This window comes from Thermobacillus xylanilyticus (assembly GCF_907165215.1).
Taxonomy (GTDB): domain Bacteria; phylum Bacillota; class Bacilli; order Paenibacillales; family Paenibacillaceae; genus Thermobacillus; species Thermobacillus xylanilyticus.
The window spans coordinates 1-93,040 of record NZ_CAJRAY010000002.1 but is presented as its reverse complement, the minus strand read 5'-3'; the positions used below and the strand labels follow the sequence as shown (position 1 = coordinate 93,040).

Genomic DNA, 93,040 nt, shown 5'->3' with positions numbered 1-93,040 from the left:
TGCTGAATTTATTGTCGCATTCTCGATTCTCGGTGTCCACTATTCAGTCTAGCATCAGCAAGACTTACTTGATGCCGCTCCGTACTGCGCCTTCGATGATATGTCTCTGAAAGAGGGCGTACAACACGATGATGGGAATCGTCACAATGGTCAGCGCCGCCATCATGTGGCTTGTGAAAATGTTGTACGTGTCGCTGAAAATCGCGTTGAGCGCCACCTGCACGGGCATGAGATCCGATTTTGTGATCGCCATGACCGGCCACAGAAAGTCGTTCCAGGAACCGATGAAGGTCAAAATCCCGACGGACACAAACATGGGGAGGCTGGCCGGAACGACGATTCTCCAGTAGCTCCCGAATTCCGTCAGGCCGTCCACCTTGGCCGCCTCGATGAGCTCCTCCGGGAAGGACAGGAAGTGCTGTCTGAACAGGAAGATGTTCATGACATTGACGAAGAACGGGATCAGGTAGCCGGCAAGCGTATTGATCATCCCGAGTTCATGCACGACCAGATAGAGCGGCAGAATAATGGCCTCGACGGGCACAATCATGAGCGCGATGATAAACAACAATATGGCGTTCTTGAACGGAAAATGAAACCTAGCCAGCGCGTAGCCCGCCAGCGAATTGACGGTCAGGCCCGCCAGCACCGTAACGGACGCGTATATCAGGCTGTTGAGCACATTCCGGAACACATTGTACATGGACAACAGTTCCTGATAGGATTTCAGAGTCAGATCCCCGAATCTCGGAACCACGGCATAGATGGTCGAGATGTCCCGGTAGATGACGCTGTCGATTTTGAAAGACGACAGGATCATCCACACCATGGGAACGAGAAATTGAAGCGCGATGAGAGAGGCGACGATATAAAAAGCCGTTTTCCTGATGACCTTCACGCTTTTTCCTCCCGAAAGAGCTTCTTGATGAGGACGGAAACGACGATGAGGAAAACAGTGAATACCACCGTGATCGCACTCGCATACCCGATGTTGCGGTGGCGATAGCCGTATTCGTAGATGTACTGCAGAATCGTCATCGTGGCGTAATCCGGGCCGCCTCCCGTCATGACCATGGGCTGCACGATGAGCTTGAACGCCTGGATGGTCGTGGTGATGACGAGGAACATCGTAATCGGCTTCAGGCCCGGCAGCGTGATGTACCGGAACTTGCGCAGCGAGCCGCAGCCGTCCAGTTCCGCCGCCTCATATTGGCTGGAATCAATGTTCGAGAGCCCCGCAAGGAAAATCATCATCTGATAGCCGCAGCCCGACCACGCCGAAATCATGACGATGGTGTACATCGCTTGCGAGCTGCTGGTCAGGAAAGGCTGGGGAGACAGCCCCAACGCCGTCAGCACCTCGTTGATCAGCCCCGAATCGGGATTCAGCAGCACCGTCCACAAAATGGAGATGACGACAAGCGACAGCACGGCCGGGGAGAAATACGCGGTGCGAAAAAACCCGACGCCCTTGACTTTCCTGTTCACGATGAGCGCCAGCACCAGCGCCATCGTCAACTGAATCGGCACCACGAACACGACGAACTTGACCGTGTTGAGGAAGGTCTTGCGAAACAGGTCGTCGGTGAAGATCCGCTGGTAATTGTCGAGTCCGATGAATTGCCGCTCATGCGGCTTCAGCAGGTAATAGTCCGTAAAGCTGTAGTTGATCGCCTTGCCGATCGGCAGTACGATGAACAACACGGCCAGAAGCAGCGCCATGAGAAGGAACGCATAGGCCGTGACGACTTCCTGCCATTTGTACTGCTTGAACATTTGCCCTTTTCACCCCCGTCAAAGATAGTGGCGAGGATGGAACCTCGCCAATTCCGGGTTATCCTTTTTTGTACTTCGCAAATTCCTGATCGATCTTCTTGACCGCGTCGTTCAGGTAGGTCTGGATGGTTGCTTCATCGGTTGTCTTGTTTTGGGCGATTTTGAGCAGGACGTCCTTCGCGAATGTCTCGGACAGGTACGGATACCCCACGGAAACCGGACGCGCCTTGTTCGTATGCTGGACCTGATATTGCATCACTTTCCATGCTTCGTTGAAATACGGGTTGTCCGTATTGGTGTCGATCACATCGATGGCGTTGATCCGGGTCGGAATGGAGCCGTTCTTCGTGAAATATTCCCGCGAAGCTTCATCATTGGTCAGCCATTCCATCACTTCGACGACCTGCGGAATGCGCTCCTCGGGGATGTTCGCGCTTCTGACGAAGGCCCAGCTGCCCGACGGCGTATAGAGACCGTCAAATTCCCCGTTCATTTTCGGATAGCGGAGCGATCTGAATTTCAGATCGGGGTAATTGCCCGTGAGCTCGTTGACGTACCAGAAGCCTGCGACAGCCATGGCAGCCTGTCCGGAATGGAAGGCCTTCTCGGGCTCCGCCGCGCTGGCCAGCGGACGATCCCCCGCGAACAGCCGGGCATATTTCGTCATCGCTTCCAGCGTCTCGGGGCCGTTCAGCACCCCGTCAACCGTCAAGCCGTCGTCGGCCACAATGTTCGAACCGTTCGACCAGACGAGCGGCGTGAAATAATACGTGCCGGTCTCATACACGCCGCTTGCCACATCCGTCAGCAGCGTGCTCAAGGCAACCGCGTACTTTTCAAAGGCCGGATCGTTGCTCTCCGAGGCGTATTGATCGATGTCGCGGGCCAGTTCCAGCAGCTCATCCCAGGTCCAGTCTTCATCGGGAGCCGGAATTTTGGCTTTGATGTCATCCGGCAGGGCATTGATCATGTCTTCGTTGTACATCACGACGACGGCCGAATCCGAATAGCCGAGCGCATACAGCTTGCCGTCAACCGTGCCTTGCTCCAGGATCGAAGCGGTAAATCCTTCGGCAAATCCTTCGCTCAGATAGGAGCCCACTTCGCCGATGACCCCCGCGTCCGCGTAGGCGGCCACGTCCGGACCGTCCAGCGTGAAGATGTCGGGCATGTCGCCGGCGGTAATGGCGGCGTTCAATTTGTCGATGTAACCGGAGCCGGCACCGGCCCGCGTAATGTTCTGAATCTCGACCTTCGGTTTGTCCGGATGCAGTTCATTGTATTTCGCCACGCGATCGGCAAACATTTTCCCCTCCGGCGTGTCCGCGGACGCTTGCGTCCAGACTACGATGGTGTCCTTCTTGCCGTTCCCCCCGCCGCTGCATCCCGCAAGCAGCACCAAGGCAATCAGACCGACGAGCAACACGAGTTTCTTTTTCATACGCCCCTCCGTGAGAATTAGTGAGAAAAAAACCAGAATAAATTGAGAATACGTATTCTGAAAGTAATCATATAAGACGCTGTAATCGCTGTCAACAATAAAATAATTTACTGATTAAATTGATTTTTATCTTCGGAAATCGTATTCTTATGATAGAATGAAATTAATATGCTATGATAGTTTTAACCATTCGGAACGGAACAATACAGGGTCTTGGAGGCCGACGTGAAGAAAAGAATCACGATGAAGGAGATCGCCCGTCTGGCCAATGTGTCGCAGGCGACGGTCTCGCGCGTCATCAACGGAAACCCCGACGTTAATGAGGAACTGGCGGCGAGGGTTTTGAAGGTGATTGAAGAGGTCGGATACGTGCCGAATCAGACCGCCCAAACGTTGAAGCGCAATCAGTCGAAGCTGATCGGGGTCAGCGTGTCCGAAATGTACAATCCCTATTTCGTCGAGCTGGTCGACCATCTGGAGGACAAGGCGCGGAAGCTGGGCTACAACATCATTCTGCACAATTCCAAGCACAACCCGATCCTGGAGTGGGAGAACATCCAGAACTTCCTCACCAGGCAAATCGACGGATGCATCATCGTTCCCACCGGAAGCTACAATCTGGAACGGCTCAGCAAGCTGCCCATCCCCGTCGTGTCCATCACGCAGACGGTAAGCTCGCTGGACAGCGTGGCCATCGATCACATGAAAGCCGGGAAATTGGCGGCCGCAAGTTTCATCAAAGCCGGCCATACCTCCTTCGCCTATATCGGGAAATCCGATGACGAGAAGTATCTCGGTTTCGCCAGTGTGTTGTATGAGCATCAGCTTCCCGTTTCGGATGTCCGGGTATTTGAACTCGAACAGACGTCCAACGACAATTTTCTCGTGCGTCAAGGTATCGAACGGCACTTCCGGCAGTTCGAGACGTTCCCTTTCACCTGTGTGTTCACCGAAAACGACATCGTCGCCCTGGAATGCATCAAACTGATTGAGGAACGCGGGCTGAAAGTTCCGGAAGATATCAGCGTGATCGGCTTCGACGATACGTATTTGTCAAAGATCATGGGCATCTCCAGCATCCATCAGCCGATCGAAGACATGGTGTCCACCTCGCTGGAACTGCTGATCAACCGCATTGAAGAAAAACTTTCGCCCGACATTGTCAGCATCCAGCTGGAACCGACGCTTATGACGCGCAAAAGCTCCAACCATCGGCGAATCTGAAAACAAAGCGGCAGCCTTGCGGCTGCCGCTGCTGTTTGAGTCTTTTCATCCGAAGAACAGGCCGATCTCCCGCTCCGCGCTGGCCGGCGAATCCGAACCGTGCACGATGTTGCTGTCCACGGTGAGGCCGAAGTCGCCGCGGATCGTGCCGGGCGCGGCCTCGGCCGGGTTCGTGCTGCCGATGACGCGCCGCGCCACCGCGACCGAATCGGGACCTTCCCACACGCTCGCGAATACGGGGCCGGACGTGATGAAGTCGACCAGTTCGCCGAAAAACTTTTTGTCCCGATGCTCCCGATAGTGCTCCTCCGCAAGCTCCCGCGTCAGGGTGAGCACCCGCGCTTCCCGTAGTGTCAGCCCTTTCCGTTCGAGCCGGCTGACGATCTCGCCGACGAGTCCTCTCCTGAAACCGTCCGGCTTCACCATGACGAATGTCCGTTCCATGCCGTATTCCCACTCCTATGCTGTGGTCGTTTGCTTAAGGATGCCCGGCATCCCGTTCATCTGAGCAGCGGCTTGTTCTTGAGCATGTGCAGCGACCGGATGAACCGGATGGTCTGCGTCTTCCCGCGCATGACCATCGAATGCGTCTCGGCGCGGCCGCCTTCCAGATACCGGACCCCGCCGAGAAATTCGCCGGGCGTCACACCCGTGGCGGCAAAAATGACATCCCCGTCGCCCACCATGTCGTTCATTCCGAGAATCCGGCGCGGGTCGTCAAGCCCCATCGCGACGCAGCGTTCATATTGCGCATCATCCCCGATCATCAACCGGCCCTGCAGCTCGCCGCCGAGACATTTGATCGCCGCTGCGGCGAGCACGCCTTCCGGCGCGCCGCCCGAACCGATGTACAGGTCGATCCCGGTCTCGGGAAAACAGGGCGCGATCGCCCCGGCGACATCGCCGTCGGACAGAAACTTGATCCGGACGCCGGCATCCCGGAGTTCTTCGACCAGCGCGGCGTGCCGCTGGCGATCCAGCATCATGACGGTGAGATCGGACAGCGGCTTGCCCAGCGCAAGCGCCGCTTTCTCCACCGTCGTGCGCACCGGATCCCGCAGGCTGAGCTTGCCGGCGAGCGCGGGGCCGACCGCGAGTTTCTCCATGTACATGTCCGGCGCGTGCAAGAGCTGCCCTTTACCCGCCACCGCCAGGACGGACATGGCGTTGTTCAGTCCTTTCGCGACGATCTCCGTCCCTTCGAGCGGATCGACCGCGATGTCGACTTCCGGCCCGGTGCCGTCGCCGAGCTTCTCGCCGATATAGAGCATCGGCGCCTCATCCATCTCGCCCTCGCCGATGACGACCGTACCCCGGATCGCGACGGAGTCGAACATGCGCCGCATCGCTTCCGTCGCCGCGCCGTCCGCCGCATTCTTGTCGCCCCGCCCCATCCACGGGGCGGCGGACAGCGCCGCAAGCTCGGTCACGCGGACAAGTTCCAGCGCGAGTTCCCTTTCCATGCCCTTCCTCCTAACGGTTTTGCCGTTTTTCCTGCGCTTCATGCATCATCCTGACAATGATGGCCGCCGTTTCCTCGATGGAGCGATGGGTGACGTCGATGACGGGGCAGCCGATTTCCTCCATGATCGACCGGGCATACGCGAGTTCTTCGCGAATCCGTTCAATCGACGCGTAGGACACGCCGCCGGGCAAGCCCAGTTCGCGAAGCCGTGAGCCGCGGATGCCGGCGAGCCTCTCCGGCTCCATCATGAGGCCGACGATCAGTGCGCCGGCCGGATTCTCGACCAGTTCCGCGGGCGGCCGGACTTCCGGCACGAGCGGCAGGTTCGCCGTGCGGATGCCTTTGTGCGCCAGGTAGACGCTGAGCGGCGTTTTCGACGTGCGCGACACGCCGATCAGGATGACTTCGGCCTGGAGCAGGCCGCGGAAATCTTTGCCGTCGTCGAACCGGATTGCGAACTCCACCGCCTCGATCCGCTTGAAATAATCCTCGTCGAGCGTATGCAGCAGTCCCGGTTCGCTCCGCGGCGATCCGTTGAACGTGTCGATGTACGCCTGCATCATCGGCCCGAGCACGTCCACCGCGCGGACGCCGCGCCTGCCCGCTTCCTCGCGCATCATCTCGCGCAGCTCGGGCTGCACCAGCGTAAAGGCGATGAATCCGCCCGTCCGTGCCGCTTCCTCCGTGATGCGGACGATCTCATCCTCATCCTTGATCGGGGCGCACCGTTTCAGCCGCACGCTGCCGCCGTCAAACTGGCGGATCGTCGCTTTCGCCACCGCCTCCGCCGTCTCGCCGACGCCGTCCGAACAAATGTAAATGATCTTCGGGTTCATCTCGTTCTCCGGTTCCGTCACCAACTTCTGCCTCCTTCATGCGGCGCCGGCGGCTGCAGGCTTCCGGCGAGCAGGCCGGCGATGTGCCGGACCGTCACGCGGCCGGCCGCTTCGCGCACCCCGTTCCGTTCGCGGACCACCGGAAGGCAGTCAAGCTCATGGGCGAACATCAGACGCAGCGCTTCGGCCGCGTCATCCTCCGGCGATACGGTCACGACGTTCGGCACCCGGGTCATGACGAGGCTGACCGGAAGCGCCGAGGCGTCGGCTCCGCCGACCGTCACTTTCAGCAAATCTTTGGCCGTTACGATGCCCGTGAACCGCTGCTCGCGGTCGACGACGATCAGTTCCTCGACGTTCTCGGTGAACAGCGCGACCACAGCGTCGTGCACCGAGCTGTGCTCGCCGACGCTGACCGGAACGGCCATGACATCTTTCACTTTACAGCCGGCCAGCCCTTGCGAGGCGGTCCGGGCGGTCCGGGCCGGGCCCGGGAAGTAGCCGACCTTCGGCTTCGCGTCGATCAGGCCGAGCATGACGAGCAGCGCCAGATCGGAGCGGAGCGTAGGCCGGCTGACGCCCAGCATGCCGGCGAGCTGCTCGCCCGTGATCGGCGCATGCAGCTCCACAAGCCGCACGATCTCCGATTGTCTCGCGGTCAGTTCGATGGCCAACACAACCTTTTTATAACATCATATTTCCGTGAAATAGATTATCACATTATGAAATATGATACAATATATCTTGATGGATCTTGCCAACTCTCGCCGAGACTGTATCTCCCCTCGCTTGCTGTCAGCCGGGCTGCCCCGCCACTTGCCTTTTGCTGCCAGCTTTGCTACGATGAATCTGGTGAAGCACACCGTCCATACCCGACAACGGGCTGGGCGGTGTTTTCTTTTTTTCAAGCGGAGGTGTGGAGATTGGCAGCGGGAGCTGATCCGCCGCGCCATGCGCCACGGGCGTCCGTTCACGCCGGACGATGCCGCCGAGTGGACTGGCCTGTCCAAACGCACCGTCGGCCCGATGCTGCACCGGCTTCGGGTGCAAGGATATCTGGAAGCCGAAATGCCCGATTTTAAAAAAATAAGCGAAAAAACTTCTTCCAAATCAGCGCTTCGGCCGGTTTTCGACCAATTGAGAAGAAGTTTCTTCGCTTATGCGAATGATAGTCTCATGAGCGGGCCGCAGCTCACTCCGCAAGCGCCAGGAACGTGTCGATGTCCTTGAGCGGGACGGCCGCAGCTTCGCGCCAGAAGGCCATGTCGTCCAGCCGGACACCGAGATGCTTCCAGGCCAGATCCTCGACGGTCATGCTGCCGGTGTCGCGCAGCAGCGCGGCGTACCGGTTCGCGAACGCCGGCCCTTCCGCCGCCGCCCGCGCATAGATGCCGCTGCTGAACAGGAAGCCGAACGTGTACGGGAAATTGTAGAACGGCACATCCGTCAGATAGAAATGCAGCTTCGACGCCCAGAAATGCGGATGCCACACGCCGAGCGCGCCGGCATACGCTTCCCGCTGCGCTTCTTCCATCAAGGCGCACAGTTCGTCCGCGGACAGCAGGCCTTCCCTGCGCCGCTCATAGAAACGCGTCTCGAACAGGAACCGCGCGCGGATGTTCATGAAGAACGCTACGGCACGCTGCAGCTGGTCATCGAGCAGCGCCAGCTTCTCCGCTGGATCGGACGCCGCCTGCACCGCCGAATCGGACACGATCCATTCGGCGAACGTCGACGCCGTCTCGGCGACGTTCATCGCGTACTCTTGCGCGAACGGCGGCAGATCGTTCATGACATGCTGATGGTAAGCATGGCCGAGTTCGTGCGCGAGCGTCGAGACGTTGGACGCCGTACCCGAATACGTCATGAAGATGCGCGTCTCGCCGGCGATCGGGAACGATGTGCAGAAGCCGCCGGGGCGCTTGCCGCCGCAGTCTTCCGCCTCGATCCATCGCTCGCGGAACGCCCGTTCCGCCAGAGCGGCCATGTCCGGGCTGAACTGCCGGAACCGGTCGACGATGAAAACGGCCGCTTCCCCATACGGCACGGTCCGCGCGGATGCGCCGATCGGCGCTTCGACGTCGTGCCAGTCGAGGCGCTCCACTCCGAGCAGCCCCGCCTTGCGGTTCAGATACCGGACCAGCGCCGGCCGGCTCTCGTCGACCGCCGCCCACATCGCTTCCAGCGTCTCGCGCCGCATCCGGTTCATGTCGAGCGGTTCTTTCAGCACGCTGTTCCAGCCGCGCCGGAAGTACAGTTTGAGCCGGAAGCCCGCGATCCGGTTCAACGCCTCGGCGCACAGGTCGGCCTGGCGCCCCCATTCCGCTTCCCAGGCTTCGAATGCCGCCCGGCGCACGCCGCGGTCGCCGTGCGAGAGCAGATTCTGCATCTGCCCCGCCGAATAAGTCTTCGTCTCTCCCGTCTCATCCGCCGCCCGAAAACGGGTCCGCCCGACGACTGTATGATACAGCTCGCCCCATCCGTGGTAGCCGTTCACCGCCAGATCGCCGGCGAGCGCCTCCTGCTCGGGCGGCAGCTTCTCCTTCGCCCGCTCCCGCCGCTCGGCCACATAGAATGCCGCCGCTCCGGGACCGGTTCCGGATGACAGCCAGCCGTTCCACGTCTCCTCATCGGCCGCGCCCAGCACGCGGTCATAGAGCGTCAGCGCCGCCTGATAAGCCGCAGCCAGGTTCTTCACCCTGTCATCCAATGCGGCGGCCCGGCGGTCGTTCACGTCGGCCGCCGTCAGGCAGGCCGTGAACGATTCCGCTTCCCTGAGGCGCGCCAGAATCGATTGCGCAGCCTGCGTCCACTGCTCAAGCCGGTCCGCGGTCACCGGCGCATCCTCCGCATCGCGAAGCGAACGTTCGAACGCTTCAATATCCCGCTGAAGGCCTTCCAGCTCCGCCGCGAACGCCCCGGATTCGGCCCCGCCGGGATAAAAATTCTCCAGACTCCAACGCATTTCTGTTTTTTCCATACCGTGACACGCTCCTTTCCCAACCCGCGCATTGATTTGCCGCCGCTGACGTTGTAGTATAACCTTAATTATACCACGACCGGCGGCCTCAGCCCGCTGAAGGAGGACATCCGATGCCCGGACCGCTGCCCATCTCTCCCGACACCGCAATCAAACTGTCCAAGTATCTTGGCGTGCCGCTCGAGCATCTGATGCATATGCCTCGCCACATTCTGCTGCAGAAGCTGGCCGAGATGGCCGCGAAGGAGCAGGCGCAAAACCAGGAAAATGACCGGGGACAGGCAAGCGACAGGACGGAAGATCCGAAGAGCGGACCTCCTGCCGGACGGAACTCCGAAGCTTCGGACAAGCCCGGAGGGGACGAATCGCGATGATCCCGTTCGAACGCACCTGGCCGTATGATCGGATCATGGGCGACCTCTATGTGCAGGAGTGCCCGTTCTGCAAGACCGGCAACGTCATTCTGCCGATCCGCCCGGAAGAGCTGGACGACATCCGCACGGGACGCCGGAGACTGCTCGTGTTCCCCTGCTGCCGCAACAAAGTGACCGTCATCGACGCCGATCCGGATTACCTGCTGACCGACACCGTGCTGCGCGGAAAATGAAACCGCCCGGACAAATGCAACAAAGCCGATCACCCCGCCCATGCGGGATCGATCGGCTTTCGTTCTCTCCTACAGCAGCTCGACCTCATCCGGCAATTCCATCTTCTTCTCCAACATCTCCTGGCGGATATTCTGCCACGCTTCCCGCGAAGCCTTGATCATGCCGGCGTCCATGATCCGCTTGTCGTTGACGACGCGGGCGAACCATCTCACCGCCTCATAGGGCTCGTCCAGCCGGCGGTAAAGCTCGCCGATCAGATACATCAGCCGCGCGTTGTTGATGTTCACGCCTTCCAGTTCGTACACGCGGATGTACGCTTCGAGCGCATAGCGCAGGAACCTGCGCTCCTGCTCCTGGTTATCCCGCAGCCGATACATCCAGGCGATATGATGAAGAAGACCGGCGATGACGCGATCCTTGTCTCCCACCGTCTGCGCGCAGAGCAGCGCCAGCTTGTAGCAGTCGAGCGCCTCTTCCCATGTCCGCTGTCCGCCGTAATCGCGACGCACCCAGCTTTTGCCGATGCGGTTCTTGTACAATTCCTTCTGTTTGGGCGCAAGTTCCTGCAGCGAATTCTCGGTGGATGCGTAACCACAGTTCGGGCACACGCGCACGACGTAGAAATCCGGATTGACTTCGTCCCGATAGTGGCTGCAGAAGTCCGAATCGGTGCGGGTCGCCTTCCGGAAACCCGGACGGACGCGGGAGCTGGAGAAGGTGTTCTCGCAGCACGGACACTGGACTTTCACCTGGAATAAAGGATCGATCATGACTCAGCCTCTCCTTGTTCGACCGTATTCACAAAATGATAGGCCGGACCGGACAACCGCTCCAGCATCATTGCCCTGAGCTCCGGCGCAAGCCCGACTTCTTCAAGAGCGCGGCGCATGCAATCGAGCCATGCGTCCGCCCGTTCGCGCGTAATCGGAAACGGCAGATGCCGGGCGCGCATCATCGGGTGCCCGTAGGCTTCCGAATACAACGGCGGTCCGCCGAAGAACTGGCTGAGGAACATGAACTGTTTCTCCATGACAGGCCGGATGTCTTCCGGGAACAGCGGTCCAAGCAGCGGATGCGCCTGGACCTTCGGATAGAAAGTCTCGACAATGCGGCGCAGAACCGGCGCTCCGCCGATCGCGTCATACAGGGTGCCGTATTCACGCAGCATTGTGTTTCACTCCAAACGCCAAGATGTCAACACTTCAGTAGTACAGTCAGCATTATACCATACTTTGGGCGGGATATCGACAGGCCGGATGGCCCGTCGATGCCCGGCGTCGTTTCTGTGGGGATGTTCGGCGGCAGACAAGCATATCTATGAGAAGGAGTCCACTTGCGGGAGGGAAGCGGAGTGGCGCGAATGGTTCGGTTCCTGGTGCGGCCGGCTCCGCTCGCCGCATTAGGCTGTCTGCTGCTGGCCGCGCTGATGGCGGCGCATCCCGCCGCTTCGCTGAGCGCGTCGTTGCGCGGCATCGCCGTCTGGTGGGACGTTCTGTTCCCTGCATTGTTCCCGTTCTTCGTCATGGCCGAGCTTATGCTCGGTTTCGGCGTCGTCCATTTCTTCGGCACGCTGCTCGATCCGCTGATGCGCCCCGTCTTTCGGCTGCCCGGCATCGCGGGCTTCGTCGTCACGATGGGACTGATCTCCGGCTACCCCGTCGGCGCCCGGCTGACGTCCAGGCTGCGGGAACAGGGACAGATCAGCCGGACGGAGGGCGAGCGGCTCGTCGCTTTCGTGACGACGTCCGACCCGATCTTCCTCATCGGCGCCGTCTCGGTCGGCTTCTTTCACCAGGCCGCCCTGGCGCCGTTGCTGGCGGCCGCGCACTACGGCGGCGCCCTCATCATCGGGCTGATCTTCCGCCAGTACAGACGGCGGGAACCGGTCACCCGCGCCGCCGCGAAGGACGGCGCGCGGCTGCTGCCCGCCGCGCTCACCGCCATGCATGAAGCCCGGACGGCCGACGGCCGCCCGTTCGGCCGGCTGCTGCAGGATGCGATCGGCTCGGCGCTTCGGCTGAACATCGTGGTGGGCGGTCTGGTCGTTTTTTTCTCCGTCGTAATGGAACTGCTCACCCGGGCGAATGTCCTCGATCTGCTCATCGGCGTACTGCAGTCGTTCCTGCATGCGGCCGGACTGCCGCCGCAAATGTCCGCCGCATTCGCGAACGGGCTGTTCGAAGTGACGCTGGGCGCGAAAGCGGCCGGAGAACCGGACGCGACGCTGCTGCATCGGGCGGCCGCCGCGGCGTGGGTGCTGTCCTGGGCCGGGCTGTCCGTGCATGCGCAGATCGCCAGCGTCATCGGCGCGACGGATATCCGCTATCCGCCGTTCCTTGCGGCCAGAGCGGCGCACGGCATCATCAGCTTCGCGCTCGTCTATCTGCTGTGGGGGGTGCTCGGACCTTGAACGGATGAAGCGGGCATGTTTGTCTATCGCGTCATTTTTCGCTATGATCGAGGGAGAATGATGCGGAAGGAGACTGTCCGTTGAGATACGTCGTTATAGACCGGGGCGACGACCATTCGCAGCAATTGTCCGAGCGGTTCCATACATTGGCCGCGGCCCAGGGGTTCACGCCGGACGAACACCAGCCGGACATCGTCATCTCGATCGGCGGCGACGGCACGTTGCTGGAGGCGTTCCACAAATACGTCCACCTGCTCGACCAGGTCAGTTTCATCGGCGTGCATACCGGCCATCTCGGCTTCTATGCCGACTGGCAGGCCCATGAGCTGGACACGCTGGTTATGAAAATGGCGGAAGACAAGCCGCAGTACGTCCGCTATCCGCTGATCGAAGTCGTGTCGAATACGCCCGACGGCAGCGACCGGTACCTGGCGTTGAACGAATTCACGCTCAAAGGCGTCGAGGGCACGCTGGTCGCGAGCATCCACATCAACGACGAGCTGTTCGAGATGTTCCGCGGCGACGGCATCGTCGTGTCGACCCCGTCCGGCAGCACAGCCTACAACAAAAGCCTCGGCGGCGCGGTCATCCACCCGTCGATCGAATCGCTGCAGATCGCCGAGATCGCGTCGATCAACAACCGGGTCTACCGGACGCTCGGTTCGTCCGTCGTCCTGCCGAAGCACCATCATTGCGACATCGTCTCCGCGAAGGAGTCGCAGCGGCTGGCGCTCGTCGTCGACCACATCACCATCGAACGGAACGACATCCGCTCGCTGCGGTGCACCGTGTCGGACAAGAAGATCTGCTTCGCCCGGTACCGGCCGTTTCCGTTCTGGAGAAGGGTGCGCGACGCCTTCCTCGTCGAGCCGTGAGCGGCATGATCGGGCGCTCGCGCGGGGGTTGGGCCGATCTGGTGCATTTCTGCACCAGATCCGGGCAGCTCGCGCGGGGGTTGGGCCGATCTGGTGCATTTTTGCACCAGATTCGAGCGTTCGCGCGAAGTTTGGGCTGATCTGGTGCATTTTTGCACCAGATTCGAACGCTCGCGCGGGGGTTGGGCCGATCTGGTGCATTTCTGCACCAGATTCGAACGCTCGCGCGAAGTTTGGGCTGATCTGGTGCATTTCTGCACCAGATTCGAACGCTCGCGCGAAGTTTGGGCCGATCTGATTTCTGCACCAGATCCCGAGCGCTCGCGTGAGCGTCTGATATGGTGCAATTATCAACAGCAACAGCCGGGGCTCACCCGGCTGTTTTCATGCCTGTCGCGCAAAATAGTCATTCAATATCCGGAGAAAAACGTTCGGAAACGCAAGAGACGCCATATCTTCGGGACCGATCCACAGCCAGCCTTCCGGCAGATCGTCCGCATCCGACGGTCCGCCGTAAGAGGCGCCGGGTTCGGCGGCCATGCCGCCGGCAGCGCCGGCTGCAGCTTCCCGCCCGCCTGCGAGGAAAAATCCGAATTCGGCGAGATATACGTCCACTTTCCACCGGATATGGCTGAATACATGCTCCTCTTCCGACCAGAGCCGTACGGGGCGGACGAGTAGCCCCGCTTCCTCCGCGAGCCCGCGGCTCAGCGCGTCGAAGCGGCCGTCCCCTGCAGTCCCCGCCATCGACGTTCCGGCTGCCACGGCACCCGCAGACGCTGCCGAATCATCCGCGTCCGCAACCGCCGGCGCCTCGGGCACACCGGCCGCCTTCGCGTCCGCCAAAATCGTCGCGCTCGCCAAGACCCTCGCATCCGCCGCAAAGGCCGCCGCGCCCGCCGCCCGCCCGCGGGACCGCGCCGCCTCATCCGGCGCCAGCACATGCGGCAGCTCCCACATGCGGGCGAGCAGCCCGCTGTCCGGCCGCCGCCGGACGAGCACCTTGCCCGCGTGCTCGCCCCGCCCCTCGACGAGGGCGGCAAGCCGGAGCTCGGGGCGCGGCGGCTTCGCCTTCGATTTCGCGGGAAGCTCCCGCTCCCGTCCGGCGGCCCGGCCGGCGCATTGCGCGAGCACCGGGCAGAGCAGGCAGCCCGGCGACTTCGGCGTGCAGACCAGCGCGCCGAGTTCCATGACGGCCTGATTGAAATCACCGGCCCGCCCTTCGGGAATGATCGACGCCGCCAGCCGCTCGATCTTCGTCCGGGCGGACGGCTTCGCGATGTCGTCCTCCAATAGGAAATACCGCGACATCACCCGCATCACATTGCCGTCCACGGCCGGTTCCGGCTTGTTATAGGCAATGCTCAGAATCGCGCCTGCCGTGTAGGGGCCGATCCCCTTCAGCGACGAGATCGCCGCCTTGTCGTCCGGCACGACGCCGCCGTACAGCTCGACCACCTGCCGCGCGCCCGCCTGCAGATTGCGCGCCCGCGAATAGTAGCCGAGGCCTTCCCAGCATTTCAGCACCTCTTCCTCCGGCGCTTCCGCCAAATGCCGCACCGTCGGGAAGCGCTCCATAAACCGTTCATAATACGGAATCACCGTATCGACCCGCGTCTGCTGCAGCATCACTTCCGATACCCAGATGCGGTAGGGGTCCCGATCCCGCCGCCACGGCAGATCGCGCTTGTTCGCATCGTACCAGTTCAGCAGCTCCGCGGCGAAAAAAGCGGCAGCCGCTTCAGTCTTCTCCCTGCTCATATCCGCTTCCCCCTGTGCCGGCGTCAGCCGCCGCGGCCTGAACTTCCGAAATCCGCCCGCCCTTCGCGGCGGCCCGGTCCGCCATCGCCTTCCGTTCGCCGTAGAGCTTGCGGTAGCGCGTCGGCGAAATGCCCGTGTGCTGCTTGAACAGACGGGACAGATAATGATTCCGCATCCCGACGGAAGCGGCGATATCGGCAATGTGGATATCGGTCTCTTCCAGCAGCTTCTTGACCTTCTCCAGCCGCTGCATGTTGACGTACTGGATGGGCGGGTAGCCGATCAAATTTTTGAACAGGCTGATGAAATAGTTCGGATGCAGATAAGCGATTTTCGCCAGTTCTTCGAGCGTCAGATTCTCCGCCAGATGCTGGTCGATGTAGTCCAGCACCTTCCCCAGCTTGACGTAATCATCGATGTTGCCGAACGCTCCCTCATCCACCTGGCACTGTTCGAGGAAGCAGGCAAGCGCCTCGTACAACGCGGCTTTCGAGCGCAGCACGCTTGTGATGGACCGGTCGTTGTAAGCATCGACCATCGCTTCGAACAGCCGGATGATGTCGGAGTGCCCGGACATGTCGACGCAGACGGGCAGCTTCAGCATATCGATCAACTCGGCATCGCCGAGATTGGCGTCAAATTGGACCCAATAGGCTTCGACCGGCTCTGGCCCCGCCACGCCGCACGACTGCTCGATTCCGGCGGGCAGCAGGGACAGGCAGCCCGGTCTGGTGCCGTATCGCTTTCCGTTCACTTCAATCCAGCCCGTGCCTTTGCTGACATAGACGAGCCGGAAGCCGTGAGGCCGCGAATGCCCCAGGCTGAAACCGGGAGCGAAGGAACTCCATGCGGCCAACGTCACTTCTGCGTTCAGTCTTCTCAGATGCTGCTCCAGGATGATCCGATAAATTCGTTCCATAGTCGCTCCCAGAATTTCAGGATTGTCTGATGCTTCCGATTGTTCATCTGCGTTCGGCGACGGCGAACGCCGATGCGAAACCGCGTTCGTGGGTGATCGTCACATGGATGCGGGTCGCCGTCGGGTCCAGTCCGAGCCGTTCCCACGCCCGGGCGGACAGGGTGCAGGTCGGTTTTCCCAGCCGGTCGGGCAGCACATGGATATCGATAAAACGGACCGCCGCCCCGATGCCGCAGCCAAGCGCCTTCGACACCGCTTCTTTCACCGCGAACCGTCCGGCCGCGTATTCCGCCAGCCGCTTGCCTCCGGCCGGCGCCAGCGCGATTTCCTCTTCCGTCAGAATGCGCCGGATGAACATTTCCGCCGTATGCCCCTGCAGAATCCGCTCGATCCGCGCGATCTCCACCAGATCATGTCCGATGCCGATGATCACGTAAGCCGCCTCCACTCCTTCATCGCGCCGCGGTTGAAATATTTCACTCTATTATAGCAGTTCTTGTGTCAAGCCAAAACGTCCCCGAAAAGCATAAAAAAGCGAAGGCCTCCCCGCGAGGAGAGGCCTTCTGATTGTCGGCTTGAGACTATGCCGATCACATCATGTCCATGTTCGGCATGCCGCCCGGAGCTGCTTTCTCTTTCTCCGGCTTGTCGGCGATGACCGCTTCGGTCGTCAGGAACATGGCCGCAACCGAAGCCGCGTTTTGCAGCGCGGAACGGGTAACTTTCGCCGGGTCGACGATGCCGGCTTCGAACATGTTGACGAACTCGTCCGTAGCCGCGTTGTAACCGATGCCCACCGGCTCTTTCTTCAGCCGTTCAACGATGACGGAGCCTTCCTTGCCCGCATTCGCCGCGATCGTGCGCACCGGCTCTTCGAGCGCGCGCAGCACGATGTTGATGCCCGTCTGCTCGTCGCCTTCGGCTTTCAGTGCGGCAACCGCGTTGTACACGTTGATCAGCGCCGTGCCGCCGCCGGACACGATGCCCTCTTCAACCGCAGCGCGCGTGGAGTTCAGCGCGTCTTCGATGCGCAGCTTGCGCTCTTTCAGCTCCGTCTCCGTAGCCGCGCCGACCTTGATGACGGCTACGCCGCCGGACAGCTTCGCGAGGCGCTCTTGCAGTTTTTCGCGGTCGAAGTCGGACGTCGTTTCTTCGAGTTGGGCTTTGATTTGCGCGATGCGAGCGTCGATGTCCTTCTTGTCGCCCGCGCCGTCCACGATGATCGTGTTTTCCTTCGATACGCGGACTTGACGCGCGCTGCCGAGTTGATCCAGCGTCGCCGATTTCAGGTCGAGGCCGAGTTCTTCCGTGATGACTTGGCCGCCCGTCAGCGCCGCGATGTCACCCAGCATCGCCTTGCGGCGGTCGCCGAAGCCCGGCGCCTTGACCGCAACGCAGGTGAACGTGCCGCGCAGCTTGTTGACGACGAGCGTTGCTTGCGCTTCGCCTTCGACGTCTTCCGCGATGATGAGCAGCGGTTTGCTCGTTTGGACCACTTTCTCGAGGATCGGCAGAATTTCCTGGATGCTCGAGATCTTCTTGTCGGTGATCAGGATATACGGGTTGTCGAGCACGGCTTCCATCTTGTCCGTGTCCGTCACCATGTAAGCGGACGTATAGCCGCGGTCGAACTGCATGCCTTCGACGACTTCCAGTTCCGTCTGGATGCCTTTCGACTCTTCAACCGTAACAACGCCGTCGTTGCCCACTTTCTCCATGGCGTCCGCGATCAGCTGGCCGAGCTCTTCGTCGGCTGCGGAGATGGCCGCAACTTGCGCGATCGATTGACGGCCTTCGATCGGCTTCGCGATCTTCTTCAGCTCTTCAACGGCCGTCTTGACCGCTCTTTCGATGCCGCGGCGGATGACCATCGGGTTCGCGCCGGCCGTTACGTTCTTCAGACCTTCGCGGATCATCGCCTGGGCCAGAACGGTAGCCGTCGTCGTGCCGTCGCCGGCAACGTCGTTCGTCTTCGTGGCAACTTCTTTCACCAGTTGGGCGCCCATGTTCTCGAACGGATCTTCGAGCTCGATTTCTTTGGCGATCGAGACGCCGTCATTCGTGATGAGCGGGCTGCCGAATTTCTTCTCGAGCACGACGTTGCGGCCCTTCGGACCCAGCGTCACTTTCACGGCATTGGCGAGCGCGTCCACACCGCGGAGCATCGCGCGGCGGGCGTCTTCACCGAAAATGATGTCTTTGGCCATAATGCGTAATTACCTCCTTGAACCGTTCAGTATCGACTTGCGGATGTACGATGCTGTGCGCATCCGGACAGCGGATCGAAATCCGCTGGATATGCGGCCGCGAAGCGGCCCATGCATGGGAATCCAGGCGATCCGGATTATTCGAAGATCGCGTGGATGTCGCTTTCTCTCATAATCAGATAATCTTTGCCTTCATATTTGATTTCCGTGCCGGCGTACTTCGAGAACAGCACGCGGTCCCCGACTTTCACTTCGGGAGCGACAAGCACGCCGTCTTTGTAAGCGCCTTTGCCGACGGCGATGACTTTGCCCTCTTGCGGCTTTTCTTTCGCCGTGTCGGGCAGAACGATGCCGCTTGCAGTCGTTTCTTCTTTTGCGATCGGTTCGACCAGTACGCGGTCACCCAAAGGTTTGATCATGTAAAATGAGCCTCCTTCGTCATGAAAGATATGCTGCAGGTTAGCACTCGACCTGCTCAAGTGCTAACAACCAACTCTTATAATACTCAAGTTGATATTCCAATGCAAGGGGAGATCCGACGTCGGGACCGCAAAAAATTTCAGTTTTCGTCTTCCTTCAGACGCCCTTCCCGGCGCTGCATTCTGCGATGGACGGACGATGCCATGTAGACGCTGAATTCATAAAGCAAGATCAACGGCAACGCGACAAGCATGTCCGAGATGAAATCCGGCGGCGTCACGAGCACGCCGACGAAAATGAGCCCGAAATAAGCGTACCGGCGCATTTTGCGCAGCCGCGCGGGGTTCAGAATGCCGATCCGCGTCAGAAACATGACGAGAATCGGCAGTTCGAAGAGCAGCGAGATCGGCACGATGATGTTGAACATGAACGAAAAATATTGCGCGATCCCGTAGGTCTCCTCCAGACCGAGACTTCGCGAGACATGGGTGGTGAAATCGAAGGCCAGCGGAAAGACAACGAAATAGGAAAACGCCAGCCCGACCGCCAGCATGACGAATGCCAGCGGCACATAGCCGAGCGCCGCTCTCCGCTCGCGGGCCTTGAGGCCGGGGCTGACGAACGCCCACAGTTGATAGAACGCGAACGGCAGCACGATCAGCAGCGCGACCACGAAAGCGATTTTCATGTACATGCCGATGCCGTCCCACAGCGAGAACGCATGCAGTTCGGTCAGTTTGCTGGCCGGCTCGACACTCATCAAATAGTCGTAAACCGGTTCGGCGGCAAGCAGTCCCAGGACAAGTCCGATGAACAGCGCCGCCAGCACGTAAATCAGCCTGCGCCGGAGTTCGCCGATATGCTCAAGCAGATTCATCTGTTTCTCTTCGTCCGGTTTGGGAACGTAAGGTCCGCCCGCGGGCCGAACGCCGTGATCCGCCAATGCCTGTCCTCCTCCTTCGGGCCCATTCAAATCCGCATCATCTTCCATAAAAAAAGCGTATTCCGGTTATTCCGGAAGCCGCTTCTTGTCCGCTGAATCCTGATTCTCCGGGCGCCCCGCTTCCAGGCGGCCTTTGCTCTCATCGCGCTCGATGTCGTCCACGATCTCGCGCGCGCCCTGCTTGAACTCGCGCAGCGTTCGTCCGAACGCTCTGCCGAGCTCGGGCAGCTTGCTCGGACCGAAGAGCAGCAACGCGACGATGATGAGCAGGATGAACCCCGTCACTCCAATACCACTGACCATTGGTCTGTCATCCCTCCTTCAAGCCGCGTCCATCCGCTTCTCCAGGCGGAATCGGCCGGGCTGAATGTTCGCATGTCCCGGCGCCTTCGATGCGGTGCCGGCTTATCCGTGAAGCAATCCCCCGTAGCCCATGCCGGCGATCTCTTCCCGCGTGATCCGGTCTCCGGCGAGAATGCGCGGCAGCAGGACGTCGAACGATGTGTACGGATCGTGCATGACGCAGCCGGGCAATCCGAGGATCGGGACATTTCCGAAATACCCGACAAGCAGCATGGAACCCGGAAGCATCGGAGTCCCGTAACTGACGATGTCCGCTCCGGCTTCCCGGATTGCCCCGGGCGTCCGATCGTCCGGGTCGACGGACATGCCCCCGGTTACCAATATCATATCATACCCGCGTCCCAGCAAATAGTGAATCTCCGTGACAATTCTTTGTCGATCGTCCGGCGCGAAGCGCTGCTCGGCGACCGTGGAGCCGAGTGCCTCCAGCTTGGCGCGGACGGCCGGGCCGAACTTGTCCTTGATCCGGCCGCTGTACACTTCGCCTCCGGTCACGAGCAGACCGGCGCGTACGGAGCGGAGCGGCCGCACGGCGAGCGGCGCGCTCCCGTGCCGCGCCCGCCAATCCGCGGCCAGCGCCTCGGCTTCGGCGATCTTCCGCTCCGGCACGATGAGCGGGATGGCGCGCACCGCCGCGATCGCGCCGCCGGGCTGCAGCACCTGGTCGCGCCGGACCGTCGCGAGCACGATGTCGCCGATCCGGTTCACGCTGCGCACGAACGCCTCGTCAAGGACGGCAAGGCCGCGCCGCTCGGCCTTCAGCGTCACCTTGCCCTCGCTCGGTTCGCCGAACGAAATCCCGTCGCCGGCAAGCGCCGAGGCCAGCCGCAGCGCGGCATCGTCTTCATGGAGATCGCCTTCGCCGAGCTCCAGCACGTAGATGTGCGCCTTGCCGATGTCCAGCAGCTTCGGAATGTCTTCCTCGGTGACCACGTGCCCTTTTCGGAAGAGGCGGCCCTTGAACTGCCCGGGTATGATCTGCGTCAGATCGTGGGCAAGCGCCAGGCCCACGGCTTCCTCGACCGGCACTTCGCGCAGTCTCGTCTTCATGCTCCGCCTCCGCTTCACACATGTTCCGTTTCCCGTCCGGTCAGAATCGCCAGCGCGTGCGGCAGCTGGTCGATGATCGCCATCAGACTCTCCTGGACGCCCTTCGGGCTGCCCGGCAGATTGATGATCAGCGTGCGGCCGCGGATGCCGGCGATGCCGCGCGAGAGCATCGCCGCGCGGGTCTTGTGCATCGCCCCGATCCGCATCGCTTCCGCAAGGCCCGGGACCTTCCGCTCGATGACGCGCTCCGTCGCTTCCGGCGTCACATCGCGCGGCCCGAGTCCCGTGCCGCCCGTCGTCACGATCAGATCCGGACGGTAGTACTCGGTGATTTCAATCAGCGCCGCCGTTATCTCATCCTGGTCATCCGGCACGACGCGGTATTCGACGATTTCGCCGCCGATTTCTTCTTCCATCAATTCGCGGATCACTTGTGCGCTCGTGTCTTCCCGCTCTCCCGCGGCCCCCTTGTCGCTCGCCGTCAGAATCGCAACCTTCCAACGCATCCGTTTCCCCCTCCTGTAAGGAAAAACCGACAGCAAAGAAAATCCGACATCCGCAATCCATCAGCCCCGCGGATCTTCACGCCTGTTCGGACGGTCTTGCGTAATCGCCGCTTTTGCCTCCCGTCTTGCGGAGGAGCCGCGTCGGGCCGATCTCCATGTCTTTCTGCATCGCCTTGCACATGTCGTAGACGGTCAGCGCCGCCGCCGATACGGCGGTGAGCGCCTCCATCTCGACGCCGGTCTTGCCGGTCGTCTTCACGGTTGCTTCAATAATCAGCCGGTCGTTCCCGGCTTCGCGGAATTGAATATCAATGCCGGTCAGCGGCAGCGGGTGGCACATCGGAATCCATTCGGCCGTCCGCTTCGCCGCCATGATGCCCGCCACCTGCGCGACGGCCAGCACGTCGCCTTTGCCGACCCGGCCGGAACGGATCGCCTCCAGCGTCTCCGGGCGCATCCTGACGATCGTCTCGGCCACGGCCGCCCGCGCCGTCACGTCCTTGTCCGTCACATCGACCATCCGCGCCCGGCCCTGCTCATTGAAATGCGTCAGCTTCCCGTCCGCCATCCGAACATCCTCCCCGCCTCGGCACCCTGTAGACGCCGTCTTCCGTTATGTAACCGTCCAGCCGGGCGTCGTGCGGTTCGACCGGCACTTCGGGCACGATCTGCACCCCGAAGGCCAGTCCCATCCATCGCGCCGCGCCGCCCGAGGCGCGCATCCGCCCGGCGAACCGGTCGTAATAGCCGCCGCCGTAGCCGAGCCTGCTTCCGTCCGGCGCGAAGGCAAGCCCCGGGACGAAGACGGCTCCGATGCTCCGCGCATCCTGCCATCGCTCCGCTTGCGCCGGATCCGGTTCCGGCACGCCGTAAGCGCCCCGCTTCAGTTCATCGAAGCTTCGCACCCGGTACAGTTCGAGCGACCGGTCCGCCGTGTTGCAGACGGGGAGCAGGACAGCCAGTCCGCTGCGCCAGCCCCACTCGAGAAGCGGCCGCGTGTCCAGCTCCGAGCGGAACGAGGCATAGGCGAGGAAGCAGTCCGCACCCCGCTCCCGGAGCCACTCCGCGGCATGGCGGCAGGCCCGTTCGGACCGCAGCTTCCGCTCGGGGTCCGGGATGCGGTCCCGCAGCGCGGCCATTTCCCGACGCAGCGTCGCCTTGCCGGCATGCCGGCTGCCGTATTTCACGAAAGACATCCGCCTTTCCCGTCATCTTGCGGTAATCCTGTCATCAGTTTACCATTCCGCCGCGCAATTCGCCAATGGTGCGGCGCGCATGAAACCCGCCGCGCGGCGGATACTATGCGTATATTTTCCGGCCGCACCCCCGGGGAGACGAAGGCCGATTTCGAAGGCGGTGACTGAAGTTGGAACGGAACAAAAAACGAAGAAGCAGACGGCTGGCAGCCGGCATCCTGCTTTCGACCGCAGGCATCGGTCTGGCTGCAATCCTTTTGTTATATTCAAATCCGACTTACATCTACATACCGGATCGGGAGCACGTCCTGAACCCGCGCCGTCCCGCCGCGACGGTTCGCACGGCGCAGACGCCGGAAAACCCGGAGCCGACGGACGAGGAAACGCTCGATCTCGGCAGGCGGGCGTTCTACGGCGAGACGTTCGGCAATGAACATTTTCTTATGGATATCATGGGGCTGCTGGACGGACCGCTGACGATACGCGGGATTCTGAAGGCGACGGCGGCGCTGAAGGGCGAAGGCACGACGAATCTGCGGGTGGCGGCGGAGAAGGACGCCGTCATCGGCGGAAGAACGATCCGCAAGGGCGATCTCCTCGACACCGGCCTGGACGTCGCGAAGGGATCGTATGTGCCGCTTGGCCTGAAAGTCTCGCTGGACAAGGGCAAGCCGCGGGTCGGCGTCGGCTGCATCGCCTGCCACGCCGTCTACGATCCGGTGAGCGGCAAGGTCGTCGAAGGTCCGCCGAACACCGATCTGAACATCGGCCTCCTCCTCGCCATGGGCAACAACTCGGCCGCGTTTTTCACCCACACGGGCGTGACGACGGAGCAGATCCGCGGCCTCATCCGCTTCAAGGAACAGGCCAAAAGCTGGGTAACGGACAGCGAAGGGAAGCGCACGCCGCTGCCGGATCCGGACGAGCTCGAACGGCTGGTCGACGAACAACTCATGAAATGGCCGCCGGGTTCCATCGACACAACCATCGACATGGAGAACAACCCGGTCCAGATTCCCGATTCATTCACGCTCGGCGATCACCCGTACAACTGGAACGGCACGGCTTTCGCCGGTCCGTTCAAAGGGCTCATGACGTTCTCCGGCGTCCCGAACGCGCAGAATATGGACGCGCTGGCGCAGGCCGGGCTGAGCAAGCCGATCTTCGGGCTCGACAAGGAAGTGTACATGGGGATTCTGCTGCAGCGGGCGGCCTCGTCCAAATATCGTTACGACCCGGCCAAGGGAAGCAAGCCGTCCGAACAGTTCGCGGCCGTCGACCCGACGCCGGACTCGCCGGGCATCATCCAGTCGGTACCGTCGCCCGCCCATCCGCGCTCATCCGTCGTCTCGATGTCCGGCGTCCTGTCGTCCGTTCCCGGACATCCGATCAACCGGCATACGCTGGCGATGTCCGCCTACCAGAATACGCTCAAGCCGCCGCGTTCGCACCTGAAAAGGGATGCGAGACTCGCGGCGGAGGGCGAAGCGGTGTTCCGGCGGGCCGGGTGCATCACCTGCCATGCCGGACCGTACCTCACGAACAACCGGATTGTCGCGACCGATGTCCTCGGCACGAACCCGTCGCGCGCCCGGTCGTTCAAGAAGACGGAGAAGTTCTGGGGACCGCCGCTCATGTACGATTACGATACGCCCGTGCCGCTGCCCAAGAAGCCGAAGCTGCACTGGATGCCGCTGAACGGCATGTCCGAAGAACAGATCAAGCTGGCTTTCGCGCACGGCAATTCGCCGGGCGGCTACAAGACGCCGAGCCTGTACGGACTTTACTGGTCGGCTCCGTACCTGCACGACGGCGGCGTCGCGGCCGGACCCGAGCCGGGACAATACGGCATCCCCGGCACGTTCAAGGCCGGCATCCTGCCCGACCCGGCCGAAAGCCTGCGCGCACTGGTCGACAAGCGGCTGCGCGAGCGGGTCGTCAAGGCGAACCAGGCCGACAAGGACTTGCGCGAAGCGAATGTCGAAGGGATCGGCCACAACTACTGGGTCGATGAGACGACCGGCTTCACGCGCCGGGAGCAGGATGCGCTCATTCACTATCTGCTGACGCTGCACGACAAGGACGAATAGATCGGGCGCATCCGCATTCGACACGCAGGTTCCGCTCCGCGCCGGAATCATGTACACTGTTCTGTGTGGCCGCGAGTTGCGCGGCGCATGAGAACGGCCTGCATGGGAGAAGGCTGCGGAGGATCGACATGTTGCTGCAACTATCGGGAATCGCGAAAAGTTTCGGCGCCAAACCGGTGCTGTCCAATATTTCGTTTCACGTGAATGAACGCGAGCGGATCGGCATCGTCGGCGTGAACGGCGCGGGCAAGTCGACGCTGCTCGCGATCATCGCCGGCGAGCTGTCGCCGGATGACGGTGTGGTGAGCAGGCGCAAGGGCATGCGGATCGGGTATCTGGCCCAAAGCAGCGGGCTGCAGTCCGACCGGACGATCGACGAGGAGATGCGCGCCGTGTTCGCGGATTTGCTCGAGATGGAGCGGGAGCTTCGGGAGATGGAAGTCCGCATCGCCGATCCGAAGGAGATGGAAAATAAAACCCGCTACGAGGAGCTGCTGGCCCGGTATGCGGCGCTGTCCGATACGTTCCGCGAGCGCGGCGGATTCGAGATCGAAACCCGTATCCGCAGCGTCCTCCACGGCATGGGGTTCGGTCAGTATCCGCCGGACACGCCGATCGCCTCGCTCAGCGGCGGGCAGAAGACGCGCCTCGCGCTGGCGCGCATTCTCCTGCAGGCGCCCGATCTGCTCATTCTGGACGAGCCGACGAACCATCTCGACATCGAGACGCTCTCCTGGCTCGAAGACTATCTGCGCGGCTATCCGGGCGCCATTCTCGCCGTGTCCCACGACCGCTATTTCCTCGATGCGCTGGCGGACAGCATCATCGAGATCGAGCGGCACGCCGCGAAGCGGTACACCGGCAATTACAGCCGCTATATCGAATTGAAGGCGGCCGAGTACGAGTCCGCGCTCAAAGCCTACGAGAAGCAGCAGGACGAGATCGCGCGCATGGAAGAGTTCATCCGGCGCAACATCGTCCGCGCCTCGACGACGAAGCGGGCGCAGAGCCGGCGCAAAATGCTCGAGCGCATGGAACGGATCGAGCGGCCGGCCGGGGATGTGAAGCGGGCGTCGTTCGCCTTCGAGATCGACCGGCAGACCGGCGCGGACGTGCTGGATGTGCAGGATCTGTCGGTCAGGTTCGAAGGCAGCGGCCGGCCGCTGTTCCGGAACGTCTCGTTCCAACTGAAGCGCGGGGAGACCGTCGCCATCGCCGGCCCGAACGGCATCGGCAAGTCGACGCTGCTGAAGACGCTGCTCGGACGGATCAAGCCGGAGACCGGCACGGTCCGATTCGGCGCCAACGTGAAAATCGGCTACTACGATCAGGAGCAGTCGCAGCTCCATCCCGACAACACGGTGCTCGACGAGGTGTGGAACGCTTTTCCCCATCTGGAGGAAGTGCGCATCCGCACCGTGCTCGGCAATTTCCTGTTCAGCGGCGACGACGTGCTGAAGAAGATTTCCTCGCTGAGCGGCGGCGAGAAGGCGCGGGTCGCCCTGGCGAAACTGATGCTCGAGCGGGCGAACGTCCTCATTCTGGACGAACCGACGAACCATCTGGACCTGTACAGCAAGGAAGTGCTCGAGACGGCGCTCGTCGATTTCGAGGGGACGCTGCTGTTCATCTCGCACGACCGCTATTTTCTCAACAAGATGGCCGAGCGCATCATCGAGCTGACGCCGGACGGCGTGCGGGTTTACCTGGGCAACTACGACGACATGCTGGAGAAAAAGCGCGAGCAGGAAGAGCTTCGTCTGGCCGGCGAGACGGCGGGAAGTACCGCGGATCGGACGGAAAGCGGCGGAACGGCGGATGCCGCCGGGGCACGCGGCGGCGCGGGCGGCGGGTCGTCCTACGAAGCCGAGAAGCAGGCGAAGCGGCAGGAGCGCCAGCGCCAGCGGCGGATCGAGCAGCTGGAAGCGGAGATCGAGGCGCTGGAGGCGGCCATCGCGGCGGTCGAAGCGGAACTCGCCGACCCGGCCGTGTATCTGGACTACACGCTCGTGCAGGAGAAGCAGCAGCATCTCGACGAGAAGCGCGCCGCGCTGGAAGCCGCGTTCGCGGAATGGGAACAGTTGATGGCCTGACAAGCATGCGGAAAGCCCGTCTGTCACCGAATGGGGCAGACGGGCTTAAGCATGTCCGGGGAGTCCCGCGGCTTCCCGGCCTCAACGGCGCCGGTCCTTCGGCAGCAGGAACGCCAGCAGCCCGATCAGCGGCAGATAGCTGACCGCGTCGATGACCGGGATCGGGTTCTCGCCGATCGCGCTCATCCATTCGCCGAGGACGACGGCGCCGAGCGCTCCCATGCCGAACGCGAGGCCGACGATCAGGCCGGACGCCATGCCGACGTTGCGCGGCATGAGTTCCTGCGCGTAGACGACGCTGACGGAGAATCCGGACATCATGATGAAGCCGAGCACCGTGACGACCGGGAAAATCGCCTCAAGCGGCAGATACGGCAGCGCCAGCGCGAACGGAGCCGAGCCGACGATCGAGAAGATGATCATATTTTTGCGGCCGAACCGGTCGCCCCAGATGCCGCCGAAGAACGTGCCCGCCACGCCGGCCCCCAGATAGAGGAACAGGGCGAGCTGGGCGGTCTGCTTCGACACCCCGAATTTGTCTTCCAGATAGAACGGGTAGAAATTGTTGATGCCCGCGGCGTACCACGAACGCGCGAACACGATCAGGACGAGCAGCGTCAGCGCGAAGGCGACCGTGCGGCCGGACAGGCCGTCGTGCAAGGTCTGGCCGTCCGCCGCCTTGCCCTTGCGCTTCACCGGCACCCCGTATGCGGCGAGCTGCGTGCGATACCACGGCACGACGTACAGCGCGACGGCGATGGCCGCGGCGGCGAGCAGCATCCCCCAGGCCGCGCCGCGCTGGCCGAGCGGAATGAAGATCGCGATCGTCATGAGCGGCGCCAGCATGGAACCGGCGTTGCCGCCCATCTGATAGATCGATTGGGCGAAACTTCGCCGCTCGCCCGCGGCGAAATAGACAACCCGCGAACCTTCCGGGTGAAAGACCGCCGAACCGATGCCGATGAAGACGGTTGCCAGAAGCAAGGTCCAGTAATTCGGCGCGAACGCCAGCCCGGCGATGCCGAGCAGGCTCATCCCCATGCCGACCGGCAGCATGCCGGGCGTCGGATGCCGGTCGGAATACAGGCCGACCACGGGCTGCATGACGGATGAGGTCATATTGAGGGCAAAGCTGAGCCACCCGATCTGCGACAACGTCAGCGCCAGCGAATCGCGCAGCACCGGGAACAACGCCGTCACGACCGTCTGCATCGAGTCGTTGAGCATATGGATTGCGCTGACGGCGAACAGGATCGAATAGACCGTCGCGGTCTGCACGGCCACGCGGGTTTGAACGGCTGTGTTCAATGAAATGCGTCTCCTTCCGGGTCCAAAAGTGCGTTAGACCAAGTGTAGGCCTGGCGTAAACACGCGTCAAACGGCGGAAAAGGCGAAATACGCGGAAATAACCCCGTCCCGGACCGTGTCGGCGCGCCGGAGGCTGTCATCTGCCGCCGCGGGCGGTTTTCAGGCGGCGGAACTTCCGGAATGAACCAAAAAAGCCTCCCGCCCGACGGATGGACGGAAGGCTTCTTCCCGCGCGGCGCTTACGGCTGAAGCGTTTCCAGCAGCAGCCGCAGCCGCTGCTCGTGCGCGCGCGGAATGTATTCATGGCCGAAGTAGCGGAACACGGAGATCGATTTTTCGCAGTTCAGATGGTTGTACGCCGCGAACACCGTCGACGGCGGCGTGATCGTGTCGACGAGGCCGATCGACACCCATGTCCGGCACTTGACGCGCGGCGCCAGGTTCATGACGTCGAAGTAGGACAGCGTCCGCTTCGCCCGCGCTTCGATCTCCGGATCGCCGTTGCGGCGGAAAAATTCGTTCAACTCCAGGTACGGACCGCTCGGCGTAATGTCGATCGCCCGCTCGAAATGCGCCAGATACGGATAATCCGCGGCCGCGACGACCGGAATGTCCGACAGCGCCGCAGCGGCCAGCGTCAATGCGCCGCCCTGGCTGCCGCCGCTCACGCCGATGCGCGTGCGGTCCACCTGATCGAGCGATGCGAGCACTTCAAGCGCCCGGACCGCGTCCATGTAGACGCCGCGGTAGTAATATTCATCCTCGGACAGAATGCCTTTCGACATCCATCCCGCTTGGGCGCCGTGGCTGTAGACGGTGTTGTCGGCGCTTTCGCCCTGCTGACCGCGGCACAGCATGAGGAACGCCGCATAGCCGTGGAGCGCCCAATTCACCGTGTCGTGAATCTGGCCTTCCATCGCCCAGTTGTAGCCGTGGTACAGCATCAGCCCCGGGAACGGACCTTCGCCTTCGGGCAGCGCCAGCCAGCCTTGAATGGTCGCGCCGCGAAAGCCCGAATAGACGACCTTGAACAGACGCACGCCCCGCGCCGGGTAATCATGCGGCGTCAGTTCATACGACAGCGGCGTTTCCGCCAGTTCGCGGAGCGTCCGATCCCAGAACGCGTCGAAATCGGGCTGCCGCGTAAGCGGGGGCTTGTACTTCTCCAGCTCGCTTAAAGGAAGATCGTAAGGTTGAGCCACGTCGAGCATCTCCTCTCCAGACGGTGGGTTCGGGTTCAGTGTAAAACAAGGCCCCTTGCCTGGCAAGGGGCCTTGTGATCATCGGTTTTACAGCCCGATCCAGTCCGCGAACGACTGGACGGTGATCCGTCCCGGCGCAGCGGGCGCGAACGCCCGTCCGGCTGCGCCACGGCCGAGAAACTCGACCGTGACCGGAATGCCCGGGATGAGGTCGAACCAGTTGTCGCTGAAGACGCCTTCCGCTTCGGGAAGCAGCGCGACCTGCTTCGCAAGCGTGTCCGTCTCGAGCGTGAACGCCGTTCCGTTCGAACCCGCCACTTCCCGGATCGTCACTTTCGCCTTCGACAATTGGATGTCCTTGGCCGGGACGAAGTAGTGCAGCTTGCTGTCGAGCACTTGACCGTCCGCCGCAAGATCGGCTTTCAGCACCGTGCGCTTCGGATCCGCCCCTTCGAGCAGACCGTCGACGGTAGACGACCAGACGACCGCGGTGGCGTTCGCCTCCACCTTCGCCGGCACGCTGAACTGCTTGAGCAGCTTGCCGTCGAAATCATACAGCGCCGCGTACAGCGTGCCGTCGATCGGCTGCAGGACATCGGAGATGATGTGAATGTCCACTTCGCCTTCCTTCGTGCCGTCGATCGACACCATGATGTCCTTCATGCTCTTCTTCGCGTAGTACTGGATCGCTTTCCAGCGGCCGTAATAGTCCATCGACGCCCACGACGCCACCGGCCAGCAGTCGTCCATCTGCCAGTACAGCGTGCCCATGCAGAACGGCTTGCGCCGGCGGTGCGCCTCGATCGCGAACTTCATCGCTTCGCCCTGCAGCACCTGGCTGACGGACAGGAACGAGACGAAATCCTTCGGCTCGGGCAGATACATGCTCTGATATTGCTTGATCAGCTTGTTGCCGGACGGATGCCGCTGGTGGCTGAGCATGACGTCGGAGAGCAGTTCCATCTCGTGATCCTGCGCATACGAGCGGACGGTGCGCTCTTCCGGGAACGACTGGAATCCGTATTCGCTCATGAACCGGCCGAGGTTGAACGTGTAGCGCTCGAACGGCTCCACTTCATGCCAGACGCCCCAGTAGTGGATATCGCCGGACGTCGTCCGCTTGCCGGCATGCTGGTTCGCGTCGCGCGTCAGTCCCTGCATCGGCGAAGACGGCCAGTAGTCCGCCTCCGGCGCCAGCCGGCCGACGACTTCCGGAAGCAGCTCGTGAAAAATCGCCTCGTAATCCGCCCACAGCTTCTCCCGGAGCTCCGGCGAATACTCCTTCTTCCAGCCCCAGCCCGCGTCCTCGATGTAGTGCGACCAGGCGGTGTCGATCTCGTTGTTGCCGCACCAGAGCGCGATGCACGGATGATTGCGCAGCCGCTTCACATTCTGCTCCGCTTCGGCGCGCACGTTCGCCAGGAACGCTTCGTCGCCCGGGTACAGGCTGCACGCGAACATGAAGTCCTGCCAGACGAGAATGCCGTACTCGTCGCACAGCTCGTAGAACGTGTCGTCCTCGTAGATGCCGCCGCCCCAGACGCGCAGCATGTTCATGTTCGAGAGCGCGGCCGACGCAATCTCATGTTCGTAACGCTCCCGCGTCACTCTGGTGACAAAGCTGTCGAGCGGGATATGGTTCGCGCCTTTGGCAAACACCTTGACCCCGTTCAGTTCAAAATAGAACGACGTGCCCCATTCGTCCTTCTCGCGCACGAGACGGATCGAGCGGAGGCCGGTCCGAACCTGCCGCGCCGCCGCCTGCCGGCCGGATGCCAGCAGCTCCGCGCGGAACGTGTACAGGTGCTGGGCCCCGAGCCCGCGGCTCCACCACAGCTTCGGGCGCTCGATCGCCGCATCCAGCTCGATCGTCTGCGTACCGGGCGCAAGCGCCACTTCCCGCTCCCAGACGCGCCCGTCCGCCGACAGCCGGAGCGTGCCGCTCCATGCGCTCTCGGCTTCGACTTCGACGACGGCGGTCAGCTTCGCTTCGGCCGCCGTTACGCTGCGCTGGCGGATGAACAGGTCGGCGATGCGCACGCCGGACCAGGCTTCGAGCCGAACCTCGCGCCAGATGCCGCTCGTCACGAACCGCGGCCCCCAGTCCCAGCCGTAATGGTACGGCGCCTTGCGCGCAAAGACGCTCACTTTCTTGTCGCCGAGGCCGCCGTTCTCCGACTGGTCGTTCACCGCCGGCAAGGCGTAGCCCAGCTTCTCGAGCTTCGGCAGGTCTTCGTTGATCGGCGAGCGGAAACGAATGTGCAGCTTGTTGCCCGCGGCCTTGAGCAGCCGCTTCACTTCGACGCGCCACGTGCGGAACATGTTGTCCGCGGACAGCACGTGCTCGCCGTTCAGCGTCACATCGGCATAGGTGTCGAGACCGTCGAATACGAGGTCGATCCTGGACTCGCCGAGCACCTCGGCCGACACGTCAAACGTCGTCTCATACTCCCAGTCCTGCTTGTCGATCCATTGCAGATCGCGCTCATTCGTCCCGTGGAACGGGTCCGGAATCTTGCCGTTTGCGAGCAGATCGGTGTGGACGCAGCCCGGCACGACGGCCGGCAGCCACTCCTGGCCGCCGACGCCCCGGAACTGCCAGTTGCTTGTCAATCGTTGAACCGCGTTCATAACGTCCTCCCGGCAGATCAGATTCTGCTGATTTTCACACACATTATACATAAGTTTGTTCAATAGGTAAATTGAATATCCGGTGATTTTTGTTCATTTTGTTCAATTATGCGTGGAAATTTTTAATTATTACTGGTGTGTTTCCGACGTCTGTGCTATAATTTTAACAAAATGAACAAAATGATCATTCCTGTTGACCATACCTTCCGCGGAAGACTGGCAGGTGAATTTGCACCCCCATGAAACGAAAAGCGACCACCAACGACATCGCGCGGATGCTCGGATTGTCGCGCACGACGGTGTCGAAGGCGCTGAACGGCCATCCGACCGTGCCGCCCGCCACGCGGCAACGGGTGCTCGATATGGCCGCGCAGCTTCACTATAAGCATTACCGGCCGGCCGACCAGGCAAACCGTGCGGAGCTGCGCGATGCGGCCGGCGCCGCCATGCGCACGATCGCCTGTCTGATCCGGTCGAGCCTCGCCCGTTCGGGCAGCAAGGGCTACTGGGTGGATGTGCTGCAGGGCATCGAAGAATCGACGCGGCGCCGCGGCTGGAACATGGTGCTGCATTTTGTCCACCAGGAAGATCTGGATTCGCTGCGCCTGCCCCGCTCGCTCACGGAGGCGCATGTGGACGGGGTCATCATGGCCGGCATCACCCGACTGGCCTACGCGCGGGCCGTCGCCGAGCTCGGCTTGCCGGCCGTGCTGATCGACCACGACAGCGCGGCGCGGGCCGAAGACGCCCTCTTCGATACGGTGCTGATGGAGAGCGAGCAGAGCGTCTGCGATCTGACCGCGCGGCTCATCGCGCTGGGACACCGCCGCATCGGCTTCATCGGCGACATCGCCGACTGCCTGTCGTTCAGGGAACGATGGAACGGCTTCCGGCGGGCGATGATGGACGCCGGGCTCCCCGTCGATCCTTCCTGCTGCGTCGTGGCGCCGAAGCCGGGCCACTATTACGACGGCGCGGAGATCGCCGAGGCGCTCGCCGCCATGCCGGCTCTGCCGACCGCCTTCGTCTGTGCGAACGATGTCGTCGCCGTCCGGACGATCCAGACGCTGGGGCGGATGGGACTCACCGTCCCGGAAGACCTGTCCGTCACCGGCTTCGACGCCATCGAGACGGACACCGACCCGCTGCCGGACGGCCTGCAGCTCATGTCCGTCCGGATCGACGCGGTGCGCGTCGGCTCCCGCGCGTTCGAACAGCTCGCCCTGCGGATGGCGCAGCCGGATCGGCCCATCGAGCATATCCGGCTGGCCACCGTGCCGGTGGCGGGAACGTCGGCCGCGCCGCCAAAGGCTTGACGCCGCCGCCGCAAGCGCCGAACGGCCGGCCGGGTATGACACCCGACCGGCCGTCCTTATGCTCGTTCAAGGCTCTGCAAAGTATGTCAGCACGAATACGAGCGGCGCATTGTAGTCGATCGCGTACTCGTTCGTCGCCCATGATCCGGGCGAATCCAGGTAAGCCTTCGCCGGCGGCGGCGACTCGCGCTCCAGCATTTTGTCCAGCTCCGGATCGCCGCCGAATTTGTTCGGCCCGCCGACGAGCAGCCCCGGAATGTACGTGCCCGTTCCCGTAATCATCCGGCTGTGGGGATAGTCCGGCATTTCCGTCCCCGAACCGGTCAAATACGTCGTGCCGAGCGCGTTGCGCCCCAGCGTGTAATGCAACTGGTCGAGCGCGCCGTGCACATAGGCTTCCTTCGGCTCGAGCTCATGCGCAAGCAGGAGCAGCTCGGCCTTCGCCATGCCGTTCTTGGCGGACGCCCACGTGTACTCGTTCGGCGACAGCGCGTAACGGTAGCCGTCCCGCTCGATCCGGCCGACGATGTCGTCCGCCGCCTTCACCAGCTTCTGCCTGAGCGACGCCTTGACGGCCGGATCTCCCGCTTCCGCCGTCGCGTAGGCGAACTGTCCGAGCGCCAGCGTCGAGCCCCAGCCGATGATGACCGGCTCGCGCTGAAGCTGATGAGACAGCTTCTCGCCGATGTACGCCGCGTACCGCGCATCGCCGGTCGTCTTCAGCAGCTCGGCCGCCGCCCAGAACCGGTCGTCCTGGTCGCCGTTCTTGTCGTAGCCGCCCGAACCGTTGTCCTGGCGCTCGCTCTTCAGGACGATCGGCTCCGGATGCGCTTCGAGGAAGCGCCAGGCCCGCTCGGCCGCTTCGAGCAGCCTTCCGGCGTATTCGGCATCGAACGGCTCGTAGACGCGCGCCGCCAACGCCATGGCGCCGGCGAACATGCCGGTGCCGTAGGTCGTCATGCCGAAGACGTACCGCGGCTGCGTGTCGTCCTCCGGCCGGATCATGCCCGGCCACGCCAAGCCCGACACCTTGTGGTATACGGCGCCGTCGGGCCGCTGCATCTTGAGCAGCCAGTCCAGCTCAACCTTCACTTCCGCCAGCGCGTCGGGCAGCCCCGGCACATCGCTCGCGAACCCGTCAGGGAACTTGAGCTGCCCGGCGGTGAACTTCTCCGGGTACAGTTCGTATGCGAGCAGCAATTGGGCGGCCGTCACCGCGCCCGGCGTCACGTACTTGCCGTAGTCGCCGGCATCGTACCATCCGCCGCTGACGTCGACCGGCGTGCCCGCGGGCGCGTGCGGATGGTCGATGTCGAGCCGCGCTTCGGCATCCTGCAGATGTCCGGCTTCGTGCTTCAGCCCGGTAATCGGGTCGTCGATCGCCAGCCCTGCGCGGCCGAGCGTATAGGAGCGGAGCGCGTCGAAGAACGGCGCGTAATAGACGTTCCGGGCGATGCGGAACTTCCGCGACGCCCCCGCTCCGGGCACGACGACCGCATATTCGCCTTCTTCCCGCAGGGAGCTGAAATCCAGATGCCTCACCCGTTCGCCCGAATTCGCGTCGATCTCGGCCCGGCCGACCTCACCTTCGAAGACGACCGCCTGCGTCTCCGCGTCAACGACCTGGAACCGTTCGGCCTCGGCCTCGCCTTCGAGCACCGCCACCTTGGGCGCGTCGGGCAGATAGCCGACCTGATTGACCTTGATATCCTCGCCGTCGTAGACGAGCTCCCCGGCATTCAACGTTCCTTCGCCCTCCTCTCCGCCCGCCGCATCGCCGGCATCCGATCCGCTGCCCGCGGGACCGGCCGCCTCCGCATGCTCCGGCGAGCGCTCCGCATCGTTCCCGCCGTCCGCGCATCCGGCCGCAAGTCCGAACACCAACATCAGGCTCAAGATCCATCCCGCCGTCCTGCCCATCCTGCTCATCCCGTGTGCTCCCCCCTGTATCCTTTTCATGCTCCAAAATGCGGCACAAACAACCCCCGCTCGCATTTCCCGCCGAATTTCGGACCATGCCGTTGGGCTTATTTTCCTCTCATACTCCCGTCCCGTCCGGTCGCCGCCGGCTTTCGTTCGTTATTGCGACCGTCCTATCCGTTGCCGAAGAAACACGCCCGAAACATGCGAATATCGGACTATCCGCAGCCAAAATCCAGCGAATGTTTTACTATTTTGCATCCGGATACGAAACGTATCTGGCAAGTTTTTCAACGCTTATGGCAAATTGAGCTATGCTAAGATTGTCTTGCCGCGGCAAAATCATCCTGACGGAGGTTCGCCATGAGAAGGAACCTGCTGGTTGCGGCGCTTGCCGCATGCATCGCGCTGGCTTCGATGCCGCTCGCGGTTTTTGCCCGTACATACGCGGAGCAAGTCCATGTCATCGACACCGTCAATTTCCGCACCCTTCCCTCCACATCCGGAGAACGGATCCGCTATCTCCGCAAAGGCGAAGTGCTGGATCTGATCGAGCGGACGAACGCCTACTGGCTCAAGGTCCGCGATGCGTCCGGCACGGTCGGGTATGTCTCCTCCCTGGACAAATATGTGGAGATCAGGACTGCCGCCGTGACGACCGATCCGAACGGCGAAGTGATCTACGGCGTCAATCTGCGCACCGGTCCGTCCACCGATTCGGACGTCATCCGGATGCTGAAGAAGGGAGAGCCGGTCTGGATTCTCGAGCAGGTCAACAAGTACTGGTACCGTGTCGCCGACCGGGACCAAGTCATCGGCTACGCCAGCACGAACCCGAAATATATCCGCACATCGTTCGTGCCGCCGGTCGATACGCCTGAGGACCCGGGTCCCGCCCTGCCGGACGAGCCTTCCGTTCCGGCCGATCCCGATGAGACGGACAAAGACCTGATCGATCAGCCGGAAGAACCGGCATACAAGTTCGAGCCGAACGCGGTGATCGTCAGCACGGTCACGTTCCGGAAAGGCCCGGGCACGTCTGCGGAACGCATCCGCTATATGTATGCGGGCGAGAAATTGACCGTCGTGAACAAACACAACGATTACTGGTATTACGTGCAAGACGCAGGCGGCGTCTACGGCTATGTCAGCACGAGCGCCAAATATATCTCGACCAGCTATGTCGAGCCCTACAAGAAGCTGGACCGCGCCGTTGCAGCCGAACAGGCCATCAACGCAGGTCTCAAATACCTCGGTACGCCGTACGAATTCGGCTCGAGCCGCAGCGACACGAGCACGTTCGACTGCTCCGACTTCGTCCGCCAGGCATACCTGGACGGCATCGGCCTCCGATTGCCCGGCGACTCCCGCAGCCAGGGCGCTTACGTGAAGGAGGTCGGCAAGACGAAGGACGACTGGCGGGCCTTGAGCCGAGGCGACCTGATGTTCTTCATGTCCTACCAGGGAAGCAAGGCAGCCGACTACGCGAACGTCGACAAAACCAATGCCCGCATCACCCATGTCGGCATCTACCTCGGCGACGGCCAAGTGCTGCACACCTATTCCGAGAAATCCGGCGGCGTCCGGGTCGACAGCATCGCGGGCACCCATTGGGAGTACCGCTTCCTGTTCGGCGGGTTCGTCTACTGACCGCGAGCCTTCATAATTTCATTATATCTGCCCCCATGCTCCCGGTAGATAACAAAAACATCAGATTCATAACAAAACGTGAAACGGCCGGCCCCCGCGAAGGGGGCCGGCCGTTGGCGATTGCCGAATGGCTTGCAACATTTTCGCCGTCAGACTTTGTAGGCCTTCATCGCTTTGATGAGCTCCTTGATGGACGGACGCTTGCCGTACATCAGCACGCCGGTGCGGTAGATTTTCGCCGACAGCCAGCCGAGCACCAGAATCGACGCGAGAAGGAGGCCCAGCGACAGCAGCACTTCCCACAGGGCGGGGTCGGCCAATCCGATCCGCAGGAACATGACGAACGGCGTGAAGAACGGAATGAACGACGTCACTTCCACGAAGCTCGACTGCGGCTGCTGAATGCCGAAAATGCCGATGTAGAATGCCGCAAGCGACAGCATCGTCAACGGCACGACCGCCTGACCGAGCTCCTCCGTCCGGCTCACGATCGAACCGACCGCGGCGTACAGCGTCGAATAGAGGAAGTACCCCAGCAGATAGAAGATGACGGCAAAGACGAGCAGCATCGGGTCCACGCTGGAAAGATTGAGGTCCAGCTCCTTGAGCATCTCCTGGTTGTGGGGCAGCATGACGTTGATGACGACGACCGCGGCATAGATGCCGATTTGCAGCAGCCCGACCAGAAACATGCCGAAGATTTTGCCGAACATCTGGGTCAGCGGCGCCACGCTCGTCACGAGAATTTCCATGACGCGCGAGCTTTTCTCGGCGGTGATCTCCGTCGCGATCAGCTGGCCGGTAATCATGATGCCCATGAACAGCACGATGATGAGCGCATAGACCAGACCGAACGCCAGCGCCTGTTCCTCCACCGTCTTGCCTTGATCCCCGATCGAGCCCGCGCCTTCAGCCGTGGTGATCTGCACCGTCTCGACGCGAACCGGCTCCGCCAGCGCCGTGCGCTGTTCTTCCGTCAGATTCGCGTCCGACAGAATGATGTCGGCCTTGATCGCCTGCAGCGCGCCCGACAGGGAAGACGTCCTGCCCGTGTCCATCAGTTTCTCCGACTTGTAGGTGACGGCCGGGAACGTCCGTCCTTCCGTTTCAAAGTCGAGGTAGCCCTTGATTTCCTTGTTCTTGACCCGCTCCTTCATCGCGGCGTCGTTCGCTTCGGCCGAACCGGCGTCCGGGTAGCCGACCAGTTCGATATCCGGCTTCTCCTGGCTGCCGTAATAAGCCTGCAGTCTTTCCGTCACGGCGGGTGCTTCATTTTCCACGAAGCCGATGCGGTCCGGCTCGTCGTTTTTCGCGAATTTCGAAATGATGTAAGGCAGATTGACCGCGATGCACAGAAGGAGCGAAATGATGATCGTCGTGACGATGAAGCTTTTCGTCCTCAGCTTGTTGCGCATGCTGAAGGACATGACCGTCCAAAGATTATTCAATGTTCTCACCCACCGATCGGATAAAGATTTCGTTCAGCGTCGGCTCCATCAGCTCGAACCGCACGACATCTCCCTGTTGCCGCGCGTGATCGAGAATCGCCTGCGCGGCATCGGGCCGGTCGATCAGCACCTCGTAGCCCGATTCCAGCTTCGCGGCGCTCCGGACGCCCGCAATCGTCTCCAGGCCTTCGATGGCCCGGTCGTCTTCCAGCCGCACGATCACCCGTTCGCGCGGGAACTGCTTCTTGATCTCGCGGAGGCTGCCCTGCAGCACGACGTTCGACCGGTGCAAAATCGTAATGTTGCGGCACAACTCTTCCACATGCTCCATCCGGTGCGTCGAGAACAGAATCGTCTTGCCCTTGTCGCGCAGTTCTTTCACCGCCGCCTTGAGCAGTTCGACGTTGACCGGGTCGAGGCCGCTGAACGCCTCATCCAGTACGAGAATGGACGGATCGTGAATGACGGCGGAAATGAACTGGATCTTCTGCTGGTTGCCCTTGGACAACTCTTCGACTTTCTTGTCGTAATACTCCGGCACGTTGAACCGTTCGAGCCATTCCTTGAGCCGCCGGTCCGCCTCCTTCGCGGACACGCCGCGGAGCCTCGCCAGATAGATCACCTGGTCGCTGACTTTCACTTTCGGATAGAGGCCGCGTTCTTCCGGCAGATAGCCGAGGTCCCGCAATTGCTCGCGGCTGTACGGCTTGCCGTGATACAGGATGCTGCCGCTGTCCGGCATGATCAGCCCGAGCACCATCCGCATCGTCGTCGTCTTGCCGGCGCCGTTCGCACCGAGCAGACCGTAGATTTCGCCCGCTTCGGCCTTGAAGCTGATGCCGTTCACGGCCGTCTTGTCCCCGAATTGCTTTACGATTCGTTCGACTTGCAACGTACTCATTGCACGACTCCTTTCATTCCATACTGCCTCTGCCGCTTCTCCCGTTCCACCAATACGGCGAGAATATCGTCAAGTTCCATCGACTTCCGCCCGGCCGGCACGAGCTCCCTGGCAGCGATCCAGGCGTCGGCTTCCCTCGCCGAACTCGTCACCGCGCGGACGACCCCGCCGGCATCCTCCAGCCCGGCCAGCCCCGGCATTTCGGACAGCACGGCGCGCCATTTCTCATAGCCGCCCGGGAAGTAGAACTGGTGCCACCCGGTGAGCAGCTCGTCTTTCTCATACATGCCGAGCACTTTGCCGTTTACCATGAACACGATGAAATCGGCCAGCCGTTTCACTTCTTCCACGACATGCGAAGCGATCAGAATCGTGCGGTCCCCGGATTCCATATAGCGATGCAGCAGCTCGATCATCGTCCGCCATGCGAGCGGGTCGAGTCCGGAGGAAGGCTCGTCGAGCAGCAGCAGGTCCGGGTGATGGGAGAGCGTGAGCGCAAGATCGAATTTTCGCCGCATGCCCTTTGACATTTTGCCGAGCCTGATCGAATGATCCACCTCGAACAGCCGCAGCAGCTCCCGGTAATGGTTGACGTCCCAGTCGGGATACCAATGTTTGTAGAACTCCGCCTTGTCCATGCCCCGGATGACATTGTCGTGGCGGTAAGGCTCTTCGGGGAGGTAGCCGACGCGCTTCAGCAGCTCGATCGACTTGCCGTTCCCGATCGTCCGGCCGAGCACTTCGATGCCGCCTTCGTCCGGTTTCGTCAGATCGAGCATGAGCCGAAACGTCGTGCTCTTGCCGGAGCCGTTCGGTCCGACGATCGCCGTGACAAAGCCCGCGGGCACCTCCAGATGAATCGGTCCGAGTTGAAAATGCGGCTGTCTCAGCCTCACGCCCGTCATGCGCACCGCCGTTCCGCCTTGTCCGTTCATCCCTCATCCTCCTTCCCGCACTCTCCATATCCTTCTTCCCCCGGCGGGGAACGATTCGCCCTCGCCTCATGCAGCACGGTCTCGAACAATTCCCGCAGCTCGTCGTCGCTGCACTGCACCCGCAGCCCCGCGGCCACCGCTTCGCGCATGGCCGTCGTCACCGCATCCAGCCGATGCCGGCGGCGCTCCTCCGGGTTGACCTTCGCGACGAACGTTCCCGTACCCTGACGGGTAACGAGCAGTCCTTCCGCTTCGAGATCCTGATAGACGCGCCGGATCGTGATGACGCTGCATTTCAGATGCTGCGCCATCTCCCGGATGGACGGCAACATCGTGCCTTCGCTCAGCTGGCCGCTCACGATGAGCGCCCGAAGCTGAACTTCGATCTGATGGTACAGCGGTTCGGCACTGTATTCGTTCAGTTGGATGGACATCCACATCCGGCTCACCGCCCCTCAAGTCCAGAAGCTTCGCCTGCTGATGCGGCGATGCAGCAGCGCGACGAGTCCGGCGACTCCCACTGCCGCGGCCGCCAGCGACAGCGCGGCGGTCTCCCAGCTTCGGTCGGCAGCCGCCGCCAGGCTCATCACGATTGCGCTTCTGCCGCTCAGCGCCAGGGTCAGCGTAATCAGAGCGATGACGGACACATAGACGAAGCACAGGAAGAAGTAGACGCGTCCGGGAAAGCCGAGCTCCAAGTACACGAACACGGCGGCCGCAAAGAGGCTGTAACCGAGCCAGATCAAGGCGTAGATGACAAATTCAGCCGGATCGAGCCGTGCGCGCAGTTCTTCAAGGACCGCGTACTGAATGCCGAAGAACAAGATCCAGTTCACAAGCAGCACGAGGATGAGCAGCAGCATCCGGCCCGCGATGATCTGGCTGACGCCGATCGGCATCGTGTGCCATTCCGCCAGCTTTCGGGAATATGTGTCCTCTTTCCGGTAACGGAACATGGTCTGGTTCATCAGAAACCCGAAGAGCGGCAGCATGCAGAAATAACCGAGATCAATATTCCATTCCATCCGGAATTCCTCATCGTTGACCAGGTGGCCGTACAGCATCACGCTGGTGAAAAACGAAGTGTACGCAAGCAAGAGCAGCGTGATCAGATAGCCGCGCCAGGATATGCGGAATTCGTATTTTGCAATCCGCCATGCATCTTGCCACATGCCGTCTGTCCAGCCTCCTTTGCTTCTGCCGTTTATACTGTGTATATCCTTATACACACTATACACGCAAAGCACACTTAACGTCAATCCCTTTTTCGAACTTTTTCCACCCGGCACATGTAAAATAAGCCCTGCCAACCGGAAATACGGTTGACAGGGCTTTGCGGTAGCAATGGTCAGGAACGGTTCCCCCGGCTTCCGGCCGGAGCCGCGGCGGACACGCCTTCTTCCGCGTCGCGCTCTTTCCGGAACCATTGGTAGAACACATAGGCCAGAATCGAGCCGTACATCACTTCCTGCACGAGCTTCATGATGATCCCGCCGGACTGCTGATCTTCGAACGGACCGAGCATGGTGAAGGCCGACGGGCCGTCAACCAGCGCGAGCAGCGCCTCGCCGCTGCCGCTGACGCAGTATCCCATGGCGTTCGCCCAAATGGCCGGATCCGTATATACCCGGTAGAGCGGCTCGCCGGCGAAAATGATCAGCGCGCACGCCGGTGTGAGCAAGAGGCCGTTCGCGAAGATGTAGCCCATTTTGCGCAGATCGGTAAGCCGGTTCCATTCGGGCACCGGACTCGTCACATGCCACCACATGAGGAACGCCGCGATCAGCAGGACGGCATAGTAGACGGCATGCACCGTGTAATGCGTCATGATGTAGTCGTGCACGACCGGGACGTGATAGAACGAGAACAGACCGTTGAAGAGCAGCAGTGTGAAAATCGGATTCGCGGCCCATCTGAACCTGCGCCAGAAGACGGCGCCGAACAGCTTGCGCCATACAAACGCCGGCGTGCCGAGCAGGATGAGCGGCGGCACGATCAGATAGGACAGCGACATATTGATCATGTGGAACATGAAATTCAGATGGCCGAGCAGTTCCAGCGGTCCGCCCTGCGCGAGATAGAAGAGCGCAAATCCGCACAGCGCAAGCATCCGCCGCGATGCGGGCACCGCCGGCTCATCGGGCAGATGCTTCTCCCGCCACGGGCCGATCCAGTACAGATAACCGATTGCGGCGAGGGCCACCCCGAAAAAGAAGAACGGGCTCCACAACTCTTCGAAGGTGAAATAAGACAGGTCCGGCAACATCGGAAATCCGCACCTCCATTTCCGGTTCTAAAGAAAAGAAGAGGCGATCCGCCAAGACGCGCCTCTTCTCCATTGCCGCATTACCACCATGCCCAGTAGACGGCCATGATGATCATCGTGAACACGATGATGACTCCGCTCAAGATCCCGATGATCGGGAACAGATGCCCGCGGTCTTTCATGTGCATCCAGAAAGCCATCTGAATGAACACCTGTACGCCCGCCATCAGCACCAGCATAACGTAAACGAAATTGACACTCACTTCGCCCGTAATGACGGTCGCAAACGCGAGAATCGTCAAGACCAGCGAGAAAATGTAGGCGATGATATGCTTTTTCGGGCCTTCATGCTTGACGCGCTTCTTCGGCTGCTCGACGGCAGTTGCATGTTCGGCTGTCATTTGCTCATCCCACCTTACCCATCAGATAGACGACGGTAAAGATGAATACCCACACGACGTCAATGAAGTGCCAGTACAGACCGGCGATGTAAATCTTCGGCGCGGTGACGACGGTGAGTCCGCGTCTCAGCACTTGCCAGATCAGCAGCGAGATCCAGAGAATGCCGAATGCAACGTGACCGCCGTGGAACCCGACCAGCGTATAGAACGAGGTGCTGAAGGCACTGGCCGCGAAGGTATGGCCTTCATGCGCATATTCGACGAACTCGTAAATCTCGAGGCCGAGGAACGCGAGGCCGAACAGAACCGTTACGAGCAGCCAGCCCACCATGGCCTTCGGCTCGTTGCGATGCATCGCCTGGATGGCGAAGACGCTCGTCAAGCTCGAGGTGAGCAGGATCAGCGTCGCGATGGCGACGATCGTCAGGGAGAACAGTTCGTTGGCCGTCGGGCCGCCGTTCACCTGATCGCGCAGGGCGATGAATACCGAGAACAGCGTACCGAACAGGACCGTTTCACCGCCAAGGAAGAGCCAGAAGCCGAGCACCTTGTTGCGGCCTTCAAGCGTCGCCTTCTCCGGTTCGTGAGGCAGAACGCCGTCTGCATGCGAGTGTCCGCTCATGCTTTAAACCCCCTTGGCCTGAATTTCTTCCGGTTCGATATGGTAACCATGGTCTTCAATGACCGAACGCAGGAACATGCAACCCAGCGTGATGGCGAGTCCGATACCGGCTACGACATACTGGTGGAAAATGAAGCCGAAGCCGGAGATGAACAAGCCAACCGACATGAAGAACGGCAGGATCGACGGAGACGGCATATGGATCGGACCGAGCGGCTCGGCCGGCTGCATCTCCTTGTTGCCCTCCCGCTTTTCCTTCCAGTATGCGTCATACCCGCGGATAAGCGGCAGCTGCGCGAAGTTGTACTCCGGAGCCGGCGATGCGATCGCCCATTCCAGCGTCCGCCCGTCTTCCCACGGGTCGTTCGTCGCGTGTTTCGGCTTCGCCGACGTGACGAAGACGTTGATCACGAAGCAGATGACCCCGATGCCCATCAGCATCGCGCCGATCGTGCTGATCAGGTTCATCTCGTTGAAGCCGAGACCGTCCAGATACGTGAAGATCCGGCGCGGCATGCCGAGCAGCCCGAGGAAGTGCTGGATCAGGAACGTCATATGGAAGCCGATGATGAAGAACCAGAACGTCGTCTTGCCGAGCGTCTCATTGAGCTTGCGCCCGAAAATCTTCGGCCACCAGTAGTGCACCCCTGCGAACAGGCCGGACACCAGACCGCCGACAATCGTATAGTGGAAGTGCGCGACGACGAAGTACGAGTCATGGTATTGATAGTCCGCCGGCGCTGCCGCCAGCATGACCCCGGTGACACCGCCCATGACGAAGGTCGGGATGAACCCGATGGCGAACAGCATCGGTGCCGTGAACTTGATCGAGCCGCCCCACAGCGTGAACAGCCAGTTGAACACCTTGATGCCCGTCGGAACGGCGATCAGCATCGTCGCGATCGAGAACAGCGCGTTCGCGACCGGACCGAGGCCCGACGTGAACATGTGGTGCGCCCAGACCATGAAGCCAAGGAAGCCGATCAGGACCGTGGCGAACACCATCGAGCTGTAACCGAACAGCCGCTTGCGCGAGAACGTCGTGACAACTTCCGAGATGATGCCGAAGGCCGGCAGGATCAGAATATAAACTTCAGGATGTCCGAAAATCCAGAAGATATGCTCCCAGAGCATGATGTTGCCGCCCGCGCTCGGGTCGAAGAAATTGCCTTCGAAGATCCGGTCGAACATCAGCGCGACCAGACCGACCGTCAGCGCCGGGAAGGCGAGCAGAATGAGCATGGACGTCACGAACGATGCCCAGGTGAACATCGGCATCCGCATGAAGCTCATGCCCGGTGCGCGCATGTTGATGATCGTCACCAGGAAGTTGATGCCGCCGAGCAGCGTACCGATACCGGAAATCTGCAGACCGAGCACATAGTAGTCCACGCCCGGGCCGTCGCTGAATGTCGTGCTCGCCAGCGGAACGTAAGACGTCCAGCCGGCGTCCGGCGCACCGCCGAGGAACCAGCTGACATTCAGCAGCACGCCGCCGAAGAAGAACGTCCAGAAGCCGAGCGCGTTCAGGAACGGGAACGCCACGTCCCGCGCCCCGATCTGGAGCGGCACGATGCAGTTCATTAGTCCGAAGATGACCGGCATAACCGCCAGGAAGATCATCGTCGTGCCGTGCATCGTAATCAGTTGGTTGAATGTATCGGGACTGACAAAATCATTGAGTGGTTTCCACAATTGAATCCGGATCAAGACAGCTTCCAGACCGCCGATCAGGAAGAAGAAACCTCCGGCCAGAAGATACAGGATGCCGATCTTCTTGTGGTCAACGGTGGTCAGCCAGTCCATGATGCCGGTATAGCGCTTCACCGCGTGCGAACCGTGAGCCAAGGGTAGAACCTCCTTTGAATCCCCGCTGTATTATTGCCTTTCTTCCTTGTCGGAAGTGGCGTCGTTGTTCTTCAGTTCCTCGGACTCGTAGTTGAGCTTGTAATCCGCGAGATAGCGGGAAATGCCTTCAAGCTCTTCCTGCGTCAGTTCCACCTTAGGCATCGCGTTGCCGGGCTTGATTTTTTGCGGATCTTCGAGCCATCTGTAAATGTTCTCATATACGGAACCTTCATTCCAATATTGCGGGTTGTCCGTGTTGACCAGAATGCCCGCAACCGTCTCGCGGTCGCCGATGCCCGTCAGGTTCGGGTATACCGGGCCGCCGAGCTCGCCTACCGCGTGGCAGGAGAGACATTTCTTCTGGAACGCGTCCGCAATGGCCGGATCTTCAGGCAGCACCGCAGGCGCCTTCATTGCCGCGAGCCAGTTCGCGTACGATTCATCATCCACGACCTTCACCTTGAAGTCCATCAAGGCGTGGGAAGGACCGCACAGCTCGGCGCATTTGCCGAGGAAGATACCCGTCTTGTCCGGCGTATCGAAGAACATGCGGTTCACGTTGCCGGCGGGGTTCGTGTCGATCTTGCCCGCCAGCGCGGGAATCCAGAACGAGTGCAGCACGTCTGCCGTCTTCGCTTCGATGACGATCCGGCTGTCCACCGGCACGACCAGCTCCTGCGCGGTCACGATGCCTTCTTCCGGATACTCGAATTCCCACCAATATTGGTGCGCGGTCACTTTGACGATAACCGCGTTCTCGTCCTTGCTGTGATCCTGCGCCTGCGCGAATACCGTCTGCACGGTCGGAACGCCGAGAATGACAAGCAGAATCAGCGGAATGACCGTCCATACGATTTCCAATTTATGATTCCCCTCGACCTGGACGGGGATACCGTCATTCCCCGGACGGCGGCGGAAACGGAACAGCACGTAGATCGCGATCAAGAACACGACGACGACGACCAGCGTCATGATCGAGATCGAAATCTTCATGAGATCAAGCTGCTCTTTGGCCACTGCACCTTGCGGATTCAGCGCCGACAGATCCGCGCGTCCGCATGCCGACAGGAGCAGCGCGGCTCCCGCAAGCAGAGTCGTCAGGCGCAGCCACTTAAGCCACCGTTTCTTCATACACAAATCAACCCCGCTTCTTCCGTATTCACAGTTGCCTGTCTTGGCGCGGCTGGCGGCAAACTGCGTGTTTCCCGTCGTTCTGTGACATTTCGCACAGATATTCTGTGATAATTCACACAGCATTTCTGTGACAATTCTCACAGGCCAATCACTTTATTAAATATAAGAGTTTGGTCCATCGATTGTCAACGATACCGGGCAAGTTCACAAATTGTTCTCAAAGCCGTCAAAAATGGCGCCGCAGCGCCGTTTCCGGACATCCGGACGAGCCCTCCGGAAGCTGCTCGAACGGCCGTGGACAGGACGCTCCGGCTCGCCTTTCAACAGTTCCATTATCGCTGTTTTCATGGCGAATTATGTATGCCGCCCCCGCGCATATTCCGCCTGTCCGGCCGCGAAACCTACATCCAAGAATGAGGGCCATATCCGGAGGTGCATTCGCATGACCCGCAAGCTCGCGCATGCCGTTCTGGCCGCGGCGCTCGCCGTCCTTCCGGCCGGGTGCACGGCTTACAAGAACAAATTCGAGAGCAGCACATACGACTACGGTTCCCGAAAGCCGAACGATCCGAAGATGCTCGGCGCGCGCATGTACGGCTCGAAGACCGCGGACCCGCGGCAGCACGACAACCGGTGGGTGGAATACAGCAGCCTGCTGTCGAACGAAGTGTCGCGGGTGAACGGCGTGGCGGGCGCCATCGTCATGCTTACGGACAAGAACGCGTATGCCGGCATCATGCTTGACTGGACGGGCGTCGGCACGATCAAGAACGGCGGAGACAGGCGCATCGACCAGGACATGGGCGGCTTCGGCGAAGGCGTGTACAACTTCGACACGGGGAGCCCGTACTGGAACGGCAGCCAGGCTGCGACGCCCTACAATTCGTATTTCACCGTGAACGATCATCATGAACTGTCCGAGGAACTGAAGCAGACGATCGCGGGCCGCATCCGCGGTCTTGCGCCCCGGGTCGAAGAAGTGCACATTTCCGCCAACATGGATTTCGTCAACGAACTGAACGAATACGCGAAGGAAGCCTGGGCCGGACGGTCGCTTGCGCCCTGGATCGACGCGTTCAACACACTGGTGAAACACCAGTTCGCCGGCGGCAAGACGATGCCGACTCCGCTCAGGGAACTGAAAGCCCGGAAAGCCGCCCGCGGCGCGCAATGAAACCGGACTGCACATCATATTAATGGTAGAGACTTGCCGGATCCGGACGCCGGAATGGCCGGCGCCCGCGAATAAGCGAAGCAGCTTCGCCTATTTTGTCGGATTTCAACAATCCGGCCGAAATAGAAGAAGCAGCTTCGCTTATTTTTCCCGAATCGGCGCATATCAAACGATTTCAAAAAATTAGGCGAAGAATCTTCCTCTAATCTCGGACGGAACGCCCCGTATCCGCGAAATAAAGGAAGAATCTTCGCTTGTCACTCCCAAAGCCTACTTACCGGTTCAGGCCGAGCTCTTTCTGCGCCGCTTCCATCAGTCCTTTGATGTAGCCGACGCCATACAGGCGGCCGAGCGTCTCGTAGCCCGGGTTTTCGTTCGTCTCGCTGTCCATCGTCGGCACATGGTCCGGACGGGCGGGGCCGTCGAATCCGACTTCATAATACGTCTTCATCGCTTCATACATATCCGTCTTGCCGTCGTCATGGAACGTCTCTTCGAACTTCTCCGGCGTTCCCTTCACATCGCGGAAATGAACGAAGAACAGCTTGTCCTGCTTCGCGAAGCGGCGGATCGTCGCCGGAATGTCCTCGCCGGCCGTCGCCAGCGTCCCCTGGCACAGCGTGATGCCGTTGTACTCGCTCGGCACCAGGTCGATCGCCTGCTGCAGCGCGTCGGCGCTGCGCAGAATGCGGGACACGCCGCGAATCGGCGAGATCGGCGGATCGTCCGGATGAAGGGCCAACTTGACCTTCGCCTTCTCCGCCACGGGAACGATCTGCTTCATGAAGTATTTCAGATTTTCCCACAGTCGGTCTTCCGACACTTCGCCCGCCTCGGTCAGAGGTGCGCCTTCCATCAGCGAATGGTCATAGCTGGAGACCAGCGCGCCGCCGCGCGTCACCGTCGTCGTCGACGTGCGGAACCAGTTGAACTGCGCCATGAAGTTGTAGCAGAGCACCGGAATGCCGGCTGCGCCCATATTCGTGATGAACTGCTTGAAGATCTCGATCTCTTCGTCGCGGCCTTCGGTGCCAAGCTTGATGTTGTTGGACGGCGGCATCGACTCGATGACGAGCAGCTCGTAACCCGCGTCCTTGAACCGCTGTTTCATCCGGATGAGCGGCATCAGGTCCCACGGCTTCTCGTGCTTTTCATCAAAAGGAAGCCCCGTCACCGCATAATCCAGCCCCATCTGTCTGCCCAGCCGCCACAATTGATTCGGTCTCGTGCCCAAAAATTCCGCCAGCTTCATCGTCCGATCTTCCTTCCGTGTGGTAATGGCTTACCGGTTTCGGTTCTGCTTCGCGATGGATTCGCCGAGCGCGTTCAATTCGGCGTAGGCGTCCTCCAATGACTTCTGGCCGAACATGACGGCTTCCATCGTCAGTTTATATGCGTCCACCCATTCCGTGAAACCGGCGCCGGCGGCGTAGAACGGCATCGCGTAATCCGCCGCGACGTCCGCCAGCACCTTGCCCAGCCGGTCTTTCGGCTCGAGATTCGGTTCCAGCTCCTTGTAGATCTCCTCATAGATCGGGATGCCGCGGGTAAGCCCGAGCGTCCTGCCCGCCTCCCTGTCGGTGATGAACCATTTGACGAACCGCTTCGCATGCGCAAGCTCGTCGCTGTCCGCATAGACGCCAAGGAAGATTGTCGGCTGCGCCCAGCCGCCGCCCGCCGGACCGACCGGCACATTGACGACGTCGACCTTGCCCGGCATGAGCTGCTCGAGCGTCTCAATCGAGCCGACCGTCGCGCCGCGGGTCAAGACCTTGCCCGAAGTCATCTGATCGGCCAGCGGATCATTCTCGAGGAACGTAAGCGAGACGTCCGCGGGGGGCACGACATTGCTGCGGCGCAGATCGGCCAGTATCGTGTGGTATTCGAAGAACAGCTCCCGGTCGAGATGGAACTCCCGGCCGTCCGGCGACATGATCGCCCCGCCGCCGTACGAGGCCTGATACCATTGGAACCAGTCCCAGGCGCTGGTGCTGTCGCCGATCGGATAGCGGTCCGGAGGCAGCTTCGTTTTCGCATCGCGCGCCCAGTCGAAAAACTCTTCCCAGGTCCAGCCCTTCCACGGCAGCGGAATGCCCGCCGCTTCGAGTTCCGCGCGATTGTAAGCGATGCCCTGGGCATTGTACGAGAGCGGAACGCCGTACAGCTTGCCGTTGATCTTGACGTTCTCCAGAATCTGATCAGGAACGATGCCCGTAAGATCAATGTCCGACAGATCGGCCATGATGCCGCGCGATACGTAGTCCTGGATATAGGCCGCATCCATCTGCAGCACGTCCGGCACCGTTTTCGACGCGGCAAGGGAGGGAAGCTTCTTCCAGTAAGCTTCCCAAGCCATATATTCCGGCTTGAACGTCACGTTCGGATGCTGCGCCGTGTACACTTCCAGCGCCGCAAGCGTCGCCTTGTGGCGTTCCTCCGGTCCCCACCAGATGAATCCCAGCTCGACCTGGCGGTTCATGTCCGCTTCCGGCAGCCCGGTGGCGGGCTGCCGCATTTCCGAAGATCTGTCGCGATCGCCTTCTCCTGCGCTGCACGCGGCCAGCAGCAGCACGGCCGCAGCGAGCCATGTGACCGCTTTTCTCATGGCTGTCGCTTTTCCCATTTTTCTGCAGCGCACTCCCTTCGCCTCAACCTTTCAAGCCGGTGGTCGCGATCCCCTCGACGAAATGTTTCTGCGCGAAGAAGAAAATGAGCACGGACGGCACGATCGAGAGCAGCGACATGGCCAGAAGCTGACCCCATTGCACTTCGAACTGGTCAATGAACATCCGCAGCGCCAGACCGACCGTGAATTTGTCGACCGAACTGAGGTACAGCATCTGCGAGAAGAAATCGTCCCAGCTCCAGATGAACGTGAAGATCCCGACCGTCACCAGCGCCGGCTTGATCAGCGGGAAGATGATCCGGCCGAAAATGCCGTAAATGGAGGCGCCGTCGATCTTCGCCGCCTCGTCCAGATCGCGCGGAATGCCGCGGATGAACTGGACGAGCAGGAAGATGAAGAATGCCCCGCCGCCGAAGAAGTGCGGCAGCACAAGCGGCACGTAGCTGTCGACGAAACCGAACGTGTTGTACAGAATGTACTGCGGGACAATCGTGACTTGTCCGGGCAGCATGAGCGTCAACATCATGAGCGAGAACCAGAATCCCCGCAGCGGGAAGTTCAGCCGCGCGAAACCGAACGCGACGACCGCCGCCGTCAGCACGCCGCCGACAACGTTGCCCACTTCCATAAGCAGCGTATTCGCGAAGAAATGGCCGAACGTATAGTTGGCCGAGAACTCCCAGCCTTTCGTGTAGTTCTCCCATATCGGCACTTCCGGCCAGATGGTCGGAAGCCGGAGTTCCTCCGTCTTCTTCAGGGATGCGCCGATCCACCAGATGACAGGATAGATCATGATGAAGGAGAACGCAATCATGAACGCATGGTTGAGAACGGATGACGCGCGGATTCTCATCGTTTGCCGCCCCCTTCGTTCTCATAGAATACCCAGTACTTCGAGGCCAGGAAGTTGATGGCCGTCAGAATGCCGACGATGGCGAGCAGCACCCATGCCAGCGCCGAAGCGTAGCCCATCTGATAGTGCTTGAACGCTTTTTCATACAGGAACAGCGCGTACATGTACGTCGACTGCACCGGGCCGCCCTTCGTGATGATGAACGCCGCCGTGAACATCTGGAACGAGTTGATGACGGTGAGCACCAGGTTGAAGAACATGACGGGCGAAAGCATCGGCAGCGTGACGTTGAAGAATTTCCGCACCGGTCCCGCGCCGTCCACGGAAGCCGCTTCGTACAGTTCCGTCGGAATCTGCTTCAGGCCGGCCAGGAAAATGACCATCGTCGACCCGAACTGCCAGGTGTTCAGCAGGATCAGCGTGTAAAGCGCCGTGTCCGGGTGGGAGATCCAGCCCATGCCCGGGATGCCGAAGAAGCCGAGAATCGAATTGATGTAGCCGTCGACGCCGAACATGTTGCGCCACAGCGCCGCGACCGCCACGCTGCCGCCGATGAGCGACGGGAAATAGATCAGCGTGCGGTACAGATTCATCCCGCGCATCGCGCGGTTGAGCAGCATGGCGACGAGCAGCGAGAACGCGAGTCGCAGCGGCACGGCGAACAGGACGAACGTGAACGTGACGCGGAGCGATTTCCAGAACGTCGCGTCGCTCCACATCCGCTCATAGTTGGCGGTGCCGATCCATTGCGGCGCGCTGAGCATCGAGTATTCGGTGAACGACAAGTAGAGCGATTGCCCGATCGGCCATGCCGTCAGCAGCAGGAAGCCGATCAGCCAGGGGGAAATAAAAATATACCCGGGAAGGGTTTCTTTCCCGATCGGGCTTTTCCATTTTTTCTTTGGAAGCGCTCTCATAGTCTCAGCCGCAGGCGCGTTCATCCCATCTTCATCATCCCTTTCGTGCAGTATCAGCCGACTGTAACCATTGCTTCAAACAACCGAGCCAATCGAGAGTTGTTCGGTTTCTTACATTGTAATTTGCGCATCATGCAAGAGAATAGTACTGGAATTTCAGATTTATTGTACGAATCTCAGGACTTCCTGGACGACGGCTGCCAGCGTTTCGCCGCTGACGGAAGTGATTTCCCGCACAGGGACGAAAAAGGGACGCGTCCATACGCGTCCCTGGCTGAAGTCTTCTGCATCAACTTGCTGAATTGATTTTGTCAAGTTCGTGTTCGACGATCATGGTAAGCTCGTCTTCGTAACCACCGGTGATCCGATATTTCCGGATGTATTCCCGGACGAACTTCCGGGCGTCCTTCGGCTGATAGATGCGCGCCATCTCCCTGAGGCTTTCCTTGACTTCGTTGTGGCCGCGTTTTGCCAAGCCGCATCCCTCCCGAATCCTTGAATGGCCGTTCCGTACAACATACGCTTGCGGGAACGGAACGATGCCGGCATATGAGAACCCGTTTGCGGCGGACATCCGCGGACGCTCGCTCGTTTCGTTCAGAGCCGCGGCTTGCATGTCTGCCGGGAGGGAATATGCCGCACATGCTTCCATTATAGCAGGCGGGCGCCGATATGCAAAGAAATTTGCGAAAATTCAACCATCTTCCCGCCGATTCGGCATATTCGAGCCGGGCGGATTCAGGCCGCCGTCCTGTTCGTCCGAACGCTTCTCCGCACGGGTCATGCGCAGATAGGCAACCACGCCTGCGGCGGCGACCGCGACGCCGAACAGCACGCCGGTGTACGTGAGCCACATGTCGGACATGGTGTCTCCCGCCTTTCTGGATCTGGAAATCATCGAAACATCCGGACTGCATTCAGTATACCGGACGTTGGAAAGCGCTTCAATTGACAATTGTTTGTCGCCCCGGAAACCGTAAGTTTCGCTGGCATCCCACGGTATATATACGTGAATTCCGCCTCGCCGTTCCATCGGTTTCGGCTTTCGGGCCGGACTTTTCGGGCCGCGCCGGGCATGCGGGGTCGCGGGCAGGCGCCGTTCCGTTGCTCAGCCGCCGGCCGGACGAACATCGCCGCGGTTGACATTCGCCGCCGACGCGCGTATAACTGTAATATTATTGCAGGATCATGCACGAGCGGGGGCATTCAAATGGAGAAGTTGACGCAGACCGGAAACGGCACGGGGCTCGCTGACATCGTCAAGGCTCACCAGTTGTTGAAAGAGGTCATCGTGCGGACGCCGCTGCAGTACAGCCGCGTGCTGTCGGAGCGATTCGGCGCCCGCGTCAGTCTGAAGCGGGAAGATCTGCAAGTCGTGCGGTCGTTCAAAATCCGCGGCGCGTACCACATGATGCGGACGCTCGACGAAGAAGCGCTTCGCCGCGGCGTCGTCGCCGCAAGCGCCGGGAATCACGCGCAAGGCGTGGCGTTCTCCTGCCGCACGCTCGGCGTGAAAGGCCGGATCTTCATGCCGGGCACGACGCCCCGGCAGAAAGTGAAGCAGGTCGCGTTCTTCGGCGGCGATGCCGTCGAGATCGTGCTCGTCGGCGACACGTTCGACGACGCCTACAAGGAAGCGGTGAACGCCAGCGTCAAGGACGGCATGACGTTCATCCATCCGTTCGACGATCCGCGCATCATTGCCGGCAACGGCACGATCGGTCTTGAGCTGCTGGAAGACGCGGAGACGCCGCCGGATATCGTATTCGTGACGATCGGCGGCGGCGGTCTCGCTGCCGGCGTCGCTTCCTATATCAAGAGCGTATCGCCGCAGACGCAGGTGATCGGCGTCGAGCCGGAGGGCGCGCCCTCCATGCGGACATCGATCGAGGCGGGCGAAGTCCGGGCGCTCGAGCAGATCGACAAGTTCGTCGACGGCGCCGCCGTGAAACGGGTCGGCGACCTGACGTTCGCCATCTGCCGCGAACTGCTCGACGACGTCATCGCCGTCCCCGAAGGCAAGGTGTGCACGACGATTCTCGAGCTGTACAACGAGAGCGCCATCGTCGTCGAGCCGGCGGGCGCCCTGACGGTGGCGGCGCTGCATGCCTGCCGGGACCGGATCGCCGGCAAGTCGGTGGTCTGCGTCATCAGCGGGGGGAACAACGATGTCGACCGGATGCAGGAAATCAAGGAACGCTCCCTGATCTTCGAAGGGCTCAAGCATTATTTCGTCATCAATTTTCCGCAGCGGGCGGGCGCGCTGCGGGAATTTCTCGACGACGTGCTCGGACCGACGGACGACATCACCCGGTTCGAATATACGAAGAAGAACAACAAGGAGAGCGGTCCGGCGCTCGTCGGCATCGAGCTGAAGCAGCCGGAGGATTACGAACCGCTCGTGAGCCGCATGCGCGCGAAGGGCATCCAGTTCATCGAGCTGAACAAGGATCCGCATCTGTTCAACCTTCTGATCTGACTTTCCCCGCACATCGCCGCGCCCCGACCCGCGTCGGATGATTTTTCAACCGATCTTGACTATAATGGTACGGAAAGACATAAACTGCCATCCCGACGGCTGAATGAAGCCTCCCGCCCGGGCGGACGCTTTCAATCAGAACCGGGAGAGGCGAGGTGAAAGGTCTGTTCAATCGGTCAAATCGGGGGGGAATCGTGCTGCTGGGCGTCATCCTGCTCCTTGTCGAATTCGTGCGGGGGGCGGTCGCGGCAAGTTTCATCCCGATCTATGGAGAGAAAATGCTGGGCCTGTCGCTTGACATTGTCGGCACGGCGATTACGGCCCATTTTCTGACGGATACGGCGCTTAAAATGGTCATCGGCTGGCTGCTGGACCGGTTCTCGACAAGGACGATCGTCCACGCGGGACTGCTGGTTTCGCTGGCCGGCGTCGCCTTGATGCAAGTTGCGGACGTTCCGTGGCTGTTCATCCTGTCCGCCGCACTGTTCGGCATCGGCATCTCGCCGATCTGGATCGTCTGCCTGATGAAAGTGACCGAAGACAAGCGCGCCACCCAGATGGGGCTGCTGTACACGATCTGGTTCATCGGCATCGGCTCCGGACCGATCGTATGCAATCTGCTGCTCGATCACGCGCCTGCCGCGGCCGGCCGTCTGATCGCCCTCGTGACGGCGCTGTCCTGGGGGCTGTCGCTGTTCATTTCGAACCGGCGCGAGCGCATGATCGAGACGATTCCGCTCACCCGGCAGGTCGCGCTCCTGCGCGAGAAGCTGTCGCGCATGCGGGCGCTTCTGCCCGGCATGATCCTGCAGACGGCGGGAGCCGGCATGCTCCTGCCGGTGCTGCCGGCGTTCGCGGAGAAGGAGTTGTCCGTCAGCAGCAGCACCTACTCCCTCATTCTCCTCGCCGCCGGCGGATTGACCGTGCTGGGGCTGATGCCGATGGGCCGGCTGTCCGACCGCGTCGGTCACAAGCGGGCGTTCCTCTCCGCCGGGTTCTGCACGTTCTCCGCGCTGCTCCTCGTGCTGTCGACGGCGCCGCCGTTCTGGGAATGCCTGCTGATCGCAGGCGCGCTCGGCATCTCTTATTCCGCCGTGCTGCCCGCCTGGAACGCGCTGCTCGCATCCTATCTGCCGCAGTCGCATCAGGGGCTCGGCTGGGGCATCTTCTCCACGCTGGAGGGGATCGGCATCATGATCGGCCCCGCGGCCGGCGGCATCATCGCGTCGCTCGGCACAGAAGCCGACGTCGTCTGGACGAGCGCCGTCCTGTTCGGTCTGATCGGCCTGTTCTATCTCCTGTATCCGCTTCGGCCCGCGGAACCTGCCGGCCGCGTGTCCGCAGGCAAATAACCGGCAAGTCAAAACAAGAAAGCGGCTGATTCATCATGTTTGAAAGCATAATGGACTGGTTCCGTGATCTGCAGCAAATGGACGAAGCCGAAATCCGGCAGGCGATCCAGAGTTATGCCGCCTACGGGCCGCTGCCCGGCATTCTGCTGCCGTTCCTGGAAGCGTTTCTGGCCTTCCTGCCCCTGTTCGTCTTCATCGCGGTCAACGCGAATGTTTACGGCCTGGGGCTCGGCATCCTCTATTCTTGGATCGGGGTCTGCCTGGGAGCCTTCTCCGTCTTCTGGATCGCGCGGCTGATCGGCAGACGGCCGGGCATCTGGCTGCAGCGCCGTTTCCCCGCGACCCGGCGGTTCTTCCGCTGGATCGAACGGAAGGGATTCACGCCGATCTTCCTGCTCGCATGCTTCCCGTTCGCGCCGTCTTTCCTCGTCAATCTGGCTTCCGGACTGAGCACCGTGCGGTTCGGCACGTTCGCGCTGGCGATCCTGATGGGCAAGGCGGTCATGATTTTCTCGGTTTCGTTCCTGTCGTTCGACATTACCCAGCTCGCCCATCAGCCCTGGCGCATCGTCACGGCCGTCGTCGTCATCGCCGCCATGTGGTTCGGCGGCAAGAAGCTTGAATCCCGCTATCTGTCGCGCGCGTCGCGCTGACCGGGCTTTTCGCCTATCGCTTCTTCCGCCGCTTCGTCCGCTCCTTCTTCCGCTCCTTCGTCCGCCGACTGGTCCCGCATGATCCGATCCAGCAGCTTGCCGAGCCGGTCCAGATGATACGCGTACTCGAACATCGCGGACGCGACGAACAGGAGCCGTCTTCGCTCCACGGGCTGCTTGCCGATGTACGCGGACAGATCCTTCGCGAGATCATCCGCCGGTTCCGGACGAATCACCGCGACCGGCTTGATCTTCCCTTCCCATTTGAGCAGCAATTGCTCGTGGCATTTCGTCAGCGCCTCGATCCGCCGGTCGAACCGCTCCGCCCACTCCGCCGCGTCCGGCGACGAATAGAAATGCTCTTCGACCGCATCCAGCAGCTGGGAACCATGCCGCAGCGTCCGGATCATCTGGCGCGAGAGCAAGAGCTGCCGCGCGCGCTTGCGCCGGCCGGCGGGCCGGAATACCCGGTCTTCCTTGAACAGCGTGTACTGCTCGTCCAGCCGCCGGAAAATCTGCTCCAGCCGCTCATGCTCTTCCTTGAACACCCGTTCCCGGATTTCATTCGAGACGGCCGTCCGGAGCAAAAGCGACAGAATGTTGTAGGCTTCATGCACCTGTTCGCGGAACTGCTGCTTCGGGCGCGGCGGGAGGACGAGCACGTTCACGAGGAAGGCCGAGATGATCCCCGTCAGCACCATGGCGAACCGCTCGAGCGCGAATCGCCACCCTTCCGCGTGCGCCTCCATGACCGCCACGACCGTGACGAGCGTCAGGCCGATCGCGCTCGTCGTCTTGAGCCTGATATTGAGCAGAATAACCGCGATGCAGACGATGCCGACCGAGATCGGCGTCACGCCAAGCCATTGGGCGGCGCCCAGCGCGAACGCGGCGCCGATGATGTTCGACTGGATCTGATCGTGGACCTGCTGCCAGGAGCGGTAGATCGACGGCTGGATCGTGAAGATGGCCGCGACCGTCGCGATGATCGGCGTACCGAAGCCGAAAAGTCCGCTCACGTAAATGGCCAGCACCACCGCCAGCCCCGTCTTGAGCATGCGCGCACCGATTGTCATCTTCGCGTCACCCTTTGTCCACGACCTCGTACAGGACGCGCGCGACAATGTCCTGCTTGTAGTTGCCGAAATGCGACCCGTAGATCGTCAGTCCGCCGACCTGGCCGCTTTCGGACACACCGATCCGGAACTTGATGTCCGAATGGCCGTCGAACGGAATGTCGGTGATCTTCACGTCCGAAATCGGGCATCCGTCGATGTACGTGCCGTTCTCGTTGATCCGGAGCAGCTTCAGCAGCCCGTACTGGTTCAGGTGCGGCGGCCACCAGTCCGGGTTGTTCGTCCCCTTCTCCCCGCCGAAATCGCCGGGCGACGTCCAGGTCCCCACCTCGACCCGGTTGACGTGAAACACGATGTCCGACGGATAGTCGTTGTTGTAGCAGGGCGCCTCCGAGCTCAGCTCCATGATGAACTGCAGCTCGGTAAGCCGATGGTTCGGCTTGAGGTAATTCGGAATCCGGTATTCGAAAAATCCGCGCGTCAGCCAGATGATCTCCGCGTCGATCCGCATCGGATCGGCGAAATAGCGCGGATTGTCGAACTCCCCGATGATGCTGTCCTTCGTCGCCAGACCGCAGGTCGGCTCCGCATGGTAGTCGCAGTAGTGGCCGACCTTGATCTCGACTTCGTAGACGTTCTCCGGCCCTTTGCTCCGCAGCTCGACCGTCAGCAGATCCTCGTTCAGGTAGCAGATCTTCTGGATGCCGTGCTTGCCGACCGCAGTGGTGATTTCGATGAGTCCGCTCTCTTCCAGCTTCTTGATGTGCATCGTCACCGCGCCGTTCGACAGACCCAGTTTCTCGGCGATTTCGTTCAGATTGAGACTGTTGTAGCGGTTCAGCAGCTCCAGGATTTCGATCCGGATTTCGGAACCGAGCGCCTTGAACAGATTCAGGCCGGACCTAAGCTCTTTGATATGGATCAACGGGTCGCATCCTCTCATCCGCAATTTGTTTCAACTTATTATAAATTAAAGCCGCCGGATTGAGAAGTGTTCCGCAAAATGCCGACAATCCGTTCACGACGTCCCTTTCAAACGACATTTTTCTCCCCCCCGTCTTCCCGCCGTTCCCGCCCGCATCATGGCCGGTTTTCCCGGCGATTCGACTTTTGTTTTAAAGTTTTTTAATGTTAAACCGCTAGGTAAACGCATTCATTTAGGTATTGACAAAACAAAATTGCCCAAATAACATGAAACCATAAATTATTTTAGTAATTTGTAAATTAAAAGACTCACGCAAGTTCCGGCTTACGTCCCGCCCGGGCGGGATTAAGCAATAGCATGAACATCCGATTTGAAGGGGGAAGACATGTGAAACGGCATTCATTCCTGTTCATGGCGCTGATCCTTGCGCTGTCGCTGGCCCTGGCCGCCTGCTCCGGCGGCGGCGGAAAATCCGGCGAAGAGTCGTCGGGCGACGGCACGACGCTCGAGTTCTGGACGTTCAACGAACTGCACGAGCAGTTCTACCAGCACATGGCCGAACGGTGGAACGAGCAGAATCCCGACCGGAAAATCACGCTCAAAGCCAATGTCTACCCGTACGACGACATGCACAACAAACTGCTCGTCGCGCTGCAGAGCGGCACGGGCGCGCCGGATCTGGCGGACGTGGAGCTGAACAAGTTCCCGAACTTCCTGAAGGGCACGCCGCAGCTCGTCCCGCTCAACGACATCGTCGAGCCCGAGCTGGACAATCTCGTCAAATCCCGGCTCGACATTTACGCGAAGGACGGCAACTACTACGGCATCGACTTCCACGTCGGCGCGTCTGTCATCTATTACAACAAGGAGCTGCTCGATCAGGCCGGCGTGAATCCCGATGACATCAAGACCTGGGACGATTTCGCGGCGGCCGGCAAGAAAGTGCTCGAAGCAACCGGCAAGCCGATGACGACGGTCGAGCTGAACGACATGTGGTCCATCTGGCCCCAGGTGGCGCAGGCGCCCGGCAGCGACGACCTGCAGACGGCGGACGGCAAGCCGAACCTGACGAGCGACGTGGTCGTGAAACCGCTCGCGTTCCAGCAGGATCTTGTGAAGCAGGGCATCGCGGTTCCGGCGCCCGGCGGCGGCCACCACGCCGAGGAATACTACGGTTTCATGAACGACGGCGGCGCCGCGTCGGTCTGGATGCCGATGTGGTACATGGGCCGGTTCACCGACTACATGCCCGACCTGAAGGGCAAGATCGTCATCAAGCCGATGCCGGCCTGGAACGCGGGCGAGCCGCGCTCGGCGGGCATGGGCGGCACGGGCACCGTCATCACGACGACCTCCAAGAACCAGGATCTGGCGAAAGCGTTCCTCGCGTTCGCGAAGCTGTCGCGCGAAGGCAACATCGAAATCTGGAAGTTCCTCGGCTTCGACCCGCTGCGCTCGGATGTCTGGGATGCGCCGGAGCTCCGCGAGCCGAACAAATTCACCGACTACTTCGGGGAAGACATTTTCGACGTGCTGCTGGAAGTGAAGGACGAGATCGAAGGCGTCATCGTCAATGAGCAGACGCCGCCCATCTCCGACGCGTTCCGGACCTCGGTGCTCGTCCGGATTCTCCAGGACGGCGAAGATCCGGTCAAGGTTCTGGAAGAGACGCAGTCGCAGATTCAGTAACGCCCGAAACGGGCACAGCGCCGGTCCCGCCCGGACAGCGGGACCGGTGCATCGCCGTTTCACGGAAGGAGGCATAACGCGATGACGCACCCGGTTCCGACAACGGAACGGCAGACGGCCGTCCGGCGTTCCCCGCTGCGGAGGCTGGCATACTCGCAGACGGCCGCGCCCTGGCTGTTCGTGCTGCCGTTCATCCTGTCGTTCGCCCTCTTTTTCGCCTATCCCGTGCTGTCCGCCGTGAACATGAGCTTCCAGGAAGTGCTGCCCGGCCAGGTTCGCTACATCGGCCTCGAAAACTACCGCGGCCTGTGGAACCCGACGTTCCGCAAGGCGCTGATGAACAGCACCGAGTACACGGTCTTCACGCTGCTCGTGCTCATTCCGCTGCCGCTTGTGCTCGCGGTGTTTCTCAATTCGAAGCTGATGGTGCTGCGCAACTTTTTCCGGTCGACGCTGTTCATTCCCGCGCTGACGTCGGTCGTCGTGGCGGGCACCGTTTTCCGGCTGGCGTTCGGCGAACTGGAAGGCTCGCTCATGAACACGTTCGTCACCGCCCTCGGCTTCGAACCGCAGAAATGGCTGCGCCACGAAGGGCTCGCGATGTTCACGCTCGTCGTGCTCGCGACCTGGCGGTGGATGGGAATCAACATCCTGTACTTCCTCGCCGGCTTGCAGAACATTCCGCGGGAACTGTACGAATCGGCGGAAATCGACGGCGCGACGGCCTGGGACCGGTTCATCCGGATCACGCTGCCGCTGCTGAAGCCGATCACGATCTACGTGCTGACGATCAGCATTTACGGCGGCTACGCCATGTTCACGGAAAGCTACATGCTGTGGGCCGGCAACCGGTCGCCGAACGACATCGGCCTGACGATCGTCGGCTACCTGTACCGCAACGGGCTGGAGCAGAACAATCTCGGCCTCGGTTCGGCGGTCGGCATCGCCCTGCTCGTCATCACGTTCACCGTCACGATGATCCAGCTCAAGCTGACGGGCATGTTCCGGAGGGAGGACTGACATGAGCGCAGGCAACGCAAAACATCGCCGCTTTCTGACCGCGGCGCTCGTTATCCTCTTCGTTCTGCTCGGCCTGTTCGCGGTCTTCCCGATCGTCACGCTGATCGTCGCGTCGTTCAAGCCGGCGCAGGAGATGATGCGCTACGGTCTGAACCTCCGGCTCGATCCGGAGCTGGTGTCGCTGAAGAACTACACCTACCTGTTCTCGGATCAGTCGCTCTACCTGACCTGGTACAAGAACAGTCTGGTCATCACCGCCATTTTCACCGTGCTGTGCCTGCTGTTCTCGTCGATGGTCGGCTATGCGCTCGCCGTCTACCGGTTCAGATTCCGGAACGCGCTGTTTGCGCTGGTGCTCGTGACGATGATGATCCCGCTGGAGATCATCATCCTGCCGCTTTACAAGCTGTCGATCTCGCTGAAGCTGATCAACAACATGTGGGGCGTCATCCTGCCCTTCATGGTGGCGCCGCTGCCGATTTTCTTCTTCCGCCAGTACGCCGGCGGACTGCCGAAGGATTTCCTCGACGCGGCGCGGGTGGACGGATGCACGGAGTTCGGCATGTTTTTCCGGATCATGGTGCCGCTGATGGCGCCCGCTTTTTCGTCGATGTTCATTCTGCAGTCGCTGTTCTCATGGAACAACTTCCTCTGGCCGCTCATCGTGCTGAGAACGAACGAGCAGCTCACCATCCCGATCGGACTGGCGACGCTGCTTACGCCATACGGCAACAATTTTGATATGCTGATATCCGGAGCGGTGCTGGCCATCGTACCGATCCTGATCGTGTTCCTGTTCTTCCAGAAATACTTCATTGAAGGCATGACCGCCGGCGGCATCAAGGGCTGACGCCGATTCCGGCGTAATGCCGGCCGCTCATGGCCGCAACCAGAAAAAAGGAGAGACGAGACATGACACTGAACGCACGCATGACACTGGACCGAGACTTCCGCATCGCCGAGATCGATCCCCGCATCTACGGCTCGTTCATCGAGCATCTCGGGCGCGCCGTCTACGGCGGCATCTACGAGCCCGGCCATCCGGAGGCCGACGAGCGCGGCTTCCGGCAGGATGTGCTGCGGCTCGTCCGCGAGCTCGGCGTCCCGATCGTCCGCTACCCGGGCGGCAACTTCGTCTCCGGGTACAACTGGGAGGACGGCATCGGTCCGAAGGAAGCGCGGCCGCGCCGGCTCGAGCTGGCCTGGCGGACAATCGAGACGAACGAATTCGGCACGAACGAGTTCATGGACTGGGTGAAGGCCGCCGGCGCCCAGGCGATGATGGCCGTCAACCTGGGCACGCGGGGCATCGACGAAGCGCGCAATCTGGTCGAATATTGCAACCACCCTGGCGGCACGTATTGGAGCGATCTGCGCCGCAAGCACGGCTATGAGCAGCCGCACAACATCAAGGTGTGGTGCCTCGGCAACGAGATGGACGGACCGTGGCAGATCGGCCACAAGACGGCGGCGGAATACGGCCGGCTGGCACAGGAGACGGCGAAGGTGATGAAGTGGGTCGATCCGACGATCGAGCTCGTCTCCTGCGGCAGCTCCAGCGCGAAGATGCCGACGTTCCCGGAATATGAAGCCGTGTCGCTCGACTTCACCTACGACCACGTCGATTATGTGTCGCTGCACCAATATTTCGGCAACCGGAGCGGCGACACCGCGTCCTATCTCGCTTCGACGCTCGAGATGGATCATTTCATCCGGACGGTGAAGGCGACCTGCGACTACATCAAGGCGAAGAAGCGGAGCAAGAAGACGCTGAACCTCAGCTTCGACGAATGGAACGTCTGGTTCCACTCGAACGAGGCGGACAAGAAGATCGAGCCGTGGAGCATCGCTCCGCCGCAGCTCGAGGACATCTACACGTTCGAGGACGCGCTGCTCGTCGGCGGCATGCTGATCACGCTGCTCAAGCACAGCGACCGCGTGCGGATGGCGTGCCTCGCGCAGCTCGTCAACGTCATCGCGCCGATCATGACCGAGAACGGCGGCCGGGCATGGCGGCAGACGATTTTCTATCCGTTCCTGCATGCGTCGAAATACGGCCGGGGCATCGCGCTGCAGCCGGTCATCGACTCGCCGAAGTACGACACGGCGGAGTTCACGGACGTGCCGGCGCTCGAAAGCATCGCCGTGCACAATCCGGAGAAGGACGAGCTGACCGTGTTCGCGCTGAACCGGAGCCTCGGCGACGCGCTGACACTGAAGTGCGCGATCCGCGGGTTCGAGGGGTACGGCGTGCTCGAGCATCTCGTGCTGGAGCACGACGATCTGAAAGCGGTGAACGGTCCCGACGGCGAGCGGGTGAAGCCGCATGCGGGCGGGCGCTCGCAGATGCGGGACGGCCTGCTCGAGGCGGAACTGCCGAAACATTCGTGGCACGTCATCCGGCTGGGCAAACGGAACGCGTAAACCCAAACAAGACCTCCACGGCATGTGGAGGTCTTGTTTTTACTCCGCGTCCGACGCGGCGCTCAGCCGGGCCGTCGAAATCGCCTGCGATGCGAAATCGCTGATGATCCGGGTGAGCCGCTCGATCTCGTTCTGCGCCTGGCGAAGTTTCTGCTCGAGGTGCTGGATTTTGACTTCCTTGTCGCGTTCGCGGGACTCCATCTCGCGCAGCTTGAATTCGAATTCCTTCTGATTGCGGTTCAGATCCAGCATGAGCTGCCGGTTGGTCAGCTCACGCTCCGCAAGCCGCTCCTGCAGCTCGCGAATCTTGTTCTCCTGCTGCAGCCGCTGGGCGTTGAAATCGGCGAGCAGCTGATCGTACTGCGTCTTCATCTCCAGCGCCGCTTCCTTCGCGCGGGAGAGATCGGCCGCCGCCGTCTCCAGCTTTTTCTCCAGGAAGCCTTTGTCGTACTGCAGTTCGCGGATCTGATCTTCCTGTCCGACCAGCGCGCGCTCGCGTTCTTCGACCTGCAGTTTCAATCCTTCGCGGGACTCGATCACTTCGTGCACGATGTCGATCAGTTTCGTAATGAGCGGATCATCGGTGTGCGGACGGACGGGCGCCTTGACGCCGCCTGTCTCCTGGTCCGGGTTTGCCGCCGCCGTCTGTTCGGACGGGCTTGCATCTCGGGTTTTTTCATCGTCGTCAACCTTTGCAACAGATTCATTCCTGCATCTTCCCCTTTCTCATCGAGCGGCTGCTGCCGCCGTCATCGTCTTTTCGGCCTAGCCGACGCGCTGTCTGACCATTGTGAAGCCCCGCTTTCTGTAAATTGATGGAACAACCGCTGCCCGAAATACGCATACACCTCTTTTATCGTCCAAACCACATGGTTTTCATTAGACTTTTTAGTAAAAATGATTTACAAAACGACATTTTCCGACAGAAAAAAGGCGGGCGCCCCGGCCTCCCGCCGAAGCATCCGCCCGACATTTGTCCCAGTTATCGTTATCCGCCGCCAGTCACCGTTTACCGGTCTATGATTACCGGGTCATCCGTAACCGTCCTTCTGCCGACATCCGATCCGCGGCCATCCGGCCATGCGGACGATCATGCCTCCGCTTCAAGTCCCGCAATACGTCCGATACGGACGATCCGGCTTCGGCGGCACCGCGGCATAATCCGCATGGTCCGCATCGTAATCGTAAGGCGCCGCCAGCGCGGCCAGCAGCCGCTCCATGACGGACAAATCGCCGGCTTCCGCGGCGGCCAGCGCTTCCTCGACGCGGTAGTTGCGCGGGATGACCGCCGGATTGGCGCTCATCATGAGCCGCCGCACCTCGGCCTCGGTCTGCGGCTGCCGCGCGAGCCGCCGCTGCCGCCGGGCAAGCCAGTCCTCGAACTCCCGGGTGCCGTGCATCGGCGTATCCTCCGGCCGGCCGAGCGTCAGGTCGAAGAAGGTGCGGGTGTAATCCGCCCTGGCCTTGCGCATCAGCTCGAGCAGATCCCGGGCCAGCGCTTCGTCTTCCTCCTCTTCGCCGAACAGCCCCAGCTTGGCGCGCATGCCTTGAAGCCAATGGCGTTCGTACCAGCCGGCATATTCGCCGAGCGCCTCCTCCGCCAGTTCGACGGCTTTCTCCTCGTCTTCGTGAAGCAGCGGCAGCAGCGCTTCGGCCAGCCGCGCCAGATTCCATGCGCCGATCGCGGGCTGACGCCCGTATGCATAGCGGCCGTGCGTATCAATGGAGCTGAAAACGGTCAGCGGATCATACTCGTCCATGAATGCGCACGGGCCGTAGTCGATCGTCTCGCCGCTGATCGTCATGTTGTCCGTGTTCATGACGCCGTGTATGAACCCGACCAGCATCCACCGGGCGATGAGCGCGGCCTGGCGCTCAATCACCTCCCGGAGCAAAGCCAGGTACGGCTGCTTATCCTCCGCCGCTTCCGGCATGTGGCGCGCGATGGCGAAGTCGGCCAGCGCCTTGAGGTCGTCCCGGCTGCCGCGCCATGCCGCGAACTGGAACGTGCCGACGCGCAGATGGCTGGCTGCCGTGCGGGTCAGCACCGCGCCCTGCAGCACGGTCTCGCGGATGACGGGCATGCCGGTCTTCACGACCGCGAGGCTGCGTGTCGTCGGAATGCCGAGGGCATGCATCGCTTCGCTGATGATGTATTCGCGAAGCATCGGGCCGAGCGCCGCCCGGCCGTCGCCGCCGCGGGAATACGGCGTGCGGCCCGATCCCTTCAACTGAATGTCGATGCGGGCTCCCGAGGGGGTAAGCTGCTCGCCGAGCAGCAGCGCCCGGCCGTCGCCGAGCATCGTGAAATAGCCGAACTGATGGCCGGCATATGCCTGGGCAAGCGGCTCGGCACCCTCCGGCAGCCGGTTGCCCGCAAGCACCTCGACGCCTTCGGGGGAGCGAAGCGCCTCCGCATCGAGGCCGAGTTCGGCCGCCAGCGGCTCGTTCAGCATGACGAGCCGCGGCTCGCGCACCTGCACCGGCTCCTGTCTCACATAGAACAACTCCGGCAGCCGGGCATACCGGTTGTCGAAGCGCCATCCGGCTCGCTGCTCTGTCCGTTCCACCTGGCACCACGCTCCCCTGTCATTCGAAAGTCCGGCACAAATGCCGGCCAGCTTCAAGCTCGCAGCCCTATTCTTCCCCGTGATGGCCGAAATTGTGCGCCAAGACAGGTTGAAGCCCCGGCGGCATCGGCGCTCCAAAGTCAGGATCATCTTATCACACCGGCATGGAAAATGTAATTAAGCATGATCGGGGACCGCTTGCCGTCGCCTGCGAATGCGGGCGGCGTCGGATGGCGCTGCGAACGCTGTCGTGCGGGCGGACGAATCGGGACTTTCCGGGCGGCGTCCCGGCCGGGCGGCGGACATGCCGGTACCAACGGAGCATTTTGCGGCTTGACAGCGGGCTTCGACAGCCTCCTCGGCCGCGGCGTAATAAGATGAAGACAGGCCGTTCCGTCAACCGGAACGCCGTCACAAACGATGCAAGGAGGCGTAATGTCATGCGAAGCACGATGGAAGCGGACGACGTACGGTCCGCAGCTCACGGCGGAACGAGGGAAGCGCGGGTCGACCGGCCGGCGGACACGGCGGAAGAAAAGGCGGCGCGCCCGAGGCTTACGCTGCGCCATTTGCACAGTTTGATCGAAGCGCTCAGGGAAGAGCATCTGAAACTGGAAATGCGGGTGGACAGGCTGTCGAGCCTGGTGGACCGGCTGGCCGAGCCGGATGCCGGCGCCCGGCGGGAGTCCGCCCTTATCGGAGATCGCATCACGGAGTCTCGGCTTGCCATGCCGGAATTGCCGACAGGGAGGGAAGAAGCCGGCGGCCGCGGAGCGGGTCAATCCGCCGCCGCGGAAGACCGGGCGGCGTTCGGCTTTGCGATCTGGGCCGGCGTCGAACGGGCGATCGGCAACGCCGCCGTCATGCTGGCGGCCGGACGCGACACCGAGTCCGGCGTTGCGGATTCGGATCCCCAGACCGAGCGTGCGGATGCGAAGCCCGCGCCCGCCGCCCTCTTCAAGCGTCAGCGGCCGCCGGCGCACGAGCAGCACGAAGTGCCGATCGAGCATCTGCTGCACGAGCTGCGCGAAGCGGCGCGAATCGCCGATGAGATTGCGGCGAATGCTTCCGCCGATTACCGGGCGAACCCGGCCCACCCGCCGCGGGCGCCGGACCTGTCCGGGGGCGGCGCGTCCGGCGGGGACGCGGAAGCCGGACCGGCGTCGTCCGCGCCGGAACCGGGCGCGTCCGGAACCGCAGATGCCGGCCCGCAAGCGCGGGACGCCTCCGCGGATACGCCGCGGCCTGCCGGCGCCGAAGCAGCCGCCGCAGCGCCGGATCCTTCCGCGGAGTCCGCGGCCTCCGGCCATCGCGGCCCGGTGACCGCGCAGCCGCCGAACGCCCCGGCGGGCGCGCCGCCGCAAACTTCGCAGCGGCAGCCGGCAGCGGACATGCCATCCATTACGATTCCGCGTTCCGAGCGGCACCGCGTGCGCAAGAAGCCTTCTTTATGGACGCGGCTGTTCGGCCGGCAGCACGCGTAATCCTGATCCCGGGGGCCGATTCCGGAGCGGCCGCCGGGATTTTTCATGCCGGCATGCGAACAAGCGGCCGGTCAGGTCCCCGTCCTGACCGGCCGCTTCGCATGTCGACACCATTTCCCGGGAAATGTCGAGCCCGTCCCTTCGAACCTCTAAGCTTTCCCCAGCAACCGGCGCAGCTCGTTCCGTTTCGCGACAAGCTGCCGAAACGCCGCGTCGAGCGCCTCCGGATCGTCGCCGGGCCCCGGCATGCTCAGCTTGCCGAGCGTCTCCGACAGCTTCGTCTCCACCGTCATCAACGCTTCCTCCAGCGCCGCATCCCCGGACTCCGCCATGCGCGCCTTGTGCTCCTCATATTCCCGCCAGCCGCCCTCGAACACGTGCACCCGGCCGTCCCGGATCTCCAGAATGCGGTCCGCCGTCCGGTCGGCGAAACGCCGGTCGTGCGTGACGAACAGCACCGTGCCCGCATAGTCGGCCAGCAGCGATTCGAGCGCCTCGATCGACGGAATGTCGAGAAAATTCGTCGGTTCATCCAGCACCATTACATTCACGTCGCCGACGATCAGCTTCGCCAGCGCCGTCCGGACGCGTTCGCCGCCGCTCAGCACGCCGACCGGCTTGTGGACGTCATCGCGCTTGAACAGCAGCCGGGCCAGCACGGCGCGCACCACTTCCGGCGGCTGCGCCGCCCCGTCGGAGACGTTGTCGAAGACGGTGCGGTCCGGACGCAGAATGTCCAGGTTCTGGCTGAAGTATCCGATTTTCGCCGCCGGGGCGATCGTCACGCCTTCGCCGCCCTCCAGGATGCGCTTCAGCAGCGTCGTCTTGCCCGACCCGTTCGGACCGAGCAGCGCGGTCTTGCTGCCCGCGGGCAGTCCGAACCGGACGTCGCGCCAGAGCAGCCGTCCGGCGGCGTTGGCTTCCAGCCCGTCCACGCGGATGATCATCCGGCTGCCGAGGCGCGCCGCTTCCGGGATGTCCATCCGCACCCGCTCCGGCTCCCGCGGCTTGTCGACCCGCTCGAGCTTGACAATGCGCGTCTTGATCGCCTTGATGGATTGATGGATGCCCTTCTGCACGGAGCCGTAATGATCCTTGCCCATCCGCGCTTCCGACGGGCTCAGGTTGCGCGGCGCCTTCTCCAGGCGCGCCGCCTTCTGCGCTTTCTGCTGAATGGCCGCTTCGAGCTGTCGCCTTTTGTCCACGTAGGATTCGTATTTTTCCCAATGCCGCCGCCGCTCCAGCTCGCGCATTTGCCGATAGAACGAGTAATTCCCGCTGTAACTCGACACGGCGCCGTCCTCGATCGCCCAGATGCGCGTGCAGACGCGATCGAGAAACTCCCGGTCGTGGGACACGACGACGAACGCGCCCTCGTATGCGAGGAGCGCCTTTTCCAGCCTGCGGATATGGTCGGCGTCGAGATGCATCGTCGGCTCGTCGGCGAGCAGCAGCGCGGCGCGTTCGGCCAGCGCCCGCTCCATGCAGAGCGCCGTCGTCTCTCCGCCGCTCAGCGTCCCTTCGTCCGGCTTCAGCTGCGGAATGACCGCCCGCGAACCCGCGATCCGGACCGCCCCGGCATCCGGCTTCACTTCGCCGGCAATCATCCGGAGCAGCGTCGTCTTGCCCGTGCCGTTCATGCCGACAAGGCCGATCCGCTCACCGGATGAGATGCGCAGCTGTTCGGCGCGGAACAGCCGCCTGTCGCCGATGAACATTTCCACCTGTGACGCTTCAAACAACATCGTCATGAAAAAAACCTCCCGTATCCATCTATGTGGACAGGAGGCTTGCGTTATGCGAAAGGCACACGCGCCGCTGCCGCCGCACGGCTGCAGCGGAGGGCGGGCGTATCCATCCCGTATGAAGGCGCGACCCAAGGTCCATGCGGCGGAAGCTGTGCCGCGGCAAGCGCAAGATCCTGTCCGGAAACTGCGAACGAACAAGCCGTATCCGGCGCCTGCAAGGCGCCCGCGGGCAACACGGAACAAGCCGTCATGGACGGCGTCCGCCGTTCGTTCTTCATGCGTCTCCATTCGTCAGGATCTCAGTTGCGCATCGGACCAATGGTCACCCTTTCCGTATCGTGTTGTCCTGATTGTAGCGAAAAATACCGCGTGAATCAACCCGTGCCGTCCGACCCCGTGCGTTCCCACAGATCATCCAGGAGCCGTTCTTCCAGACGGAACAAGGCGTCGAAAGCCCGCCCGGCTTGCAGCAGCTGATCCGGAATTTCGCGCCCGCGCTCCGGCTCGGACGCCGCGTTCGCAAGGCCGGCCAAGTACCGGTCCAGCCGGTTCTCCGCCAGCCGGATCGCCGCGTGCAAATCATCGAGCAGGCTGGCAGCGGCCTCCAGCGCCTGCTCCAGCAACGGACCGAGCTGCTTCTCTGTCCAGGCGGCATGTTCGCGCAGGTCTTCGCGGAAATCGCCGGCTTTCTCCATCAGCCAGCGGATCTCGTCTTCGTGAAAACGGGAATTCCGGTGTCTCAAGATCGATCGGGACAGGACGGCCAGTTCGTTCCACTCTTCCATGAGCAGGCTGCGCTCTTCCTGCAGCCTCTGCATCGCATCGCCCAGCGGGTACAACGGATGCCCGAGTACGGCGTTCAGATCGTCGATAATGCCATGCGCGTGCGGCTTCACGTCCACCCCTCCGATTGTGCATCGTGTTCACTTCGAGGGTAACGGAACCGGAGAGGCAACGCTGTGAAAAGTGTCACAATCCTTGAAAAGATGCCCTGAATAAGCGAAAGTGACCGAATGCGGCACCCGATCCGATGTCCGCATCCGATCCCCGAAGCCGGCGCCTCACCTCAAAACGCCATCGCCGCCCGCACCGCGCGCTGCCACCCGGCATACAGCCGGTCGCGCTCCGCGGCTTCCATCGCGGGCTCGAACCGCTTGTCAAGCCGCCATTGCGCGGCGATCTCCTCCCGGCCGCCGAATACGCCGGCGCCGAGTCCGGCCAGGTACGCCGCGCCGAGCGCTGTCGTCTCGTAGTGCACCGGCCGCTCGACGGGCGTGCCCAGCAGGTCGGCCTGGAACTGCATGAGCAGATCGTTCATCGCCGCGCCGCCGTCGACGCGGAGCGCCTTCAACCGGACGCCCGCGTCCTCCTCCATCGCGTCCAGCACATCCTTCGACTGGTAGGCGATCGACTCCAGCACCGCCCGGATGAAATGCTCCTTCGACGTGCCCCGCGTCAAGCCGAAAACGGCGCCGCGCACGCTGCTGTTCCAATACGGCGTGCCGAGTCCGACGAACGCCGGCACGACATAGACGCCCTCGCTCGATTCGACCCGGCCCGCATACGCCTCCGAATCGGGCGCCGCCTTGATCATGCGCAGGCCGTCGCGCAGCCACTGGATCGCGGAACCGGCGACGAACACGCTGCCTTCCAGCGCGTACTCGACCCGTCCTCCCGCGCCCCAGGCGATCGTCGTGAGCAGGCCGTGCTTCGACGGAATCGCCTTCTCGCCGGTATTCATCAGCATGAAGCAGCCGGTCCCGTACGTGTTCTTCGCCATGCCGGGCTCGAAGCATCCCTGCCCGAACAGCGCCGCGTGCTGGTCGCCCGCCGCCCCGGCGATCGGCACTTCGCAGCCGAAGAACGCATTCGGCGACGTGCGGCCGTACACCTCCGATGACGGCCGCACTTCCGGCAGCATCGCGGCCGGCACACCGATGAGCCGCAGCAGCTCTTCGTCCCATTCCAGCTTGTGAATGTTGAAGAGCAGCGTCCGCGACGCGTTCGTCACGTCGGTGACGTGGAGAGCGCCGTCCGTCAGCTTCGAGATGAGCCAGGAGTCGATCGTGCCGAACAGCAGCTCGCCCCGCTCCGCCCGCTCCCGCGCGCCGTCCACATGGTCGAGCAGCCAGCGGATTTTCGTGCCCGAGAAATACGGGTCGATGAGCAGCCCGGTCCGCTCCCGGATGAGCGGCTCGGCGCCTTCCGCGCGCAGCCGTTCGCAGATGTCCTCCGTCTGGCGGGACTGCCAGACGACCGCATGATGGATGGGACGACCGGTCTTGCGGTCCCAGACGACCGTCGTCTCCCGCTGGTTCGTAATGCCGATGGCGCTGATCTGGTCAGGCTGGATGCCGGCCTGCGCAATCGCCGTGGCCACAACGCTGTGAACGGAGATCCAGATCTCCTCGGCATCGTGCTCGACCCAGCCCGGCTGCGGATAATGCTGCCGGATCTCCTGCTGGGCCTTGGCCGCGATATGGCCTTCCGCATCGAAAAGGATCGCCCGCGAGCTCGTTGTCCCCTGGTCAATGGCAAGCAAGTAAGGGCCGCCCATGTTTCTCACTCCCCGCACTCGTCTGCTCGTTTCTGATTGTAAGCGCTGTAAACACTATAGCCGCCGCCGGCCCGGGCTGTCAACGACGCCCGGCCTTCTTGACGATCAGCACGGGCACGGTGGCGTGCTGCACGACATGATGGCTGACGCTGCCGAGCAGCATCTCCCGCAGCTTGCCGAGTCCGCGGCTGCCGAGCACAATCAGATCGCAGCCGTACGCCCGGGCGTATTCCAGAATGACCGGTCCCGGCGCGCCGTACGCCAGCTCCGCCTTGAACCGGACGATACCGCGCGCGGCTTCCTCCGCCTCTTTCAACAACTTGGACGCGCGCTGCAGTTCATCCTCGGGACTCACGGCCGGCGTGAACAGCATGTCGCCGGCGAATCCGGCCGGCACCGGCGCGACATGCAGCACCGTCAACTTCGTTCCGCCCCCGGCGTCCGCGATGCGCACCGCCTCGCGCAGCGCATGCCTCGCCTGTTCCGAGCCGTCGTAGGCCGCCAGAATATGCCGATAGAGCATAAGCGTACCTCCTCCGCATCCCGCTGGACTCCTTTATTCCTATAATATCTTGGCGCCGGTCCGGTTGGCATTGATGATTTGCGGGTGCTGCAGGTTACGGCAGGTGATCAACCGGCTGATTTCGTTGGCGGAGCGTGCGCCTGGAAGATGCCGCCGAAAACGCATGTTGCCGATGACGCGTCACGCATCGGGTTGAGCGAAGGGGATATGGTCAAAAAGGGATGGAAACCGGCAATCCGCGATTGCGATTTTCCCCACGCCGATATAAAATGAACTTTAGTGGAATCATTTGAACCAAAATGAACGTGAAAAGGAGAGAGTGCACGATGGAGATCCGTTACGCGGTCCATCCGCAGGAAGCCAGGAAGTACGATACGACGGCGCTCAGGGAACATTTTCTCATTGAAACGCTGTTCAAGCCCGGCGAGATCGTGCTGACCTACTCGCACGTGGACCGCTTCATCGTCGGCGGCGTCCAGCCGGCCGGCTCTCCGGTCAAGCTGGAGGCCGACCCGAAGGAGATCGGCGCGGCCACGTTCCTCGAACGGCGGGAAATCGGCATCATCAACATCGGCGGCAGCGGCACGGTGACGGTGGACGGCACGGTCTATGCGATGGAGCCGAAAGACTGCCTGTACATCGGCCGCGGCGCGAAGGACGTCATCTTCGCGAGCGACCGCGCCGACGCGCCGGCGAAGTTCTATTTCAACTCGTGTCCCGCCCACCAGACCTACCCGACGGTGAAAGCGGCAATCAGCGAAGCGACGCCTCGCCATCTCGGCAGTCTCGAACAGTCAAACGAACGGACGATCTACCAGTACATTCATGAAGGCGGCATCAAGAGCTGCCAGCTCGTGATGGGCATGACGCTGCTGAAGCCGGGCAGCATGTGGAACACGATGCCCTGCCATACGCACAACCGGCGGTCGGAAGTGTACTTCTACTTCGACATGCCGGACAGCGGCGTCGTCTTCCACTTTATGGGCGAGCCGCAGGAGACGCGCCACATCGTCGTCCGCAACGAGCAGGCGGTCATTTCGCCGAGCTGGTCGATCCACAGCGGCGTCGGCACGGCCAGCTACACGTTCATCTGGGGCATGGCGGGCGAGAACCAGGCGTTCGACGACATGGATCCCGTCGCCATGCAGGAGCTGCGCTGATCCGTCATGAATGTGCTGAAACGGCATGAAGCCATCATGGAGCAACTGCTCGCGCATCGCGAAGTGACCGTCGCGGAGCTGAGCGAGCGGCTGCAGGTGACGGGCAAGACGATCCGCGAAGATCTGGCGAAGCTGGAGGAGCGCGGGCTGCTCGTCCGCGTCCGCGGCGGCGCGATGCTCGCGCAGCGCGAGCAGTTCGGCATTCTGCCCGAGCGCGGGCCGGTCACGCGCCATCTCGCGGAGAAGGCGGAGATCGCCGCCGCAGCGCTCGAGCTGATCGAGCCGGGCGACACGATCGCCCTCGACGGCGGCTCGACGACGCTGGAGCTGGCCCGCCGGCTGCCGAACGAACCGCTTACGGTCGTCACGAACGACGTGTACATCATCGGCGAGCTGGCGTTCAAGCCGGAGATCCGGCTCGTCGTTCCCGGCGGCAGCCGCGTGCGGAACATGCTGGCCGGTCCGGAAGCGGTGCGGTTCGTGCGCGGCCTCAATCTGCGGAAAGCGTTTCTGACCGCGACGGGCGTGCACGAAACCTACGGATTCTCCATCTACACCGGCGAACTGGTCGAGTTCAAGCGCGCGCTGATCGAGACGGCGATGCACCGCTACATGCTGGCCGACCGGCACAAATTCGGCCGTATCGCGCTGCGCACCTTCGCCGCGCTTGCGGACGTCGACCAGCTCATCGTCGACAGCGGCCTGGACGCGGAGACGGCGGCGCGCTATGCGGCGGCCGGCGCCCGGATTGTCAAGGCGCCGGGCGGATCGCGCGAAGCTTCCGCTTCCGGATCGGAACAAGGACAAGAAAGCGAGGGAATTTCCGAATGAAAGATTGGTTCGACCTGACGGGACGCCATGCGTTTGTTACCGGCACTTCCGGCGGACTCGGGCGGGCGATGGCGATCGCCCTGGCGGAAGCCGGCGCATCCGTCGCCCTGGTGTCCAGCTCGGGCAGCGCCGAGACGGCCGGCATCATCCGCGGTTTCGGCGGCCGGGCGGAAGACATCCCCGCGGATCTGAGCCGTCCGGAAGAAGCGGAACGGGCCTGGCGGCAGGCCGTCGAGACGTTCGGCCGGATCGACATTCTCGTCAACAACGCCGGCATCATCCGCCGCACTCCCGCGGCGGACCATTCGCGCCAGGACTGGAACGACGTGATCGCGCTCAACTTAAACGCCGTCTTCTTCTTGTCCCAGCTCGCCGGAAAGCATATGATAGAGAATGGCTATGGCAAAATCATTAACATTGCCTCCATGCTCTCGTTCCAGGGCGGCATCAACGTGCCGGGTTATACGGCCAGCAAGCACGGCGTGGCGGGGCTGACGAAAGCGCTCGCCAACGAGTGGGCGGGCAAAGGCGTCAACGTCAACGCCATCGCGCCGGGCTACATGGAGACGAACAACACGGCGCCGATCCGCGCGGACGAGCAGCGCTATCGCAGCATTTCCGAACGCATCCCTGCCGGTCGCTGGGGCGTGCCGGACGACCTGAAAGGGCCGGTCGTCTTCCTGGCTTCGCGCGCGTCCGACTATGTGCACGGGCATATCCTCTGCGTGGACGGCGGCTGGATGGCGCGTTAGAACCGAAAGGAGCCTTGTCCCGATGAAGAAACTTCAGTTGATCGGCCGGCTGCACGAGGCGGGCGTCGTCGCCGTCCTGCGCGGCGAATCGCCCGAGGATGTCGTGCGGATGGCGGAGAAGTCGATCGAAGGCGGCATCCGCGCGATCGAGATCACGATGACCGTGCCGTATGCGCTTGAAGCGATCACCGCGCTTGCGAAGAAATATCAGAGCGGCGACCCGGCGGCTGCGAACTATGCGATCATCGGCGTCGGCACCGTGCTCGACAGCGAGACGGCGCGCGCGGCGATTCTCGCCGGCGCCGAATTCGTCGTCTCGCCGAGCGTCGACGAAGCGACGATCCGGCTGTGCAACCGGTATCGCGTTCCCGTCATGCCCGGCGCGGTCACCATCGCCGACATCACGAAGGCGCTCGAGCTCGGCGTCGACGTCGTCAAGCTGTTCCCAGGCAGCATGTTCAGCCCGTCCATCATCCCGACGCTCAAGGGGCCGCTGCCGCAGGCCAACATCATGCCGACCGGCGGCGTCTCGCTGTCCAACCTCGGCGAATGGATCAAATCCGGCGCGTTCGCGGTCGGCATCGGCGGCGATCTGACGAAGGATGCCGTCAAGACCGGCAACTACGACCTGATCACAGACAAGGCGCGCGCGTACATGGACGCCTTCCGCAAGGCGAAGGCGGAATAACCGGCAAAAAAGGCGGTCCGGCTGCATGCCGAACCGCCTTTTTTCATCGCTCACCGATCCGCCCGCGCTGCAAGGTACTTCCAGCTGACCGCAAGGCTTTCGAACGGATCGCGCCGGCAGACGTCCTGCTCGACGATGTACCATTCCATGCCGACTGCGCGGCAGGCGTCCAGAATCGCATCCCAGTTCATGTTGCCTTCGCCGAGCTCGGCGAAATGCTGTTCGTCCTCGTAGATGGCCATGTCCTTCAGGTGCACGACCTTCATCCGGCCGTCCAGCTTGCGGATCCAGGCCGCCGGATCGGCGCCGCCTGCCTGCGCCCAGTACGTGTCCAGTTCGAAATGGAAATCCAGCGGGTCCGTCTCCGCCAGCAGCAGGTCCATCGCCGTGCGGCCGCCGTATTTCTCGAACTCCAGCTTGTGGTTGTGGTAGACGAACTGCAGCCCGGCGTCGCGCAGCTTCCGCGCCGGCTCCGACATTTCGCGGATGAACGCCTCGTACCCTTCGCGCCCGGCTTCGGCGTAATGCCGCGGAATCATGCCGAGCCCGACGTACCGGCAATTCCACAGCTTGTGCTCCGCGATGACCGCGTCCAGGTCGCCGAGAAGACGCGCGTACGGCACATGCGTCGCACAGATCGACAGCCCGTGCCGGTCGGCCGAAGCCTTCACCTCGCGCGGATCGATCGGCCCGATGGCCGACACCTGCACCGCCGTGTACCCGATTTCGGCGACGCGCTGCAGCGTCAAGTCAAGATCCTCCGCCGTCTTCGTAAACTCGCGCAGCGTGTACAGCTGCGCCGCAATCTGCTCCTTCTTCACGCGTGTGTCCCGCCTTTCGCGCCGAACCCTTTTTTATCCGTACACCCGCTCGGCCTGCGCCTGCGCGATCAGGCAGAGCTCCGCCGCCTTGAACGCGTGCGCCTGCGTCATCGCGTGCTCCGTCCGGTTCAGGCAGTCGAGGATGAGCCGGCCGAAATACGGATAGCCGACCTTGCCGCGGCAGTCCATGTAGAACTCGCCTTCCCCGTTCACCAGGTACAGATGCCCGCCTTCCGGCGACCGGGCGATGTCGATGTATTTGCGCAGCTCGATGTAGCCATCCGTGCCGAGGATGACCGTCCGCCCGTCGCCCCACGTGCCGAGGCCGTCCGGCGTCAGCCAGTCGACGCGGAAATAGTTCGTCGCCCCGTTGTCGCCGAGCAGCGTCGCGTCGCCGAAGTCCTCGAGCTCGGGGTACTCGGGATTGCGGTAGTTGCCGACCTTGCTGTGCAGCACCTTCGCGTCCTTGCAGCCGGCGTAGAACAGAAACTGCTCGACCTGGTGGCTGCCGATGTCGCACAGGATGCCGCCGTATTTCTCCCGTTCAAAAAACCACTTCGGCCGCGAAGCCGCATTCAATCTGTGGGGCCCGAGTCCGAGCACCTGCACGACCCGCCCGATGGCGCTCGATTCGATCAGGTCGCCCGCGTGGACGGCGCTCTCCACATGCAGCCGCTCGCTGTAATAGACGGCGTACTTCCGCCCCGTCTCGGCGCAGGTCCGCCTTGCCTCCTCCAGCTGCTCCAGCGTCGTGAACGGCGCCTTGTCGACGAAATAGTCCTTGCCGTGCCGCATCACCTTCACGCCGAGCGGCCCGCGCTCGCACGTGACGCCGGCGGCGGCGACCAGCATCACTTCCGGGTCCTGCAGAATCGCGTCCGCCGAGGGCGCAACTTTCACACCCGGATACGTCTTCACGAACCGCTCGACCTTCGCTGGATCGTCATCGTACACCCATTTGAGCGTTCCGCCCGCTTCAATCAGCCCGTTGCACATGCCGTAGATGTGGCCGTGCTCCAGATCCATCGCCGCGAACACGAACTCGCCCGGCTTCACGACCGGGCTGGGCCTCCCCTGCGGCGCGTAGTTCATGCCGTCTCCCTTCATGGTCTCCGCTCCTCTCTCAAGCCTTCGCGCCCTGCGTCCTGCGCTGCCGCGATTCGTCGATCCGCGCCATCAGCTCCACATGGAACCGGTCCTCGTCAATCGGCATCTCGACCCAGTCGTCCGTCCAGGTCGACAGCAGCATCGCATTGGACAGCATCAGGCCGTGGATGCCGTCTTCGCCCGGCGCGAGCAGCGGCGTCCCCTTGAGCACCGCGTCCGTCCAGTTCTGCAGGATGCCCTTGTGCTGGGGTCCGCTGCCGGGCTCGACCGGAATCTCCACCTTCCAGCACTCCGGCTTGCCGAACAGGCCGCGGTACGACGCGTTGAACTCCGGTTCGGACACGCGCAGCCGCCAGAACGACATCTTGCCGTCCTCGATGACGATCTTGCCCCGCGTGCCGGTCACCTCGAACCGGTTCGTGCCCGGCGCCTCGGCCGTCGTCGCGATGAACACGCCGGTGCCGCCGTTTTCGTACTCGACATAAGCCGTGACTTCGTCCTCGACCTCGATGTTCCGGTATTTGCCGAAGCGGCAGAACGCGCGCATTCTTTTCGGCTTGAGCAGCGTCGTCCAATGCCACAGATCGAGCTGGTGCGGGCACTGGTTGATGAGCACGCCGCCGCCTTCGCCTTCCCATGTCGCGCGCCAGCTTCCGGAATCATAGTAGCTCTGGGGACGGTACCAGTCCGTAATGATCCAGTTCGTCCGCCGGATCTCGCCGAGCTCGCCGCTTTCGACCAGATCGCGCAGCTTGCGGTAGAGCGGATTCGTCCGCTGATTGTACATGATCGCGAAAACGGTGCCCGCCGAAGCCGCCGCTTCGTTCATTTCGCGCACCTGTTTTGTATAGACGCCCGCCGGCTTTTCAATCAGCACGTGCAGCCCGTGCGCGAACGCGCGGATCGCCAGCGGCGGATGATCGTAATGCGGCGTCGCAATCACCACGCCGTCGATCTCTCCGGACGCCATCATCTGTTCCGCGTCGCCGAAACCTTTCACTTGATCGCCGTACTGCTCACGCGCCCATTCCAGCCGCTCCGGCCGGGCATCGCATACCGCAGCCAGCACGCCGCCTTCCACTTCGCCGCGCGCCAGCACATCCGCATGCGAGGTGCCCATGTTGCCGAGCCCGATCACTCCGATGCGCAGCATTGCTTCCACTCCTGACTTTCGGTATTGGTGTTCTCCGCCCCCATCCTAACATTTTGGATATGTCAGCACTTTCACGACAGTAACCGTTTTGCGGCCGTATTTGATCCTGATTGACTTTTTTCTCGATAAAAAAACTCCCGCCCGGCAGCTGCCGTTGTGGTACACTTGGCAGCAAGGAGGAGTTTTCGATGACCCTGCGCGACCAATTCGGACTGCCGATCGACGCATCGTTCAATCAGGATCAATACCCGACAGGCCGGTTCCATGCGCATCCGGAATATGAGATTTACTATTTCCACGGCGGCGGCTGCACCTATCTGATCGGCGGGCGCATGTTCGAGCTCGCCCCCGGCGATCTCATCATCATGCACGGCATGACGCTGCATGCGCCGATCATCAATCGCCGCCTGCCGTATTTGCGGACGATCGTCCATTTCGATCCGGCGTTCGCCGCCGAACTGCTGCGCCCGCCGTTCCAGGCCGACGCGCTGGCGCCGTTCCGCGACCTGGGCAACGCGCGGGTGCGGCTCTCCGGCGAGCGGCGGGAACGGATCGAAGCGCTGCTTGCCGAGATGTGCGGCCTGTACCGGCGGGACGACGCCGTCTCCTGCAATCGGTTCCTGATCGCATTCCTCCGGCTGCTGCACGAAGTGTCCGAATGTTTCGCCGGGATGTCGCCGGGACCGGAGACCGCCGAGCCTTCGAACGCGAAAGCCCGGGGGGCCCAGCGGATCGCCGCCTACCTCGAGGAGCGGTACATGGACGACATCCATCTGGACGTGCTCGAGCGCGAACTCCATATGAACAAATATTACATGACCCGGCTGTTCAAGGCGGCGACCGGGTTCACCATCTTCGACTACCTGTACCAGCGGCGCATCACGCAGGCGAAGCTGCTGTTCCTGCTCGATCCGGAGCGCCCGGTGACGGAGGTCGGCTACGAGGTCGGCTTCAAGCATCCGTCCCATTTCACCCGCGCGTTCAAACGGATCACGGGACAGACGCCGGAGTCGTTCCGGCGCTCGCTGCGCGCCGCGACCTGACGCCCGCGTTCTTGTCCGCGCCCGCCGCTTCCATTCCGACCTAACGCCAGTCCGGATACAGATCGGTCCGCCGGTCGCGCCACGTCGTCACGGAGCCGCTCTCGCGCACTTCTTCGAGCAGCCGCAGGTCGAGATCGGCGGTGATCACCATGTCCTCGCCGATTTCGCCTTCGGCCAGAATGCCGCGCGGCGGGAACGGAATGTCGTTCGGCGTGATGATTGCGGCCTGACCGTAGTTGAGCCGCATGAAATCAACCGTCGGCAGCGAACCGACCGTGCCGGTCAGCACGACGTACACCTGGTTCTCGACCGCCCGCGCATGGCTTGTATAGCGGACGCGGAAGAAGCCGTGGCGGTCGTCCGTGCAGGACGGACAGAAAATGACGTCCGCCCCCCTCGCCTTCGCCATCCGCACAATTTCCGGGAACTCGATATCGTAGCACGTCAACAGCGCGATCGTGCCGTGATCCGTCTCGAACACCTTCAGATCCTCTCCCGGCGCCAGATTCCATTCCTTCACTTCGGTCGGCGTCAGATGCAGCTTCGGCTGCTCGAACACCCGGCCGTCCGGCATGAACAGATGAGCGGTGTTGTACAGCTTCCCGCCCCGCTCGATGACGTGGGTGCCGGCGATGATGTGCATCCCCGTCTCCCTCGCCAGCCCGGCGAACAGCTCGCGGTAGCGGTCCGTAAACTCCGGCAGCCGGCCGATCGGCAGCGCCCGGCCTGTACCGTCGCCGATCGAAAGCAGCTGCGTCGTGAAAAACTCGGGAAACAGCACGAAATCCGCCCCGAACTCCTGCGCGGCGCGGACATAATGCGTCGACTGCGCGGCGAACGCGTCGAATGAATCAATCGTCTGCAGCCGGTATTGCACGGCGGAGACGCGGAATTTTCCGTTTTTCACGCGCTTGTCCTCCTTGCTTCTCGCCATTCCATGCTCCCATTATGCAGGCCGCCTGCCGATGAAGCAAGCATCCGGCGCATCATAAAAGGACCGGCCGCCTCCCGGGCGGTTCCGGTCCTTCCCTGTTTTCGAAAACTATGATTCCCGTCAGGCTTGCTCGGCCGCTTCGATCTCGAGATGGATCTTCACCTCGTCGCCGACCAGCACGCCGCCGGTCTCGAGCGCCGCGTTCCACGTCAGGCCGTAGTCGCTACGCTTGATCGTGCCTTCGGCGCTGAAGCCGGCCTTGTAGTTGCCCCACGGATCTTTGCCGGCGCCTTCGAACGTCACCTTGAACGTCTCGGAGCGGGTGACGCCGCGGATCGTGAGGTCGCCCGTCACTTCGTACTCGCCGTCGCCGGTCCTCTCGATCTTCGTCGCCCTGAACGTCATCTTCGGATGGTTCTCGACATCGAAGAAATCGGCGGAGCGCAGATGCGCGTCGCGGTCGGCATTGCGCGTGTCGACGCTGGCGACGTCCACGCTGAACGCGATGTCCGCCGTCGTCAGATCGTTCGGGTCCGCCTCGATGGAGGCTTCAAACTGGTTGAACGATCCCTTCACCTTCGCAATCATCATGTGGCGGATCGAAAAGTCGATGCTGCTGTGCATCGTGTCGACCGCCCATTTCGTTTTGGCCATCGTTTCTTGCTCCCTTCGACATTTACTTACAAAATAATATATACTTACTTTTCTACTACAGCTATCATAGCGTCCGTCAACCCGGATGTCAACTGTTTCTGCCGGCTCTGCGGCTCCATCGGCGGGGCGCCGCATCAAATGCCGACAACTTCATGTCAAATCCGTTCATCGACGCCGCTTAAGCCTGGCGGTATAATGGAAGGGCATTCAAGACAAGCATAGCCATGCGGCTTCGAGGAGGGGTTCCCCCATGAACAATCTGGCCGGAAGAATCGCGCTCGTGACCGGCGCCGGCACCGGCATCGGGCAAGGCATTGCCGTCGCGCTTGCCGAGCGGGGCGCCAAAGTGGCGATTCACTACAACTCCAGCGCGGACGGCGCGAAGGAGACGCTTCGGCGGATCGAGGCCTTCGGCGGCGATGCTTTCATCGTGCAGGGCAACGTCTCGAACAAGGAAGAAATCGATCGCATGACGGCGGCGGTCGCCGACCGTTACGGCGGCATCGACATCCTCGTGAACAACGCGGCCTTGCAGCTTAACCGTGATCTTCTCGACTACACGCCCGAAGAGTTCGACCGGGTGTTCAACGTCAATCTCAAGGGATACTGGCAATGCATCCAGTCCGCCCTGCCTTACATGAAATCGCGGCCGAACGGGCGCGTCATCCTGATCTCGTCCGTCCACGGCAAGCGGCCGTCCGACTTCGACCCCGTCTACGCGATGACGAAGGGCGGCATCAAGATGCTCGCCCGGGAGGCCGCCATCGAGCTGGCGCAATACGGCATTACCGTCAACGTCATCGAGCCGGGCGCCGTGCTGGTCGCGCGGACGGCGCCGAAGCAGGTCGTGATGACCGAAGAGGAGCGCAAGGCGCACGAGATCCGGTTCCGCAAGAAATTTCCGCTCGGCCGGGTCGGCTTGCCGAAGGATGTCGCCAGCCTCGTCTGCTACATCGCTTCGGATGAAACGGAATATCTGTCCGGCGCGGCCATCCGGCTCGACGGGGCGAACATGCTGCTCTGACGGACAGCCGCCGCTGCCGCCCGCAATAATCCCGGTCCGAATTGCCAATACTAACAGGGAACGCCAACCATGACAGCAAAGGAGCTGGCCTATGAGACGAAAATTTTCGATTCATGCGGCGCTCGCCGCGGGTCTGGCGGCGGTTCTCCTGTTTGCCGCCCAGACGGCGGCCGCGCATCCGGACAAAGGGCAGGCCGCGGACAAAGCCCGGGTTTCGGGCTATGCGCAGGCGGGCATCCTGTCCGCGGCGGCGGATATTCTGAAGCTCGACCGGGATGAACTCCGGCGGGAACTGAAGGAAGGCAAGACGCTCGCCGAAATCGCGGCGAAGAAGGGCATCGGGAAGGATGAACTGATCCGCAGGCTGTCGGAGGCCGCGGCGAAGCGCATCGACGCGCGGGTTGCCGAAGGCAGGCTGACCGCCGCGCGCGCCCGGGAGATCAAGAACGGGCTTCAGGCGCACATCGAAGCGGCCGTGGACTCGCGCGACATCCTGCGCCCGCTTCACCGTCATCCCGGCCATCTGTTCATGATGCACAAGATCGCATCCGTGCTCGGCATGTCGAAGGACGAGCTCAAGTCCCGGCTTGCCGAAGGCAAATCGGTCGCCGAGATCGCGAAGTCCAGAGGGATTTCCGAAGACCAGCTGATCGAAAAGCTGAAGGACAGCCTGACCGACGAACTGCGGCATTTCGTCCGCATGAAGCATCCCGTCCGGAAACCCGGCAATTCCTGAAGCTTCGCATAGACACACATACGCGGCCGATGCGCATCGGCCGCGATTTTTTTCGTTCCTTCCCCTGGACCTGAGTCCAGGAAGAACATATGCCGCAGCATGAGGACGACCGTCCTTCCGGTGTGCTATTCTTCGCGGGCATTGCGCTGATTCTGCTCGGAGCTTATCTGTTTTTCATGCGGGATGAAAACATCAGCACCGGTTCGGTCTTCGCGTACTTCTGGCCGACGCTGTTCGTCATTCCGGTCGGCATTCTGCTTCACTGGCTGTATTTCGGCGTGTTCGGACGCAACGCCGTCGGCGTGCTCGTACCCGCCGGCATCGTCACGACGGCCGGCATCGTCTGTCAGATCGCGACGCTGACCGACGGCTGGTCGTATCTGTGGCCCGGATTCATCCTGGCAGTTGCCGTCGGGCTGTTCGAACTCTACTGGTTCAGCGGAAGGAACAAAGCGCTGCTCATCCCGATCAACATACTCGCGGGAGCGTCGCTCATCTTCTTCGTCGCTTTCTCGATCGGCAATCTGATCGGCAAACTGGCGCTCGGACAGCCGTTTCTCGCGATCGTTTTTATTCTGGCCGGTGCGTTCCTGCTCGCCGCCCGCAGAAGTACGCCGTAACCGCCGTCGGTTTTTTCACTGGGAAATTTGCGTACGGGCTGCAACCTTTCCGTATCCTGGCACGTCCTGAGGATGAAACCAGATAACGGAGGGATGCCATATGAAGACATGGCGGATCATTACGGCAGCGGCAACCGCTTTTGCCCTGGCCGCGACCATCGGGTGCAATGCGGACAATTCGAAGGATCAGAACAACAACGCGCCGGAACCGGCCGTGCAGGATGAAGGACAAGCAGGAGCCGGAGGAACGAATGCTCCGGCGGACAATCCATCGACGGAAGACGAAGGGGTATCCGGCGACGGACAGGGAACCGAACCGTCGACGGACGCGAACGGGGGCGCCGGCGACCAGCCGGTCGACCTGCCGACGCCGGTCGATCCGGCCGAACCGCAGTCGGATGATCCGGCCGCCGGTGAGAGCGGCGATGGCGGAGAAGGCGTAATGACCATTCTGCCGATCATCGAACCTGCGCCGAATACGGAGAATACGCCGGGAGCCGTCAGAGCGCTCCCCGAGCCGACCGATCCCGGACTGACCGCGCCGGACGGAAACGCCTCCAATCCGGGAGGCGGCGTCGATCCGAACACGCCCGTCTCGAAGCAAGCCGCCGTCAACGGTTCCGATTCGGCGGCAGGCACCGTCCCGGGCGCTCCCGCGGATTACGGGGACGGTCGCGAACCCGCGCCTGTCTTGAAAGCCATGCCCGCAACCGGTCAATAAGGATGCAGAAAGGCCGTCCGGACATTCCGTTCCGGACGGCCTTCGAATATCACGAAGCCAGCCGCATCTTCCCTCGTTCCCGATAACGGATCAGGCCGCCGCGCGCGCCTGCGGCTGCCGCGTGCGCCTGCGGCGCAGGTCCGCCCGTGCCTGCTGATGCTGCACCAGCATCTGCAAGGCGGCGGTGGCTTGCGCCGCGTCCGTCTGGGCCAGCGCGGCGATGACGTGCGCATCGGCCCGGCGCAGGGCGGCAGCCAGCGCGCGGACCAGCGCGTGCACCGCGTCATCGGATTGCCCGCGCTCTTCGGCGGCAGGTAGCTCCGTCTGCCGCAGCTCGTCGCGCACGCGCCGAAGCGCCTGCCGGGCGCGGAACAGGGCCGATTTCACGGCGCCTTCCGTCGTGTGCAGCAGCCGCGCGGTATCCGCGGCCGAATAGCCAAGGACGTCCCGCAGCAGGAATACGGTGCGCTGCAGCGGCAGCAGCTGGCGGACGACGGAGGCCAGCATCGCCTCCAGATCGGCCGCCGGTCCGCCGCCGCTGTCCCGTCCGTCAGCGACGGCCGCCTCCGCCGCCTCCCGCGCCATCCGCGCAAGGATTCGGGCGTAATTCCGCTCCCGCCGCACGCGGTCAATCCACTTCTGCCGGGCCAGCCGCATCAGCAGCGCTTTCGGATTCGGATGGCTGCCGAGCGCGCCGGATTCGAATCCTTTGAGCCAGGCTTCCTGCGCCAGATCTTCCGCCTCCCCGGCCGATCCGGTTACGGCGAGACAATATCGGATCAATTCCCGGTCGACTTCTTCGGCACGGCCATTCATCGCAAGGTTCCTCCCGTTGGTTGTGAAATCATCCCCGTATTATAAACGATTCTACTCCCCGAAAGGATACGCGTACCCTCCAGACCTTCCTGTTCGTTTATCAGTCGAAACCAAAACTTGCATGAAGGAGGACAACGCCATGCCTTACGTACCGATTGTGGTGGAGCAGACCAACCGCGGGGAGCGGTCGTACGACATTTACTCTCGTCTTCTGAAGGACCGGATCATCATGCTCGGCACCGCCATCGACGATCAGATCGCGAACACGATCGTGGCGCAGATGCTGTTCCTCTCCGCCGAAGCGCCGGATCAGGACATCTATTTCTACATCAACAGCCCGGGCGGTTCGGTGACGGCGGGATTCGCCATCTATGACACCATGCAAATCATTAAGCCGAAAGTGCATACGATCTGCGTCGGCTTTGCCGCGTCCTTCGCCGCCCTGCTGCTGATGGGCGGAGAACCCGGCTACCGCTTCGCGCTGCCGAACAGCGAGATCATGATTCACCAGCCGCACGGCGGCGCCCAGGGGCAGGCCAGCGACATCGCGATCACCGCGCAGCGTTTCCTGGAAACCCGCGCGCGCATCAACCGCATCGCGTCCGAACGGACCGGCCAGCCGCTCGAGCGGATCGAGAAGGACATGGACCGTGACACGTACATGTCGGCCGAAGAGGCGAAGGCGTACGGGATTATCGACAACGTCATCACGACGATGTAATCGCGACCATCACGCATCCGGGTGCGGCCTGCGGCCCTGGTATCCGTCATGCCAGCCGTGGTAGCAGGTCGCCCGCTCCTCGCCTTCCTTCCAGCAGATCAGCACCTGCTTGCCGTCCACGACGGAAGGAAAATCGAGCAGCCCGGGGAACACCGACTTGAGCAGCACGCCGTTCCGCTTGAAATTGCCGATGATCAGTTCCGCTTCCATGCGCAGAAATTCAATCCGGCTTTCGTCCAGGAAGAACGGATCTTCCGTGCCGGACTCCGGCCGTCCGCCGCTTCCTGCGTGTTTTCGCTTTCGGTATTCCTTTTTCTTGAGGTGCAGAGCTTCCAGGCGGTGTTCGAGCTCGCGGACCAACGCCTGCAGCCGGGCCAGCTGAATCTTCAATTCCGGCAGCAGCGCGTTCGCTTCCGCCAACGTGAACAAGCGGACGTCCACGGCATGCGCCTCCCTTCCCGAATCGCTACCCACTTCTTCCACTCCGGCCCGCTGAAATCCTTCCTCAAGCCGAAAAACAACCCGCAGCATCAAGCCGGCATGCATCAATCGAGCTCATACAGCGGCGCGACGACCGTATATGGCGCATTCGGAACAACGATCGTCGTCTTGCGGCTCGTCACGTCTTCCACATTGGCCGTATCGCCGATCCAGCGGACGAACCGGCCCCGCTGCGGCGGATAGGCGATGATCTCCACGGTCTCGCCGGGCTCGTACGTCCCGCCGCCCGCGCCGCTCACCACATCCAGCACCGGCTTGCCGTCCGTCCGGAACGGAGCTGCCGGGAGGCCCGCGCCGTTGTACAGATTGCCGATCGGCGAGTCGGCCCAGTTGTAGCGGACGGCCGCGGGTGCCTCAACCTGCTCGGACCAGACGACCACTTCAGCGCCGTCAATCTCCGCCTCGGCCCAGTGGAACTTGCCGTCTTCCCCGGCCACCGCGAACCCGAGCAGCTCGCCGTCCGGCGCCGGTTTCACCGGTTCGAGCCCTTCCTTCAGCCCGGCCATCAGCCCCGATTCGGCATATCGGAACTTGAGGCGGACGCGGTTTCCTTCGACGGTCATCGATTCGAAGATCGGGCCGGAAGGCACGACATCCCGCCCGTAGACCGTGCCGAGCGCGCAGTTTGCCGCCCGCCGTCCGACATCCTGCTTGTTCGTCGGGTGGATATCGCCGGGGTTGCCGATGTCCGTCGTCACCACGAGGCAGGCGCGTGGATCGCCCTGCACCGCCTTGAGCTGCGCTTCGCGCACGACGGCGAACCACGAGCGGTCGTTCACCGGCATGCTGACGCTCTGCAGGGAGCCGTATGACGACAGTTGGATGATGACGAACGGCAGCCCGGGATCCCGGAACGTCCTCCGCCAGTCATCGATCCACAGCTTCAGCGTCCGGTGATACGACGCTTCGCCGCCGTTGCTCTCGCCCTGATACCAGAGCACGCCCTTCAGCCGGTACGGCGCCACGGGCGCGATCATGCCGTTGTACAGCGCCGTCGGCGACGTGAAGGCGTCGATCGCCTCGACGCCGATGCGAATCGCTTCCGCCTCCGCTTTGAGCTGCGGAACCTGCCGCACCGCCTCCAGGCTCATCCACGTCTCGATCTTCGTCCCCCCTGCGGCGGCGAATATGATGCCGACCGGCACGCCGGTCTCCCGCGCGACCTCGCGGGCGAAGAACCAGGCCACCGCCGACAGGTTGGGCGCCGTCAACGGAGACACCGGCTGCCAGGTCTGGCGGAGATCGGCGCCCGACAGCGGCACGGCGCTTGTCCGCGCGTCATATTTGACATAGCGGACCAGCGGTTCATTCGCCTGCTGGATCTCTTCCGCCGCATTGATGGCTTGCGACAGCCGCCATTCCATGTTCGATTGGCCGGACGCCAGCCAGACGTCGCCGAACAGGACATCGTTCAATTCGATTTTGCCCGAACGCGAGGATACCGTTATCGTATGCGGTCCTCCCGCCGGATGAACCCCCAGCGAAGCGCGCCATCTCCCCGAAGCGTCGGCCGTGGCCGACGTCGTCTGTCCGTCGAGCGCAACCGTCACCCGATCGCCCGGAGCAGCCCAGCCCCAGATGAATGCTTCCTCATCCCGCTGAAGCACCATATGATCGCTGAAAACCGGGTGAACAAGCGGCTTGCCCTCATGTTCGGATCTCGCCGCATACGAGACGATCGCCTCCGCTTCCGCCTCCTCGCCCGATCCGATGCCGCGCGCGGCCACTTTCAGTTCATAACTGCCGACCCGCGGAGGCAGCCAGATGACGCGGTGGGCATCTCCGTAGTCATTGATCGGCTGCCAATTGCCATTCCTTTCCCTGGCGTAGAAGCGGTATTCCGCAGCGTTGTCGGCAAGCGCGACCAGCGTTACGGGCACATCGGCCGGACCCGAATCCGCCCCGTCCTCCAGGATCAGCTCGACCGACCGGACGGGACCGCCGGCGCCGCCGATGAATTCCGCGTAATCGACCGCGATCCAGCCCCAGTCGCTGGCGATCTCCAGCGTGTTCGTTCCTTCCTTCAGTTCAAATTGGCCGATGACCGCATCGTTCCAATCCCGCGAATCCTTGAACGTGTATTGGAAAGGCGCGGCTCCGTTCAGCCTCAGTGTGTTCGGCTTGTCCCCGCCATACGTCTTGTACCGGACGACGATCATATACGTGCCCGCTTTATCCAGATCCAGCTCAAAGCGGAGGACGTCGCCCGATGCGTCGAACCCTTCGACGAACCATCCGCCGGATGCGTTCCCATCCATGCCGGTCGTCAAACCGTTCAGACCGGCCGATTCCGCTTCGATGAGGAGCGATGAACCCGACCGCCCCTCCGTCCGATCCTCCGCATGATCGGTACGGACCTGCCGCGGCTCCGGCGCATCGTCCAGCCGGCTTGTTTCCCAGATGATAATCGCACCAAAAACGCCGACGAACAGCAGCACCGCCGCCGCAAGCGTGGCAATCGTTCCGCGATCGTTCATGATCATCGCCCCGTAATCTCAGGATCTGAGCTCCTTCACTTCATCAAGTGTAAGAACGTACTCATGATGCAACACATGCCGAATATGGTCTTCGCTGTTCTGAATGCCGTCGTTTATGAAATCGCCGTTCCAGGTGCAGAACCAGCTCCAGTGCGTTTCGGTCTTGACCAGCAGATCGGGATCCGGAATGGGGCCGTTCTCCGTCATGGCCGCCAGCAACAATTCCACCGTCTCCGGAGTCGCGTCCGGATTGACCAGTCGGCGTTCGACCCGGTGTTCCGGACGCTTTCGGGCTTTGCGGATTTTGATGTAATCCATATTGTACCATCCCCAGTTGCGGGAGATAAGCACTTCATTTCGCCCGGTCCGGAGCAGCCACTTGCCCGCATACGCCTCCGTGAATGTCCCGGAAGCGGCCAGCCGGATCTCGGCCGCCTGGCAATCGTCCAGCGACAGCATTGTATACTTGTCGCCGCCCGGACTGCTGTAACCGACCCACATATCATAAAGCCCGTCTTCCGGCGCTTCGACGAACACCGTCAGCGAATCTTCATCGTCATCAAATCCGGTTACATAACCGTCACCCGAGTAGCCGGACAATTCCGCAGCAGCATGAACTCCGTTCAGCACACCGGCTTCGGCTTCGAACAGCAGCGGCTGCATCTCCTTCTCCGGCTGCATCTCCTTCTCCGGCTGCGGCTCCTTCAGGAGCAAAAATGCCGCGGCGGCGGCCGTAACCGCCGCGGCAGCAGCCCCGTCCACAGAACCTGCCTGGCCTTGCTCATCCCTTGCCCCCCGCCGCATCGCGCAAGCGCACCACCAGGCTGAAATGGTCTCCGGGCGGCACCTGGAATGCAAGCCCCGCGTGCATCAACCGGTCGCCGCCGAATGTGCCGAAACCTTCCACCGCATAGTCCCGCTGCGGATCGAGCCCTTTCAGGCGGAGACGCTTCTTCGGCATATGGGGTTCGGCGAGCACTTTGAAGTAAAACAGCAGCGCTTCGGAACGATCTTCCGTTACGAACATCCAGGCAGTCTCGTTCCCCTCAAACGGACTGAGCAGCCGGTACAGCTCACCCTGCTGGACGATCGGCCGGATCGATTTGTAGAGCGCGACCTGCCGTTTGACCTCTTCCTTCTCCTCGTCCGTAAACTTCGTCAGATCGAGCTCGTATCCGAAATTGCCCGACATCGCCACATCGCCGCGCATCTTGAGCGGCGTCACTCTCCCGACCTGATGGTTCGGAACGGCGGAGACATGCGCGCCGATGGCGCTCGCGGGATAGACGAGACTTGTGCCGTATTGAATCTTCAGTCGCTCCACCGCGTCCGTGTTGTCGCTGGTCCAGGTTTGCGGCATGTAATACAGCATCCCCGGGTCAAAACGCCCGCCGCCGCTCGAGCAGCTCTCGAACAGAATATGCGGGAACTCGCCCGTCAGCCGCTCCATCAGTTCGTACACGCCGAGCATATGGCGGTGCGCAATCTCTCCCTGGCGCTCCGGAGGCGCCGCCGCGGAGCCGATTTCGGTCAGGCTACGGTTCATGTCCCATTTGACATAGGCGACCGGCACGGATCGGAAAATGGCGCTGAGCATTCCGTAGATGTGCTCCCGCACGTCCGGACGGGACATGTCCAGCACAAGCTGCGTCCGGGCGAGCGTCCGTCTGCGGCCTTCGACATGCAGGCACCAGTCCGGATGTGCCCGGTACAGGTCGCTGTCCGGGGAAACCATCTCCGGTTCCACCCAGATCCCGAATTTCAGGCCGAGCCGGTTGATCCGTTCCGCCAGACCTTCCAGACCGTCCGGCAGCTTGTCCCGGTTCACGACCCAGTCCCCGAGCGAAGTCGTGTCATCGTTGCGCTTGCCGAACCAGCCGTCGTCAAGGACAAACAGCTCGATGCCGAGTTCGGCGCCGGCTTTTGCGATGGATACGAGCTTGCCGGCAGTGAATTGAAAATACGTCGCTTCCCAATTGTTGACGAGAATCGGCCGCACCTGATCCCGGTAGACCCCGCGGCACAGCCGGGTCCGGTACAGCTTGTGGTAGGTGCGCGACATGCCGCCGAGACCATTGTCGGAATAGACCATTACCGTTTCGGGCGTCTGGAACGACTCGCCCGGCATCAGCAGCCAGCAGAAATCGAACGGATTGATGCCGACCTGAACGCGGACTTTCCGCATCGAATCGACTTCAGCTTGTGCGAGGAAATTGCCGCTGTAAACGAAGCTGAATCCGTACACCTCGCCGCGATCCTCATCCGCCCCGGGCTCCGCCAGCGCAAGAAACGGATTCAATTGATGGCCGCTCATCCCGCGCCGGCTCTCGATCCTCGTGCCGCCGGGTCCGATCGGCCGCCGCTGCAGATGCGCTTCCCGCCCCCAGGCGCCCGCGAGATAGACCGCTTCGTAATCCGGGATGTCCATATCGACGCTCATGCTGAGCGCGCGCAGCAGTTTCAGCTGCCCGCTCCCGCTGTTGATCAGCCGGGCGGAACGGGCAATCGCATTCGAATCCTTGAACACCGTGTACAAGAGCGTGACCCGAAGGCCGGAATACGCGTCCGCCAGTGTGATCTCCAGCGTCTCCGCCTCGTCATCGGCCTCTGCATAGGTTGCGGGCAGTCCTTCGAGCCTCGGCTTGCCCGGAATGATCCGATAGCCTTGATACACCAGTTCCGTAATGCGCGACCCGTCTTCGAGCTGCACCTGATAGGCCGGCGAGCGGAAGTCGCCGCTGCCGTACTGCGGATATTCCTGCGGCATCTGGTCCAGATTCCGATGCTTCGGCAGCCCCGGCATGTCCTGCAGATTGCCGTCCGCGCGCAGCTTCTTCCCCCAGTACAGGTGAACCGGATATCCGTCCACAACCTGCATCACATAACTGACATCTTTGCCTTGCAGGTGAAAAAGGCCAGCTCTTTCATCGATATGTATCGCCATATCCGCCGCTCCTTTTGAACAAAATTTTCTCAATTTTTTTGTAACATATTGGAACATGCGGCAGGCATGGAATAACGTATTGTCTGCATGGATAAATGTCGGAAGTGAGAATGCGGTGCTTCTCGGACTAGTGATGCTCTTTCCGCCGCTTTTTGACCATATCCCCTTCGCTCAGCAACTGCCTTTCCACACACCGCTTTTTTTACCATATCCCCTTCGCTCAGCAGCCGAACTCCGCCTGGATGCTTTTCATCCATATCCCGTTCGCTCATGCGGCGATGCAGCGGAATTCATTGTTCCCTGATTTGACCGAATACAAGACGCGTCCCGGAAAATCATTCAAAAATATCCAACCATCCATTGAAACGAGAACATATGTTTGGTATAATGGGATCAGTCACAATTGTCAGGGGGCTGAGCGGGGATGTTCGCGAATGAGCCGGCACTTCGATTTCTCGATTACCCGGAACAGAAATGCGCCGATCTCCTGATGCAAGCGCGCTGGCCCGGCGGTTTCCGGTG

General features: G+C 61.9%; 88 protein-coding genes. 29 read left to right on the top strand and 59 right to left on the bottom strand.

The window, feature by feature from the left end:
- Positions 1 to 64 precede the first annotated feature (64 nt).
- Genes KJQ12_RS00915 through KJQ12_RS00905 form a run of 3 tightly spaced genes read right to left on the bottom strand, consistent with a single transcriptional unit; the run spans position 65 to position 3,217 of the window.
- The gene (locus tag KJQ12_RS00915; protein ID WP_213483098.1) at positions 65 to 898 is read right to left on the bottom strand and encodes a carbohydrate ABC transporter permease; all 834 of its coding nucleotides are present in this window, start codon (positions 896 to 898) and stop codon (positions 65 to 67) included.
- Complete coding sequence (locus KJQ12_RS00910; RefSeq protein ID WP_213483097.1) at positions 895 to 1,776, bottom strand: carbohydrate ABC transporter permease; 882 nt, start codon at positions 1,774 to 1,776, stop codon at positions 895 to 897. The genes KJQ12_RS00915 and KJQ12_RS00910 overlap by 4 nt, the downstream gene beginning before the upstream one ends.
- Before the next feature lie 58 nt (positions 1,777 to 1,834).
- Complete coding sequence (locus tag KJQ12_RS00905) at positions 1,835 to 3,217, bottom strand: ABC transporter substrate-binding protein (protein WP_015253564.1); 1,383 nt, start codon at positions 3,215 to 3,217, stop codon at positions 1,835 to 1,837.
- A 225-nt stretch (positions 3,218 to 3,442) separates the two neighbouring features.
- Between KJQ12_RS00905 and KJQ12_RS00900 the strand changes: the two genes are divergently transcribed.
- Positions 3,443 to 4,441: a LacI family DNA-binding transcriptional regulator gene (locus KJQ12_RS00900; protein WP_213483096.1), complete on the top strand. Its 999-nt coding sequence runs from the start codon at positions 3,443 to 3,445 to the stop codon at positions 4,439 to 4,441.
- A gap of 45 nt (positions 4,442 to 4,486) precedes the next feature.
- Here the strand turns inward: KJQ12_RS00900 and ndk are convergent, their stop codons facing one another.
- From ndk to KJQ12_RS00880, 4 genes are read right to left on the bottom strand one after another with little or no spacing between them, the layout of a single operon-like run.
- Positions 4,487 to 4,885 carry a nucleoside-diphosphate kinase gene (ndk, locus tag KJQ12_RS00895; RefSeq protein ID WP_213483095.1) on the bottom strand — a complete coding sequence of 133 codons (399 nt, stop codon included), beginning with the start codon at positions 4,883 to 4,885 and terminating at the stop codon, positions 4,487 to 4,489.
- Between the two features lie 56 nt (positions 4,886 to 4,941).
- On the bottom strand, positions 4,942 to 5,904 hold the full coding sequence (glpX, locus tag KJQ12_RS00890) for a class II fructose-bisphosphatase (RefSeq protein ID WP_213483094.1): 963 nt from the start codon (positions 5,902 to 5,904) through the stop codon (positions 4,942 to 4,944).
- Between the two features lie 10 nt (positions 5,905 to 5,914).
- Positions 5,915 to 6,742 (bottom strand): pyruvate, water dikinase regulatory protein, encoded by an 828-nt coding sequence (locus KJQ12_RS00885; RefSeq protein WP_213483102.1) that lies wholly within the window; start codon positions 6,740 to 6,742, stop codon positions 5,915 to 5,917.
- A gap of 17 nt (positions 6,743 to 6,759) precedes the next feature.
- Complete coding sequence (locus tag KJQ12_RS00880) at positions 6,760 to 7,416, bottom strand: helix-turn-helix transcriptional regulator (RefSeq protein WP_213483093.1); 657 nt, start codon at positions 7,414 to 7,416, stop codon at positions 6,760 to 6,762.
- A gap of 73 nt (positions 7,417 to 7,489) precedes the next feature.
- On the opposite strand from KJQ12_RS00880, the gene KJQ12_RS00875 reads away from it, so the two are divergent.
- Positions 7,490 to 7,972 (top strand): DNA glycosylase AlkZ-like family protein, encoded by a 483-nt coding sequence (locus tag KJQ12_RS00875; RefSeq protein ID WP_213483092.1) that lies wholly within the window; start codon positions 7,490 to 7,492, stop codon positions 7,970 to 7,972.
- On the opposite strand, the gene KJQ12_RS00870 is transcribed toward KJQ12_RS00875, so the two are convergent.
- Positions 7,935 to 9,722 (bottom strand): M3 family oligoendopeptidase, encoded by a 1,788-nt coding sequence (locus tag KJQ12_RS00870; protein WP_213483091.1) that lies wholly within the window; start codon positions 9,720 to 9,722, stop codon positions 7,935 to 7,937. The two genes, KJQ12_RS00875 and KJQ12_RS00870, sit on opposite strands and share 38 nt — an antisense overlap.
- Positions 9,723 to 9,835: 113 nt before the next feature.
- Here KJQ12_RS00870 and KJQ12_RS00865 point away from each other — a divergent pair, with 113 nt between their 5' ends.
- Positions 9,836 to 10,096 (top strand): YycC family protein, encoded by a 261-nt coding sequence (locus tag KJQ12_RS00865; protein ID WP_213483090.1) that lies wholly within the window; start codon positions 9,836 to 9,838, stop codon positions 10,094 to 10,096.
- Complete coding sequence (locus KJQ12_RS00860; protein WP_213483089.1) at positions 10,093 to 10,329, top strand: hypothetical protein; 237 nt, start codon at positions 10,093 to 10,095, stop codon at positions 10,327 to 10,329. The genes KJQ12_RS00865 and KJQ12_RS00860 overlap by 4 nt, the downstream gene beginning before the upstream one ends.
- Positions 10,330 to 10,398: 69 nt before the next feature.
- Here the strand turns inward: KJQ12_RS00860 and KJQ12_RS00855 are convergent, their stop codons facing one another.
- Both KJQ12_RS00855 and KJQ12_RS00850 read right to left on the bottom strand, forming a co-directional pair.
- The gene (locus tag KJQ12_RS00855) at positions 10,399 to 11,100 is read right to left on the bottom strand and encodes a DUF2225 domain-containing protein (protein WP_213483088.1); all 702 of its coding nucleotides are present in this window, start codon (positions 11,098 to 11,100) and stop codon (positions 10,399 to 10,401) included.
- Positions 11,097 to 11,498 (bottom strand): globin domain-containing protein, encoded by a 402-nt coding sequence (locus KJQ12_RS00850; protein ID WP_213483087.1) that lies wholly within the window; start codon positions 11,496 to 11,498, stop codon positions 11,097 to 11,099. The genes KJQ12_RS00855 and KJQ12_RS00850 overlap by 4 nt, the downstream gene beginning before the upstream one ends.
- 192 nt (positions 11,499 to 11,690) lie before the next feature.
- Here KJQ12_RS00850 and ylbJ point away from each other — a divergent pair, with 192 nt between their 5' ends.
- On the top strand, positions 11,691 to 12,740 hold the full coding sequence (gene ylbJ / locus KJQ12_RS00845) for a sporulation integral membrane protein YlbJ (RefSeq protein WP_213483101.1): 1,050 nt from the start codon (positions 11,691 to 11,693) through the stop codon (positions 12,738 to 12,740).
- A gap of 80 nt (positions 12,741 to 12,820) precedes the next feature.
- Positions 12,821 to 13,615: an NAD kinase gene (locus KJQ12_RS00840; RefSeq protein WP_213483086.1), complete on the top strand. Its 795-nt coding sequence runs from the start codon at positions 12,821 to 12,823 to the stop codon at positions 13,613 to 13,615.
- A gap of 384 nt (positions 13,616 to 13,999) precedes the next feature.
- On the opposite strand, the gene mutY is transcribed toward KJQ12_RS00840, so the two are convergent.
- The 11 genes from mutY to KJQ12_RS00785 form a co-directional block, all read right to left on the bottom strand.
- Positions 14,000 to 15,376 (bottom strand): A/G-specific adenine glycosylase, encoded by a 1,377-nt coding sequence (gene mutY / locus KJQ12_RS00835; protein WP_213483085.1) that lies wholly within the window; start codon positions 15,374 to 15,376, stop codon positions 14,000 to 14,002.
- On the bottom strand, positions 15,357 to 16,295 hold the full coding sequence (locus tag KJQ12_RS00830) for an AraC family transcriptional regulator (protein WP_213483084.1): 939 nt from the start codon (positions 16,293 to 16,295) through the stop codon (positions 15,357 to 15,359). Before KJQ12_RS00830 ends, mutY begins: the two co-directional genes overlap by 20 nt.
- Before the next feature lie 43 nt (positions 16,296 to 16,338).
- Entirely contained in the window at positions 16,339 to 16,728 is a 390-nt protein-coding gene (acpS, locus tag KJQ12_RS00825; RefSeq protein WP_213483083.1) for a holo-ACP synthase, read from the bottom strand.
- A 157-nt stretch (positions 16,729 to 16,885) separates the two neighbouring features.
- Positions 16,886 to 18,502, bottom strand: a complete 1,617-nt coding sequence (gene groL, locus KJQ12_RS00820) for a chaperonin GroEL (protein ID WP_015253543.1) — start codon at positions 18,500 to 18,502, stop codon at positions 16,886 to 16,888.
- Positions 18,503 to 18,639: 137 nt separating this feature from the next.
- Positions 18,640 to 18,921: a co-chaperone GroES gene (groES, locus tag KJQ12_RS00815; protein WP_015253542.1), complete on the bottom strand. Its 282-nt coding sequence runs from the start codon at positions 18,919 to 18,921 to the stop codon at positions 18,640 to 18,642.
- Between the two features lie 140 nt (positions 18,922 to 19,061).
- Positions 19,062 to 19,865, bottom strand: a complete 804-nt coding sequence (gene tatC / locus KJQ12_RS00810; protein ID WP_213483082.1) for a twin-arginine translocase subunit TatC — start codon at positions 19,863 to 19,865, stop codon at positions 19,062 to 19,064.
- A 66-nt stretch (positions 19,866 to 19,931) separates the two neighbouring features.
- Positions 19,932 to 20,168 (bottom strand): twin-arginine translocase TatA/TatE family subunit, encoded by a 237-nt coding sequence (locus KJQ12_RS00805; RefSeq protein ID WP_213483081.1) that lies wholly within the window; start codon positions 20,166 to 20,168, stop codon positions 19,932 to 19,934.
- 102 nt (positions 20,169 to 20,270) lie between these two features.
- Positions 20,271 to 21,278: a molybdopterin-binding protein gene (locus KJQ12_RS00800; RefSeq protein ID WP_213483080.1), complete on the bottom strand. Its 1,008-nt coding sequence runs from the start codon at positions 21,276 to 21,278 to the stop codon at positions 20,271 to 20,273.
- Between the two features lie 14 nt (positions 21,279 to 21,292).
- Positions 21,293 to 21,784 carry a MogA/MoaB family molybdenum cofactor biosynthesis protein gene (locus tag KJQ12_RS00795; RefSeq protein WP_015253538.1) on the bottom strand — a complete coding sequence of 164 codons (492 nt, stop codon included), beginning with the start codon at positions 21,782 to 21,784 and terminating at the stop codon, positions 21,293 to 21,295.
- A gap of 76 nt (positions 21,785 to 21,860) precedes the next feature.
- A complete protein-coding gene (gene moaC / locus KJQ12_RS00790) occupies positions 21,861 to 22,352 on the bottom strand; it encodes a cyclic pyranopterin monophosphate synthase MoaC (protein WP_213483079.1) in 492 nt (163 codons plus the stop codon).
- The gene (locus KJQ12_RS00785) at positions 22,321 to 22,980 is read right to left on the bottom strand and encodes a 5-formyltetrahydrofolate cyclo-ligase (RefSeq protein WP_213483078.1); all 660 of its coding nucleotides are present in this window, start codon (positions 22,978 to 22,980) and stop codon (positions 22,321 to 22,323) included. The genes moaC and KJQ12_RS00785 overlap by 32 nt, the downstream gene beginning before the upstream one ends.
- A 170-nt stretch (positions 22,981 to 23,150) precedes the next feature.
- Here KJQ12_RS00785 and KJQ12_RS00780 point away from each other — a divergent pair, with 170 nt between their 5' ends.
- Together KJQ12_RS00780 and abc-f (KJQ12_RS00775) are read left to right on the top strand one after the other, a co-directional pair.
- Positions 23,151 to 25,070 carry an electron transport protein gene (locus KJQ12_RS00780; RefSeq protein WP_213483077.1) on the top strand — a complete coding sequence of 640 codons (1,920 nt, stop codon included), beginning with the start codon at positions 23,151 to 23,153 and terminating at the stop codon, positions 25,068 to 25,070.
- 128 nt (positions 25,071 to 25,198) lie between these two features.
- Positions 25,199 to 27,163: a ribosomal protection-like ABC-F family protein gene (abc-f, locus tag KJQ12_RS00775; protein ID WP_015253534.1), complete on the top strand. Its 1,965-nt coding sequence runs from the start codon at positions 25,199 to 25,201 to the stop codon at positions 27,161 to 27,163.
- Positions 27,164 to 27,244: 81 nt separating this feature from the next.
- Here the strand turns inward: abc-f (KJQ12_RS00775) and KJQ12_RS00770 are convergent, their stop codons facing one another.
- From KJQ12_RS00770 to KJQ12_RS00760, 3 genes are all read right to left on the bottom strand, one after another.
- Positions 27,245 to 28,471, bottom strand: coding sequence for an MFS transporter (locus KJQ12_RS00770; protein WP_213483076.1), 1,227 nt, complete (start codon positions 28,469 to 28,471; stop codon positions 27,245 to 27,247).
- A gap of 239 nt (positions 28,472 to 28,710) precedes the next feature.
- Entirely contained in the window at positions 28,711 to 29,682 is a 972-nt protein-coding gene (locus tag KJQ12_RS00765; RefSeq protein ID WP_213483075.1) for an acetylxylan esterase, read from the bottom strand.
- Between the two features lie 78 nt (positions 29,683 to 29,760).
- Positions 29,761 to 32,304: a beta-mannosidase gene (locus tag KJQ12_RS00760; RefSeq protein ID WP_213483074.1), complete on the bottom strand. Its 2,544-nt coding sequence runs from the start codon at positions 32,302 to 32,304 to the stop codon at positions 29,761 to 29,763.
- Between the two features lie 239 nt (positions 32,305 to 32,543).
- Between KJQ12_RS00760 and KJQ12_RS00755 the strand changes: the two genes are divergently transcribed.
- Positions 32,544 to 33,620 carry a LacI family DNA-binding transcriptional regulator gene (locus tag KJQ12_RS00755; RefSeq protein ID WP_213483073.1) on the top strand — a complete coding sequence of 359 codons (1,077 nt, stop codon included), beginning with the start codon at positions 32,544 to 32,546 and terminating at the stop codon, positions 33,618 to 33,620.
- A 66-nt stretch (positions 33,621 to 33,686) separates the two neighbouring features.
- On the opposite strand, the gene KJQ12_RS00750 is transcribed toward KJQ12_RS00755, so the two are convergent.
- Positions 33,687 to 35,549, bottom strand: a complete 1,863-nt coding sequence (locus tag KJQ12_RS00750; protein ID WP_213483072.1) for a glycoside hydrolase family 9 protein — start codon at positions 35,547 to 35,549, stop codon at positions 33,687 to 33,689.
- A 354-nt stretch (positions 35,550 to 35,903) separates the two neighbouring features.
- Between KJQ12_RS00750 and KJQ12_RS00745 the strand changes: the two genes are divergently transcribed.
- Positions 35,904 to 37,190 carry a C40 family peptidase gene (locus tag KJQ12_RS00745; protein WP_213483071.1) on the top strand — a complete coding sequence of 429 codons (1,287 nt, stop codon included), beginning with the start codon at positions 35,904 to 35,906 and terminating at the stop codon, positions 37,188 to 37,190.
- Between the two features lie 149 nt (positions 37,191 to 37,339).
- Here the strand turns inward: KJQ12_RS00745 and KJQ12_RS00740 are convergent, their stop codons facing one another.
- The 10 genes from KJQ12_RS00740 to coxB form a co-directional block, all read right to left on the bottom strand.
- A complete protein-coding gene (locus KJQ12_RS00740; RefSeq protein ID WP_213483070.1) occupies positions 37,340 to 38,638 on the bottom strand; it encodes an ABC transporter permease in 1,299 nt (432 codons plus the stop codon).
- Positions 38,631 to 39,539, bottom strand: coding sequence for an ABC transporter ATP-binding protein (locus tag KJQ12_RS00735; protein WP_213483069.1), 909 nt, complete (start codon positions 39,537 to 39,539; stop codon positions 38,631 to 38,633). Before KJQ12_RS00735 ends, KJQ12_RS00740 begins: the two co-directional genes overlap by 8 nt.
- Positions 39,536 to 40,474, bottom strand: a complete 939-nt coding sequence (locus KJQ12_RS00730; protein ID WP_213483068.1) for an ABC transporter ATP-binding protein — start codon at positions 40,472 to 40,474, stop codon at positions 39,536 to 39,538. The genes KJQ12_RS00735 and KJQ12_RS00730 overlap by 4 nt, the downstream gene beginning before the upstream one ends.
- Positions 40,471 to 40,914, bottom strand: coding sequence for a GntR family transcriptional regulator (locus KJQ12_RS00725; RefSeq protein ID WP_213483067.1), 444 nt, complete (start codon positions 40,912 to 40,914; stop codon positions 40,471 to 40,473). The genes KJQ12_RS00730 and KJQ12_RS00725 overlap by 4 nt, the downstream gene beginning before the upstream one ends.
- A gap of 15 nt (positions 40,915 to 40,929) precedes the next feature.
- Complete coding sequence (locus KJQ12_RS00720) at positions 40,930 to 41,646, bottom strand: hypothetical protein (RefSeq protein ID WP_213483066.1); 717 nt, start codon at positions 41,644 to 41,646, stop codon at positions 40,930 to 40,932.
- 176 nt (positions 41,647 to 41,822) lie between these two features.
- Entirely contained in the window at positions 41,823 to 42,740 is a 918-nt protein-coding gene (gene ctaG / locus KJQ12_RS00715) for a cytochrome c oxidase assembly factor CtaG (RefSeq protein ID WP_213483065.1), read from the bottom strand.
- 80 nt (positions 42,741 to 42,820) lie between these two features.
- Entirely contained in the window at positions 42,821 to 43,141 is a 321-nt protein-coding gene (locus KJQ12_RS00710) for a cytochrome C oxidase subunit IV family protein (protein WP_213483064.1), read from the bottom strand.
- Between the two features lie 4 nt (positions 43,142 to 43,145).
- Positions 43,146 to 43,763: a cytochrome (ubi)quinol oxidase subunit III gene (locus KJQ12_RS00705; RefSeq protein WP_015253520.1), complete on the bottom strand. Its 618-nt coding sequence runs from the start codon at positions 43,761 to 43,763 to the stop codon at positions 43,146 to 43,148.
- Between the two features lie 3 nt (positions 43,764 to 43,766).
- The gene (ctaD, locus tag KJQ12_RS00700) at positions 43,767 to 45,611 is read right to left on the bottom strand and encodes a cytochrome c oxidase subunit I (RefSeq protein ID WP_483368470.1); all 1,845 of its coding nucleotides are present in this window, start codon (positions 45,609 to 45,611) and stop codon (positions 43,767 to 43,769) included.
- Between the two features lie 30 nt (positions 45,612 to 45,641).
- Complete coding sequence (coxB, locus tag KJQ12_RS00695; RefSeq protein ID WP_213483063.1) at positions 45,642 to 46,742, bottom strand: cytochrome c oxidase subunit II; 1,101 nt, start codon at positions 46,740 to 46,742, stop codon at positions 45,642 to 45,644.
- Between the two features lie 445 nt (positions 46,743 to 47,187).
- Between coxB and KJQ12_RS00690 the strand changes: the two genes are divergently transcribed.
- The gene (locus KJQ12_RS00690) at positions 47,188 to 47,919 is read left to right on the top strand and encodes a hypothetical protein (protein WP_213483062.1); all 732 of its coding nucleotides are present in this window, start codon (positions 47,188 to 47,190) and stop codon (positions 47,917 to 47,919) included.
- A 274-nt stretch (positions 47,920 to 48,193) separates the two neighbouring features.
- Here the strand turns inward: KJQ12_RS00690 and KJQ12_RS00685 are convergent, their stop codons facing one another.
- The 6 genes from KJQ12_RS00685 to KJQ12_RS00660 form a co-directional block, all read right to left on the bottom strand.
- The gene (locus KJQ12_RS00685) at positions 48,194 to 49,171 is read right to left on the bottom strand and encodes a mannonate dehydratase (protein ID WP_213483061.1); all 978 of its coding nucleotides are present in this window, start codon (positions 49,169 to 49,171) and stop codon (positions 48,194 to 48,196) included.
- Between the two features lie 30 nt (positions 49,172 to 49,201).
- On the bottom strand, positions 49,202 to 50,524 hold the full coding sequence (locus KJQ12_RS00680) for an extracellular solute-binding protein (protein ID WP_244860335.1): 1,323 nt from the start codon (positions 50,522 to 50,524) through the stop codon (positions 49,202 to 49,204).
- Between the two features lie 43 nt (positions 50,525 to 50,567).
- Positions 50,568 to 51,398 carry a carbohydrate ABC transporter permease gene (locus tag KJQ12_RS00675; RefSeq protein ID WP_213483059.1) on the bottom strand — a complete coding sequence of 277 codons (831 nt, stop codon included), beginning with the start codon at positions 51,396 to 51,398 and terminating at the stop codon, positions 50,568 to 50,570.
- Complete coding sequence (locus KJQ12_RS00670) at positions 51,395 to 52,315, bottom strand: carbohydrate ABC transporter permease (RefSeq protein ID WP_052835805.1); 921 nt, start codon at positions 52,313 to 52,315, stop codon at positions 51,395 to 51,397. The genes KJQ12_RS00675 and KJQ12_RS00670 overlap by 4 nt, the downstream gene beginning before the upstream one ends.
- Positions 52,316 to 52,604: 289 nt before the next feature.
- Positions 52,605 to 52,790, bottom strand: a complete 186-nt coding sequence (locus KJQ12_RS00665; RefSeq protein ID WP_015253512.1) for a hypothetical protein — start codon at positions 52,788 to 52,790, stop codon at positions 52,605 to 52,607.
- 219 nt (positions 52,791 to 53,009) lie between these two features.
- Positions 53,010 to 53,180, bottom strand: a complete 171-nt coding sequence (locus tag KJQ12_RS00660; protein WP_015253511.1) for a hypothetical protein — start codon at positions 53,178 to 53,180, stop codon at positions 53,010 to 53,012.
- Between the two features lie 345 nt (positions 53,181 to 53,525).
- On the opposite strand from KJQ12_RS00660, the gene ilvA reads away from it, so the two are divergent.
- From ilvA to KJQ12_RS00645, 3 genes are all read left to right on the top strand, one after another.
- A complete protein-coding gene (gene ilvA, locus KJQ12_RS00655) occupies positions 53,526 to 54,794 on the top strand; it encodes a threonine ammonia-lyase IlvA (protein WP_015253510.1) in 1,269 nt (422 codons plus the stop codon).
- A 155-nt stretch (positions 54,795 to 54,949) separates the two neighbouring features.
- Entirely contained in the window at positions 54,950 to 56,146 is a 1,197-nt protein-coding gene (locus KJQ12_RS00650) for an MFS transporter (protein ID WP_213483058.1), read from the top strand.
- Positions 56,147 to 56,181: 35 nt separating this feature from the next.
- On the top strand, positions 56,182 to 56,799 hold the full coding sequence (locus KJQ12_RS00645) for a TVP38/TMEM64 family protein (RefSeq protein WP_015253508.1): 618 nt from the start codon (positions 56,182 to 56,184) through the stop codon (positions 56,797 to 56,799).
- Here the strand turns inward: KJQ12_RS00645 and KJQ12_RS00640 are convergent.
- Together KJQ12_RS00640 and KJQ12_RS00635 are read right to left on the bottom strand one after the other, a co-directional pair.
- Positions 56,775 to 57,875, bottom strand: coding sequence for an FUSC family protein (locus KJQ12_RS00640; protein WP_213483057.1), 1,101 nt, complete (start codon positions 57,873 to 57,875; stop codon positions 56,775 to 56,777). The two genes, KJQ12_RS00645 and KJQ12_RS00640, sit on opposite strands and share 25 nt — an antisense overlap.
- Positions 57,876 to 57,882: 7 nt before the next feature.
- Positions 57,883 to 58,800: an ArsR/SmtB family transcription factor gene (locus tag KJQ12_RS00635; RefSeq protein WP_015253506.1), complete on the bottom strand. Its 918-nt coding sequence runs from the start codon at positions 58,798 to 58,800 to the stop codon at positions 57,883 to 57,885.
- Between the two features lie 387 nt (positions 58,801 to 59,187).
- Here KJQ12_RS00635 and KJQ12_RS00630 point away from each other — a divergent pair, with 387 nt between their 5' ends.
- The 4 genes from KJQ12_RS00630 (at position 59,188) to arfA (ending at position 63,933) form a co-directional block, all read left to right on the top strand.
- Positions 59,188 to 60,489 carry an ABC transporter substrate-binding protein gene (locus tag KJQ12_RS00630; RefSeq protein WP_213483056.1) on the top strand — a complete coding sequence of 434 codons (1,302 nt, stop codon included), beginning with the start codon at positions 59,188 to 59,190 and terminating at the stop codon, positions 60,487 to 60,489.
- Between the two features lie 81 nt (positions 60,490 to 60,570).
- On the top strand, positions 60,571 to 61,509 hold the full coding sequence (locus KJQ12_RS00625) for a carbohydrate ABC transporter permease (RefSeq protein ID WP_213483055.1): 939 nt from the start codon (positions 60,571 to 60,573) through the stop codon (positions 61,507 to 61,509).
- 1 nt (position 61,510) lies between these two features.
- On the top strand, positions 61,511 to 62,359 hold the full coding sequence (locus KJQ12_RS00620; protein WP_015253503.1) for a carbohydrate ABC transporter permease: 849 nt from the start codon (positions 61,511 to 61,513) through the stop codon (positions 62,357 to 62,359).
- A 62-nt stretch (positions 62,360 to 62,421) separates the two neighbouring features.
- Positions 62,422 to 63,933 (top strand): arabinosylfuranosidase ArfA, encoded by a 1,512-nt coding sequence (arfA, locus tag KJQ12_RS00615; protein ID WP_015253502.1) that lies wholly within the window; start codon positions 62,422 to 62,424, stop codon positions 63,931 to 63,933.
- 39 nt (positions 63,934 to 63,972) lie between these two features.
- Here the strand turns inward: arfA and KJQ12_RS00610 are convergent, their stop codons facing one another.
- Positions 63,973 to 64,482 carry a hypothetical protein gene (locus KJQ12_RS00610; protein WP_213483054.1) on the bottom strand — a complete coding sequence of 170 codons (510 nt, stop codon included), beginning with the start codon at positions 64,480 to 64,482 and terminating at the stop codon, positions 63,973 to 63,975.
- A 554-nt stretch (positions 64,483 to 65,036) separates the two neighbouring features.
- The gene (locus KJQ12_RS00605; protein ID WP_213483053.1) at positions 65,037 to 66,503 is read right to left on the bottom strand and encodes a protein adenylyltransferase SelO; all 1,467 of its coding nucleotides are present in this window, start codon (positions 66,501 to 66,503) and stop codon (positions 65,037 to 65,039) included.
- Between the two features lie 440 nt (positions 66,504 to 66,943).
- Between KJQ12_RS00605 and KJQ12_RS00600 the strand changes: the two genes are divergently transcribed.
- The gene (locus KJQ12_RS00600; RefSeq protein ID WP_213483052.1) at positions 66,944 to 67,987 is read left to right on the top strand and encodes a hypothetical protein; all 1,044 of its coding nucleotides are present in this window, start codon (positions 66,944 to 66,946) and stop codon (positions 67,985 to 67,987) included.
- 149 nt (positions 67,988 to 68,136) lie between these two features.
- On the opposite strand, the gene abc-f (KJQ12_RS00595) is transcribed toward KJQ12_RS00600, so the two are convergent.
- The 4 genes from abc-f (KJQ12_RS00595) to KJQ12_RS00580 all read right to left on the bottom strand — a co-directional run bounded on the left by abc-f (KJQ12_RS00595) (position 68,137) and on the right by KJQ12_RS00580 (position 72,815).
- Positions 68,137 to 69,738, bottom strand: coding sequence for a ribosomal protection-like ABC-F family protein (gene abc-f, locus KJQ12_RS00595; protein WP_213483051.1), 1,602 nt, complete (start codon positions 69,736 to 69,738; stop codon positions 68,137 to 68,139).
- Positions 69,739 to 70,109: 371 nt separating this feature from the next.
- Complete coding sequence (locus KJQ12_RS00590) at positions 70,110 to 70,631, bottom strand: hypothetical protein (protein WP_015253497.1); 522 nt, start codon at positions 70,629 to 70,631, stop codon at positions 70,110 to 70,112.
- Between the two features lie 170 nt (positions 70,632 to 70,801).
- Complete coding sequence (glpK, locus tag KJQ12_RS00585; protein WP_213483050.1) at positions 70,802 to 72,292, bottom strand: glycerol kinase GlpK; 1,491 nt, start codon at positions 72,290 to 72,292, stop codon at positions 70,802 to 70,804.
- A 79-nt stretch (positions 72,293 to 72,371) separates the two neighbouring features.
- Complete coding sequence (locus KJQ12_RS00580; protein WP_015253495.1) at positions 72,372 to 72,815, bottom strand: universal stress protein; 444 nt, start codon at positions 72,813 to 72,815, stop codon at positions 72,372 to 72,374.
- A 326-nt stretch (positions 72,816 to 73,141) separates the two neighbouring features.
- Between KJQ12_RS00580 and kduI the strand changes: the two genes are divergently transcribed.
- The 4 genes from kduI to KJQ12_RS00560 are packed head-to-tail and all read left to right on the top strand — an operon-like array spanning position 73,142 to position 76,246.
- A complete protein-coding gene (gene kduI / locus KJQ12_RS00575; RefSeq protein ID WP_015253494.1) occupies positions 73,142 to 73,975 on the top strand; it encodes a 5-dehydro-4-deoxy-D-glucuronate isomerase in 834 nt (277 codons plus the stop codon).
- Between the two features lie 6 nt (positions 73,976 to 73,981).
- The gene (locus tag KJQ12_RS00570; RefSeq protein ID WP_015253493.1) at positions 73,982 to 74,806 is read left to right on the top strand and encodes a DeoR/GlpR family DNA-binding transcription regulator; all 825 of its coding nucleotides are present in this window, start codon (positions 73,982 to 73,984) and stop codon (positions 74,804 to 74,806) included.
- Entirely contained in the window at positions 74,803 to 75,558 is a 756-nt protein-coding gene (kduD, locus tag KJQ12_RS00565) for a 2-dehydro-3-deoxy-D-gluconate 5-dehydrogenase KduD (RefSeq protein ID WP_213483049.1), read from the top strand. The genes KJQ12_RS00570 and kduD overlap by 4 nt, the downstream gene beginning before the upstream one ends.
- Positions 75,559 to 75,580: 22 nt before the next feature.
- On the top strand, positions 75,581 to 76,246 hold the full coding sequence (locus tag KJQ12_RS00560) for a bifunctional 2-keto-4-hydroxyglutarate aldolase/2-keto-3-deoxy-6-phosphogluconate aldolase (protein WP_015253491.1): 666 nt from the start codon (positions 75,581 to 75,583) through the stop codon (positions 76,244 to 76,246).
- 50 nt (positions 76,247 to 76,296) lie between these two features.
- On the opposite strand, the gene KJQ12_RS00555 is transcribed toward KJQ12_RS00560, so the two are convergent.
- Genes KJQ12_RS00555 through KJQ12_RS00545 form a run of 3 tightly spaced genes read right to left on the bottom strand, consistent with a single transcriptional unit; the run spans position 76,297 to position 79,327 of the window.
- On the bottom strand, positions 76,297 to 77,067 hold the full coding sequence (locus tag KJQ12_RS00555) for a sugar phosphate isomerase/epimerase family protein (protein ID WP_015253490.1): 771 nt from the start codon (positions 77,065 to 77,067) through the stop codon (positions 76,297 to 76,299).
- A 33-nt stretch (positions 77,068 to 77,100) separates the two neighbouring features.
- Positions 77,101 to 78,174 carry a Gfo/Idh/MocA family protein gene (locus KJQ12_RS00550; RefSeq protein ID WP_213483048.1) on the bottom strand — a complete coding sequence of 358 codons (1,074 nt, stop codon included), beginning with the start codon at positions 78,172 to 78,174 and terminating at the stop codon, positions 77,101 to 77,103.
- 16 nt (positions 78,175 to 78,190) lie between these two features.
- Positions 78,191 to 79,327 carry a Gfo/Idh/MocA family protein gene (locus tag KJQ12_RS00545; RefSeq protein WP_213483047.1) on the bottom strand — a complete coding sequence of 379 codons (1,137 nt, stop codon included), beginning with the start codon at positions 79,325 to 79,327 and terminating at the stop codon, positions 78,191 to 78,193.
- Positions 79,328 to 79,515: 188 nt separating this feature from the next.
- Between KJQ12_RS00545 and KJQ12_RS00540 the strand changes: the two genes are divergently transcribed.
- A complete protein-coding gene (locus KJQ12_RS00540) occupies positions 79,516 to 80,370 on the top strand; it encodes an AraC family transcriptional regulator (protein WP_213483046.1) in 855 nt (284 codons plus the stop codon).
- A gap of 40 nt (positions 80,371 to 80,410) precedes the next feature.
- On the opposite strand, the gene KJQ12_RS00535 is transcribed toward KJQ12_RS00540, so the two are convergent.
- Together KJQ12_RS00535 and KJQ12_RS00530 are read right to left on the bottom strand one after the other, a co-directional pair.
- A complete protein-coding gene (locus KJQ12_RS00535) occupies positions 80,411 to 81,304 on the bottom strand; it encodes a carbon-nitrogen hydrolase family protein (protein WP_213483045.1) in 894 nt (297 codons plus the stop codon).
- Positions 81,305 to 81,424: 120 nt separating this feature from the next.
- Positions 81,425 to 81,958 (bottom strand): YceI family protein, encoded by a 534-nt coding sequence (locus KJQ12_RS00530; RefSeq protein WP_213483044.1) that lies wholly within the window; start codon positions 81,956 to 81,958, stop codon positions 81,425 to 81,427.
- Positions 81,959 to 82,208: 250 nt separating this feature from the next.
- Here KJQ12_RS00530 and KJQ12_RS00525 point away from each other — a divergent pair, with 250 nt between their 5' ends.
- The 4 genes from KJQ12_RS00525 to KJQ12_RS00510 all read left to right on the top strand — a co-directional run bounded on the left by KJQ12_RS00525 (position 82,209) and on the right by KJQ12_RS00510 (position 85,059).
- Entirely contained in the window at positions 82,209 to 82,982 is a 774-nt protein-coding gene (locus KJQ12_RS00525) for an SDR family NAD(P)-dependent oxidoreductase (protein ID WP_213483043.1), read from the top strand.
- Positions 82,983 to 83,073: 91 nt separating this feature from the next.
- Complete coding sequence (locus tag KJQ12_RS00520) at positions 83,074 to 83,718, top strand: hypothetical protein (RefSeq protein WP_213483042.1); 645 nt, start codon at positions 83,074 to 83,076, stop codon at positions 83,716 to 83,718.
- Between the two features lie 89 nt (positions 83,719 to 83,807).
- A complete protein-coding gene (locus KJQ12_RS00515; RefSeq protein ID WP_213483041.1) occupies positions 83,808 to 84,338 on the top strand; it encodes a hypothetical protein in 531 nt (176 codons plus the stop codon).
- A gap of 100 nt (positions 84,339 to 84,438) precedes the next feature.
- Positions 84,439 to 85,059, top strand: coding sequence for a hypothetical protein (locus KJQ12_RS00510; protein WP_213483040.1), 621 nt, complete (start codon positions 84,439 to 84,441; stop codon positions 85,057 to 85,059).
- A 90-nt stretch (positions 85,060 to 85,149) separates the two neighbouring features.
- On the opposite strand, the gene KJQ12_RS00505 is transcribed toward KJQ12_RS00510, so the two are convergent.
- Positions 85,150 to 85,875: an RNA polymerase sigma factor gene (locus KJQ12_RS00505; RefSeq protein WP_213483039.1), complete on the bottom strand. Its 726-nt coding sequence runs from the start codon at positions 85,873 to 85,875 to the stop codon at positions 85,150 to 85,152.
- A gap of 121 nt (positions 85,876 to 85,996) precedes the next feature.
- Here KJQ12_RS00505 and KJQ12_RS00500 point away from each other — a divergent pair, with 121 nt between their 5' ends.
- Positions 85,997 to 86,596 carry an ATP-dependent Clp protease proteolytic subunit gene (locus tag KJQ12_RS00500; protein ID WP_213483038.1) on the top strand — a complete coding sequence of 200 codons (600 nt, stop codon included), beginning with the start codon at positions 85,997 to 85,999 and terminating at the stop codon, positions 86,594 to 86,596.
- A gap of 9 nt (positions 86,597 to 86,605) precedes the next feature.
- On the opposite strand, the gene KJQ12_RS00495 is transcribed toward KJQ12_RS00500, so the two are convergent.
- The 4 genes from KJQ12_RS00495 to KJQ12_RS00480 all read right to left on the bottom strand — a co-directional run bounded on the left by KJQ12_RS00495 (position 86,606) and on the right by KJQ12_RS00480 (position 92,518).
- Positions 86,606 to 87,037 (bottom strand): DUF2203 domain-containing protein, encoded by a 432-nt coding sequence (locus KJQ12_RS00495; protein ID WP_213483037.1) that lies wholly within the window; start codon positions 87,035 to 87,037, stop codon positions 86,606 to 86,608.
- Between the two features lie 104 nt (positions 87,038 to 87,141).
- Complete coding sequence (locus tag KJQ12_RS00490; RefSeq protein ID WP_213483036.1) at positions 87,142 to 89,574, bottom strand: sialate O-acetylesterase; 2,433 nt, start codon at positions 89,572 to 89,574, stop codon at positions 87,142 to 87,144.
- 18 nt (positions 89,575 to 89,592) lie between these two features.
- Positions 89,593 to 90,378 carry a CBM35 domain-containing protein gene (locus tag KJQ12_RS00485; protein WP_244860333.1) on the bottom strand — a complete coding sequence of 262 codons (786 nt, stop codon included), beginning with the start codon at positions 90,376 to 90,378 and terminating at the stop codon, positions 89,593 to 89,595.
- Positions 90,356 to 92,518 (bottom strand): alpha-galactosidase, encoded by a 2,163-nt coding sequence (locus KJQ12_RS00480; protein ID WP_213483035.1) that lies wholly within the window; start codon positions 92,516 to 92,518, stop codon positions 90,356 to 90,358. The genes KJQ12_RS00485 and KJQ12_RS00480 overlap by 23 nt, the downstream gene beginning before the upstream one ends.
- Positions 92,519 to 93,040: the final 522 nt, after the last annotated feature.

Bases quoted from the DNA above. Each gene is read 5' to 3' on its own strand.
- KJQ12_RS00910 (WP_213483097.1), bottom strand. From the start codon at position 1,776: ATGTTCAAGCAGTACAAATGGCAGGAAGTCGTCACGGCCTATGCGTTC.
- KJQ12_RS00905 (WP_015253564.1), bottom strand. From the start codon at position 3,217: ATGAAAAAGAAACTCGTGTTGCTCGTCGGTCTGATTGCCTTGGTGCTG.
- ndk (WP_213483095.1), bottom strand. From the start codon at position 4,885: ATGGAACGGACATTCGTCATGGTGAAGCCGGACGGTTTCAGGAGAGGA.
- glpX (WP_213483094.1), bottom strand. From the start codon at position 5,904: ATGGAAAGGGAACTCGCGCTGGAACTTGTCCGCGTGACCGAGCTTGCG.
- KJQ12_RS00885 (WP_213483102.1), bottom strand. From the start codon at position 6,742: ATGAACCCGAAGATCATTTACATTTGTTCGGACGGCGTCGGCGAGACG.
- KJQ12_RS00875 (WP_213483092.1), top strand. From the start codon at position 7,490: ATGGATCTTGCCAACTCTCGCCGAGACTGTATCTCCCCTCGCTTGCTG.
- KJQ12_RS00870 (WP_213483091.1), bottom strand. From the start codon at position 9,722: ATGGAAAAAACAGAAATGCGTTGGAGTCTGGAGAATTTTTATCCCGGC.
- KJQ12_RS00865 (WP_213483090.1), top strand. From the start codon at position 9,836: ATGCCCGGACCGCTGCCCATCTCTCCCGACACCGCAATCAAACTGTCC.
- KJQ12_RS00860 (WP_213483089.1), top strand. From the start codon at position 10,093: ATGATCCCGTTCGAACGCACCTGGCCGTATGATCGGATCATGGGCGAC.
- KJQ12_RS00855 (WP_213483088.1), bottom strand. From the start codon at position 11,100: ATGATCGATCCTTTATTCCAGGTGAAAGTCCAGTGTCCGTGCTGCGAG.
- KJQ12_RS00850 (WP_213483087.1), bottom strand. From the start codon at position 11,498: ATGCTGCGTGAATACGGCACCCTGTATGACGCGATCGGCGGAGCGCCG.
- ylbJ (WP_213483101.1), top strand. From the start codon at position 11,691: ATGGTTCGGTTCCTGGTGCGGCCGGCTCCGCTCGCCGCATTAGGCTGT.
- mutY (WP_213483085.1), bottom strand. From the start codon at position 15,376: ATGAGCAGGGAGAAGACTGAAGCGGCTGCCGCTTTTTTCGCCGCGGAG.
- KJQ12_RS00830 (WP_213483084.1), bottom strand. From the start codon at position 16,295: ATGGAACGAATTTATCGGATCATCCTGGAGCAGCATCTGAGAAGACTG.
- groL (WP_015253543.1), bottom strand. From the start codon at position 18,502: ATGGCCAAAGACATCATTTTCGGTGAAGACGCCCGCCGCGCGATGCTC.
- groES (WP_015253542.1), bottom strand. From the start codon at position 18,921: ATGATCAAACCTTTGGGTGACCGCGTACTGGTCGAACCGATCGCAAAA.
- KJQ12_RS00805 (WP_213483081.1), bottom strand. From the start codon at position 20,168: ATGGTCAGTGGTATTGGAGTGACGGGGTTCATCCTGCTCATCATCGTC.
- KJQ12_RS00800 (WP_213483080.1), bottom strand. From the start codon at position 21,278: ATGAAGACGAGACTGCGCGAAGTGCCGGTCGAGGAAGCCGTGGGCCTG.
- KJQ12_RS00795 (WP_015253538.1), bottom strand. From the start codon at position 21,784: ATGCGTTGGAAGGTTGCGATTCTGACGGCGAGCGACAAGGGGGCCGCG.
- moaC (WP_213483079.1), bottom strand. From the start codon at position 22,352: ATGGCGGACGGGAAGCTGACGCATTTCAATGAGCAGGGCCGGGCGCGG.
- KJQ12_RS00785 (WP_213483078.1), bottom strand. From the start codon at position 22,980: ATGTCTTTCGTGAAATACGGCAGCCGGCATGCCGGCAAGGCGACGCTG.
- abc-f (WP_015253534.1), top strand. From the start codon at position 25,199: ATGTTGCTGCAACTATCGGGAATCGCGAAAAGTTTCGGCGCCAAACCG.
- KJQ12_RS00765 (WP_213483075.1), bottom strand. From the start codon at position 29,682: ATGCTCGACGTGGCTCAACCTTACGATCTTCCTTTAAGCGAGCTGGAG.
- KJQ12_RS00760 (WP_213483074.1), bottom strand. From the start codon at position 32,304: ATGAACGCGGTTCAACGATTGACAAGCAACTGGCAGTTCCGGGGCGTC.
- KJQ12_RS00755 (WP_213483073.1), top strand. From the start codon at position 32,544: ATGAAACGAAAAGCGACCACCAACGACATCGCGCGGATGCTCGGATTG.
- KJQ12_RS00750 (WP_213483072.1), bottom strand. From the start codon at position 35,549: ATGAGCAGGATGGGCAGGACGGCGGGATGGATCTTGAGCCTGATGTTG.
- KJQ12_RS00745 (WP_213483071.1), top strand. From the start codon at position 35,904: ATGAGAAGGAACCTGCTGGTTGCGGCGCTTGCCGCATGCATCGCGCTG.
- KJQ12_RS00735 (WP_213483069.1), bottom strand. From the start codon at position 39,539: ATGAGTACGTTGCAAGTCGAACGAATCGTAAAGCAATTCGGGGACAAG.
- KJQ12_RS00730 (WP_213483068.1), bottom strand. From the start codon at position 40,474: ATGAACGGACAAGGCGGAACGGCGGTGCGCATGACGGGCGTGAGGCTG.
- KJQ12_RS00725 (WP_213483067.1), bottom strand. From the start codon at position 40,914: ATGTGGATGTCCATCCAACTGAACGAATACAGTGCCGAACCGCTGTAC.
- KJQ12_RS00720 (WP_213483066.1), bottom strand. From the start codon at position 41,646: ATGTGGCAAGATGCATGGCGGATTGCAAAATACGAATTCCGCATATCC.
- ctaG (WP_213483065.1), bottom strand. From the start codon at position 42,740: ATGTTGCCGGACCTGTCTTATTTCACCTTCGAAGAGTTGTGGAGCCCG.
- KJQ12_RS00710 (WP_213483064.1), bottom strand. From the start codon at position 43,141: ATGACAGCCGAACATGCAACTGCCGTCGAGCAGCCGAAGAAGCGCGTC.
- KJQ12_RS00705 (WP_015253520.1), bottom strand. From the start codon at position 43,763: ATGAGCGGACACTCGCATGCAGACGGCGTTCTGCCTCACGAACCGGAG.
- coxB (WP_213483063.1), bottom strand. From the start codon at position 46,742: ATGAAGAAACGGTGGCTTAAGTGGCTGCGCCTGACGACTCTGCTTGCG.
- KJQ12_RS00690 (WP_213483062.1), top strand. From the start codon at position 47,188: ATGACCCGCAAGCTCGCGCATGCCGTTCTGGCCGCGGCGCTCGCCGTC.
- KJQ12_RS00685 (WP_213483061.1), bottom strand. From the start codon at position 49,171: ATGAAGCTGGCGGAATTTTTGGGCACGAGACCGAATCAATTGTGGCGG.
- KJQ12_RS00680 (WP_244860335.1), bottom strand. From the start codon at position 50,524: ATGAGAAAAGCGGTCACATGGCTCGCTGCGGCCGTGCTGCTGCTGGCC.
- KJQ12_RS00675 (WP_213483059.1), bottom strand. From the start codon at position 51,398: ATGAGAATCCGCGCGTCATCCGTTCTCAACCATGCGTTCATGATTGCG.
- KJQ12_RS00670 (WP_052835805.1), bottom strand. From the start codon at position 52,315: ATGAGAGCGCTTCCAAAGAAAAAATGGAAAAGCCCGATCGGGAAAGAA.
- KJQ12_RS00660 (WP_015253511.1), bottom strand. From the start codon at position 53,180: ATGTCCGACATGTGGCTCACGTACACCGGCGTGCTGTTCGGCGTCGCG.
- ilvA (WP_015253510.1), top strand. From the start codon at position 53,526: ATGGAGAAGTTGACGCAGACCGGAAACGGCACGGGGCTCGCTGACATC.
- KJQ12_RS00645 (WP_015253508.1), top strand. From the start codon at position 56,182: ATGTTTGAAAGCATAATGGACTGGTTCCGTGATCTGCAGCAAATGGAC.
- KJQ12_RS00640 (WP_213483057.1), bottom strand. From the start codon at position 57,875: ATGACAATCGGTGCGCGCATGCTCAAGACGGGGCTGGCGGTGGTGCTG.
- KJQ12_RS00625 (WP_213483055.1), top strand. From the start codon at position 60,571: ATGACGCACCCGGTTCCGACAACGGAACGGCAGACGGCCGTCCGGCGT.
- KJQ12_RS00620 (WP_015253503.1), top strand. From the start codon at position 61,511: ATGAGCGCAGGCAACGCAAAACATCGCCGCTTTCTGACCGCGGCGCTC.
- arfA (WP_015253502.1), top strand. From the start codon at position 62,422: ATGACACTGAACGCACGCATGACACTGGACCGAGACTTCCGCATCGCC.
- KJQ12_RS00600 (WP_213483052.1), top strand. From the start codon at position 66,944: ATGCGAAGCACGATGGAAGCGGACGACGTACGGTCCGCAGCTCACGGC.
- abc-f (WP_213483051.1), bottom strand. From the start codon at position 69,738: ATGACGATGTTGTTTGAAGCGTCACAGGTGGAAATGTTCATCGGCGAC.
- glpK (WP_213483050.1), bottom strand. From the start codon at position 72,292: ATGGGCGGCCCTTACTTGCTTGCCATTGACCAGGGGACAACGAGCTCG.
- KJQ12_RS00580 (WP_015253495.1), bottom strand. From the start codon at position 72,815: ATGCTCTATCGGCATATTCTGGCGGCCTACGACGGCTCGGAACAGGCG.
- kduI (WP_015253494.1), top strand. From the start codon at position 73,142: ATGGAGATCCGTTACGCGGTCCATCCGCAGGAAGCCAGGAAGTACGAT.
- KJQ12_RS00570 (WP_015253493.1), top strand. From the start codon at position 73,982: ATGAATGTGCTGAAACGGCATGAAGCCATCATGGAGCAACTGCTCGCG.
- kduD (WP_213483049.1), top strand. From the start codon at position 74,803: ATGAAAGATTGGTTCGACCTGACGGGACGCCATGCGTTTGTTACCGGC.
- KJQ12_RS00560 (WP_015253491.1), top strand. From the start codon at position 75,581: ATGAAGAAACTTCAGTTGATCGGCCGGCTGCACGAGGCGGGCGTCGTC.
- KJQ12_RS00550 (WP_213483048.1), bottom strand. From the start codon at position 78,174: ATGAAGGGAGACGGCATGAACTACGCGCCGCAGGGGAGGCCCAGCCCG.
- KJQ12_RS00545 (WP_213483047.1), bottom strand. From the start codon at position 79,327: ATGCTGCGCATCGGAGTGATCGGGCTCGGCAACATGGGCACCTCGCAT.
- KJQ12_RS00540 (WP_213483046.1), top strand. From the start codon at position 79,516: ATGACCCTGCGCGACCAATTCGGACTGCCGATCGACGCATCGTTCAAT.
- KJQ12_RS00535 (WP_213483045.1), bottom strand. From the start codon at position 81,304: ATGGCGAGAAGCAAGGAGGACAAGCGCGTGAAAAACGGAAAATTCCGC.
- KJQ12_RS00530 (WP_213483044.1), bottom strand. From the start codon at position 81,958: ATGGCCAAAACGAAATGGGCGGTCGACACGATGCACAGCAGCATCGAC.
- KJQ12_RS00525 (WP_213483043.1), top strand. From the start codon at position 82,209: ATGAACAATCTGGCCGGAAGAATCGCGCTCGTGACCGGCGCCGGCACC.
- KJQ12_RS00520 (WP_213483042.1), top strand. From the start codon at position 83,074: ATGAGACGAAAATTTTCGATTCATGCGGCGCTCGCCGCGGGTCTGGCG.
- KJQ12_RS00515 (WP_213483041.1), top strand. From the start codon at position 83,808: ATGCCGCAGCATGAGGACGACCGTCCTTCCGGTGTGCTATTCTTCGCG.
- KJQ12_RS00510 (WP_213483040.1), top strand. From the start codon at position 84,439: ATGAAGACATGGCGGATCATTACGGCAGCGGCAACCGCTTTTGCCCTG.
- KJQ12_RS00505 (WP_213483039.1), bottom strand. From the start codon at position 85,875: ATGAATGGCCGTGCCGAAGAAGTCGACCGGGAATTGATCCGATATTGT.
- KJQ12_RS00500 (WP_213483038.1), top strand. From the start codon at position 85,997: ATGAAGGAGGACAACGCCATGCCTTACGTACCGATTGTGGTGGAGCAG.
- KJQ12_RS00490 (WP_213483036.1), bottom strand. From the start codon at position 89,574: ATGAACGATCGCGGAACGATTGCCACGCTTGCGGCGGCGGTGCTGCTG.
- KJQ12_RS00485 (WP_244860333.1), bottom strand. From the start codon at position 90,378: ATGCGGCGGGGGGCAAGGGATGAGCAAGGCCAGGCAGGTTCTGTGGAC.
- KJQ12_RS00480 (WP_213483035.1), bottom strand. From the start codon at position 92,518: ATGGCGATACATATCGATGAAAGAGCTGGCCTTTTTCACCTGCAAGGC.